This is a genomic window from Cupriavidus sp. D384, assembly GCF_001652915.1.
Taxonomy (GTDB): domain Bacteria; phylum Pseudomonadota; class Gammaproteobacteria; order Burkholderiales; family Burkholderiaceae; genus Cupriavidus.
Map to the genome: position 1 here is coordinate 1 of NZ_BBQI01000098.1, position 113675 is coordinate 113675.

At 66.5% G+C, this 113675-nt stretch carries 102 protein-coding genes and 2 tRNA genes (1 of these 104 running past the window's edge); 61 read left to right on the top strand and 43 right to left on the bottom strand.

All coding sequences use genetic code 11. The features are described 5' to 3' along the window. Positions 1 to 103: 103 nt before the first annotated feature. The 5 genes from A9J21_RS24055 to A9J21_RS24075 are packed head-to-tail and all read right to left on the bottom strand — an operon-like array spanning position 104 to position 5254. The gene (locus A9J21_RS24055; protein WP_066739928.1) at positions 104 to 1030 is read right to left on the bottom strand and encodes a formyltransferase; all 927 of its coding nucleotides are present in this window, start codon (positions 1028 to 1030) and stop codon (positions 104 to 106) included. Then, positions 1018 to 2010 (bottom strand): glycosyltransferase, encoded by a 993-nt coding sequence (locus tag A9J21_RS24060; RefSeq protein ID WP_066739931.1) that lies wholly within the window; start codon positions 2008 to 2010, stop codon positions 1018 to 1020. Before A9J21_RS24060 ends, A9J21_RS24055 begins: the two co-directional genes overlap by 13 nt. Next, the gene (locus A9J21_RS24065) at positions 1989 to 3164 is read right to left on the bottom strand and encodes a DegT/DnrJ/EryC1/StrS aminotransferase family protein (protein ID WP_066739933.1); all 1176 of its coding nucleotides are present in this window, start codon (positions 3162 to 3164) and stop codon (positions 1989 to 1991) included. Before A9J21_RS24065 ends, A9J21_RS24060 begins: the two co-directional genes overlap by 22 nt. A 6-nt stretch (positions 3165 to 3170) precedes the next feature. Next, the gene (locus A9J21_RS24070) at positions 3171 to 3542 is read right to left on the bottom strand and encodes a multidrug efflux SMR transporter (RefSeq protein ID WP_066739936.1); all 372 of its coding nucleotides are present in this window, start codon (positions 3540 to 3542) and stop codon (positions 3171 to 3173) included. Further along, on the bottom strand, positions 3539 to 5254 hold the full coding sequence (locus A9J21_RS24075) for a glycosyltransferase family 39 protein (RefSeq protein ID WP_066739939.1): 1716 nt from the start codon (positions 5252 to 5254) through the stop codon (positions 3539 to 3541). Before A9J21_RS24075 ends, A9J21_RS24070 begins: the two co-directional genes overlap by 4 nt. Before the next feature lie 365 nt (positions 5255 to 5619). On the opposite strand from A9J21_RS24075, the gene A9J21_RS24080 reads away from it, so the two are divergent. Then, the gene (locus A9J21_RS24080; RefSeq protein ID WP_066739942.1) at positions 5620 to 6471 is read left to right on the top strand and encodes a hypothetical protein; all 852 of its coding nucleotides are present in this window, start codon (positions 5620 to 5622) and stop codon (positions 6469 to 6471) included. Positions 6472 to 6599: 128 nt separating this feature from the next. Here the strand turns inward: A9J21_RS24080 and A9J21_RS24085 are convergent, their stop codons facing one another. Next, positions 6600 to 6884, bottom strand: a complete 285-nt coding sequence (locus A9J21_RS24085; RefSeq protein ID WP_066739945.1) for an amino acid ABC transporter permease — start codon at positions 6882 to 6884, stop codon at positions 6600 to 6602. 157 nt (positions 6885 to 7041) lie between these two features. Next, entirely contained in the window at positions 7042 to 7953 is a 912-nt protein-coding gene (locus A9J21_RS24090; RefSeq protein ID WP_066739948.1) for an amino acid ABC transporter substrate-binding protein, read from the bottom strand. Between the two features lie 225 nt (positions 7954 to 8178). On the opposite strand from A9J21_RS24090, the gene A9J21_RS24095 reads away from it, so the two are divergent. The 15 genes from A9J21_RS24095 (at position 8179) to A9J21_RS24160 (ending at position 23119) form a co-directional block, all read left to right on the top strand. Continuing rightward, the gene (locus A9J21_RS24095; RefSeq protein ID WP_066739951.1) at positions 8179 to 9282 is read left to right on the top strand and encodes an acyltransferase; all 1104 of its coding nucleotides are present in this window, start codon (positions 8179 to 8181) and stop codon (positions 9280 to 9282) included. Positions 9283 to 9577: 295 nt separating this feature from the next. Further along, positions 9578 to 10816: a GTP cyclohydrolase II gene (locus A9J21_RS24100; protein ID WP_066740187.1), complete on the top strand. Its 1239-nt coding sequence runs from the start codon at positions 9578 to 9580 to the stop codon at positions 10814 to 10816. Then, positions 10813 to 12120, top strand: a complete 1308-nt coding sequence (locus A9J21_RS24105) for a URC4/urg3 family protein (protein WP_066739953.1) — start codon at positions 10813 to 10815, stop codon at positions 12118 to 12120. Before A9J21_RS24100 ends, A9J21_RS24105 begins: the two co-directional genes overlap by 4 nt. Before the next feature lie 112 nt (positions 12121 to 12232). Continuing rightward, positions 12233 to 12925 carry a uracil phosphoribosyltransferase gene (gene upp, locus A9J21_RS24110; protein ID WP_066740192.1) on the top strand — a complete coding sequence of 231 codons (693 nt, stop codon included), beginning with the start codon at positions 12233 to 12235 and terminating at the stop codon, positions 12923 to 12925. Continuing rightward, positions 12925 to 13638: a TetR/AcrR family transcriptional regulator gene (locus A9J21_RS24115; protein ID WP_066739955.1), complete on the top strand. Its 714-nt coding sequence runs from the start codon at positions 12925 to 12927 to the stop codon at positions 13636 to 13638. The genes upp and A9J21_RS24115 overlap by 1 nt, the downstream gene beginning before the upstream one ends. Before the next feature lie 75 nt (positions 13639 to 13713). Further along, positions 13714 to 14721, top strand: coding sequence for a BMP family protein (locus tag A9J21_RS24120; RefSeq protein ID WP_066739963.1), 1008 nt, complete (start codon positions 13714 to 13716; stop codon positions 14719 to 14721). Positions 14722 to 14813: 92 nt separating this feature from the next. Further along, positions 14814 to 16373: an ABC transporter ATP-binding protein gene (locus A9J21_RS24125; RefSeq protein ID WP_066739965.1), complete on the top strand. Its 1560-nt coding sequence runs from the start codon at positions 14814 to 14816 to the stop codon at positions 16371 to 16373. Next, complete coding sequence (locus A9J21_RS24130; protein ID WP_066740194.1) at positions 16363 to 17454, top strand: ABC transporter permease; 1092 nt, start codon at positions 16363 to 16365, stop codon at positions 17452 to 17454. The genes A9J21_RS24125 and A9J21_RS24130 overlap by 11 nt, the downstream gene beginning before the upstream one ends. Then, positions 17451 to 18404, top strand: coding sequence for an ABC transporter permease (locus tag A9J21_RS24135; protein ID WP_066739967.1), 954 nt, complete (start codon positions 17451 to 17453; stop codon positions 18402 to 18404). Before A9J21_RS24130 ends, A9J21_RS24135 begins: the two co-directional genes overlap by 4 nt. 21 nt (positions 18405 to 18425) lie before the next feature. After that, positions 18426 to 19706 (top strand): amidohydrolase family protein, encoded by a 1281-nt coding sequence (locus A9J21_RS24140; protein WP_066739969.1) that lies wholly within the window; start codon positions 18426 to 18428, stop codon positions 19704 to 19706. Between the two features lie 98 nt (positions 19707 to 19804). Next, a tRNA-Leu gene (locus A9J21_RS24145) sits at positions 19805 to 19891 on the top strand. A gap of 4 nt (positions 19892 to 19895) precedes the next feature. Then, the gene (locus A9J21_RS31165; protein WP_156546115.1) at positions 19896 to 20192 is read left to right on the top strand and encodes a hypothetical protein; all 297 of its coding nucleotides are present in this window, start codon (positions 19896 to 19898) and stop codon (positions 20190 to 20192) included. Positions 20193 to 20232: 40 nt separating this feature from the next. Beyond that, positions 20233 to 21165 carry a hypothetical protein gene (locus A9J21_RS24150; RefSeq protein ID WP_197497563.1) on the top strand — a complete coding sequence of 311 codons (933 nt, stop codon included), beginning with the start codon at positions 20233 to 20235 and terminating at the stop codon, positions 21163 to 21165. Between the two features lie 92 nt (positions 21166 to 21257). Beyond that, positions 21258 to 21334: transfer RNA gene (locus A9J21_RS24155), tRNA-Arg, on the top strand. 372 nt (positions 21335 to 21706) lie between these two features. Continuing rightward, positions 21707 to 23119, top strand: coding sequence for a DUF1254 domain-containing protein (locus tag A9J21_RS24160; RefSeq protein ID WP_066739972.1), 1413 nt, complete (start codon positions 21707 to 21709; stop codon positions 23117 to 23119). 94 nt (positions 23120 to 23213) lie between these two features. Here A9J21_RS24160 and A9J21_RS24165 read toward each other — a convergent pair whose 3' ends face one another. Next, a complete protein-coding gene (locus A9J21_RS24165; protein ID WP_066739975.1) occupies positions 23214 to 25319 on the bottom strand; it encodes a TonB-dependent receptor in 2106 nt (701 codons plus the stop codon). Positions 25320 to 25466: 147 nt separating this feature from the next. Beyond that, positions 25467 to 27863, bottom strand: a complete 2397-nt coding sequence (gene metE / locus A9J21_RS24170) for a 5-methyltetrahydropteroyltriglutamate--homocysteine S-methyltransferase (RefSeq protein WP_066739978.1) — start codon at positions 27861 to 27863, stop codon at positions 25467 to 25469. A gap of 128 nt (positions 27864 to 27991) precedes the next feature. Between metE and A9J21_RS24175 the strand changes: the two genes are divergently transcribed. Continuing rightward, a complete protein-coding gene (locus tag A9J21_RS24175) occupies positions 27992 to 28924 on the top strand; it encodes a LysR family transcriptional regulator (RefSeq protein ID WP_066739981.1) in 933 nt (310 codons plus the stop codon). Here A9J21_RS24175 and A9J21_RS24180 read toward each other — a convergent pair whose 3' ends face one another. Further along, a complete protein-coding gene (locus tag A9J21_RS24180) occupies positions 28925 to 29215 on the bottom strand; it encodes a hypothetical protein (RefSeq protein ID WP_066739984.1) in 291 nt (96 codons plus the stop codon). A 176-nt stretch (positions 29216 to 29391) separates the two neighbouring features. Here A9J21_RS24180 and A9J21_RS24185 point away from each other — a divergent pair, with 176 nt between their 5' ends. After that, positions 29392 to 29862, top strand: a complete 471-nt coding sequence (locus A9J21_RS24185; RefSeq protein ID WP_066740198.1) for an Lrp/AsnC family transcriptional regulator — start codon at positions 29392 to 29394, stop codon at positions 29860 to 29862. Positions 29863 to 29871: 9 nt separating this feature from the next. On the opposite strand, the gene A9J21_RS24190 is transcribed toward A9J21_RS24185, so the two are convergent. Continuing rightward, positions 29872 to 30798 (bottom strand): DMT family transporter, encoded by a 927-nt coding sequence (locus tag A9J21_RS24190; RefSeq protein WP_066740200.1) that lies wholly within the window; start codon positions 30796 to 30798, stop codon positions 29872 to 29874. Positions 30799 to 30957: 159 nt separating this feature from the next. Here A9J21_RS24190 and A9J21_RS24195 point away from each other — a divergent pair, with 159 nt between their 5' ends. Then, positions 30958 to 31428 carry an Lrp/AsnC family transcriptional regulator gene (locus A9J21_RS24195; protein WP_066739987.1) on the top strand — a complete coding sequence of 157 codons (471 nt, stop codon included), beginning with the start codon at positions 30958 to 30960 and terminating at the stop codon, positions 31426 to 31428. 82 nt (positions 31429 to 31510) lie between these two features. On the opposite strand, the gene A9J21_RS24200 is transcribed toward A9J21_RS24195, so the two are convergent. Further along, on the bottom strand, positions 31511 to 32125 hold the full coding sequence (locus A9J21_RS24200) for a uracil-DNA glycosylase family protein (RefSeq protein WP_066739988.1): 615 nt from the start codon (positions 32123 to 32125) through the stop codon (positions 31511 to 31513). A 68-nt stretch (positions 32126 to 32193) separates the two neighbouring features. Here A9J21_RS24200 and msrA point away from each other — a divergent pair, with 68 nt between their 5' ends. After that, entirely contained in the window at positions 32194 to 32700 is a 507-nt protein-coding gene (msrA, locus tag A9J21_RS24205) for a peptide-methionine (S)-S-oxide reductase MsrA (RefSeq protein WP_066739991.1), read from the top strand. 18 nt (positions 32701 to 32718) lie between these two features. On the opposite strand, the gene A9J21_RS24210 is transcribed toward msrA, so the two are convergent. Further along, the gene (locus A9J21_RS24210) at positions 32719 to 33099 is read right to left on the bottom strand and encodes a helix-turn-helix domain-containing protein (RefSeq protein WP_066739993.1); all 381 of its coding nucleotides are present in this window, start codon (positions 33097 to 33099) and stop codon (positions 32719 to 32721) included. Continuing rightward, positions 33096 to 33356 carry a type II toxin-antitoxin system RelE/ParE family toxin gene (locus tag A9J21_RS24215; protein WP_066739995.1) on the bottom strand — a complete coding sequence of 87 codons (261 nt, stop codon included), beginning with the start codon at positions 33354 to 33356 and terminating at the stop codon, positions 33096 to 33098. Before A9J21_RS24215 ends, A9J21_RS24210 begins: the two co-directional genes overlap by 4 nt. A 258-nt stretch (positions 33357 to 33614) precedes the next feature. Between A9J21_RS24215 and uvrA the strand changes: the two genes are divergently transcribed. After that, positions 33615 to 39476: an excinuclease ABC subunit UvrA gene (gene uvrA / locus A9J21_RS24220; protein WP_066739998.1), complete on the top strand. Its 5862-nt coding sequence runs from the start codon at positions 33615 to 33617 to the stop codon at positions 39474 to 39476. Here uvrA and A9J21_RS24225 read toward each other — a convergent pair whose 3' ends face one another. Continuing rightward, entirely contained in the window at positions 39477 to 40325 is an 849-nt protein-coding gene (locus tag A9J21_RS24225; protein WP_082926585.1) for a TetR/AcrR family transcriptional regulator, read from the bottom strand. A 298-nt stretch (positions 40326 to 40623) separates the two neighbouring features. Between A9J21_RS24225 and A9J21_RS24230 the strand changes: the two genes are divergently transcribed. The 5 genes from A9J21_RS24230 to A9J21_RS31720 all read left to right on the top strand — a co-directional run bounded on the left by A9J21_RS24230 (position 40624) and on the right by A9J21_RS31720 (position 45852). Beyond that, a complete protein-coding gene (locus A9J21_RS24230; RefSeq protein ID WP_066740000.1) occupies positions 40624 to 41781 on the top strand; it encodes a porin in 1158 nt (385 codons plus the stop codon). A 207-nt stretch (positions 41782 to 41988) separates the two neighbouring features. Further along, positions 41989 to 42522 (top strand): helix-turn-helix domain-containing protein, encoded by a 534-nt coding sequence (locus A9J21_RS24235; RefSeq protein ID WP_066740002.1) that lies wholly within the window; start codon positions 41989 to 41991, stop codon positions 42520 to 42522. Between the two features lie 163 nt (positions 42523 to 42685). Beyond that, the gene (locus A9J21_RS24240) at positions 42686 to 43105 is read left to right on the top strand and encodes a short-chain fatty acid transporter (RefSeq protein WP_066740003.1); all 420 of its coding nucleotides are present in this window, start codon (positions 42686 to 42688) and stop codon (positions 43103 to 43105) included. A 339-nt stretch (positions 43106 to 43444) separates the two neighbouring features. Further along, the gene (locus A9J21_RS24245) at positions 43445 to 44818 is read left to right on the top strand and encodes an MFS transporter (RefSeq protein WP_066740202.1); all 1374 of its coding nucleotides are present in this window, start codon (positions 43445 to 43447) and stop codon (positions 44816 to 44818) included. Between the two features lie 164 nt (positions 44819 to 44982). Next, positions 44983 to 45852: a BON domain-containing protein gene (locus tag A9J21_RS31720; protein ID WP_066740005.1), complete on the top strand. Its 870-nt coding sequence runs from the start codon at positions 44983 to 44985 to the stop codon at positions 45850 to 45852. Between the two features lie 126 nt (positions 45853 to 45978). On the opposite strand, the gene A9J21_RS24255 is transcribed toward A9J21_RS31720, so the two are convergent. Then, complete coding sequence (locus A9J21_RS24255; protein WP_066740007.1) at positions 45979 to 46290, bottom strand: hypothetical protein; 312 nt, start codon at positions 46288 to 46290, stop codon at positions 45979 to 45981. Between the two features lie 215 nt (positions 46291 to 46505). Here A9J21_RS24255 and A9J21_RS24260 point away from each other — a divergent pair, with 215 nt between their 5' ends. Next, a complete protein-coding gene (locus tag A9J21_RS24260) occupies positions 46506 to 47045 on the top strand; it encodes a malto-oligosyltrehalose synthase (RefSeq protein ID WP_066740010.1) in 540 nt (179 codons plus the stop codon). 29 nt (positions 47046 to 47074) lie between these two features. Here the strand turns inward: A9J21_RS24260 and A9J21_RS24265 are convergent, their stop codons facing one another. Continuing rightward, entirely contained in the window at positions 47075 to 47554 is a 480-nt protein-coding gene (locus A9J21_RS24265) for a hypothetical protein (protein WP_066740012.1), read from the bottom strand. A gap of 258 nt (positions 47555 to 47812) precedes the next feature. Next, positions 47813 to 48160, bottom strand: coding sequence for a hypothetical protein (locus A9J21_RS24270; protein ID WP_066740015.1), 348 nt, complete (start codon positions 48158 to 48160; stop codon positions 47813 to 47815). A gap of 301 nt (positions 48161 to 48461) precedes the next feature. Here A9J21_RS24270 and A9J21_RS32390 point away from each other — a divergent pair, with 301 nt between their 5' ends. Together A9J21_RS32390 and A9J21_RS24280 are read left to right on the top strand one after the other, a co-directional pair. Beyond that, positions 48462 to 50054 carry a BON domain-containing protein gene (locus A9J21_RS32390; RefSeq protein WP_066740018.1) on the top strand — a complete coding sequence of 531 codons (1593 nt, stop codon included), beginning with the start codon at positions 48462 to 48464 and terminating at the stop codon, positions 50052 to 50054. A 101-nt stretch (positions 50055 to 50155) separates the two neighbouring features. Then, positions 50156 to 50458: a hypothetical protein gene (locus A9J21_RS24280; protein ID WP_066740021.1), complete on the top strand. Its 303-nt coding sequence runs from the start codon at positions 50156 to 50158 to the stop codon at positions 50456 to 50458. A 365-nt stretch (positions 50459 to 50823) separates the two neighbouring features. On the opposite strand, the gene A9J21_RS24285 is transcribed toward A9J21_RS24280, so the two are convergent. Together A9J21_RS24285 and A9J21_RS24290 are read right to left on the bottom strand one after the other, a co-directional pair. Further along, positions 50824 to 51558: a PIG-L family deacetylase gene (locus tag A9J21_RS24285; protein WP_066740023.1), complete on the bottom strand. Its 735-nt coding sequence runs from the start codon at positions 51556 to 51558 to the stop codon at positions 50824 to 50826. Positions 51559 to 51706: 148 nt separating this feature from the next. Further along, positions 51707 to 52135, bottom strand: coding sequence for a RidA family protein (locus A9J21_RS24290; RefSeq protein WP_066740026.1), 429 nt, complete (start codon positions 52133 to 52135; stop codon positions 51707 to 51709). A gap of 125 nt (positions 52136 to 52260) precedes the next feature. On the opposite strand from A9J21_RS24290, the gene soxR reads away from it, so the two are divergent. Both soxR and A9J21_RS24300 read left to right on the top strand, forming a co-directional pair. Further along, positions 52261 to 52773, top strand: a complete 513-nt coding sequence (soxR, locus tag A9J21_RS24295; protein ID WP_066740029.1) for a redox-sensitive transcriptional activator SoxR — start codon at positions 52261 to 52263, stop codon at positions 52771 to 52773. A gap of 121 nt (positions 52774 to 52894) precedes the next feature. Beyond that, positions 52895 to 53224: a DUF4148 domain-containing protein gene (locus A9J21_RS24300; protein ID WP_066740033.1), complete on the top strand. Its 330-nt coding sequence runs from the start codon at positions 52895 to 52897 to the stop codon at positions 53222 to 53224. A gap of 89 nt (positions 53225 to 53313) precedes the next feature. Here A9J21_RS24300 and A9J21_RS24305 read toward each other — a convergent pair whose 3' ends face one another. Both A9J21_RS24305 and serA read right to left on the bottom strand, forming a co-directional pair. Continuing rightward, a complete protein-coding gene (locus tag A9J21_RS24305; protein WP_066740040.1) occupies positions 53314 to 54297 on the bottom strand; it encodes a tripartite tricarboxylate transporter substrate binding protein in 984 nt (327 codons plus the stop codon). 175 nt (positions 54298 to 54472) lie between these two features. Continuing rightward, positions 54473 to 55678: a phosphoglycerate dehydrogenase gene (serA, locus tag A9J21_RS24310; protein ID WP_066740045.1), complete on the bottom strand. Its 1206-nt coding sequence runs from the start codon at positions 55676 to 55678 to the stop codon at positions 54473 to 54475. 229 nt (positions 55679 to 55907) lie between these two features. Here serA and A9J21_RS24315 point away from each other — a divergent pair, with 229 nt between their 5' ends. Continuing rightward, positions 55908 to 56969: an SMP-30/gluconolactonase/LRE family protein gene (locus A9J21_RS24315; RefSeq protein ID WP_066740047.1), complete on the top strand. Its 1062-nt coding sequence runs from the start codon at positions 55908 to 55910 to the stop codon at positions 56967 to 56969. Between the two features lie 65 nt (positions 56970 to 57034). Here the strand turns inward: A9J21_RS24315 and A9J21_RS24320 are convergent, their stop codons facing one another. Beyond that, a complete protein-coding gene (locus tag A9J21_RS24320; RefSeq protein ID WP_082926587.1) occupies positions 57035 to 58861 on the bottom strand; it encodes a heparin lyase I family protein in 1827 nt (608 codons plus the stop codon). A 199-nt stretch (positions 58862 to 59060) separates the two neighbouring features. Between A9J21_RS24320 and A9J21_RS24325 the strand changes: the two genes are divergently transcribed. After that, the gene (locus tag A9J21_RS24325) at positions 59061 to 60032 is read left to right on the top strand and encodes a transporter (protein WP_066740052.1); all 972 of its coding nucleotides are present in this window, start codon (positions 59061 to 59063) and stop codon (positions 60030 to 60032) included. Positions 60033 to 60234: 202 nt separating this feature from the next. Beyond that, on the top strand, positions 60235 to 61884 hold the full coding sequence (locus A9J21_RS24330) for an S-layer protein (RefSeq protein ID WP_231907024.1): 1650 nt from the start codon (positions 60235 to 60237) through the stop codon (positions 61882 to 61884). Between the two features lie 22 nt (positions 61885 to 61906). Here the strand turns inward: A9J21_RS24330 and A9J21_RS31730 are convergent, their stop codons facing one another. Next, positions 61907 to 62047: a hypothetical protein gene (locus A9J21_RS31730; protein WP_156546119.1), complete on the bottom strand. Its 141-nt coding sequence runs from the start codon at positions 62045 to 62047 to the stop codon at positions 61907 to 61909. A 193-nt stretch (positions 62048 to 62240) separates the two neighbouring features. On the opposite strand from A9J21_RS31730, the gene A9J21_RS24335 reads away from it, so the two are divergent. From A9J21_RS24335 to A9J21_RS24350, 4 genes are all read left to right on the top strand, one after another. Then, entirely contained in the window at positions 62241 to 62555 is a 315-nt protein-coding gene (locus A9J21_RS24335; RefSeq protein ID WP_066740058.1) for a PepSY domain-containing protein, read from the top strand. Between the two features lie 6 nt (positions 62556 to 62561). Continuing rightward, on the top strand, positions 62562 to 63233 hold the full coding sequence (locus A9J21_RS24340) for a response regulator transcription factor (protein ID WP_066740061.1): 672 nt from the start codon (positions 62562 to 62564) through the stop codon (positions 63231 to 63233). Continuing rightward, positions 63230 to 64564: a sensor histidine kinase gene (locus tag A9J21_RS24345; protein ID WP_066740064.1), complete on the top strand. Its 1335-nt coding sequence runs from the start codon at positions 63230 to 63232 to the stop codon at positions 64562 to 64564. Before A9J21_RS24340 ends, A9J21_RS24345 begins: the two co-directional genes overlap by 4 nt. A 107-nt stretch (positions 64565 to 64671) precedes the next feature. Then, positions 64672 to 66339, top strand: coding sequence for a tyrosine-type recombinase/integrase (locus A9J21_RS24350; protein ID WP_066740067.1), 1668 nt, complete (start codon positions 64672 to 64674; stop codon positions 66337 to 66339). A gap of 39 nt (positions 66340 to 66378) precedes the next feature. On the opposite strand, the gene A9J21_RS24355 is transcribed toward A9J21_RS24350, so the two are convergent. Genes A9J21_RS24355 through A9J21_RS24370 form a run of 4 tightly spaced genes read right to left on the bottom strand, consistent with a single transcriptional unit; the run spans position 66379 to position 70526 of the window. Then, positions 66379 to 67197 (bottom strand): SDR family NAD(P)-dependent oxidoreductase, encoded by an 819-nt coding sequence (locus A9J21_RS24355; RefSeq protein ID WP_066740070.1) that lies wholly within the window; start codon positions 67195 to 67197, stop codon positions 66379 to 66381. After that, positions 67194 to 67979, bottom strand: coding sequence for a citryl-CoA lyase (locus A9J21_RS24360; protein ID WP_066740072.1), 786 nt, complete (start codon positions 67977 to 67979; stop codon positions 67194 to 67196). Before A9J21_RS24360 ends, A9J21_RS24355 begins: the two co-directional genes overlap by 4 nt. Beyond that, complete coding sequence (locus A9J21_RS24365) at positions 67976 to 69499, bottom strand: class I adenylate-forming enzyme family protein (protein ID WP_066740074.1); 1524 nt, start codon at positions 69497 to 69499, stop codon at positions 67976 to 67978. Before A9J21_RS24365 ends, A9J21_RS24360 begins: the two co-directional genes overlap by 4 nt. A 16-nt stretch (positions 69500 to 69515) precedes the next feature. Then, the gene (locus A9J21_RS24370) at positions 69516 to 70526 is read right to left on the bottom strand and encodes a tripartite tricarboxylate transporter substrate binding protein (protein WP_066740083.1); all 1011 of its coding nucleotides are present in this window, start codon (positions 70524 to 70526) and stop codon (positions 69516 to 69518) included. Positions 70527 to 70626: 100 nt separating this feature from the next. On the opposite strand from A9J21_RS24370, the gene A9J21_RS24375 reads away from it, so the two are divergent. The 10 genes from A9J21_RS24375 (at position 70627) to A9J21_RS24420 (ending at position 82962) form a co-directional block, all read left to right on the top strand. Continuing rightward, a complete protein-coding gene (locus tag A9J21_RS24375; protein ID WP_066740086.1) occupies positions 70627 to 71433 on the top strand; it encodes an IclR family transcriptional regulator in 807 nt (268 codons plus the stop codon). A 152-nt stretch (positions 71434 to 71585) separates the two neighbouring features. Further along, positions 71586 to 72083: a DUF4381 domain-containing protein gene (locus tag A9J21_RS24380; protein WP_231907025.1), complete on the top strand. Its 498-nt coding sequence runs from the start codon at positions 71586 to 71588 to the stop codon at positions 72081 to 72083. Next, the gene (locus A9J21_RS24385) at positions 72080 to 73096 is read left to right on the top strand and encodes a VWA domain-containing protein (protein WP_066740092.1); all 1017 of its coding nucleotides are present in this window, start codon (positions 72080 to 72082) and stop codon (positions 73094 to 73096) included. The genes A9J21_RS24380 and A9J21_RS24385 overlap by 4 nt, the downstream gene beginning before the upstream one ends. Beyond that, positions 73093 to 74694 (top strand): VWA domain-containing protein, encoded by a 1602-nt coding sequence (locus A9J21_RS24390; RefSeq protein WP_066740093.1) that lies wholly within the window; start codon positions 73093 to 73095, stop codon positions 74692 to 74694. Before A9J21_RS24385 ends, A9J21_RS24390 begins: the two co-directional genes overlap by 4 nt. After that, on the top strand, positions 74691 to 75770 hold the full coding sequence (locus tag A9J21_RS24395; protein ID WP_066740096.1) for a BatD family protein: 1080 nt from the start codon (positions 74691 to 74693) through the stop codon (positions 75768 to 75770). The genes A9J21_RS24390 and A9J21_RS24395 overlap by 4 nt, the downstream gene beginning before the upstream one ends. A gap of 116 nt (positions 75771 to 75886) precedes the next feature. Further along, positions 75887 to 77083, top strand: coding sequence for an SUMF1/EgtB/PvdO family nonheme iron enzyme (locus A9J21_RS24400; protein WP_066740098.1), 1197 nt, complete (start codon positions 75887 to 75889; stop codon positions 77081 to 77083). A 115-nt stretch (positions 77084 to 77198) separates the two neighbouring features. Continuing rightward, on the top strand, positions 77199 to 78215 hold the full coding sequence (locus A9J21_RS24405) for an HAD family phosphatase (protein ID WP_231907029.1): 1017 nt from the start codon (positions 77199 to 77201) through the stop codon (positions 78213 to 78215). Between the two features lie 156 nt (positions 78216 to 78371). Beyond that, positions 78372 to 80924, top strand: coding sequence for a fused MFS/spermidine synthase (locus A9J21_RS24410; protein ID WP_156546121.1), 2553 nt, complete (start codon positions 78372 to 78374; stop codon positions 80922 to 80924). 9 nt (positions 80925 to 80933) lie between these two features. Continuing rightward, entirely contained in the window at positions 80934 to 81932 is a 999-nt protein-coding gene (locus A9J21_RS24415; RefSeq protein WP_066740101.1) for a MoxR family ATPase, read from the top strand. A 25-nt stretch (positions 81933 to 81957) separates the two neighbouring features. Beyond that, the gene (locus tag A9J21_RS24420) at positions 81958 to 82962 is read left to right on the top strand and encodes a DUF58 domain-containing protein (protein WP_082926588.1); all 1005 of its coding nucleotides are present in this window, start codon (positions 81958 to 81960) and stop codon (positions 82960 to 82962) included. 39 nt (positions 82963 to 83001) lie between these two features. Here the strand turns inward: A9J21_RS24420 and A9J21_RS24425 are convergent, their stop codons facing one another. The 4 genes from A9J21_RS24425 to A9J21_RS24435 form a co-directional block, all read right to left on the bottom strand. Further along, on the bottom strand, positions 83002 to 85236 hold the full coding sequence (locus A9J21_RS24425) for a phosphocholine-specific phospholipase C (protein ID WP_066740104.1): 2235 nt from the start codon (positions 85234 to 85236) through the stop codon (positions 83002 to 83004). 61 nt (positions 85237 to 85297) lie between these two features. Beyond that, positions 85298 to 85465 carry a hypothetical protein gene (locus tag A9J21_RS32065; RefSeq protein WP_197497564.1) on the bottom strand — a complete coding sequence of 56 codons (168 nt, stop codon included), beginning with the start codon at positions 85463 to 85465 and terminating at the stop codon, positions 85298 to 85300. 229 nt (positions 85466 to 85694) lie between these two features. Continuing rightward, on the bottom strand, positions 85695 to 86651 hold the full coding sequence (locus tag A9J21_RS24430) for a tripartite tricarboxylate transporter substrate binding protein (protein WP_066740210.1): 957 nt from the start codon (positions 86649 to 86651) through the stop codon (positions 85695 to 85697). A gap of 74 nt (positions 86652 to 86725) precedes the next feature. Next, entirely contained in the window at positions 86726 to 87865 is a 1140-nt protein-coding gene (locus tag A9J21_RS24435; RefSeq protein ID WP_066740212.1) for an L-talarate/galactarate dehydratase, read from the bottom strand. A gap of 302 nt (positions 87866 to 88167) precedes the next feature. Between A9J21_RS24435 and A9J21_RS24440 the strand changes: the two genes are divergently transcribed. Next, positions 88168 to 89163 carry a LacI family DNA-binding transcriptional regulator gene (locus A9J21_RS24440; RefSeq protein ID WP_066740107.1) on the top strand — a complete coding sequence of 332 codons (996 nt, stop codon included), beginning with the start codon at positions 88168 to 88170 and terminating at the stop codon, positions 89161 to 89163. A 38-nt stretch (positions 89164 to 89201) separates the two neighbouring features. On the opposite strand, the gene A9J21_RS24445 is transcribed toward A9J21_RS24440, so the two are convergent. Next, positions 89202 to 90683: a PLP-dependent aminotransferase family protein gene (locus tag A9J21_RS24445; protein ID WP_066740110.1), complete on the bottom strand. Its 1482-nt coding sequence runs from the start codon at positions 90681 to 90683 to the stop codon at positions 89202 to 89204. A gap of 115 nt (positions 90684 to 90798) precedes the next feature. On the opposite strand from A9J21_RS24445, the gene A9J21_RS24450 reads away from it, so the two are divergent. Next, entirely contained in the window at positions 90799 to 91440 is a 642-nt protein-coding gene (locus A9J21_RS24450) for an FMN-binding negative transcriptional regulator (RefSeq protein WP_066740113.1), read from the top strand. An 18-nt stretch (positions 91441 to 91458) separates the two neighbouring features. Here the strand turns inward: A9J21_RS24450 and A9J21_RS24455 are convergent, their stop codons facing one another. After that, the gene (locus A9J21_RS24455) at positions 91459 to 92334 is read right to left on the bottom strand and encodes a LysR family transcriptional regulator (protein WP_066740116.1); all 876 of its coding nucleotides are present in this window, start codon (positions 92332 to 92334) and stop codon (positions 91459 to 91461) included. 149 nt (positions 92335 to 92483) lie between these two features. On the opposite strand from A9J21_RS24455, the gene argH reads away from it, so the two are divergent. The 5 genes from argH to A9J21_RS24480 all read left to right on the top strand — a co-directional run bounded on the left by argH (position 92484) and on the right by A9J21_RS24480 (position 97803). Further along, entirely contained in the window at positions 92484 to 94013 is a 1530-nt protein-coding gene (argH, locus tag A9J21_RS24460; protein ID WP_066740119.1) for an argininosuccinate lyase, read from the top strand. A 160-nt stretch (positions 94014 to 94173) separates the two neighbouring features. Beyond that, positions 94174 to 95247, top strand: a complete 1074-nt coding sequence (locus A9J21_RS24465; protein ID WP_066740122.1) for an ABC transporter substrate-binding protein — start codon at positions 94174 to 94176, stop codon at positions 95245 to 95247. Positions 95248 to 95256: 9 nt separating this feature from the next. Further along, on the top strand, positions 95257 to 96177 hold the full coding sequence (locus A9J21_RS24470; protein WP_066740125.1) for an ABC transporter ATP-binding protein: 921 nt from the start codon (positions 95257 to 95259) through the stop codon (positions 96175 to 96177). Then, complete coding sequence (locus A9J21_RS24475) at positions 96174 to 96962, top strand: ABC transporter permease (RefSeq protein WP_066740127.1); 789 nt, start codon at positions 96174 to 96176, stop codon at positions 96960 to 96962. Before A9J21_RS24470 ends, A9J21_RS24475 begins: the two co-directional genes overlap by 4 nt. Continuing rightward, positions 96955 to 97803, top strand: a complete 849-nt coding sequence (locus tag A9J21_RS24480; protein ID WP_066740130.1) for an ABC transporter substrate-binding protein — start codon at positions 96955 to 96957, stop codon at positions 97801 to 97803. Before A9J21_RS24475 ends, A9J21_RS24480 begins: the two co-directional genes overlap by 8 nt. Positions 97804 to 97824: 21 nt before the next feature. Here A9J21_RS24480 and A9J21_RS24485 read toward each other — a convergent pair whose 3' ends face one another. Next, on the bottom strand, positions 97825 to 98625 hold the full coding sequence (locus tag A9J21_RS24485; protein ID WP_066740132.1) for an SDR family oxidoreductase: 801 nt from the start codon (positions 98623 to 98625) through the stop codon (positions 97825 to 97827). 139 nt (positions 98626 to 98764) lie between these two features. On the opposite strand from A9J21_RS24485, the gene A9J21_RS24490 reads away from it, so the two are divergent. From A9J21_RS24490 to A9J21_RS24500, 3 genes are all read left to right on the top strand, one after another. Beyond that, entirely contained in the window at positions 98765 to 99706 is a 942-nt protein-coding gene (locus A9J21_RS24490) for a GlxA family transcriptional regulator (RefSeq protein WP_066740214.1), read from the top strand. Between the two features lie 144 nt (positions 99707 to 99850). Further along, positions 99851 to 100087 (top strand): antitoxin, encoded by a 237-nt coding sequence (locus tag A9J21_RS24495; RefSeq protein WP_066740215.1) that lies wholly within the window; start codon positions 99851 to 99853, stop codon positions 100085 to 100087. Next, positions 100087 to 100503, top strand: a complete 417-nt coding sequence (locus A9J21_RS24500) for a type II toxin-antitoxin system VapC family toxin (protein ID WP_066740134.1) — start codon at positions 100087 to 100089, stop codon at positions 100501 to 100503. Before A9J21_RS24495 ends, A9J21_RS24500 begins: the two co-directional genes overlap by 1 nt. A 112-nt stretch (positions 100504 to 100615) precedes the next feature. Here the strand turns inward: A9J21_RS24500 and A9J21_RS24505 are convergent, their stop codons facing one another. From A9J21_RS24505 to A9J21_RS24515, 3 genes are all read right to left on the bottom strand, one after another. Continuing rightward, a complete protein-coding gene (locus tag A9J21_RS24505) occupies positions 100616 to 102586 on the bottom strand; it encodes a phosphatase PAP2 family protein (RefSeq protein WP_066740138.1) in 1971 nt (656 codons plus the stop codon). 186 nt (positions 102587 to 102772) lie between these two features. After that, positions 102773 to 103339, bottom strand: a complete 567-nt coding sequence (locus tag A9J21_RS24510; RefSeq protein WP_066740141.1) for a DUF882 domain-containing protein — start codon at positions 103337 to 103339, stop codon at positions 102773 to 102775. Between the two features lie 25 nt (positions 103340 to 103364). Continuing rightward, the gene (locus A9J21_RS24515; protein WP_231907026.1) at positions 103365 to 105035 is read right to left on the bottom strand and encodes a murein L,D-transpeptidase; all 1671 of its coding nucleotides are present in this window, start codon (positions 105033 to 105035) and stop codon (positions 103365 to 103367) included. A 182-nt stretch (positions 105036 to 105217) separates the two neighbouring features. Here A9J21_RS24515 and A9J21_RS24520 point away from each other — a divergent pair, with 182 nt between their 5' ends. Then, positions 105218 to 105673, top strand: a complete 456-nt coding sequence (locus tag A9J21_RS24520) for a universal stress protein (RefSeq protein ID WP_066740144.1) — start codon at positions 105218 to 105220, stop codon at positions 105671 to 105673. Between the two features lie 64 nt (positions 105674 to 105737). On the opposite strand, the gene A9J21_RS24525 is transcribed toward A9J21_RS24520, so the two are convergent. Further along, positions 105738 to 106499 (bottom strand): hypothetical protein, encoded by a 762-nt coding sequence (locus tag A9J21_RS24525; RefSeq protein WP_066740148.1) that lies wholly within the window; start codon positions 106497 to 106499, stop codon positions 105738 to 105740. A 200-nt stretch (positions 106500 to 106699) separates the two neighbouring features. On the opposite strand from A9J21_RS24525, the gene A9J21_RS24530 reads away from it, so the two are divergent. Beyond that, positions 106700 to 108379: a site-specific integrase gene (locus A9J21_RS24530; RefSeq protein WP_066740150.1), complete on the top strand. Its 1680-nt coding sequence runs from the start codon at positions 106700 to 106702 to the stop codon at positions 108377 to 108379. A 35-nt stretch (positions 108380 to 108414) separates the two neighbouring features. Here A9J21_RS24530 and A9J21_RS24535 read toward each other — a convergent pair whose 3' ends face one another. Genes A9J21_RS24535 through A9J21_RS24550 form a run of 4 tightly spaced genes read right to left on the bottom strand, consistent with a single transcriptional unit; the run spans position 108415 to position 113269 of the window. After that, a complete protein-coding gene (locus tag A9J21_RS24535; protein WP_066740152.1) occupies positions 108415 to 109968 on the bottom strand; it encodes a TolC family protein in 1554 nt (517 codons plus the stop codon). Continuing rightward, the gene (locus A9J21_RS24540) at positions 109955 to 111970 is read right to left on the bottom strand and encodes an FUSC family protein (protein WP_066740154.1); all 2016 of its coding nucleotides are present in this window, start codon (positions 111968 to 111970) and stop codon (positions 109955 to 109957) included. Before A9J21_RS24540 ends, A9J21_RS24535 begins: the two co-directional genes overlap by 14 nt. Continuing rightward, positions 111951 to 113000: a multidrug transporter subunit MdtN gene (gene mdtN, locus A9J21_RS24545; protein ID WP_066740156.1), complete on the bottom strand. Its 1050-nt coding sequence runs from the start codon at positions 112998 to 113000 to the stop codon at positions 111951 to 111953. The genes A9J21_RS24540 and mdtN overlap by 20 nt, the downstream gene beginning before the upstream one ends. Next, positions 112997 to 113269: a hypothetical protein gene (locus A9J21_RS24550; RefSeq protein WP_156546126.1), complete on the bottom strand. Its 273-nt coding sequence runs from the start codon at positions 113267 to 113269 to the stop codon at positions 112997 to 112999. The genes mdtN and A9J21_RS24550 overlap by 4 nt, the downstream gene beginning before the upstream one ends. Before the next feature lie 126 nt (positions 113270 to 113395). Here A9J21_RS24550 and A9J21_RS24555 point away from each other — a divergent pair, with 126 nt between their 5' ends. Continuing rightward, positions 113396 to 113675, top strand: partial view of a flagellar brake protein gene (locus tag A9J21_RS24555; RefSeq protein WP_066740158.1) — the start only. Its footprint extends 596 nt past the window's final position; the window shows 280 of its 876 coding nt (coding positions 1-280); its start codon is at positions 113396 to 113398; the stop codon falls past the right edge of the window.

Genomic DNA, 113675 nt, shown 5'->3' on the forward strand with positions numbered 1-113675 from the left:
GCCGTAGACCTCCCACTGCGTGGTTTCCAGGATGCGGCGCGTCAGGTGGTGGCCGATGAAGCCGTTGACGCCAAGAATCAGGACCTTTTTCATCGGTTTCCTTTCAAGACTGTGCAGGGATGATGTTCTGGAATTCGGTGGCGGAGACCGGGCTCGCGTGGTCGGCACTGCTGCCTTCCAGCAGTTGCAACACGCGCAGCGCCCCGCCGTCGCCGCAGACGGCCACGATACGGCCGTCCAGCACGTGCAGGCCGGGCCGCAGCCCTGCCGGCACCGCACCGCCTTCAAGGCGGCGTGCCTGGGCCACGATAAAGCGGCGCCCGGCAATGTCAGTGAACGCGCCGGGGTAGGGCGGCGCCACGGCACGGATCAGATTGTAAACGGCAGATGCGGGCTGGCCGAAATCAATGCGGCCGTCCTCGGGCTTGCGTCCGGAGAAATAGCTGCCATCCGCCAGGCGGTTCGGCCGCTTGGGTGTCTGGCCGGCCTTCATGGCGGGCAGCGCACGCCAGAGCGTCTGCTCGGCCGCGACGGTGACCTTCTCGAAGACCTGGCCCCCCGTGTCGTCGGGCAGGATCGGCACGGCCGTCTGGTCGACGATATATCCGGCGTCGGGCCTGGCCTCCATCGCGTGCAGCGTGGCACCGGTCTCGGTCTCGCCGTGCAGCACCGCCCAGTTCACCGGGACGCGGCCACGGTACTTGGGCAGCAGCGAACCGTGCATGTTGAACGCACCGTGCGGCGCAATCGCCAGTACGTCGGCCGGGATCATGGCGCGGTAATAGAACGAGAAGATCACGTCCGGCTTTGCCGCGCGTACCGCGTCGGCCAGCGCCGGATCGGTCGGATCCTCGGCGTACAGGAAAGACAGGTTCAGTTCGGCCGCGGTGTCGGCCACGCGCTGGAACCAGATGTTCTCGTCGGGGCGGTCGCGGTGGGTCACCACCAGGGCCACGTCCACGCCCTGCGCGTGCAGCACGCGCAGGCAGCGGTCGCCAACGTTGTGGTAGGCAAAGACTACGGCGCGCACGATACCTCCGGCTTGCTGCCCTGTTTCGGGTCGCGTTCCAGCACCGCCTGGATGCGGTAGCGGGGCCGGTCGCGCACTTCCTGGTAGATCCGGCCGATGTACTCGCCCAGCAGGCCGATGCCGAACAGCATGATGCCGATCAGGAAGAACGTGAAGGCGAACAGCGTGAACACACCCTGGACTTCCGACCCGAAGATGAAGCGGCGTACCAGCAGCACCACGAACAGGCCGGCCGACGTGATCGACAGCATGGTGCCGATAGCCGAGAACCACTGCAGCGGTACGATCGAGAAGCCGGTCACCAGGTCGAAATTCAGGCGGATCAGCTGGTACAGCGAATATTTCGACTCGCCCGCATGGCGCTGCTCGTGGCCCACCTCGATCTCGACCGGATTGGACGAGAACGTATAGGCCAGCGCCGGAATGAAGGTGTTGACTTCACGGCACGCGTTGATCGTATCGATGATGTTGCGGTCGTAGGCGCGCAGCATGCAGCCCTGGTCCGTCATCTTGATCTTGGTGATCTTCTCGCGCAGGCGGTTCATGGCGCGCGACGCGTAACGGCGCCAGGCGCTGTCGTTGCGCTGGCGGCGGATGGTGCCCACGTAGTCGTGGCCCTTGCGCATCTCGGCCACCAGGCGCGGGATTTCCTCGGGCGGATTCTGCAGGTCGGCGTCCAGTGTGATCACGATCCGGCCGCGCGTGTGCTCGAAGCCGGCCAGGATGGCCATGTGCTGCCCGAAGTTGCCGTTGAACAGGATGACGCGCGTCACGTCGGGGCGCTTGTGGTACTGGGCGGCCAGCATTGCGGGCGACCGGTCCACGCTGCCATCGTTGACGAAGATGACCTCGTACGATTCGCCCATGCCGTCCAGTGCCGGATACACGCGGTCGAACAGCGCCTGCAGCCCGCCTTCCTCGTTGTAGACGGGGATGACGACCGAGACCTCGACAGGACTTAGTGAGAGAGACGTTTGCATGTTTCGCTGAGAGTTGCACAGACCCGCTCGACGTCGGCGGCCTGCATCGCGGGGAACAGCGGCAGCGTGACGATGCCACGGCCGATGCGCTCGGCATGCGGCAGCATGCCTTCGCGCCAGCCGAGCGAGCGGAAATAGGTAAACAGGTGGACGGGCGGGTAGTGGACGCCGGTGCCCACGCCTTGCTCGCGCATCGCTTCCATCACGAGCTTGCGGGCCTCGGCCGGGCCGCCGCGCAGGCGGTCGGTGGGCAGCACCACCTGGAACATGTGCCAGTTCGTGGTCGCCACGGTGGGGTCCAGCGGCACCGGCAGTTCGATGCCCAGGTCTGCCAGCCCGGTCTCGGCCGCACAACGGAAATAGGTCTCGGCCAGTTCCGCGCGGCGCGCGGTGATGGTGTCGAGCTGCTTCAGCTGCGCCAGGCCGATGGCCGCGTTGACGTCGGTCAGGTTGAACTTGCCGCCGGGCTCCTCGACGTCCATGCCGTCCATGCCGGTGCGGATTACCCCCTGCAGGCGCAGGCGCTCGGCGCGCTGGGCCTCTTCCGGCGTATTCATCACCAGGCAGCCACCTTCGATGGTGGTGATGTTCTTGTTGGCCTGGAAGCTGAAACTGACCAGGTCGCCAAACGCGCCAATGCGCTGCCCGCGCCAGCGCGAGTCGATGGCCTGCGCGGCGTCTTCGATCACGCGCAGGTTATGGCGCTTCGCGATGGCATAGAGGCGATCCATGTCGACCGGCAGCCCGGACAGGTACACCGGCATGATGGCGCGCGTGCGCGGCGTGATGGCGGCCTCGACCGCGTCCAGGTCGATATTGCGCGTGACCGGGTCGATATCGACGAACACCGGCCGGGCGCCTACCGTCAGTACCACGTTGGCGGTTGCCACCCAGGTGATCGGCGTGGTGATGACTTCGTCGCCCGGGCCGATATCGGCGATGCGCAGCGCGATTTCCATCGTGGCCGAGCCATTGGAGAACGTGCGCACGGGGCGGCCGCCGAACAGCTCGGACAGTGCGGCCTCGAAAGCCTGCACCTTGGGGCCGGACGTGATCCAGCCCGACGCAAGCACCTTGCCCACATCGGCAATGGTCGCGTCATCGATCTGGGGGCGTACGAACGGCAGGAAATCCTGCGGAGCGGAAGCGGTCATGGGCGGTCAGGAACGGGCAATCAGGAAAACACCAGCAAGGATCAGCATGATGCCGGCCACGCGCAGCGGGCCAATCATCTCGCCAAACAGCCACCACGCGGCCAGGGCATTGACCACATAGCCGAGCGACAGCATGGGATACGCAATCGATACATCCACGCGCGACAGGCCGATGATCCAGACCCCGACGCTGATGACGTAGCAGGTCAGCCCGGCGATTACCGGCCATTGCGTCAGCACCCGGAATGCGGTGGTCAGGATAGTGGCGCGCTCGATGGTGATCGCGCCCACGGCATTGGTGCCGGCCTTGAGCAGCAACTGGGCACAGGCATTGAGCAATACGCCGGTGAAGATAAAGGCAAATGTCGAAAGATTCATCGGGTATTTCCGGCTTCCTGGGCCGGCGGCGGGAAATTGCTGGCGACGACACGCCGTACATCGCGAGCCACGACGTAGATCGGCACCTGCTGCGCCACCAGGCTGTCATACGTTTCCGGCGACATGATGCCGAGCGCCGGCTGGCCGTCCTTCCACTTGGCGACGAACGCATCCATGGTCGGCAGCCACTTCTCCGGCTCCTGCTGGGTGCCAAACTCCAGTTCGTCCGGGGCGGCAACCATGGTCAGCGTGCGGCCCAGATAGAAGGGTAGTGTGTGATCCAGCATCCCCACGCCGTACAGCGGCATGTCGTCCTTGAGCACGGCCTTGATGGCGGGCAGCATGTCCACGCCCGCCGCCCGGCGGCCCATCACCTCATGGCCGAGCAGGCCGATCGTGCAGGTCAGGAACATCGACAGCGCAAACGCGGCAACGCTGGGAAACACCCCGCGGGTGCGCAGCAGCCGGCGTGCCAGCAGCATGCCGGCCAGCAGTACGGCAAACGCCACACCAATATAGACGGCAAAGGCGCGGAACACTTCATTCGGATTGGTTTCCCGCTCCAGCGTGGCAACCACGGGCGCGGCCAGCAGGCCCACCACGGCCAGTACCAGCAGCGCATTGATCTGGCGGTTCCACGACCGGTCGCTGATCTGGTCAAGTGCCACGGCGGCCAGAATGGCCAGGGCCGGGAACACCGGCACGATATAGCCTGGCAGCTTCGACCCCGACATGCTGAAGAAGACGAAGATCGCCGCGAACCAGACCAGGCTCAGCAGGGCCGGCTGGAACGGCTTGCCGCCTGCGCCGCGCCGGGCGCCGGTACGGTCGCGCACCACGTCCCACATGCGCGGCACCAGCCCCAGCCAGGGCAGCATGCCCGCCAGCAGCAGCGGTACGAAATACCAGATCGAGCCTTTGCGCGAATGCACCGTGGAGGTGTAGCGGTCCCAGTGCTCGTGGATAAAGAAAAATTGAGGAAATTCGGGGTTCTTGGTCGAAATCAGCCAGAACCAGGGCACGGTGACCACCAGCATCGCCAGGATGCCCGTTGGCAGGTGCAGGCGCCGCCACAGGCCAACATCGCGCGTCAACAGCGTATAGACCACGAGCACCAGGCCGGGCAGGGCGATACCGACCAGTCCCTTGGTCAGGATGGCGACTCCCATGAATGCCCAGCACGCCAGCATCCAGGCGCGACGGGCGCCGGGCGACGTATCGGGATGCTGGGCCAGCAGCATGCAGGCCAGCACGCAGGCCAGGGCGCCGGACAGCGTCATGTCCAGCGAATTGAAGTGGCCCGCCACGCTCCACATCGGCATGGCCAGCATGACCAGGCCGGCCAGCAGCCCGGCGCGGCAGCCGAACCAGCGCGCCGTGGCCCACATCGTCATGCCGAGGCCGACGATGCCCGACAGCGCCACGCACAGGCGCGCCTGCCAGTCGCCCACGCCAAACAGTTCGTAGGCGATGGTGGTCACCCACATGTGGAATGGCGGCTTTTCGAAGTATTTCAGGGCGTTGTAGCGGATCGTCACCCAGTCGCCCGTGACGAACATCTCGCGCGAGATCTCGGCATATCGGCCTTCGTCCGGACGCAGCAGGTGGCGGGCATCGAGCGTGCCGAACCAGACCAGCAGCACGCCGATCACGACGAGCAAAACCATGCCGACAGGCAGCCCGGCTTGGCGCGTGGGCGAAGAACTACGCATATTTCTCCTGAAGTGGCCGGGATACCGGAGGCTGTTCCTGCGTCCGCCTTGTGGCGAACACCCCACAACGCGGCACGCCCCGACATGGTGGACACGCGCGGGCGAGGCGGCTGCGTGTACGGTCTGAAAATGGCGCGTGTCCGGAGGCCAGCTTTCGGGCATGGCGACCGCTACGGGCGCGCAATGGTAGCACGAGCGCATTTCCCGCCTCGCCGTTTTGGCGTGCGCCGGGCGCCGGGCGTGGGCTTCCGGCCACCACCGCCCATTTCCGCCGCGCCGATTTCGCGTAATACTGGCGCCATTCCGGCACATTCCTGGCAGAAACTGACCCTGCCGCCGCCGGCCATTGGATACGGACGATCGCCATGAAACCGGCGCTACTGTGGTTGCTGATGGGTGTGATGAGTACGGCATTTGCGCAGGCATCGGCCCCCGATGCCGCGCCAGTGTCGGGCATGTCGCCCCCGATGCCGAACGGCGCGGCGCTGTGCGACGCACCGTGGTTCCGCTCGGGATCGCGCGTGCAGCTGGAGGGCGATGGCTCCATGCCGATGTCCATCACCATGACTTTGCGCGATGTCATGCGTACCGCCCGAGGCTGCAGCGCCCAGCTGGAAGTCCGCTCCAAGTCTGCGCTGTCGGCGCTGATGGGGCCGCCCGTCGTCATGGATCAGGTCCACGAGATCAATATCGACCGCAACGTCGCCACGGCGCGTACCCGTATCGACAGCCGCAACGCCGTGATCAATGCGCGCGCGCGCTATGCGCGGATGTTCGGCGAGGCATCGTTCAACGGCAGCGGCGTGTTCAACTACGCGGGCGTGGAAATCAAGGAAGGCGCCACCCTGGAAGGCGAGACCTTCCAGTCCAGCGTATCGCTGAAGATCTACCCGCTGGGCAAGGACGAAGTGGTTGGCACGATGCAGGCGCTGCATGCGTCGATCATCGTCGGCTCCCGCCATGTAGGCCGCAAGCAGATGATCAACACGGTCATGGGCCGCAAGGAATGCATGCCCATTACCTATGAAAAACGCACCTCGCTCGGCCCGCTAATGGTGGGCGACGAACTGCTGCAACTGGAACCGAGCGTGCTGCACGTCACCGACTGGTACTGCCCGATGGAAGCATTCGTGCTACGCACGGAAATCCGGCAGAACAACGAGGTGCAGCGCGTGGACGTGACGGCGCTGGAGATGCTGCCGGAGGAGGGGCAGTAGACCCGGCCCGGCGTTGACCGGCACGCATGCGCGGCTGGCGCGCCTTGAATCACGTTAGTGAATATTGGCGCACAAAATCAAAAAGGAGCCCGAGGGCTCCTTTTTTGTGTCCAGAACTCCCCAGACGCTCAATTGCCCTGTGCCGGCTTTTTCGTCGGGGCCTTCTTCGACTTCGACTGCTTGGGGGCGGCCGTCGACTGATCGGTCAGGTCGGCGCGGGTGCTCTTGTTCGCGCCTTGCGAATACGGGTCGAACTTGTCGCCGGACTTGGCGCCCTGGCTGTAGGTATCGAACTTCTCGCCAGCCTTGGCGCCCTGCGAATACGGGTCGAACGACTTCTTGTCCTGTGCGATGGCAGCCACGGATGCAGTGGCCAGACCTAGCGCGACGGCGGTGGCGATCAATTGCTTCATGGAAATCTCCTCTGAGTTGCCGCCCGGTGGCGTTTCACGGTGGCGGTCGCGTTGTTGCTGGTCCTACCGGGCGGTAGAACCAGGCTCAGGCCAGTGTGGACAAGGCCGTAAAGGGCGTCAACTCAGGGCTTTTCCGGGGGAGTGCCCCAAAAAATGCTTACTCCGTCACAACGTCGGAGGGGTGCTTCCAGGCGTGCAGCACTTCCGTCGACGGCGCCAGCGCCAGGTTGGTGCCACGGGTGCCAATCGGCTGCTGGAACCAGCGCTTCTGCAGGGCGGTTGCCTCGGGGCTGGCAAAGGTTTTCGCCAGCGTCTGGTCGACCAGTTGCTTCCATTCCGGATCGGCCTTGGACATCATCAGCGCGTTCTGTTCCACCGACAGGGCCGGGCCGACAATCACATACTGGGACGGATCCTTCGACTTGGCGCGCAGGCCGGCCAGCAGCACGTCGTCCATCACGAATGCCTGGGCGCGGCCAGTTTCCAGCAGCAGGAACGATTCGCCATGGTCCTTGGCGTAGACGTCGCGGAAGCCATACTCGCTCTTCAGCCGGCGCACGTGGCGGTCACCCGTGGAGCCAGCGCTGGTCACCACGGTCTTGCCGCGCAGATCGTTGAACGACTTGATACCGGAGTCGGCCCGCACCAGCATGCGCACCGTGGAAACATAGTGCGACACACTGAATGCCACCTGCTTCTGGCGCTCGAGCGTATTGGTGTTGGGTGCGCAGTCCAGATCGGCCAGGCCGTTGACCATGGCCGGAACGCGGTTCTGCGGCGTCAGCGGCAGCCAGCGCACCTTCAGGTCTTTCAGTCCCAGCTTCTGCTTGGCCGCTTCGGCCACGCGCAGGCACAGATCCACCGCATAGCCGGCCGGCTGGCCCTTGTCGTCGGCAAACGAGAACGGCAGGGCGGACTCGCGATAGCCGAGCGTGATGGTGCCGGTGTCACGGATCTTGTCCAGGACGGGGCTGGGGCTTTGCGCATGGACGGCCGGCACGATGGCGGCGGCCAGGGCAACAACCGCCGTCAGGCGGCGGAACGAGGAGAAGGCAACAGTCAGGGACATGTTCGGGGCAAGGCACGGAAAGACGCAAGGGTATACCCCCGGCCATGGCGCACGAAGAATTTGTTTCTTATTAGCTAATGCCCGAGAGTAGTGCAATGAAAGTTGCCTTTTCGCCACGTCGTACACGGATTTACAACCGTTACGGCAGCGGTTACCGGTCGTCCCAAGGCTGAATGCACCGATGCGAGTACAATTCGGCCCACTTTGCACCCCCACGAAGAACAAATGAGCCCCCGTCCTTCCCGTCTGGCGTGTGTAGACGCGCTGAAGGCGGTCAGCTCGCAGCTGATCGTATTGCACCACCTGGCGTTCTACGGGCCGATGTCCGATGCCGCCCAGTCGCTGGCGCCTGGCTTGATCGGCTGGCTGGCCGACTACGCGCGCATCGCCGTGCAGGTCTTCCTGGTCATCAGCGGCTTCCTGGCCGCGCGCAGCCTGGCCCCCGGCGGGCGCCTGACAGTCGCCAGCCCGGTGCTGACAATCTGGCGCCGCTACCAGAAGCTGGTGGTGCCGTTTGCCGCCGCCATCGTGGTGGCGATTGCCGGTGCCGCCATTGCGCGCACCTGGATGCAGCACGATTCCATTCCGGCAGCGCCGCATCTGGTGCAGTTCGTGGCCCATATCCTGCTGCTGCACAACGTTCTCGATGTGGACGCGCTGTCCGCCGGTGTCTGGTATATCGCCATCGACCTCCAACTGTTCGCGCTGATGGTGCTGGCGCTGTGGTTCGCCCGGGCTGTGGTCCGCGACGCGCTGCCGCTCGGCGTGCCGCTGGTGGGTGCGCTGGCAATGGCCTCGCTGTTCTGGTTCAACCGCGATGCGTCGTGGGATATCTGGGCCATCTATTTCTTTGGTGCCTATGGCATGGGATCGCTGGCCTACTGGGCATCGAATCCGGGCCGCTCGGTCATGCCGCTGATGGCGCTGGCCGCCGTCGGCCTGGCCGCGCTGGCGGTGGACTTCCGGCTGCGCATTGCGGTGGCGCTGGCAACGGCGCTGCTGCTGGCCGTCTCGCGTCGCGGCGGCTGGCTGGAGAGCTGGCCAGCCGGACGCCTGACCGCGTACTTCGGGCGGATTTCCTATTCGGTGTTCCTGGTGCATTTTCCGGTTTGCCTGGTGGTCAATGCCGTGGTTACCCATTTCGTTCCGGGCCGGCCGGTGCTGAACGCGCTGGGCATGGGCCTGGCCTGGGTCGCAAGCAATGCGGCCGGGGCGCTGTTCCATCGCTATGTGGAGGCCGCCAACCCTGTGCGGGCCATGGTGGCATGGCTGACCGCCGATCTGCCCCAGCGCGGGCGCGAGCGCCTGGGACATCGCGCGGAAGGCTGAGCCTCTCGCCCCTGCATCGCCGAAACGGCACGTTCGATCGAACGTGCCGTTTTTGTTGGTGCCCGCGTTATCGGGCCGGCGTCCGGGCCGGCGCCGGAATCCGGTGCGCGCTGCACCGCGATGTACCGCAGGCGCCATGCGGACGGTGCCACCCGGCACGCCGACGGTGCGTACGGGATGACACCAACCGTAACAACCCCACTTGGGCGTTGGCACGAACGTTGCCTACTATGAACATGTAAACCTGACCATCTGGTCAGGATTCGTGTTCCGGTTTCATACCGGGGAGGCGACCATGTCCGACCATATCGTCCTGACCTCGCACGCACGCCGCGACAAGCCGGCGGAGCCGATTCACTGGGGCGCGCCTACCGCGGCCGAGCGGGGGCCTGTGATCGCCAGCCTGACCGACCCGGCGCAGCGCAACGTGATCGGCACGCATGCCGGGGCCTACGCGATCTATCGCGCGCTGGCCGTGGCCTCGGGCAGCCTCCAGCGGGCGCATCGGCCCGACCTGACCGACACGGCGCCGGCCGAACCGATCGGCCCGCATGCGCAGTGGGGCGACCCCGACAAGATCGTGTCGCTCGACCCCTGGGGCCATCTGGTATCGACGGTCTTTGCCGACCGCATTGCAGCCGGCTTCGATATCCGGCCGACCATCGCCATCACACGCGCCCATATCAATATGCCGGAACTGGTGGCGGCCATCGCGGCGGGCCGCCTGGCGCCGGACGGCGACATCCTGTATGCCAATGGCGATGTGCGCGTCACCAAGGCCGCCATCGACCCGGTCTGGTACCTGCCCGGCATCGCCCGCCGGTTCAATATCAAGGAAAGCATCCTGCGGCGCAGCCTGTTCGAGCAGACCGGCGGCATGTTCCCGGAACTGGTCACACGGCCAGACCTGAAGGTCTTCCTGCCGCCCATTGGCGGCATGACGCTTTATTTCTTTGGCGATATCAGCAAGCTGGGCAAGCCCGAGACCAGGGTGGCCTGCCGCTTGCACGACGAATGCAACGGCTCCGACGTGTTCGGATCCGATATCTGCACCTGCCGGCCCTACCTGGCGCATGGCATCGAGGTCTGTATCGAGATGGCGCAGCAGGGCGGTGTTGGCCTGGTGGTCTATAACCGGAAGGAAGGGCGCGCGCTGGGCGAGGTGACCAAATTCCTGGTCTATAACGCACGCAAGCGCCAGGTGGGCGGCGACCGGGCCGAAACGTATTTCGCGCGCACCGAATGCGTGGCCGGGGTGCAGGACATGCGCTTCCAGGAGCTGATGCCAGATGTCTTCCACTGGCTGGGGATCCGGCGGATCGATCGCTGGGCCTCGATGAGCAACATGAAGCATGGCGCGCTGACGGCGCAGGGCATCGAGGTGGTGGAGCAGGTGCCCATCCCCGAGGCGCTGATCCCGGCGGATGCGCGCGTGGAAATCGATGCGAAGGTGGCGGCGGGTTACTTCACCAGCTACACGCCGCCTGATGCCAACGAACTCGCCCTGGCAAAGGGCAGGGGGTTGAACGAATGAACGAGCATCCCGCAGGAGGTACGACTGGACACGAACCCGGCACGGGCAGCGGCTGGCATAGCCCGGTGCCGCCCGATCATCCCGCTTCCGCACTGCTGAGCGGCGAGGCGGTGCGCACGCATTGCGCGGTCGTGACCGAATTCGTCGCATCCGGCGAGTCTGAACTGTTTACGTGGCATCCGGATCGGATTCACGCCATTGCGGATTACGTGGCGGCCACCATCCGGCGCCGCTACCCGGATCTCCAGGTGCCTTATCACAGCCGCTGGCGCCATTTCGAAAGCGGCGGGCCGGGGAATGAGTCGATCAACCGGTGGCAGATCCTGTGCGAGCGCGCGGGCATGTCCGGCGCCGATCATTGCGCGGAGCGCGCGCGCATCGGCATCGACGTGGTGATTCCGAGCGTGCTGCTGGACGCCGGTGCAGGCCCCGACTGGCGCTATCGCGATCCGGCCAGCGACATGATGCTGACGCGCTCCGAAGGGCTCGGCGTGGCGAGTTTCGACCTGTTTGCCCGGGGCGGCTTCTCGGCCGAATCGGGCGATCCGCTGCGCGCCGATGCCGAGCGGCTGGCGCGTATCGATGCCTCGACCATCGCCACGGCCTTCCAGGTGGCCCAGCACAACCCGCTGGTGGGCCTGGAGGGGCGCGCCGGCCTGTTGCGCCGGCTTGGCGAGGTCATGCAGGCCACGCCGGCGGTCTTCGGCACTCCGGCGCGGCTGGGCAACCTGTTCGATTACCTGGTTGCCCACGCCACGGACAACCGCATCGAGGCCGGTTTCGTGCTGCGCACCTTGCTGGTGGCGCTGGGCCCGGTCTGGCCGGGGCGGGTGCAGATGGAAGGCGTCTCGCTGGGCGACTGCTGGCGGCATCCGGCGGCGCCCGGCGGGCTGGTGCCGTTCCACAAGCTCACGCAGTGGCTGACCTATTCGCTGCTGGAACCGCTGGAGGATGGCGGCCTGGTGGTCGTGGGGCTCGACGCGCTGACCGGGCTGCCTGAATACCGGAACGGCGGCCTGCTCTACGACTTCGAGCTGACCGTGCCGCGCGACCGCGAATTCGCCGAACGGACCCATACGGTGGACGAGCCCGAGATCGTCGAGTGGCGCGCGCTGACCGTCACGGGGCTCGACCTGGTGGCCGATGCGGTGCGTCAGGCGTTGGGGCTCAAGGAAGAAGACTTTCCGCTGGCGCGCGTGCTGGAAGGCGGCACGTGGGCGGCTGGCCGCCGTATCGCGGCACAGCGCCGGCCGCCGGGCGGGCCGCCGCCGTTCGCGATCCAGAGCGACGGCACGGTGTTCTAGCAGCAACGCGGCATTGCACGGCAGTTCCTGACAGACAGGCAGCCAGAGCGTGGCGGGCCCCGGGGCCCGCTGCGCCCGGCCAGGCGAAATTCGGATGACCAAGGAGCGCAGCATGAACGACATGTCGGACGTACCCACGGCCGTGCAGGCCTTTGCCGAAACGGAAGGCACGGCGGCGCCCGCGGTAATGGTGGTCAACCACCCGCTGGTGCAGCACAAGGTCACGCTGGTGCGCAGCGAGGAAACCACCACCGACAACTTCCGCCGCCTGGTGCGCGAGATCAGCCAGTTGCTGACCTACGAAGCCACGCGCGACCTGGCAATGGAGACCATCGCCATCAAGACGCCGATTGCGCCGATGCAGTCGCCGGTGCTGTCCGGCAAGAAGCTTTGCCTGGTGTCGATCCTGCGGGCCGGCAACGGATTCCTGGACGGCATGCTCGATCTGCTGCCGGCGGCGCGCGTGGGCCACATCGGCCTGTACCGCGACCCCGAGACGCTGGAGCCGATCGAGTACTACTTCAAGATGCCCGAGGATATCCAGGAGCGCTTCGTGATCGTGGTGGATCCGATGCTGGCGACCGGCAACTCGGCCGTTGCCGCCATCAACCGGCTGAAGGAGGCCGGCGTGACCACCATGAAGTATGTCTGCCTGATCGCGTCGCGCCCAGGGCTGCGGGCGCTGCAGGCCGCGCACCCGGACGTGGCCATCGTCACCGCCGCCATCGACGAGCAGCTGAACGAGCATGGCTACATCGTGCCCGGCCTTGGCGATGCCGGCGACCGGCTGTACGGCACCAAATGATGGACGCCCTGGCGCGCACGCCATTGCCGCCACGCGGCATCGAAGCCCGGCCCGGGCCGCCGGGGGGGCGCATCCGGCAGGAGAACGAAGCGCTCATCGTGCGCGCCGCCGAGTATGTGTTCGCGCGAGCAGGCTTTGCAGGGGCCACGATGGCGGATATTGCCGCCCGCGCCGGGGTGCCGAAGTCGAACCTGCATTACTACTTCCGGACCAAGCAGGCGCTGTATCGCGCGGTGCTGGCCCATACGCTGACGTTGTGGCTGTCCGAGACCGACATCATCAGCGCCGAGCATTCGCCCCGGCTGGCGCTGGAGCAGTACATCCGCGCCAAGATGCGCCTGTCGGCCAGCCATCCCGACGCGTCGCGCGTATTCGCCAACGAACTGCTGCATGGTGCGCCCGAGATCGGCAACGTGCTTCGCCAGGCCCTGCGCGAACTGGTGGCACGCAAGGCGATGGTGATCCGGACGTGGATCGAGGGCGGCCGGATGGCGCCCGTGGATCCGTACCACCTGTTCTTCACGATCTGGGCCGCCACCCAGACCTATGCGGACTTCGAGGCGCAGGTGTGCGCCGTGCTCGGCGTAAGCCAGCTTGACGCCGACGACTTCGAGCATGCCACCGAGCACCTGGTGGCGCTGCTGCTGCGGGGCTGCGGGCTGCAGGAGCCCGAGCCCGACCCGGTTTCCGAGCCAGACCCAACGCGCGCCTGAGCCGGCGCATCCATCCATCCCAGACATCAACCACGCGTCACGGGCGCACACAACGTAAAAAAGGGGAGTGAATTCATGCACAAGGGAAGCGATCGTCGTACCTGGCTGAAAGCTGCCGCGGCGGCCACCGCGCTGGCCGCCATGGGCCTGTCGCCGGGCGCGCAGGCGCAATCGAAGGTCAAGGTGGCCGCGGTCTACACGGTGCCGGTGGAGCAGCAATGGGTGTCGCGCATCCACAAGGCGCTCAACGAGGCCAAGGCGCGCGGCGAGATCGACTATGTGTTCTCGGAAAGCGTGTCGAACGCCGACTACGAACGCGTGATGCGCCAGTACGCCGAACAGGGCTCGGGGCTGATCGTCGGCGAGTCGTTCGCTGTGGAAGGCGCGGCCCGCAAGGTCGCCAAGGACTATCCGAAGACGGCCTTCCTGATGGGGTCGTCGGGCAAGCCGCAGGCGCCGAACTTCTCGGTGTTCGATAACTACATCCAGGAGCCGTCGTACCTGACCGGCATGATCGCGGGCGGCATGACCAAGACCAACCATATCGGCATGGTGGGCGGCTACGCGATCCCAGAGGTCAACCGGCTGATGCACGCCTTCATGGAAGGTGCCCGCGAGGTGAATCCGAAGGTGAAGTTCACGGTGAGCTTTATCGGCTCGTGGTTCGACCCGCCCAAGGCCAAGGAAGCCGCGTTCGCAATGATCGACAAGGGCGCCGACGTGCTCTACGCCGAGCGCTTTGGCGTGTCGGACGCCGCCAAGGAACGCGGCAAGCTCGCCATCGGCAACGTGATCAACACCCAGCCGCAGTACCCCGCCACGGTGGTGGCGTCCGCGCTCTGGAACATGGAGCCGACGATCGCGGCCGCACTGGCGAAGGTCAAGGGCGGCCAGTTCAGGAACGAGGACTACGGCCAGTATTCGCTGATGAAATTCAAGGGCGCGGAACTGGCACCGCTGGGCACCTTCGAGGGCAAGGTGCCGGCCGACGTGATGACCAAGGTGAAGGCGAAGGAGAAGGCGATCCTCGATGGCAAGTTCACCGTCAAGGTGGTGGAGACCGAGCCCAGGTCGACGCCCTGAGCCACCGGCAGGCTCTCCGGCGCGTGCTGCGCATGGCCCCGTTCGGATGGACGGGGCCGCTTCGTTTCATTCGTTCTGATTTCTGATAATCGATGCCCCAGGAACCGCCGGTGCTCCGGCTCTCGCACATCACCAAACGGTTTGGCCCGCTGCTGGCCAACGACGATATCTCGCTCGACCTGCATCGCGGCGAAGTCCTGGCCCTGCTCGGCGAAAACGGCGCCGGCAAGAGCACGCTGGTCAATATCCTGTTCGGCCACTACATTGCCGACGCGGGCAGCGTCGAGGTGGATGGCATGACGCTGCCGCCCGGCAATCCGCGTGCGGCGCTGGCGGCGGGGGTGGGCATGGTCCACCAGCATTTCACGCTGGCCGACAACCTGTCGGTGCTCGACAATATCCTGATCGGCACCGAGCCGCTCTGGCGCTGGCGCCAGCAGCGTGGCGCCGCGCGGGCACGCATCGACGATCTGGCGCTGCGCTTTGGGCTGGCGGTGCAATCGCAGGCGCGCGTGGGATCGCTTTCCGTGGGCGAACGCCAGCGCGTGGAAATCATCAAGGCGCTCTATCGCGGCGCGCGGGTGCTGATCCTGGACGAACCCACGGCAGTGTTGACGCCGCAGGAGGCCGACAGCCTGTTTGCCACGCTGGGACAGCTGATTGCCGAAGGGTTGTCCGTCATTTTCATCAGCCACAAGCTCGACGAGGTGCTGCGTGTCTCGCATCGCGTGGCCGTGCTGCGCGGTGGCCGGCTGGTGGCGGAGCGTCGTGCCGATGCCACCGGCAAGGCCGAACTGGCCGAACTGATGGTGGGGCGTCGTGTGGAGATGCCCACGCGCGCGGCCAGATTGGCCGAGGGAGATGTCGTGGCGTCGCTCGACCGCGTCAGCGTCGCCCCGGCAGCGGGCCGTCAGGGCCTGCATGACGTGACGCTCGACCTGCGTGCCGGCGAAATCGTCGGTATCGCGGGGGTATCGGGCAATGGGCAGGTGTCACTGGCCGAGCTGATGAGCGGGGTGACGGCTGCCTCGAGCGGCCGCATCACGGTGTGCGGCGCGGCATTGCCAGCATCGCCCCGGCGCTGGATCGGGGCTGGTGTGGCGCGCATTCCGGAAGACCGGCATGCCGAAGGCGCCGTAGGCGATCTCGCCGTCTGGGAAAACATCATCATCGAGCAGCTTGGCAACCGCGCGTTCGTGCGGAGCGGGGTGATCCGTGGTGCCGCGTCGCGGCGCTTTGCCAGTGAGCTGGCAGGCCGGTTCGATGTGCGCGGCGGCGGTATCGACGTGCCGACGCGCACGCTCTCCGGCGGCAATATGCAGAAGCTGATCCTGGGTCGGGCCTTCTCGGTGCGTGGCGCGCAGGCGCCAGCACTGGTGGTCGCCAGCCAGCCTACGTGGGGGCTCGATATCGGCGCCGTCGCGTACGTGCGCGGACTGCTGCTCGATGCCGCGGCGCAGGGGGCGGCCGTGCTGCTGATTTCCGAAGACCTCGACGAACTGATGGCGCTGTCCGACCGCATCGCCGTCATGCACGCAGGGCGACTCAGCGCGGCGCGCGCCACGCCGGCATGGACGCTTGCCACGCTTGGCCTGGCGATGGCCGGTGCCGGTGGCGCGCCGGCGCACGCGGAGGTGGCCCATGCGGCTTGAAGCCCGAACCTCCGTATCGCGTAGCGCGCTGGTGATGGCGCCGATTGGCGCGATCGTCGTTACGCTGCTGATCTGCGCACTGCTGGTGGCGCTGGCCGGCGCGCCCGTCGGCAAGGCCTACCTGCTGTTGCTGGAAGGCGGATTCGGGTCGCGCTTTGCGTGGTCAGAGACGCTGACGCGCGCCACGCCATTGATCCTGACCGGCTTGGCCGTCGCCGTGGCGTTCCGCACCCGGCTGTTCAATATCGGCGCCGAGGGCCAGCTCTATCTTGGCGCGCTGGCGGCCGTGGCCGTGGGCGGGCAGGTGGACGGTGCGGCGGCGCCCTGGGCGGCATCGCTGCCCGATGGCGTGCTGTTCGGCCTGATGGTGGCGGCCGGCATGCTGGCCGGGGCGTTGCTGCTGCTGCTGCCTGCCGTGCTCAAGCTCAGGCTGGGCGTAGACGAGGTGGTGACCACGCTGCTGCTCAATTTCATCGTCCTGCTGGGTGTGTCGCTGATGCTCGATGGCCCGATGAAGGATCCGCTGGCGATGGGCTGGCCGCAGTCGGTGGCGCTGGTGCCGGAACTGGAACTGGCCCGGCTGATGGAGCGATCACGCGTGCATAGCGGCCTGCTGGCCGCCGTGGGGCTGGCCGTGCTGGTCTGGGCGGTCAACCGCTTCACGGTCTTCGGGCTGCAGATGCGCGCAGTGGGGGCCAACGCCCGTGCGGCGGCGTTCGCCGGCATGTCGGTCACGCGCGTGACGCTGCTTGCGGCGGCGCTGTCCGGGGCGCTTGCAGGCCTGGCCGGGGTGGTGGAGGTGGCCGGCCGCACCGGCTACCTGACGCTCGACATGTCCCCCGGCTACGGCTACACGGGGGTGGTGATCGCCATGCTGGCGGGCTTGCATCCGGTGGGCGTGGTGGCATCGGCCATATTCGTGGCCGGCATCCTGGTGGGGGCGGACGGCATGAGCCGGGCGGTTGGTGTGCCCAACACGATTGCCGATGTGATCGTGGCGGTGGCACTCCTCGCCATGCTGGTGGCGACGATGCTCACGCGCTATCGCATTCGTTTTGACCGGACCGGGAAGGTGGCCTGATGGAACTGTTCGATATCGTGTCCGGCGCGCCGTTCTGGATTGCCGTGCTGCGCGTGGCCACCCCGCTGATCTTCGGCACGCTCGGTGTGCTGCTGTGCGAACGCGCCGGCGTGTTGAACCTGGGCATCGAAGGCATCATGGTGGCTGGCGCGTTCTCGGGCTGGCTGGCCGTGTACCACGGCGCGCCGCTGTGGGGCGGCGTGGCAGCCGCCGCCGGGGTGGGGCTGCTGTTCGGGCTGCTGCATGGGTGGCTGACCGTGTCAATGGCACTGTCGCAGCACGTGGCGGGGCTGGGCGTGACGATGCTGGCGACCAGCGTGTCGTACTACGCCTACCGGCTGGGCTTTGCCCAGGTTTCGACACCGCCAACGATCACGCCGTTTGCGCCGATGGCGTGGTGGGCCGGCGTGCCGCTGATCGGTCCGGTCATGGCGGCGGAGACGGCGCTGACGCTGCTGGCGCTGCTGATGGCGCCGCTGCTGGCGTGGCTGTTATATCGCACGCCGCTGGGGCTGGCGCTGCGCATGGTGGGCGAGAACCCCGCCGCGGCCGAGGGGCAAGGCATCCGCGTGGGCGCGGTGCGCATCGGCGCGATCATGGCCGGATCGGCGCTGATGGCCGTGGGCGGTGCGTTCCTCACGCTGTCGGCGTTCAACGCCTTCTTCTTCAACATGATCAATGGCCGGGGCTGGATCTGCGTGGCGCTGGTGGTGTTCGCGTCGTGGCGGCCGGGCCGGGCGTTGCTGGGCGCCTTGCTGTTTGCGGCCTTCGACGCGCTGCAACTGCGGCTGCAGCAGGGTGGGGCCAGCCTGCCGGGCCTGCCGCCGCTGCCGTACCAGATCTACCTGATGCTGCCTTATATTCTGTCGATCCTGGCGCTGGTGCTGGTGGCGCGCCGCGCGGCCTATCCCCAGGCGCTGATGAAGCCGTACCGCAAGGGCGAACGCTGAACACTTCCGGAAAATTTACCCATGCTCGATACCATCCTGCGTCACTGCAACCTGCCTGACGGCCGCACCGACGTCGACATCGGCATTTCCGCCGGCCGCATTACGGCGGTCGAGCCCCGGCTGGCGGCCACGGCTGGCGAGGAGATCGACGCGGCGGGGCAGCTTGTGTCGCCGCCCTTCGTCGATGCGCATTTCCATATGGATTCCACGCTGTCGTACGGCCTGCCGCGCGTGAACCAGTCCGGCACGCTGCTGGAGGGTATCGCGCTGTGGGGCGAACTGAAGCCGCTGCTGACGCAGGACGCCATCGTCGATCGCGCGCTGGCCTATTGCGACTGGGCCGTCGCCAGGGGGCTGCTGGCGATCCGCTCTCACGTGGACGTATGCGATCCGCGCCTGCTGGCTACCGAAGCACTGCTGCACGTGCGCGAGCGTGTGAAGCCGTACCTCGATCTGCAATTGGTGGCCTTTCCGCAGGATGGCGTGCTGCGCGCGCCGGGCGCGCTCGACAACCTGCGCCGCGCGCTGGACATGGGCGTCGACGTGGTCGGCGGGATTCCGCATTTCGAACGCACGATGGCCGACGGCGCGGCATCGGTAAAGCTGCTGTGCGAGGAGGCCGCCGCGCGTGGGCTGCGCGTGGACATGCACTGCGACGAGAGCGACGACCCGATGTCGCGCCATATCGAGACGCTGGCCAGTGAGTCGGTACGGCTGGGCCTGCAGGGGCGGGTCACGGGGTCCCACCTGACGTCGATGCACTCGATGGACAACTATTACGTGTCGAAGCTGCTGCCGCTGATGCGCGAGGCTGGCGTGGCCGCCATCGCCAATCCGCTGATCAACATCACGCTGCAGGGCCGCCACGATACCTATCCGAAACGCCGTGGCATGACACGCGTGCCGGAACTGCTGGCCGCCGGCATCCCGGTGGCGTTCGGCCACGACTGCGTGATGGACCCCTGGTACAGCCTGGGGTCGGGCGACATGCTGGAGGTGGCCCACATGGGCCTGCACGTGGCCCAGATGACGGGGCAGGACGCCATGCGCGCCTGTTTCCGGGCAGTGACCGAGACCCCGGCGGCCATTCTTGGACTGGACGGCTACGGCGTGGCGCCCGGTTGCCGTGCCGACCTGGTGCTGCTGCAGGCCCGTGATCCGGTCGAGGCGATCCGGCTGCGCGCCACGCGGCTGCTGGTGATGCGCGCAGGAAAGGTGGTAGCGCGCACGGCGCCCGCCACGGCCACGCTGTCGCTACCGGGCCGGCCCACGGAAGTCGACTTCGGGCTACATCGCAACTGATCTTTTTTTGAAGTTTCTGCGAGAAGGGTGTTGACAGGGTGCGTGCTACTCAGCATAATCACGTTCTTCGCATCGCCGCAGCAATGCAGCGAAACGAAGCCCAGATGGCGGAATTGGTAGACGCACTAGGTTCAGGTCCTAGCGGTGGCAACACTGTGGAGGTTCGAGTCCTCTTCTGGGCACCAATATTTGAAAGCCCTGCTCATCGAGCAGGGCTTTTTCATTTCCGGCCCAGAAAGGGCAGTCCCTACGGACTGCCCGCGGGGACTCGAAAAGCTCGCGCTTGCAAGCGCAAGCCGGGGTCGCGCATGGGTGACCGAGTCCTCTTCTGGGCACCAATATTTGAAAGCCCTGCTCATCGAGCAGGGCTTTTTCATTTCTGCCTCACCTTTTGAATTTGGCGATTTGGCGTCCTCGTCCGACATCGTCTCTCTCATCCACGATCTCCGCCTTTTAGGGGGCGGCGTTTCCTACATTCGGCTCTAACCATCACGCGGCCTTTGACCTATGCTCAAGCTTATCGGGCATGGTTCACACAACGCCCGACGAGGTGGTCGCCATGTCCGTACAGCTGATGTACGGGAGAGAGGAGCGTGCCGGACAGCTGTCTGGCAAGGCGCATTGCGCCTGCCTGCATGCTGCGCACCCCGGTCTCCCCCTGTGTTTCGTACTTGCGCTGCTGGTCTGCGCCGTGGTGCATGCCGAGGAATCCCTGGACGGCATGTCAGGACGTGATGCACTGCAGTTCGTGCAGCATGCGCGGGCCCCCGATCCACCACCGCCCGACCAGGCCGCGCCGCCGGCCATGCCGGAAGACGCCGCGCCATCGATCGTGCCGCCGCGCATGGTGGTGGTCGACGACGACCCCGACTTGCCGATCCCCGTGCATGCATCGCGCACGTTGCCGGAATCGGCGCCCGAGTCCGAGCCCATCGCGATCAACCTCGCCAGCATCGACCGTGTCGTGGAGCGGTTCAGCAGCGCGCCGCGTGCTCCGCTTGTCCATGTGGAAGACGCAACCACCGCCACCGGCCTCATCGATAGCCGTGCGCGCAGCATGGCGGTCGCGCTCGATGCGCCGTTGTCGCGCAGCGGCATGGGGATGACGCTGCAATCTCGCGTGGAGATGGCGTATCGGCCTGGCCTGGCGCCGGTGCCGGGCAACTGGGATGCGCCGCCCGGGGAGGTCAGCGCCACGGGGCTGGCGGTGCGGCTCTACGGCTCGAAGCCGACCAGGCTGAACGGCGTCTATCCCTTCGTCGAGGCGGACTGGTGGCAGGACAATCGCGCGAAGACAATCAACATCAATGGCACGCGTATCGACACCGATCTGCTACGCGGCCTGCTCTCGTTCAACATCGGCGCACACAGTAGTTCGACATCGGGTCTGAGGCTCTGGATGAAGGCGCGCGCCGGCCGCAATGCGGGTGGCACGCTGGGCGCCAGATATCGCTGGTAACCGCAAACAGCAAGCCAGCGCGCAGCCAGTGAAATAATTTTCACAAAATGCTTGCGCACAAGGTGAATTGGGATACAATGCGTCCCTCGCGTGCGGCTGTAGCTCAGTTGGATAGAGTACTTGGCTACGAACCAAGGGGTCGTGGGTTCGAATCCTGCCAGCCGCGCCACCTATTGGAAGGGCCTCCAGCAATGGAGGCCCTTCGTCATTTCCGGTCACGAATTGGTCTGGCATCTAGGCAGCCATCCGGGCCTGTACCGCGCCCCGGCCAGTCGAACCCGCATCAAGCCCGCGCCCAGCCGTATGCATTGCGTGCGCGCCCCCTGCGTGACGCCTTCCACACAATTTCCCAAGCCCCGGCCGATGCCTTGGAGGCAGTGTTCGGTATCCCCCTGAAGCCGGCACTCTGGTCATTGACATTGGCCGAGTCGCAGGCACATCATTCGTTCGGAATAGATGCGCCTCCGGAGCTACACGCGTCCCCCCCGGACCCGTTGTGCAAACCACCCGGAAGGCCGCCACCATACTGGGAAACGGGGTCATGAACCGATCGATACGCCAACTGGCAAGCGTGGTCGCGCTTGCCGCCTTCCTGTCCGCCTGCGCGTCCGCGCCGCCGCCTGCACGGGACATTCCGGCCGCCGAGCAGCCGCCATCTGATCAGGCGATGAAGGCGCTCTCCGCCGAGGTGTTTACCTATGGCTATCCGCTCGTGCTGATGGATGTCACGCGCGAGGTGATGACCGCCAAGACACCCGTCAATACATTCAATCACAGCCGCGCCTTTCCGGATGCCACGTACACCACGGTGGTGAGCCCGAACGCGGATACGCTGTATTCGACCGCCTGGGTGGATGTTTCCAGGGAACCGGTCGTGCTCTCGGTGCCCGATACGGCGGGCCGCTACTACGTGATGCAGATGCTCGATGCCTGGACCAATGTGTTCGCGTCGCCGGGCAAGCGCACGACGGGCACGCGCCGTGGCGCTTTTGCGATTGTCGGCCCGGACTGGGAAGGCACGCTGCCCAAGGGTGTCACCGAAGTGCGCGCGCCGACCAGCATGGTCTGGCTGATTGGCCGGATCCAGACCAACAGCAAGGCGGACTACGCCAACGTTCACCGCCTGCAGGACCAGTTCCGGCTGGTGCCGCTGTCCGCCTGGCGCAAGGGCTCGCGCACCACGCCGCCCGCCACGCCGCGCGCCGGGCTGATCGATACCGAAACGCCACCGTCCGAGCAGGTGGCGGCGATGGACGCCCAGGCGTTCTTCAGCCGCATGGCCGCGTTGCTGCCAGACAATCCGCCGGGACCCGATGACGTGGCGATGCTCGAAAAGATGCAGCGCATGGGCATCAAGGCAGGCGAACCTTTCAAGACCACGGTGCTGGAGCCGTCGACGGCGCGCGCTGTGCAAGAGGGCGCCACTGCGGCGCTGGCTACCATCTCCGCCAACGCACGCAAGAGCGCGGCGGGCAGCACCGGCTGGCGACTGCAGCGCGACACCGGCGCGTACGGCGCCGATTTCGAGCGCCGTGCGGTGGTGGCGATGTTCGGGCTGGGCGCCAACCTGGCGGAAGACGCTGTCTATCCGGTTGCCCGTGCCGATGCAACGGGCCGTCCGTTCGATGGCGGCAGCCGCTATGTCCTGCATTTCGACAAGGGCCAGCTCCCGCCGGCCAAGGCGTTCTGGTCGCTGAGCGCCTACAACAACAAGCAGGCCTTCGCCAGCAATCCCCTGCAGCGCTACACCATCGGCAGCCGCGACCGGCTGCGCTATAACCGTGATGGCTCGCTCGATATCTATATCCAGTACGAGCGCCCCGCGCCCAACCAGGTAACGAACTGGCTGCCGGCACCGCCCGATGCGTTCAGCCTGATGCTGCGCGCGTACTGGCCCGAGCAGGTCGTGCTCGATGGCAAATGGATGCCACCGGCCGTGCAGCGCGTAAACTGATTCGCGTCGCCCGGCAGGCCATGAAAAAGCCCTTCCAGAGTGGAAGGGCTTTTTCGTTTCGCGCCACCGGCGGGAGACTGCGCGCGGCGGCGGACTAGAACTTGTACTTCACCCCGGCGTAGAACGCCCGGCCGACACCTGGATAGAACACTGCAGTGTTGGCCGTGCGTGCATCGGTAACGGTGCTGAAGTCGCTGATATAGCGCTTGTCGGCCAGGTTCCGGGCGTCCAGATATAGCGTCACGCCGCGCTCGAATTCGTAGCTGGCCTCGATGCCGAACAGCACGTATGACGGGACCTTGAGCGTGTTGGCGTAGTCCACATAGGCGCCGGTCGGTACCCAGTCGATCGTGCCCGCCACGCGCAGGCGGCTGTTACGGCTGTAGGCCAGCGTGGTGCGCAGCACGTGCTTCGGCACCCCCGCGATGCGATTGTTGCCGTAGACCGGATCGTTGTCGAAGCGGAAATCGCTGTAGTTCCAGATCTGCGATACGGTGACCTTGTCGCCCTTGCCCACCACGTCGCGCAGCACGTCGGCACTGGCGCCCAGTTCCACGCCCTGCAGCACTGTCTTGTTGGCGTTGAAGGTCGACGCCGGGATATCGGCGCTTACCGTGTATTGCAGCAACTGGTCGCGCAGCAGCGACCGGTATGCCGTGACGTCCCAGGCAAAGCGGTCCCACCTGCCGCGCGTGCCCAGTTCCAGCGTCCAGCCGTGCTGGGCAGCCAGCGGCACGAACTGCTGGGTGGTGCCGATGGTCTGGCTCAGGTCGGTGAAGTCCGGCACATCGGCGCTGCGCGTGATGTCGATAAAGGCCTGGATGTCGGGCTTCGGTTCCCAAAGCACCCCGAACTTCGGATTGACGCCGCTGAACGTGGCGCCATCGGACTTTGCCGCCGGATTGCCCGGCAGGCCGCCGTAGTCGGTGTATTCGCGCCGGTTGCGGTAGGCCTTGGCGCCGGCCATCAGCGCCACCGTGGGCAGCACGTACAGCCGGTCTTCCAGGTAGGCCTCGTAGTTGTAGGCGTCCTGCTTTGCGTTCAGCGTCTGGGCGCCACGGTTGCCGTTGACGTTGACGTACTGGCGCGCGTCGTTATTGCCGCCGAAGAAGCGCGCGCCGGCAATCAGCTGGTTGCGCATGCCGGCCAGCGTGAAGTTGCCCGTGTAGCGCGGCGCGAAGCCGTATGTCCAGCTGTCCTGGTCCACCACCTGGAAGATCGGGTGGTACAGGCTCTTGTGGATGCCCCAGGTGGTCAGGTCGATCTGGCCGTTATCGAGCTTGATGCTCGTGACGTTCGCCAGCCGCTCGGTGCGGGTGTTGCGCGCCTGGTCGCCCGCCAGCGCACTGGCCGACGCCATGCGCGGCGTGGTCAGCGCCTGGTTCAGTGTCAGCGCGCCGGGCAGTAGCTGATCGACGATATAGGCGCCGAAGTAGAAGCGCGTTTCGACGGCTGGACTGAAGCGATAGCCGACATTGGCGTTGATCTGCTCGTACTGGCCGCGTTCGTGATTGCGCCAGCCTTCCGAATGGCTCACCGTGGCATTGGCCAGGAAGTCCCATTGACCGATCTGGCGCGATACCTGGCCGCTGCCGCGTAGGGTGCCAAAGCTGCCGCCGTCCACACGCACCATGTTCTGTGCATCGGCCGTCAGCGCCGTTGGCGTGGTGAAATTGATCGCACCGCCGAGCGTGGTGCTGCCATAGGCCAGGCCGTTGCCGCCCTTGTAGACCTCGGCGGCGGACAGCGCCAGCGGATCGATCTGGTAGAAATCACCACTGCCGTCGGCAAAGTTGGTGGGCACGCCGTCCTGCAGGATCTCGATGCCGCGCGTATGGTAGCCGCGCGCCACGCCGGACCCGCGAATCGACAGGCGCAGTTCCTGGCCGTAGCGTTCCTGCACGTAGACACCGGGTGAGTCCTTCAGGACATCGCGCAGGTCGTACGCATAGGTATTGGTGAACGACTGCGCATCGACAAAGCCGACCGACCCGGCCGACTGGAACAGCGACTGCCGTTGCCGGGCCACGCCGGGCGCGGTCAGCGAACCGGCTGCGGCAGCCGTGGCCGTAACAGTGGGCAGGGTGGGGATGGCAGCGGCATCCGCGCCGGTGACGGATGCGGATTGGGCGAAGGCAGCGGTGGACAGTGCGGCTGCAGGCAGCGCCGCGACGCGGCGCCAAGGTGTGGCTCGTTTCATTCCTCTTGGTCGAAGATCGCGCCAGATGCCGGCGCGACCTCGCAATTTTCTTGTTTGGCTCGACCGAAAGGATACGGAGCCGCACGTCGCGCCGCCATGCGACACAGCGACGCAACGTGCGCTCCAGCGCATAAGCTCAAGCGGTTTTCAAGCGCTGGCCTGCCCGGCGCACGACGGTCCACATGCCGCGCCATGCACATGCGACGCGGGCTTCGAGGTGCGGTTTGCCGAGCCGGCCTGGCGCACCACGCGCTTCCAGTTTGCCGGCGCCTGGCCGGCAAGTTTCTGGCGCAGGGCGCGCGTCGCACTGACCATATTGGCAAGCGCCGCCTCGGTCTCGGTCCAGCCACGGGTCTTCAGGCCGCAGTCCGGATTGACCCACAGGCGTTCGGGCGGAATCACCTCGCAGGCGCGCTCCAGCAGGCGCGTCATGGCATCGACTGAAGGCACGCGTGGGGAGTGGATGTCGTAGACACCCGGGCCGATCTCGTTCGGATAGTCGAAGTCGCCAAACCCTTCCAGCAGCTCCATGGCCGAGCGCGAGGTCTCGATGGTGATCACATCGGCATCCATGGCGGCGATGGCCGGCAGGATGTCGTTGAACTCCGCATAGCACATATGGGTGTGGATCTGCGTTTCGTCGCCCACGCCCGACGCCGACAGGCGGAAGGCGTTGACGGCCCAGTCCAGGTAGGCGGCCCAGTCGTCGCGGCGCAGCGGCAGGCCTTCGCGCAGCGCGGGCTCGTCGATCTGGATCACGCGGATGCCCGCGGCCTCCAGGTCGCAGACCTCGTCGCGGATCGCCAGTGCCAGCTGGCGCGTGGTCAGCGCGCGCGGCTGGTCGTCGCGCACGAACGACCACTGCAGCATCGTCACGGGGCCGGTCAGCATGCCCTTCATCGGCTTGTCGGTCAGCGATTGCGCAAAGCGCGCGGTATCGACGGTCATCGGCTCGGGACGGTACACATCGCCAAAGATCACCGGCGGCTTCACGCAGCGCGAACCGTAGCTTTGCACCCAGCCGTTTTCGGTGAACGCATAGCCGCATAGTTGTTCGCCGAAATATTCGACCATATCGTTGCGCTCGGCTTCGCCATGAACCAGCACGTCAAGGCCAAGCGCCTCCTGCTTGCGCACGGCGAGTTCGATTTCGGTGCGCATGCGATCCAGATAGTCCAGCGCGCCGATGTCGCCGCGCTTGTAGGCTGCGCGGGTCTGGCGGATGGAGGCGGTCTGCGGGAACGAGCCGATCGTCGTGGTGGGCAGCGCGGGCAGCTTCAGCGCGTCGCGCTGGCGGGCGATACGCACGTCGAATGCGCTGTCGCGGTCGGCCATGTCGGCCGTCACGGCCGCCAGCCGCTTCTGCACCTGCTGGTTGACCACGCGGCGCGACGTGCGGCGCGCGGCCTGCGCGGCATCCGATGCGGCAAGCTGTTCCGCCACAGCCGTTTCGCCAAGGTTCAGCGCCGTGGACAGCGTATGCAGTTCGTCCAGCTTCTCCGTGGCAAACGCCAGCCAGTCCTTCAGCTCCGGATCGAGGCGGACTTCGGCATCGAGCGATACCGGCACGTGCAGCAGCGAGCAGGAAGGCGCCAGCCACAGGCGGTCGCCCAGTTCGGCGTGCAGCGGACGGACGATGTCGAGCACCTTGCGCAGGTCGGCCCGCCAGATATTGCGGCCGTCGATCACTCCCACTGACAGCACGGCGCTGCCTGGCAGCACCGCCTGCCAGGCCGGCAGTTGCTGGGGTGCACGTACCAGATCGATATGGAAGCCATGTACCGGCAGGGCGGCAATACGGGCGGCGTGATCGGCGGCGGTATCGAAATAGGTAGCCAGCAGCAGCTTCACGCCGGCGTCGGCCAGCGCCGGGTAGGCCCGATCATAGGCATCGAGCCATTGCGGCGGCAGGTCCAGGCACAGCGCGGGTTCGTCGATCTGCACCCATTCAATGCCGCGCGCCTGCAGTTGCGAAAGGAGACGCCGGTAGGCCTGCACCACCTTTGGCAGCAGGCTCAGCCTGTCGAAGCCCGCCGCGTGCGACTTGGACAGCCACAGATACGTCACCGGCCCGATCAGCACCGGACGCGTGGACAGGCCCAGCGCCAGCGCTTCATCAATTTCGTCGAAGTACCAGTTGGCGCCGCCGTCGAAGGTGCTGTCGGCGTCCAGTTCCGGCACGATGTAGTGATAGTTCGTATCGAACCACTTGGTCATCTCCATGGCCGGCTGGGCCGCATTGCCGCGCGCCAGTTCGTAGTATTGCGCCAGGGTCAGCGCGGCCGGATCAAAGCCGAAGCGCTTGGGCAGGGCACCCAGCACCGTGGTCAGGCCCAGCATCTGGTCGTACCAGGCGAAATCGCCCGCAGCCACCGTGGCCAGGCCCGCATCGGCCTGCAGTTGCCAGTGGCGACGGCGCAGCGCGGCACCCGTTTCGCGCAGCGCGCCTTCCGATGTTTCGCCGCGCCAGAACGCCTCTTGCGCGAACTTCAGTTCACGTCGTGCGCCAATGCGCGGAAATCCCAAAACGTGTGTACGTGCCATGCCGTGCTCCGGTGATGTCTGATCTGGCGCACAGTGTCGGTTCGCGGCTAGAATGAATCAAGCGACATGTTTTAAACAAATTATGAATTTCATTCAACTCACTGATCCGACTGCGGGGAGCGGCCGCGATGATTGAAGTCCGCCATTTCCGGTCACTGGTGGCGATCGCGGACGCCGGCAAGCTGGCGACGGCGGCCGAGCGCGTGCATGTGAGCCAGTCGGCGCTGTCCCATCAGATCAAGGCCATCGAGGCCCACTACGGCATGGCGTTGTTCGATCGCACGCGCCAGGGCCTGCGTTTTACCCCGGCCGGTGAGCGGCTGCTGACACTGGCACGCGATACGCTGGCAGCCATCAGCGCTGCCGAGCGCGACCTGCTACGCCTGAAAAGCGACACGCGGGGCGAACTGCGTGTGGTGCTGGAATGCCACACCTGCTTTGACTGGCTGATGCCCGTGATGGACGAATTCCGACGCCGCTGGCCGGAAGTGGAGATCGACCTCGTGGCGGGCTTTCATGCCGATCCGTTGGCGCTGCTGTCGCAGGGCAAGGCCGACATGGTGATTGGGTCGAAGCCCCCGGCCAAGCGCGGGCTGACCGTGGCGCCGCTGTTCCGCTTCGAAATTCTGGCGGTCATTGCCAACGAGCACCGCCTGCGCAACAAGCGGCGTATCGAGGCCGCGGATCTGGCGGGGGAAACGCTCATCACCTACCCGGTGCCGGAGCAACGGATCGACCTGATCCGCGAGGTGCTGGAGCCGGCCGGTATCAAGCTGGAACGGCGCACGGCCGAACTGACCGTGGCCGTGCTGCAACTGGTGGCCAGCCGGCGCGGCGTGGCGGCACTGCCGAACTGGGGCGTCAAGAACTACGTCGACCACGACTACGTGCTGTCCAAGCGTATTGGCGCCAGGGGGCTGTGGAGCGAACTCTATGCGGTGCTGCCAACCGCGATGGCGGATCGGCCCTATGTGGACGATTTCGTATCGATCGTGCGCGAGACGTGTGCGGCGGAGCTGGATGGTATCGAACTGCTCGAAGACAGCCCGCGCACAGCGTAGTCAGGCCGCCAACGCTTCGGATTCGGCCAGGGTTTCCTGGTCGTCAGTCAATTCGGCATCGACGATTTCCAGGTCTACGCCGTGGGCCACGCGCCGCACGAACAGTTCCAGCAACTCGACGGAATCGGCCTGGCACACCAGCCGTGCCACGTTGGCGCGGCCCGCATCGAACGTCATCTGCTGCAGCGACAGGCCCGTGCGGCGCGCATTGGCGAGCACCCATTCCAGGCTGCCGAAGGTGTCGCTCAGGTTGGAGCGGTCAAGTCGGAGGGCAAGATGAAGGGCGGCCATGGCAGTTTCCGGTGGTGCGTGACGGGGTGCGATGTGATTCGCAAGGGGTCCGGTAAATTTACCAGCCAGGCCGCAAAATGAGCTTCTGAAATTTCTCCAATCGGCGTCCGGATGGAGAACAATCATCCTTTATGGTGTAGATTGGCGGTGAATTCATCCTTGCCTGCGTGATTGCCGTGACAAACGTTCCCAAACTCGACGACATCGACCGCCGCATCCTGCGCGAACTGCGCCGCGACGGGCGCATCTCCAATGCCAAGCTGGCCGAGCGCGTGGGGTTGTCCGCCACGCCCTGCTGGAACCGGGTCAAGGCGCTGGAGGATGCCGGGGTAATCGGCGGGTATGCGGCATTGCTGAACCAGAAGGCGCTGGGCCTGCCCGATACGGTGCTGATCGAGGTCACGCTGGACCGTCATGACGACGATATGCTGCATCGCTTTGGCGAGGCACTGGCCGAATTGCCAGAGGTGCTGGAAGCCCATCTGCTGACGGGCGAGTACGACTACCTGATCAAGGTGGCGGTGGCGGGTACCGAAGGCTACGAGGAATTCCTGCGCCACAAGCTATACAAGCTGCCGGGGCTGCGGCACAGCCATTCCACCTTTGTCCTGCGTACCCTCAAGCGCGAGCTGTCCGTCGAACCTTGAGCAAGCGTGTCAGCGCGCCCGCAGGCGTCCGAGCCGGGGCGCCAGCGCGGTTGTCACCACGCCCAGCGCAATCAGCCCCAGGCCGATCGACAGATCCGCCGAAATCCGCTCGTGCCAGGCCACGGCCGACAGCACCAGCCCTAGCAAGGGCACGCCAAGCATGGCGATAGACGTGGCAGCCGGCGGCAGCGACTGGGTCACGTTCAGCACGACGATAAAGGTCAGCGCCGTGGCAAGGGGGCCGGTATAGACGATGGCAGGCCAGATTTCGCTCATGGCGCCCAGGTCCGGCGCGCCGTCACGCAATACGGCCAGCAGCACCAGCGGCACCGTTGCCACCGCGCATTCCCAGGGGATCATCTCGGCGCCCAGCCGCACATGCCGATGCGCGCGCAGATGGATGATGCTGACGGACCATGCCAACGATGCGCCAAGCAGCATCGTGAGGCCCAACACCGTATGCAGCTCCCAGCCGCCCAGCGCCGGCGCCACGATCACGCCAATCCCCGCGTAGCTGAAGCCTGTTGCCAGCCATTGCCAGCGCGATGGGCGCTCGCCCAGCACCAGCGATGACAGCGGAATCACCCAGATGGCCGTTGCATAGGCCACCACCGAGGCGCGCCCCGGCGCCACGTATTGCAGCGCCCAGAGTGCCAGCGCGGTAAAGGCGGCCATCTGCAGCAAGCCAACGCTGAACACCAGCGGCCATTCCTGGCGCGAAGGCAGGCGCAGCCGCTTCAGCGCGCCCAGTACGACAAGACTGATCAGGGCCGCCGAGCCGAAGCGCAAGACGGCGAACCACAAGGGGCTGACATGCGATAGCCCGAACTTCATCACGGGCCAGTTCCCGCCCCAGATGATGACGGCGCCGATCAACGGCAGAAACGACTTGAGCGTGGCAGAGCGGGCGCTGCCGGCGGAGGAGAAAACGGACATGAAAGGGCGTGGAATCGGGGCGGCCTGATGCGTCATCGAATGACTCGCCGTATGTCCAAAAGTCTACGATTCATCGCACCGCAGCATTGTCCGCATCGCCCTGTCACTGCCCACGGATACAGCATAGAATGCCGGCAAATATCATTCATGAAGCGAAACATGCTGGACATCGATCTTGACGCCACGGATATCCGGATCCTGGGGGAATTGCAGCGCGACGGCAGCCTGACCAATGTGGAACTGGCGAGCCGTATCAACCTGTCGCCGTCGCCATGCCTGGCACGCGTGAAGCGCCTGGAAAAGATCGGCGTGATTTCTCGCCGCGTGACGCTGCTTGATGCCCGGCGGCTGGGCCTGAAGGTGGTGGTGTTTATCTCCGTCTCGCTGGACAAGCAGCGCCGCGAGACGCTCGACACGTTCGAACGGAAGATCGGCGCGCTGCCGCAGGTGATGGAGTGCTACCTGATGTCGGGCGATGCCGACTACCTGCTGCGCGTGGTGGTGCCCGATGTGGAAGCGCTGGAGCGGCTGATCATCGATCAGATCACGCGGATTCCGGGGGTTGCCAGCATCCGGTCGAGCTTTGCGCTGAAGCAGGTGCTCTACAGTACCGCGCTGCCGCTGGGGTGAGGACGGGCATCGGCACTGCGGCACCTTCGCCCGTCCGCCTGCTGGCGCACGCCACGCGCGCACGACATTGGCCACAGGGGCCTCAGGCTGACAACCGTGCCCGCACGGCAGCCTGCAGCGCAGGCAATAACTCTGCTTCGAACCACGGGTGCTGGCGCATCCAGAGCACTACGCGCCACGATGGGTGGGGCAGCGGAAACACGTTTGGACCAAAACTTCGGAAATCGGCTACCAGTTCGGTCATGGACCGCTTGAGCCGTTCAGGCTGACGGGGCAGATAGGCGGCCTGGGCATAGGTGCCGACCAGCAGCGTCAGCCGGTTGGCGGGCAGGCAGTCCAGCACGCGTTGGTGCCAGAGCGGCGCACATTCGCGCCGGGGCGGCAGGTCGCCGCTCTTGCCCTTGCCCGGGTAGCAAAACCCCATTGGCATGATGGCGATGCGCGATGCATCGTAGAACGCATCCTTGGTCACTCCCATCCAGGCCCGTAGCCGGTCGCCGCTGGGGTCGTCGAACGGCACGCCGCTGGCATGAACACGCGAGCCCGGCGCCTGGCCGATGACGACGATCCGCGACGTGCCGCTGAACTGCACCACAGGGCGCGGCCCGGCAGGCAGGTCGGCGGCGCACTCGGTGCAGGCGGCGATCTCGCGCTGCAGGATCTGTATGACACCCTGTGCGCGTCGGGGAGAATTCATGGCGGTCAGCGGGTTTCGTGGGGTATGCGTATATTACGAGGCTCGATGTATTGCGATGAAAAACCACGATGACGACTCAAACCGAAACCGCGATCCTGGCCGGCGGCTGCTTCTGGGGCATGCAGGACCTGCTGCGCCGCTACCCTGGCGTGCTGACCACCCGCGTTGGCTATACCGGTGGCGACGTGCCGAATGCCACCTACCGCAATCACGGCACGCATGCCGAAGGCATCGAGATCGTGTTCGATCCGAAGCAGATCAGCTATCGCCAGATTCTGGAATTCTTCTTCCAGATCCACGATCCGACGACGAAAAACCGGCAGGGTAACGATATCGGCACCAGCTACCGCTCGGCCATCTTCTACCTCGACGACGAACAGAAGACCGTGGCCGAACAGACCGCGGCCGACGTGGACGCGTCGGGCTTGTGGCCGGGCAAGGTGGCAACGGAAATCGCCCCGGCGGGACCGTTCTGGGAGGCCGAACCCGAGCACCAGGACTACCTGGAGCGGATTCCCAACGGCTATACCTGCCACTTCATCCGCCCGGGCTGGAAGCTGTCGCAACGCGGGTAGGAGGCAGGGCACCGGCCCTCAGGCGGGCCGGTTCTCGACCAGCAGGTCCAGCGGCACGGCCAGCGCGGTTGCCAGGGCGCGCAGCACATCCACGCTGCCATCGCGCTTGCGGTTTTCGATCTGGCTCAGGTAGGGCTTGCTGACGCCGGCGGCCGTTGCCAGCGCGTCCTGGGTCAGGCGGCGATGGTCGCGCCAGGCCTTGATCGGGTGATCGCCTTCCAGCTGGGCGTCCAGCACGGCTGCGGGGATCCGGAAGCCGTCGTCGTCGGCAACGGCGGCGTCATGGATGCGGACGTCCTCCATGGCTTCGAACAGGTGCTGCACGCGTTCCCAGAGGTCGATCGGAACGATCGCATACTCACGGTTGCCTTCGCGTTGAATGAACTGTATTGCAGTCATTGATATGCACTCCCACGTGGTTTGACGGTCAACACCACGACCACCAGCTGTCCGGCTTCGATCCGGTACAAGACGCGCCAATCGCCAACGCGTAGCCGATAGGCATCCCTGCCCATCAGCTTCCGCACGTTCTGGTTTGGCCCGTAAGGGTCTGCTGCCAGCAGACCCACCTTGGCCCGGATGTTGCGGGCCACATTTCGTGGCATCGACAGCAACTGCTGTGTAGCCTGTCTGGTGAACTCGATCGCGTGTTGCATCCCGATGTTAGCGCATTGCTAATGATATGCAAACCTTGTTTGCTCAATTCGGGGGCGACTTGAACGTGGGGATGCATTCTGACCCAGGATGTGCACGCGATGACGCCCGGCTTGCGAAATCAGAATTGTCTGCTGGCTGTCAGGAGGCCTGTACGTTTATACAGTATAGTTAGGGCACTTCCGCGCCCACACCGCGCGGTTCAATGCTTCCAAAGAACATTAAGTTCTGCATCCAACTCACTGATTCGAGGCAAGAAATTGTCAGATTCCGGTACGATCCGCATTCGCGGCGCCCGTCAGCACAATCTCAAGAACGTTGATCTCGACCTGCACACGGGGCAAATGACCGTCGTGACCGGGCCGTCGGGCTCGGGCAAGTCGAGCCTGGTGTTCGACACCCTGTACGCCGAAGGCCAGCGCCGCTACGTGGAAACCTTCAGCGCCTATGCGCGCCAGTTCCTGGACCGGATGGACCGGCCCCAGGTGGACAAGGTGGACGGGGTGCCGCCGGCGATTGCCATCGATCAGACCAATCCGGTGCGCAGTTCGCGGTCGACCGTGGGCACGATGACCGAACTCAACGACCACCTGAAGCTGCTGTACGCGCGGGCGTCGGAACTGTTCGACAAGCAGTCGGCGCTGCCGGTGCGCCATGACTCGCCGGAGACGATCTACGCCGAACTGCTGGCCCGCACGGCCGCCGGCCAGCCGTTTGCCGACGCCCGGCTGGTGGTGACGTTCCCGGTCGAGCTGCCCGAATCGGCCACCGAGGACGAAGTGACGCAGTGGCTGTCGGTCAGCGGCTATACCCGCGTGCATGGGCAGCGCATCGTCGAATCGCCAACCGGCAAGCGCAAGATGCTGGACGTCGTGGCCGACCGTTTCCGTATCGGCAACGTGGAAAAGGCGCGCGCGATCGAGGCCATCGAGGCGTCGCTGAAGCGCGGCGGCGGCCGGGTCAGCGTCAATGTCGTGACCGACGACGGCGACGGCCCGGTATGGAAGTTCTCCACGGGCCTGCACAGCCCGGAGAGCGATATCCGCTATGCCGACCCGCAACCGGCGCTTTTCTCCTTCAACTCCGCCTATGGCGCCTGCGAGACCTGCCGCGGCTTTGGCCGGGTGATTGGAGTGGACCTTGGCCTGGTGATCCCGGACGGCCGCAAGTCGCTGCGCGATGGCGCGATCAAGCCGATGCAGACGCCGGCCTGGAAGGAATGCCAGGACGACCTGATGCGCTACGCGGCCAAGGCGGGCATTCCGCGCGACCTGGCGTGGAACCAGCTCACCGAGGCCGAGCAGCACTGGGTGATTCATGGCTCACCTGACTGGAACGGCCAGTGGAACAAGCAGTGGTACGGCGTGATGCGGTTCTTCAACTATCTGGAGTCGAAGGCCTACAAGATGCACATCCGCGTGCTGCTGTCGAAATACCGCAGCTACACGCCGTGCGAAACCTGCTGCGGCGCCCGCCTGAAGACCGAGGCGCTGCTGTGGCGCCTGGGCAGCAAGGACAACGCCGATGCCGTGCTGGCGCCGGCCGGCCGCTTCCTGCCCAAGGGCGTGGACTGGAACCGCGCGCAACTCGAAAGCCTGCCGGGTTTGACCGTGCATGACCTGATGCTGATGCCGATTGCGCGCATCCGCCGCTTTTTCGATGACCTGACCCTGCCGAGCGCCTTGCTGGACGATGCGCTCAAGCTGCTGCTCGCCGAAGTCCGTACCCGCCTGAAGTACCTGTGCGATGTGGGCCTGGGGTATCTCACGTTGGACCGCCAGAGCCGCACGCTGTCCGGCGGCGAGGTGCAGCGGATCAACCTGACCACCGCGCTGGGCACCTCGCTGGTCAACACGCTGTTCGTGCTGGACGAGCCCAGCATTGGCCTGCATCCGCGCGACCTGAACCGCATAGTCGAGGCCATGCACCGCCTGCGCGACGCCGGCAACACGCTGGTGGTGGTGGAGCACGACCCGTCGGTGATGCTGGCGGCCGACCGCCTGATCGACATGGGGCCGGGCCCTGGCGAGCGCGGGGGATCGATCATTTTCGACGGCACGCCCGACACCATCCGCAAGGAATCCACGCTGACGGGCGACTACCTGGGCGGCCGCCGGCGCGTGACCGATGCCACGGACTGGCGCCTGCGTCAGGTGGATGACGCCACGCCGCGCCTGAAGCTGGAAGGCGCCACGGAGCACAACCTCAAGGACGTGACGGTAGAGATCCCGCTGAACCGGCTGGTTTGCGTGACCGGCGTGTCCGGCTCGGGCAAGTCGACGCTGCTGCAGGACGTGCTGTACCCGGCCATGGCGCGCCACTTTGGCAAGGCCACCGAATCGCCGGGCGCGTTCCGCGACCTGGTGGGGGCCGAGCAGGTGGACGACGTGGTATTTGTCGACCAGTCACCCATCGGCAAGACCGCGCGTTCGAATCCCGCCAGCTACGTGGGTGCATTCGACGAAATCCGCAAGCTGTTTGCCAAGGCGCCGCTGGCGCTGCAGCGCGGCTATACGGCCGGCACGTTCAGCTTCAACTCGGGCGACGGCCGATGCCCCACCTGCGGCGGTTCGGGGTTCGAACACGTGGAGATGCAGTTCCTGTCCGATGTGTACCTGCGTTGCCCGGATTGCGACGGCACGCGCTACCGTGCCGAGGTGCTCGAAGTGAAGATCGAGCGCGCCGCGCGCGGGCAGGCGCCGCGCACGCTTAGCGTGGCCGATGCGCTGGAGCTGACCGTCAGCGAGGCTACCGCGCTGTTCGAGGGCGATGCGGCCGTGCTGCGCGTGCTGGCGCCGATTGCCGACGTAGGTCTGGAATACGTGAAACTGGGCCAGCCGGTGCCGACGCTGTCCGGCGGCGAGGCCCAGCGCCTGAAACTGGCCGGATTCCTGGCCGAGACGGCAGCCGCGCAGCCCGTGAAGAACCGCAAGGCGGTGGTGCTGCCCAAGCGCCTGTTCATGTTCGACGAACCCACCACCGGCCTGCATTTCGACGATATCGCCAAGCTGATGCGCGCGTTCGGCAAGCTGCTGGACGGCGGGCACTCGCTGATCGTGATCGAGCACAACCTTGACGTGATCCGTGCGGCTGACTGGATTGTCGACCTGGGCCCCGAAGGCGGCGACGCGGGCGGCGAGGTGCTCTGCGTGGGCACGCCCGATATGGTCAAGGGCTGCGCCGGGTCGCATACCGGCCATGCACTGCTGGCCTATGACAAGGCGCTGGGCGAATCGGGCACGCTGGCTGCCGAGCGCGAAGAACAGGAGAAGCACGGCCTGCCGCTGCAGGCCGCGGTGCAGGCCGCCCGCGCGCGCCGTGCGGTGGAAGGCGAGGGCGTGGTGCGTATCGTCAACGCGCACGAGCACAACCTCAAGGCGCTCAATGTTGACATTCCGCACGGCAAGTTCAATGTGATTACCGGCGTGTCGGGCTCGGGCAAGTCCACACTGGCCTTCGACATCCTGTTCCACGAAGGGCAGCGCCGCTATCTGGAATCGCTGAACGCCTATGCGCGCTCGATCGTGCAACCGGCGGGCCGGCCCGAGGTGGATGCGGTCTACGGCATTCCGCCCACCGTTGCCATCGAGCAGCGGCTGTCGCGCGGCGGGCGCAAGAGTACCGTGGCGACCACCTCCGAAGTCTGGCATTTCCTGCGCCTGCTCTATGTCAAGCTGGGCATCCAGCATTGCGTGCATGACGGCGCGCCGGTGACGTCGCAAAGCCCGGCATCGATCGCGGCCCAGTTGCTGCGCGACTATCGCGGCCAGCATGTGGGCCTGCTGGCGCCGCTGGTTGTGAACCGCAAGGGCGTCTATACCGACCTGGCCAAATGGGCCAAGGCACGTGGCAATACGCATTTGCGCGTGGATGGCGAATTCCTGCCGGTGGACCCGTGGCCGCGCCTGGACCGCTTCCGCGAGCACACCATCGAACTGCCGGTCGGTGACATCGTTGTTTCTCCAGATAACGAGGCTGAATTGCGCGCGTTGCTGGACCAGACGCTGGAACTGGGCAAGGGCGTGATGCATTTGCTGGCACCGCTCGATGGACTGCACGACGCCATGCACAGCGGCAAGGGATCGGGCAAGGTCGGCGAGACCAAGGTGTTTTCCACCAAGCGCGCCTGTCCGGTCTGCGGTACCAGCTATCCGGAACTGGACCCGCGCATGTTCTCTTACAACAGCAAGCACGGCTGGTGCGGCACCTGTGTCGGCACGGGCCTGGCGCTGACCGGCGAGCAACGCGCGGCGTTTGACGACACCGTACTCGGCGGGGATGACCGCGGCCGCGAGCAAAGCCTGCCATCCGAGGAACAGGAACCCGAAGGCGTGGCCGATACGCCGTGCCCGGACTGCGGGGGCACCCGCCTGAACCACGTGGCGCGGGCAGTGACCTTCGACACCAATGCGATTACAGACGTGGCGCAATGGACTGTGTCCGATACGCGCCGCTGGGTCGATGGCCTGCGCCTGAAGGGCCGCGATGCCGAGATCGCGCGCGATGTGGTGACCGAAATCGCCAGCCGCCTGCAGTTCCTGGAAGAGGTGGGGCTTGGCTACCTGAGCCTGGACCGTGCCGCGCCGAGCCTGTCGGGCGGCGAGGCGCAGCGTATCCGTCTGGCGGCGCAACTGGGCAGCAATCTGCAGGGCGTGTGCTACGTGCTCGACGAGCCGACCATCGGCCTGCATCCGCGCGACAACCAGATCCTGCTCGATGCCTTGCGCAAGCTGGGCGACAAGGGCAACACGCTGGTCGTGGTGGAGCACGACGAAGACACGATCCGCCGGGCCGACCATATCATCGACATCGGCCCCGGAGCCGGCAAGCGCGGGGGCAACCTGGTGGCGCAGGGCGGTGTGGCCGCGCTGTCCGCCGCCGCGGATTCCACCACCGGCAGGTTCCTGGCCCATCCGATGATCCATCCGCTGCAACCGCGCAGGCCGGTCAAGGCAGCGCGCGCAGGCAAGGAGGCCGAGCCGGCGCAATGGCTGATAGTCCAGGGTGCGCATCTGCATAACCTGCGTGACGTGACGGCGCGGATTCCGCTCGGCCGGCTGGTTGCCATCACGGGCGTGTCGGGCTCCGGCAAGTCCACGCTGGCGCGCGACGTGTTGATGACCAACCTGCTCGATGCCGTGGGCCGCTCGGTGATGTCGTCGCCGGCCACGCGGCGGGCCCGTGCCGCCGCCGAAAAGGCCGGCAAGCCCACGGCGACCAGGGCGCTCAGCGTGGAGCATGCCTGGCACGGTTGCGAAGGCATCAGCGGCTGGGAATCGATCGACCGCGTGCTGGAGGTGGACCAGACCCCGATTGGCAAAACGCCGCGGTCCTGCCCGGCCACCTATATCGGCGTCTGGGACGCGATCCGCAAGCTGTTCGCGGAGACGCTGGAAGCCAAGGCGCGCGGCTACAGTGCGTCGCGGTTCTCGTTCAACACCAGCGAGGGGCGCTGCCCGGCCTGCGAGGGGCAGGGCGTACGCACCATCGGCATGAGCTTCCTGCCCGATGTGAAGGTGCCGTGCGACGTCTGCCACGGTCAGCGCTTCAACCCGGAGACGCTGGCGGTGACCTGGCGCGGCAAGAACATCGGCGATGTGCTGACGATGGAGATCGACGAGGCTGTGGAGTTCTTCGCGCCCATCACGCAGATTGCCCATCCGCTGCAACTGATGAAGGACGTGGGCCTGGGCTACCTGACGCTGGGGCAGCCATCGCCGACGCTGTCGGGCGGCGAGGCGCAGCGGATCAAGCTGGTGACGGAGCTGTCGAAGGTGCGCGATGACATTACGCGGCGCGGCCAGAAGGCTCCGCATACGCTGTACGTGCTTGACGAACCGACCGTGGGCCTGCATATGGCCGACGTGGCGCGGCTGATCCGCGTGCTGCACCGGCTGACGGACGGCGGCCATAGCGTGGTGGTGATCGAGCACGACCTGGACGTGATCGCCGAGGCCGACTGGATCATCGACCTGGGGCCGGAAGGCGGCGCCCACGGGGGCACCATCGTCGGGGCGGCCGATCCTGAAGCCCTGTCGCGCATCAAGGCCAGCCATACCGGCGCCGCGCTGGTGCCGGTGCTGGCGCGCACGGCGCCGGGCGACGCGCGCGCCACGGGCTGATCAACGTGCCCGCGGGGCTTTCGGCGGCCTGGCCGGTGACGCCAGGCCCGCTGTCTGCCCCGCTATCCCCCCGGATGCCGGCGGCCTGGGACCCGCCAGGGCCGCCGCGCAGAAATCGATCAGTTCTTCCACAGGCGGCCCGCTGCGGGCCCGCTTGCTGCGTTCGCGCACCCAGTGGGCGAGCGAATACACCACCGTATCCATGAACCAGATCATGCGCAGTTTCATGACGTCGCGCGGTACATCGGGCAGCAGGGTGTAGAGATGTTCGCGCACGCGGTACAGCGCGCTCATGGCGGTCTTGTCGACCAGCCCCTTGTTGAGCAGGCCCGGGCTGAACGTGGTCTGGGCCAGTATCTGCAGGTAGTTCGTGCCCCAGTCCGTCTCGACCACCACCTCGACCAGTGGCCGGATGGTGGCTTCCACCACGCCGTGGATGTCGATGGGCCCGGCGCGGCCCTCGAGTTCGTCCAGATGCCGGTGGCGAATCTCGTTGACCTGATGCAGGCGCCGGTTCAGGAGGTGGCTGACCAGCGCTTCGCGCGATCCGAAATGGTAGTGCAGGGCGGAACGGTTGCGCTGGCCGCTTTCCACCACGATCTGGCGTAGCGGCACCTGTTCCACGCCCTGTTCGGCAAACAGGCGCTCGGCGATTTCCAGAATGCGGCGGGCGGTATCGGTCAGGCCGTCATGGGCGGCAGGGGCCGCGGTGTCGGCGCGGTTGGCCGGCTCGGCGCCTGCCGTGCCGCCGGCATCGGCAGCGGTATCGCTGCCGGTATGGCGTCGGGTGTCGTGTGCGGGCGGGCGGTGCTCATCCGCGATCATGGCGCGCGCTTGCTTGAGCTTCATGGCGGGGTGGCGTCGCTGGCGAGCTTGTCGTTATCAAAATGAAAGCCTCGCAAGGATACGGAAAAATCCGATGTCCGACATCCATCTGGCGTCGTATTCCCTTCATTTTCGTCCCGTCTCCGGGAAAGTCCTAACTAACTGAACGGGCGTAAGCCGTTAGCCTGCGGTCCATGCCAATTTAATACGAGAGATTAAATTGGCATGCGGAGGTCGGCGTCGATTGCCGACGAACGCAACCGGGCGCTGGACGGAGGAGACCACTGGCGCCATCAGCCACCACACTCGGAATCGTAAAAAGATGAAAAAGACGCTGTTCGCCGCCATTGCCGGCGCGCTGCTTGCGCCCGCCGCCTGGGCGCAATCGTCCGTGACGCTCTATGGCGTCGTGACCACGAGCATCCAGTACGTCAACCACGTGCAGAACACCAATAACGGGGTGCTGGCACCGGGCAGTGGCTCGGCCGTGTTCATGAACTCGTCGGGCATTGCGCAGTCGCGTTTCGGCCTGCGTGGCGTCGAAGAGCTGGGCGGCGGCCTGAAGAGCCTGTTCGTGCTGGAAAACCAGTTCAATGCCGATGACGGCAAGATGGGCAACGGTGGGCTGCTGTTCGGCCGCCAGGCGTTCGTGGGCCTGCAGAACCAATGGGGCAAGGTGACGTTCGGCCGCCAGTACACATCGGCGTTCCTGACGATGGGCAGCTTTACGCCGGTGGCGTATGCACCGGAATTCGAGCCGGTGGTGGGTATCGCCGGCGCGAACTTCCGCGAGAACAACATGGTGCAGTACCAGGGCACGTTCGGCCCGCTCACGGCCATGGCGCACTGGTCGTTCGGCGAACGCTCGGGCACCTTCGCGGCGGGCTCGGCCTACGGCGTGGGCCTGTCGTATTCGAGCGGCCCGTTCGGCATCGCGGCAGCCTATGACGAGGTGAAGACGCTCAACGCGGCTCAGGCCGCCGGCACATCGGGATCGAACGATTACGGCCGCGACATGCGCGCGATGCTCGGCGCCAGCTACCGGCTGGGGCAGATCAAGATGGTGGCGGGCTATCGCTGGGGCAACTCGGTGGCGCCGGCAACCGGCACCCCGACGCTGCTGCCGCACCGCGACGACATGTACTGGGTGGGCGTGAACTGGGACGCCACCGCCGCGCTGCGTCTGACACTGGCCTATTACTACGACGACATCAAGTACGCGCGCATCAACGGCGTGAGCACCAACCCGAAGAACCCGCAGCAGTACCTGGCACTGGCCGACTACAGCCTGTCCAAGCGCACCGACGTGTTCTTCGCGGTGAACTACGCGCGCAACGCATCGCTGAACTGGGACAACATTTCGTATCTGCCCAACGGCCAGTCGGTGGGTTACCTGCCGGCGACGTCGCAGGTCTACTACAAGACGCCGGACGCAAGCGGTCAGCTGGGCGTGTCGCTGGGCATTCGCCACATCTTCTGACCTGGGCCATCCCAGGGCATTGCCAGGCAAGCGAGGGGCCGGCGCGGCACTCCACGACGCGCAGGCATTGCGGCGCCGCGGCCAAAGGGTCGCGGCGCCTTTTTTCGCTGGCGCCGTCCGGGATGCCGCCCGTTCCCTTGGGGCTTTGGCCGATGGGCACCGAAAGGTGGGTATCATCGGGCCGATACACCGACAAACGGGAACGCCATGCAACGCAAGACTTTCCGAAACATGCAATGCCCGATTGCCCGCAGCCTGGAACGCGTGGGCGAGTGGTGGAGCATTCTGATCCTGCGCGATGCGTTCTACGGCACGAAACGCTTCGACGAATTCCAGCGCAATCTCGATATCGCGCCGAACATGCTGACGCGGCGGCTCAATGGCCTGGTCGAGGAAGGGCTGCTCGAAAAACGCCAGTATTCGGAACGGCCGCCCCGTTATGAATATGTGCTGACCGAATGCGGGCGCGATTTCCGGCCCGTGCTGCTGGCGCTGCTGGCCTGGGGCAATCGCAATTTCGCACCCGAAGGGGCCAGCGTGCAGATCGTCGACCGGGATACAGGCAAGGTTGTCGAGCCCCAGCTGGTGGATGCCGCCAGCGGCGAACCGCTGCAGATGGGCAAGCGCCACGTGGTGCGGGCTGGCCCGGCTGCGGACGACCGTACGCGCGAGCGCCTGTCGTCGGCCGCCTCGTACATGACCAGCCCGCTCCCAACCAAAGCCAAGGCCCCGGCAGCCTGACATCGTGGGCGCCGCCTGGCGCCTGCCGCCAGGGCGTCAGGGGCAGCATCGGCGCAGTGAACGCCGCGCCGCCAGGTTGCTCCAAAAGCATTTCTGACATAGAGTCGAAGGGATCAGCACCCCGTCCTCCGACGGTTTGTTTCGCCGACTCCGGATAGACCCGATGCCACGTTTTACGATTTCTTACCCGATTGCAACGGCCTTGCTGGCTACGATCCTGGCCGGCTGCGCCAGTTCGCCCATGCCGCCGCCCACGCCGCCGCGCATGCCTCAGCAGCCGTCGACCACGATTACCACGCCCCAGGGCGGGGTCAGCCGGGCCCAGCTTGATGCGGCCGGCAACGCCTGCGAAAAGCGGGTGGCCGACGCGGTCAAGACCCGTTATCCCCAGCCGGGCAGCGTCATGATGATGCCGGATCGCGAGCGCATCGCGCAGCAGACGACCAACCAGACGTCGATCAGCGGCGAAGGCACGTTCGAGCCCGATGCCAGCGAGGAAGCCATGGCTTTCCGCTACACCTGCCTGTACAACATGCGCACCCAGCGTGTGGACGATGTCCAGATGAAGTACGGGCCGCACTGAACGTCCCACCGGCAGCGGTGCGCCGGCCTGCCACCGATTTGAACGATATTGGCCCGTGTTCGGCGACGATCACGGGCCAATCTTCTTGGTTCGGCACAATGCCGTGCGAGCAGCGTATGACTGGGCTGATTCAGGCTCCAGCAAGCGGGCGCATTTTGGCGTATTGTCTCGACTTGCGATACTTGACGGTGCAATGATTGCCGCGTCATTTGTACCGCTGCTTCCCATCCGTTCCAGCCCGCCCCCCGGATCGATATCGTGCAGAACCACGCAAGCCCGCCCGCCGAAGACGAAACTGCGGCGTCCACCGCCGCCACCGTGCCTCCCGCCGACAGCCCGATGACCGCCCGCGAGAAGCGCGGGATGGCCGCCATCATGATCGCCGTATCGCTGGCGACGCTGGACACGGCCATTGCCAATACGGCACTGCCGAACATTGCCGCTGACCTGAACAGTACCCCGGCCGCATCGGTCTGGATCATCAATGCCTACCAGCTGGCCATGGTTGCGACGCTGCTGCCGTTCGCGGCACTGGGCGGGGTGCTCGGGCATCGCCGCATCTACCTGGGCGGCGTGGTGGTATTCATCGTGTCGTCGGTGGTCTGTGCAATGGCCTGGTCGCTGCCGTCCCTTGCGGCGGCGCGACTGCTGCAGGGGGTTGGCGCGGCCGCCATCATGAGTGTCAACACGGCGCTGATCAGTGCGATCTTTCCGATTCATCGGCTAGGCCGGGGCGTGGGCCTCAATGCACTGGTCGTGGGGGTGTCGTTTGCCGTGGGGCCGACGGTCGCCTCGGTGATCCTGTCGTTTGGCCCGTGGCCCTGGCTGTTTGCCGTCAACCTGCCAATCGGGTTGCTGGCGCTGTTCATTGCCTGGCCGTCGCTGCCGCAGACCAAGCGCAGCCAGCACGGTTTCGATCCCGTGGCCGCAGTGCTCAATGCCATCACGTTCGCCGCGCTGATCTTCGCGCTGGGCGAGGGCGTGCAACGCGAGCCGGTGGAATATGTGGTGGGCGCCGCCGCCATCTTCGTGGTGGCCTTCGGGCTGCTGCTGCGCCGCGAGCGCGGACATCCGGCGCCGATGCTGCCGGTGGATCTGCTCAGGCGGCCGATGTTCGCGTTGTCCACGGCCACCGCGGTCTGCTCGTTTGCCGCGCAGGGTCTGGCATTTGTGTCGCTGCCGTTCTATTTCGAGCATGTGCTGGGCCGCAACCCCGTGGAGACCGGCTTTCTGCTGACGCCCTGGTCGGCCGTGGTGGCAGTGATGGCGCCTATCGCGGGACGGCTGTCCGACCGCTATCCGCCGGGCCTGCTGGGCGGCATCGGCCTGGCAATCATGGCCGTGGGCATGGCATCGCTGGCGATGATGCCTGCCGATGCCAGCGTGCTCAATATCGGCATCCGCATGGCGATCTGCGGCGCCGGCTTCGGCTTTTTCCAGTCTCCGAACCTGAAGGCACTGATGGCGAGCGCGCCGCGCGAGCGCGCTGGCGGGGCCAGTGGCGTGGTGGCAACGGCGCGTCTGCTGGGGCAGGCCACCGGCGCGGCCCTGGTGGCCTTGTCGTTCGGCATTGCCGGCGAACACGGGCCAACCCTGGCGCTGAGCCTCGGCGCCGGCTTCGCGGCGGCTGCGGCGGTGGCTAGTGGGCTGCGGCTCGTGACACCCCAAAGTGCCGACAGCGCGGCAATGCAGGGCGCGCGCAAATCCTCGTAGATGGCCTGCGGCCGGTCGCGCAAGACCTGCGCGCAGGCCTTGTAGAAACTGCATGGCGCCGGTGGTCCCGGCGCCATTTTTCATGGCCGCCCGCTCCGGTACGAAACTTGCCCGCCTGTCTGTATCGGGGGCGATCTTCGCCCCGGCTTTACGGAGGCAAGGCAATGAACCGATCAGACGACTACGGCCGTCGCCACAGGCCCGACCAGCAGTACGGAGGCTATGAGGAAGGCTATGGCAACGTGCCTGGCGACGATCGACACTGGCGCCGCCGCGACCTGTCGGCAGGCCGCTACGGCAACGCCGGCGAACGTAATCCGTACGACGCCTACGACGATGGCGACGCACGCGGGGGCAACGAAGATCCCCGCAACCGTGGCGCCTGGCGTCAGGGACGCACCGCGCAGCTAAGCGGCGGATGGCGTTCACGCGGTGCCACCGTCTACTATCCGGGCCGCTCGACCTATGACGAATCGCCCGACGAAAGTTCGCCGCACAGCCCGGGCTATGTCAGCGCATACAGCAGCGGCTACGAAGACGGATACGATGCCGGCACGCGTACATCGAACTCGCCTGTGCCGGGCCGCAACGAGCGCTGGAGCGGCACACGCAGCGGCTACGAGAGTGGCTACGAGCGTGGCTACGGCAGCGGGCAGGGCAGCCGCCATGGCTCCGGCTACGAGGACTATGGCGTGGAATCAGGTCGCAATTTCCGTCAGCGCCCGCACATGGGCGATGCGGTTCATGGACGCGGCCCCGAAGCCTATGGCCGCCGCGCGACCGGTCCCAAGAACTACACGCGCTCCGACGAACGCATCCGCGAAGAAGTTTGCGAGCGCCTGACGCACGCCCCCACGCTGGACGTCAGCGACGTCATGGTGGCCGTGTCAGGCAGCGTGGTGACGCTGACCGGCACCGTGGACAACCGCCGCATGAAGTACGAGATCGAGGATCTGGCAGATGACACGTACGGTGTGTCTGACGTGGTCAACCAGATCCACGTGCGTCCATACGGCGTGCTGGCATCCGAGTAAGTCGAAATTTCTTCAAAATTCGCGGCGTATCATCCGGACCACCCGCCTGCGAGCCCCGGCCCTGCCGGGGCTTTTTGTTTTCAGGGAGAGGCCAGGAGGGATAAGTGGCCGCGGACGGACACGCTCCTACAGATCGCTGCCGCTTGGCGGGTTCTCCATTCGCTTGTCGGTCTGGTCAGCGCGATCGACCGGCGTATCGGCGGGCAATTCCTCGGCGGCGCGTCGTACTTCGTCGAAGATTTGGTCTTCCGGCAGTTCGTCGTCGTCAGGCTCGTGACGTTCTCTCGCCAAGTCGCCCAGTTCCTTCTCGATCTCGTCGGTCGCCTCGGAATCCAGGCGCGGGTCCAGCGTGCTGGGAATGCTTTCCGGATCTGCGGCTTCCTTGTTCCGGCTCTTGCTGTCGGCGTCCGGGCGGCCGTGTCGGGTGGTCTTGCTCATCTTTACTCCTGTGGTCGTATTGCATCGTCGGATATTCATCACTGGCGGCAAGTTGCATGCCAATGGCGGCGGAGCAGGCCGATTCGCATGCGGCGGGCGCGGCGCCTATAGTGGTCTCAGGGGACCGCCGCAGAACCAGTCTGCCCAATCCGCCCGCAAAGAGGCTGGAACGGCAATTGCTGAAGCAAGGCAAGCATCGTGCGAGGGAGATAACGATGAACCTGACCGGCGTCCTGGCCACCCTCAGCGTGGCGTCCTCCGTGGCCGTGTCTTCCACGCCTGTCGAAAAACAGCTGCTGGCCATCAGCCCGCACGACTTTGCCCAGCAATTCAACGTGGTGGCCCATGACGTGGGTGCCAAGCTGACGCTGCCCGATTTCCGGGCCAAGCCGGGATGGCACCGCGCCAATACCAGCGACGGCGTTTCGGTCATGGTGCGGGGTGCGCATACCGGCTATGCCATCGAAGAAGTGGTGGTGGTCTGCCGCGCAGCCGAGCAGTGCATGATGACCATCTGTACCGCCGCCCGCGCCATCGATTCCACCGTGGAGCCCAATCTTCTGCAGTACTTTGTTGCGGCGCGCATCGCCGGGCAACTGGGAGAGGTGGCCCTGGTGATGTCCGGGCTGGTCTACCTGGTGGTGAACCCTGATGACGAAGACTATGTGGCGCTGGTGATCCGGCCGTATCAGCCCCAGCGGGAACTGACGGCACGCCGTCAGGCGGCGCTGAAGGTGCCGGCGCCCCGGGCGTAACACGCGCCCAGCGCGCAGGTGCCCTCCGCCTAGTGCACCGGCGGCATCACGCGGCGAGCCCCTGCGCCTGGGGATCGCGCGGGCGTGAATTCCATCGCGCGCTGATCCAGCAGACGCTGCAGTTCCGTGGCGCCGCGATAGTAATGGGCCAGCAGCAGGCGCAGTTCCGGATCTGCAATCGGCTCCCGTAGCAGTTCGCCATAGGCGGCTGCGGCGCGGCCAGCCTGCTGGGCGGCGTGGCGCAGCAGGGGCAGTTCGCCAGACTCGGACGGTGGCGGTATATGCTGCACATCGCGTGTGCGGCCATCGGCGGCAACATTCTTGCCGCCGTCTGGTGACGCGGCACGGGTTGCCAGTTCGACCGACGCGCAGCGCTGCATGTTGGCGCGATGGGCCAGCACTGCCCGGATCTGCGGGTCCGACGCGGCCGCCGCCACGGCCGACAGCGCTTCTGCACACTGCATGGCGTGACGGCTAAGCCGCGCCAGCATGGTGTTCAGTGCATCCATGTACGTCTCCGGTTGATGCTCTAACTGTAGGTGAAGCGCGCGGGCCAGCGGCCGAATTGCGTTGCTGGCGTGGTTAATCTTTTGCAGATCGGCATTTACTGGATTCGACAAAGGCAGCGCCGTTCTTCCAAACCGGAAAAACCCATGCAAAAAACGCGCCGCACGCTGCTCCGTTTTGGGGAGCAACGTGCGGCGCGCCGCAAGCGGGCCTACGGGGCAAGCCCGTGGAAAGGCAGACCCGCCAGCGTGACCTGCGGATTACTGCTTCGTTACCGGATCGGGCGAATCGCCCTTCGGGCCCGAAGGCGCGGTCGGTGTGGCAACCGGCGAGGCGTTCTGCTCGCGAGGCTTCTTGGCATGCTGGCCGGTGTTCTTCTTTGTCTTTTGGGCCTTCGTCGCCTGCGCGTCCTTGTCCTGCTGCATGGTCGAGTCGCCCGACATCATCGCGCCGCTGCCCGAACTACCGCGCTGCGTCGACGGGCCTTCAGGTGCCGGCGGTGCGCTGGGGTTCGGTGCGCTGGGCGAAAGGGGGGCCTGCTGCGCCATCGCGGGCACACAGCAGAGCGCACTGATCGCAAGGGCGGTAGTGGTGAGCAAGCGTTTCATCGTTCGTCTCCCGAAAAATTGGTGGCGGTGACTCCACGATATGACTCCGCCACCCGTGCGCTCAGGGGGACGCGACTGAATTGGGTGTAGGCCGTTGACTACAGCATGTGAAGCCCGTTTGCAGGATTTATATGGCTATGTAAATCGAACCGGCTGCGCACCGGCTGGCGGCCGCGCGCGCGCTGCCGAAGCCGCTTGCGCAGTCGTGCATAAGGCGCTGGCGCCGATGGCCGGGTCAGCGGTATGGAATTTGCGTCGCCAGTTCCGTATTGACCTATTGACCCGCCAACCGGAGACGCTCATGAACCAGGGGAACAACAGGGGCAGTGGTTCCGACGACCGCTACAGCACCCATGGCGCGGAACGCGACGACCGCAGCGATTGGGCCGAGCGCGATGACCGCGACGACCGCCGCCAGCAGGGTGGCAGGCAGCGCCAGCAGGAGGCCTATAGCGGCGGCGACTGGCTCACGCATCGCCAACAGGGCGGCAGCGACTGGCAGGGACGCAGCCAGTCACAACCGGGGCAACCGGGCCAACCGGGCGCGGGCAGCGACTGGCAAGGCAGCGGCCAGCAGCCTGGCGGCAGCCGCTGGAGCGGGCAGGGCACCTCGTCTCAAGGCGCGACATCGGTGTCGTCATCAAGTGGCTACGGCGGGTACGAAGGCCAGAGTCGCCGCTACGACGAAGGCTATGGCGAAGGTCGCTACGGCGAGTATGGCGAAGGCCGTCAGGGCGGGCGGCAGCCGTCCGGCCGTGACACGGGCGACCGCAACACCCCGCAGCGCCACGCAGAACGCGAACGCTGGGGCGACTGGCATCAGGAAGATGCCGCGGCACGCGGCAGCGAATGGTCCAGCCAGCAGGGCAGCCAGCGCGACGAGTGGGGACAGGGCCGCGCCCGCTGGGACCAGCCAGCGCGCGGCAGCGCATCGTCGCAGCGACAGGGCGGATGGGAACAGGGACGCGGAGAACGCCAGCAAGGCTACCAGCAAGGCTACCAGCAGGGCCGCCAGCAGGGTCGCCAGATGCAAGGCCGTGATACCGGCAGTGCGTGGGGCAGCGGCTGGGAAGGCCCGACGGGGTCGGAACCCGATATGCGCACGCACTATCGTGGCGGCTATGGCGTTTCCGACTACGGTCAACAGGAATCGCCGACAAGCCAGAGCCAACAGACCTGGCAGCGCCGCGCCGCCGCCGACTGGATGGATGAGCGCGACCGGCGCGAGCGCCATGCAGCCGGCCTTGGGCCGATGGGTGACCGGGGCGGACGTGGCTACGGCGGCAGCACGGGCGCCGGCGGCTACGATCCCAACGAACACGCGTACGAGCACTTTACCGGCGCGAACGAACGCAGCGACCTGAACCGCGGCTACGGCGGGGCCGGTGGTTCGGCAGCCGCGCGGCGCGCCCAGCGCGCGGGCCCGAAGGGCTATCAGCGTTCGGACGAACGCATCCGCGAAGACCTGTGCGAACGCCTGGCGATGAGCGGACGTGTCGATGTCCGCGAGGTGGAAGTCTCCGTCGCCAGTGGCGTGGTCACGCTTGGCGGCACCGTGCAGGACCGCCAGCAGAAATACCGGATCGAGGACATGGCCGAGGAAGTGTTCGGCGTAAAGGATGTTCACAACCAGATTCGCGTCACGCGGGACACTGGCATGGGCAGTTCGGCAGGCCAGGGCCGGACAGGCGGCTCGCGCACGTCGCAGGGCATGACCCCGCAGGGCTCGGGCAGCCCGGCCAGCCAGGGCGGCACCGCGCCATCCAGCGCGGCTGGCAGCACAGGCAGCCTGGGGACAGGCATCGGTTCCGATGCCTCGGCCAGTTCCGGCTTCGGCTCCGGCACCACGTCGGGTAGTACTTCCGGCTCCACGTCGGGCAGGTCAGGCAGCTGATCGTCCGATGCATCAGGCCAGCGCCCGGCCACAGGCCCACGCGCTGGCCGCATCACCCTGCAAGCATCGATAAACCTCTCATTCGAACAAGGAGATGCCCCATGCCTTTCGCCTATGCAGGAACCCGCCGCCGCCGCAATCGCGACAGACGTCGCACCCACGAATCCCCGGAAAACAGCGCCGCGTCACAGAGCCGCGAGAACGGGCCGGACGCCAGGGAAGAGCGCGATCCACTTGTCACGCGTCGGGCGTCTGGCGAGGAAAGTCCCGCCGACCGCGAAGCGCAGCGCGCGACCACTGGGCCAGACAACCAAGCCGACAAGCCTGCCGGCATCGGCAGCCAGGACCTGCACGATCCCGGCAGCCGCGAGCCGGATGCGCCACCGGTCGACAACCGATCGTAGCTGCGCCAATTGACGACAGGAGCCACCATCATGCGATATCCGAAACTTCCGATTCGTGCCGGCCACGCGCTGTGCGCTATCGCCTGCCTTTCGCTGGGGGGCCTGGCGTGGAGCCAGACACCATCCCAGACACCGAAGGTGGACAACCGTGCTCCGGGCACGGCCGCATCCGATGTGGCGCCGGGGGCGCGGGAGTGGGGGTTGTCGAAGGGCGGCCATCGGAGCCAGGGTGGCGGGCCGGCCCTCAATCAGGGGGCTTCGTCAGCGCAAACCTATGACTATCCGGCCTCGGCGCCGAAGGTCGCGCCGTCCAAGCGCCCGTAGCATCCGCCGCTTTTTCTTGTATCGCCAGCAACCGGCGTGTATCAGCGCTGCACGTCGGCCGCGTCAAGGGACCAGTACCGTTCCGGTGCGCATACATCGGCCAGCTGTGCCGGCGAAAACAGCGCCAGCTGGCTGTCGTAGGCCTGTACCGCTCGCGCCTTCTGCGCGGTGAAAACGCTGATCGGCATGTGGACGGGCGATGCCAGCAGGCCCTCCTGCCACCAGCCTGCCATACGGCTTTGCACCGCACCCGGCATGCGCCGGTAGATCGCTTCCTCGTAGAAAATCCAGCGGAACACTGGTGCATGGGGCTCGTGTGCACCGTGCGGCACGGTTTCGGGAAAATCAGCAAACGCGGCTTCCCGTACCAGCATGCACGCGGCGTTGACCAGCATGTGATCTGCATGCCGCAGCCCCATTGGCGCCACCACGGTGCCGCCAGGCTGCAGTGCCAGCAGGCGTCCCAGGCGCAGGGCGATGCTGACGGCGTCGTAGCGCTGACCGTATTGTTGCTCCAGAAAATCGAGCCAGACCGGCTCGGCGCCCAGCGTGGAAAGTGCCCGGGCATCTTCATGGCGGCGGGCGTCCATGGCGGCTCTGGCCGATGCGAAACCGGCGGCGCTGTCCTGCGCTGGCGCGGGCAGATCCGGGCCGGGCAGACCGGCAAACACGGTGATGACCAGCGCCTCCCGACTCGCGGCCAGCAGGCTGCCGCAGCTGAACACGGCGTCTTCAATATGCGGCGAAATTATCGTCAGCGGATGTGGAATTTCCATGTTTTTGCAATGCCGACCGGTGTTGAAAAGCCCGGCCCGGCCATTGGCCGGGGTCACCCGTGGAATTGCAAGGGCCATGCCGGTCAGCCATACGTTCGTATGCAGACCGGTTGGCGGGCATGGCAGGGTATGGCGGCGCTCGAACGCCCTAGTCGGGCAGTACCGCCACCGCCTCGATTTCGAACAGCATGCCGTCCAGCGCCAGCCGCGGCACCGGGATCAGCGTGCAGGCCGGCGCGGGCCACTCGCCCAGCAGCGCCTGCCAGGCCCGGCTGAAGATCGCCAGCCGCTCCATCGAGTGGTCGACGATCAGCACGGTGATTTTTGCCACGTCGGGGATATCGGCACCCCCGGCCTGCAGCGCAACGCGCAGGTTCGCGAGCGCCTGGGTGACCTGCGCGGAAAAATCCGCGCGCAAGCCGCCGCACATGTCCTCGCCGCCCTGGCCGGCGGCGAACACGATCCGGGCAGGCCGGGTGGCAATCGCCACATGGGAATAGCCGTTCAGCCGCGGATCGTAGAGGTCAGGCGGATTCGTGAATTGCAGGTATGGCGCGCGGGGCGATTCAAGCAGCATGGCAGGGTCCTGAGTCAGAAGTCGCGCCAGTATCGAACCTCAAGCGCACTTGAGGTCAAGCACAGTTGCGATACCATCGCGCCGTACAAGGGAATTCGAATATTCTCCAAAAAAGAGGGATCACCATGCCAAAGACTGCCGCCCCCCGTCGCGCGGAACGCCCGCTGCGGGCTCGCGACCCGCTGACTGTCGGCGAAGTGGCCGAGCGCAGCGGCATCGCGGTATCGGCGCTGCATTTTTACGAATCGAAGGGCTTGATCACCAGCACGCGCAGCGCGGGCAACCAGCGCCGCTATCCGCGCGGCATCCTGCGCCGGCTGGCCGTGATCCGCGTAGCGCAGCGCATGGGGCTGCCGCTGGCCACCATCGCCGGCGCCTTCACGCATCTGCCCGCCAACAAGGCCCCCACGGTGGCCGACTGGCGCCGGCTGTCGGCAGCGTGGCGCGAGGACCTGGATGCCCGCATCCGCACGCTGACCATGCTGCGCGACCAGCTCGACGGCTGCATCGGCTGCGGGTGCCTGTCGCTGAAGGCATGCCCATTGCGCAACCCGCAGGACATGATGGCGCAGCAGGGCCCGGGGGCGCACATCGAGGAGGGCGGTTGCCAGCATCGGCAAAAATCCATCACGCGCTGAAGCTGCCACGCCTGCGCCGGATCGTGACAACCCGACAACTTCGTGCAATCTGAAAAAGCCAGTTGGACGCTGGCGTCCATGATGAATCCTGTTCGCAACCCCTGCTGACAAGGAGCAAATCATGAACACACTGAAGAAACTTCTGCTTGGCGCCGCCATCGTTGCGGCTCCCGCCATGTCATTCGCCCAGAGCGTGCAAAGCGCCCAGGCCCCGGTTACCCGGGCCTCGGTACTGGCCGACCTGATCGCCGTGGAAAAGGCGGGCTACCACCCCGGCCGCAACGACGACGACTATCCCGCCGACATTCAGGCCGCCGAGGCCAAGGTCGCGGCGGAGCAGGGCATCCAGCCCGCGCCAGTGGCAAAGCCGGTAGTCAAGGCGTCGATGCACGCGGCGAACACCGTGCCCCGCATCGACCGTCCACGGAATGCGTTTTATGATGGGGCCTGAAAGTGAACAGGGGCCAATCCGAAAGGATTGGCCCCTTTGCGTTGTCACGTTCGATCAAACCGCGTCACAACAACGCTGCTTGATGGTCCCTACTGATTCTTCATGGCCTCGGCCAGGCGCGAAATGATTTCGCCCTCGCTCTTGAATGCTTTCTGCGCGTAGGCCCCGTATTGTTCCGGGCCCATGTAGTTGGTGACCATGCCGTACTGGCGCGTCACGTTCAGGAACTTCGGGTCCTTGAGCGCGTTGCGGAAGGCTTCGTCGAGACGTTTGACGACGGCCGGTTTCATATTGGCCGGGCCGATGATGCCGAATGGCGAGTTCGACCACACCGGGTAGCCGATTTCCTTCAGCGTCGGCGCATTCGGGAAGTCGGCTGCGCGCTTTTCCGACAGCGTGGCCAGCACCCGCATTTGGCCGTTCTGCACATAGGGCAGCAGCGTGTTGGACAGCACCGCCACATCGGACGAGCCACTCAGCAACGCCGTAATGGCCTCGGCGTCGCCCTTGTACGGCACGTGCGTCCAGTTCGACTGCGACACGCGCGCCAGTTCGGAGATCGTCAGGTGCTGGCTGCCATAGATGCCGGTGGTGCCGTAGCTGATGCCTTTCTTGTTTGCTTTCGCATCGGCAATCAGTTCCTGCATGGTCTGCCACTTGGCGTCCTTCTTCACGGCCACGGCGAAGTTGTAGTCCGCGATCATCGACACGTAGGTCAGATCCTTGAGCGGGTCGTAGCGCATCTTCTGCACGTGCGGCAGGCGGAAGATCACCACGGGCGCCATGCTCAACGTGTAGCCATCGGGCTCGGTGGTCACCATCTGGGTGGCGCCCAGCGTGCCGCTGACGCCGGGCTTGTTTTCCACGACGATGGACTGACCCAGTTCGCGGCCCGCCGCGTCGGCCAGGGCGCGTGCCACCTGGTCGGTCACGCCGCCGGCGCCGTACGGCACGATAAGCCGGATCGGACGGGTGGGGAATTCATCGGCAGCCAGTGCATGAGTGCCGGGCGATGCCGCCAGCAACAGGCCCGAAGCGGCCAGCACTACGCGGAAGAAGCGACGTCGTTGCATGAGGTTGTCTCCTGATTGTCTGCCGGATCGTGCATGTCCGGTCTGCGAGGTTGTTCGCGCAGTATGACAATGCCGCCGGGCGGCGGCTATCGGGAAACGGCGGGGGTGCGGCGCATATCCACCGATTTCATCGCCCGCATGCGGTGGCTGCATGCGGGCTCTGGCAGGGTACTGCCTAGCGGTTCTCGATCACGCGCGAGCGGATGAACGCGTCGTGTTCCATCAGCTTTTCGGCCCATCCTGCTGGCGGCACCAGGCTGATATCGGTAATGACATAGCCGATGTCGCCCTCGGTCTGCAGTTGCTGGGCCTCGATATTGGCGCCGATCTCGGCCAGCGCCTGGTTCAGGTGCGACAGTGTGCCGGGGCGGTTGTAGTGGATATTCAGCACCCGCGCCGGCGAGTCCAGCGGATTGGGCTGGATCTGCGGCAGGTTCACCGCGCCAATCGTGGCGCCGGTTTCCAGGAAATTGGCGAGCTTGGTGGCCACTTCTACGCCGATATTCTCCTGGGCCTCCTCGGTGCTGCCGCCCACGTGCGGCGTAAGAATCACGTTTGGCTTACCCTGCAGCGGGGTCACAAACGGGTCGGCATTGCTACGCGGTTCTTCGGGGAATACGTCGATGGCGGCGCCGGCAATATGGCCGTCGTCCAGCAGTTTCGCCAGCGCTTCGATATCGACCACGGTGCCGCGCGACGCGTTCAGCAGGATGCTGCCCGGACGCATCGCCGCCAGGGCCTTCGCGTTCAGCAGGTTGCGGGTCTGGGGCGTGGCCGGCACGTGCAGCGTCACCACATCGGCGGCGGCCAGCGCGTCTTCCAGTGAGTGCATCGGCACCGCGCCGCCAATCGACAGACGAGGGCGGATGTCGTAGAACACCACGCGCATGCCCATGGCTTCGGCCAGGATACCCACCTGCGCGCCAATATTGCCGTAGCCGATCACCGCCATTGTCTTGCCGCGGATTTCGAACGATCCCTTGGCCGATTTCTGCCATTGGCCCTGATGGGCCGCACGGCTCTTTTCGGGTACGCGGCGCATCAGCATGATGGTCTGGCCGATCACCAGTTCCGCCACCGAACGCGTATTCGAAAACGGTGCGTTGAACACCGGGATGCCGGCATGCGCGGCGGCGCCCAGGTCTACCTGCGACGTGCCGATGCAGAAACAGCCCACGGTCAGCAGGCGCTGCGCGCTGGCAAAGTGTTCGGCGGTCAGGTGCGTGGCCGAGCGGATGCCCAGCAGGTCGTGGTCGCGTACGGCGGCCAGCAGTGCGTCGCCAGCCAGCGCCTTGCTTTGCGTGGCGATGTCGATATGGTGGCGGCCCAGCAGTTGCTGCCCGCTGGCGTGGATATTTTCGAGGAGGAGAGCGCTTGCCATGATTCGGGCGTGCTTCAGGAGAGTTGAGAAGGCATGTCAGGCGTCCTGTCCCGGACGCGCACATCCAGACCATAGCACCGAACCTTTCCCGTGCTGGCGATGTGGGCAAGGCACATCCAAATGCATGTCATCATACAAGTGCTTGCTGCGAGGCAATTTTTCTCATAGGATGTCGGACAACTATAAAAGGTCCGTCTGGACCCATTCCACCATCCGATGAGGAGACAGCATGGACAAGAACAAGACGGGCGTTGACGCGGGGCGCCGCCACCTGCTCAAGGCTGGCGCCGCGCTAGGCGCAGCGGCCGCGAGCGGCCAGGCACTGGCCCAGGCGTTCGAATTCAAGGCCGCGCAGCGCTATCCCGACCCTGCCGTCGAGATCCTGGATCCGAGCTTCGGCAAGTACCGGCTGTTCAGTTCCACCGTGGAGCAGGTGGCCACGGGGTTCCGGTGGGTGGAAGGGCCGGTCTACTTTGCCGATGGCCGCTACCTGCTGTTTTCGGATATCCCGAACAACCGCATCATCAAGTTCGATGAAACGTCGAACCAGTGGAGCGTGTTCCGTTCGCCGGCCAACTTCACCAATGGACACTGCCGTGACAAGCAGGGCCGCCTGGTCAGCTGCGAACACCTGACGCGGCGCGTCACGCGCACCGAATACGATGGCTCGATTACCGTGCTGGCCGACCGCTACCAGGGCAAGCGCTTCAATTCGCCGAACGATATCGTCTGCAAGTCGGATGGCTCGCTCTGGTTCACCGACCCGCCGTTCGGCATTGCCGGGGACTGGGAGGGCGACAAGGCGGCCTCGGAACTGCCGCACGCCGTCTATCGGATCGATCCGAAGGACAACAGCGTGACCCAGGTCATTGCCGACCTGAATGGCCCGAATGGCCTGGCCTTCTCGCCGGACGAGAAGAAGCTCTACATCATCGAATCGCGTGCCCAGCCTAACCGCGTGATGTGGGCCTATGACGTGGGCGCCGACGGCCAGCCTGGCAACAAGACCCGGCTGATCGACGCCAACGGCCCGGGCGCGCTCGATGGCTTCAAGGTCGACGTGGACGGCAATATCTGGGCCGGCTGGGGCAGCAGCGGCGCGCCGGGCGCCGATCCGTCGAAGCTCGACGGCGTGCGCGTGTTCAACGCGCAGGGCAAGGCGATTGGTCATATCCACCTGCCGGAGCGTTGCCCGAACCTGTGCTTCGGCGGCCCGAAGCGCAACCGCCTGTATATGGCCAGCAGCCATTCCGTGTACGCGCTGTATGTGGAGACGCGCGGCGCGGTCTGACCGTCGTCACGCATGGCAGGGTGGTAGCCCAGCCCCGTGTGCACGCGGGCTGGGCCAACCGGCCATTATTTCCGCACGATCAGTCCGATGGCGATGGGGCGCTGGAACCAGCTTTCGTAACTGCCCTGGGCGAGCACGAAAACGCTGCCGGTATAGCGCCCGGCGGGCAGATCGGGATTATCTGCCGCGCGATATTCCAGTTCCAGGTCGCTTTGCTTTTCATAGCCGCCGCAGGCAATTGTGTTATTCATCCTGAACTTGCCGCATGTGCCGGTTTGGCGCCGCGCGCGCACCACGACGGGATAGCGCGCCCCCGTGCCCTGATCGGCAATCGTCACCGTCAATTTCGTGTCCTGCGATACCTGGTCCACCAACATGGTCCGCGGTCCGCTGGCGTCCGACTGGGCAGGCACCAGAAAGCCAATCGTGCCACGCTGGATATGCCGATCCAGGCCGCGCACGCCGGTCAACGTTCCCGGCCTGAGTTCGCCCGAGATTCCGGTCACGAATATCCGGATATCGGCCTTGATGGTTCGGCGATACGCCACATCTTTCCAGCCGAGCGCCTCGACGGTCAGTTTGCCCTCGTAAAGCCCTTCTGGCAGCCCCCGATTATCTTCGCGGTCGAAAAACAATTCGAGCCGGCTGTTCTTGCGGTTCCGGCAGTCAACCGCCACGTTCATGGCGGCGTAGGTGCAGCCATTATGGCGGTAGCCCCGGATATTGACGGCTCGGCTGCGGCCATCGAGCCGGTTTGTCAATTCCACCGAGAACATCGACCGATCTGACAGCCCCGCCGTCCATACCATCGACGCGGGGCCGCCTGTGACGCCCGCCTGCTGGGGGACGATAAACCCAACGGTGCCTTTGTCGACCTCCCTGCCGAAGTCGATCGGGAACAGCAGGCTGCCGGTGCGTCGATTGCTGTTCCATTTGCCCAGCGTGCCGCTGACCACTGGAGACACTTCGCCATATCCTGCATCGGAGCGCCCGATCCGCATGTCGCTGACACGCACGACAATCGGCGCTTCGCTGGTGGTCGAATCCTTTCGTGCCGGCCGGTAGATACCGGTTTTCAGATAGGGCGTGCGGTCGACGGACAGGTTATAGGCGTTCTGGCCCTTTTGCTGGTAGACGAGCGTGTCATCCTTCCAGATCTCGACAATGCCGCTGCTGTCGGTTGCCCATTTCGTGTGAATGACCCAATTGGTCAACGTTCCGGGCACCACGCTGCCAGGGAGTTCGGTGCTCGAACGCTGAATATTGGCTGGCGTGCCCCACGCGCGCGCCACCACCCATTTGTCGTCTTTCTGATGAATCGCCAGGTTCGGGAAATTCCTGTTCACCTTGTCCTTGCCCATGACGGCATGCCATTGCAGGACGATATACCCGGCCTTGTCGGTAATCTGATCCACGGCGATACGCGCGCCGTACCAGCGTTCCTGCAGCCCCTCTTCGGCAGGAAGCGCCAGTTCCGAGCGGAATGTGCCCGGCGTGCCCGGCAGATGGAATTTCACCGGCAGGCGGCCCGGCAATCCGGCCATGGCTTCCCTGGTGACGCGGTCGGAGGTCAGCGGACGCGCGGCGGGGTCGTACAGGGCATCGATCGAAAGCGTCCATTTCCTGAAATCGCCGCGAAAATCGTCCTGATAGATGATTTTCTTCGTGGTATCGAATACATCCGATGGTTTGAGCTGCCGGGAGGCATATTGCGCATTGGCATCGGGCAGCCATGCATGGAATATCCCGAACAGGGCAGCCGTCACAAACCAGGCCCGCCAGCATTGGCGGGCGCGGAAACTCCCATTGCTTCGCATAATGGTGAACTCCAGTACGGTGATGATGGAAGGGAGAAAACAAGACGGGACGAAAAATCCCGCGTCTGATTCCATCAGCACCGGCCGGTGTCATCGTTGTTTGCGGTCAATTCGGAAACCGTGGCCGAACGGATTTCAAGGCGATGCCACGATTCGAAAAAAACATTCAACTCGCGCACCTATAAAAGTGAATTCCAGACACGCTGGAATCTGAGAGGATGCTGCAACCCTTTTTCGTTACTGCAGCACCCTCATACGCCCGCAAGGAGACCCCATGATTCGCGCACGTTCGGCCGTCTTCGGTGTCATGACAGTGGGGAGCCTGCTGTCGCCATTGGCCGGACACGCTACCGAAGGCGCACTCGGCCGGCCGGTGGCGGGCACCAGCGTGTCGCCGAACGTTGGGGTGATTCCCGACCAGCCAGTGTGGATTGCCAACCTGCAGCAGCTCTATATGGATGGCTCGGTCGGCAGCGGCCGCGAGGTGCCGGTCGGCGGGCGAACCACCGCAGGCATCGATGCCAAGATCGCTTTCACGCTGGCAACGATGATGAAGGTCTGGGACACCGGGCCCGGTGCCTGGAATTTTGCGTCGAGCTTCACGCTGCCGTATGTCTGGACGACGGTGCATACCAGCGCCGTGTTCGCCGGCCCCGGTGGCAACACGTTCTCGCGTGGCGCCTCCGACCGTGCGTCGAACCTCTATGACATGTATTTCAGCCCGCTGATCGCCGGCTACCACTTTTCGAAGACCACCCATATGGCGTTGAGCTTCAACGTCTGGGCGCCCACGGGCCAGTACGACAAGAACGCGCTGGCGAATCCCAGCCTGAACAACTGGACCTTCGTGCCGCAGGTGGCCTTCACGCACCTGATGCCGGAATACGGGCTGGAATTCAATGCCGTGGCGGCGTTCCAGTTCTATACGCGCAATACGGCCACCGATTACCAGAATGCGCCGCTGTTCACCCTGGACGTGATGGGCGTGAAGAAGTTTGGCAATTGGGGGGCGGGTCTGGTGATGGGGACGATCCAGCAGCTCGGCGACGATACCGGCCCCACGGCAGACCGCCTGAACGGCTTCCGCGGGCACGACTTCACGATCGGCCCGATTGTCACCTATGACACCAAGCTGGGCGGCAAGGCCCCGCTGTCATTCAGCCTGCGCTGGGTGCCGACGGTGACCAGCAAGAACCGGCTCGACAGCACGGCCACCGTCATGGCCACGGCCACACTGGTGTTCTGATTCCGGCGCGCGACCCGAAAATATCACTAAAGCATCACTTTCCTGTCATGTGACATTGTCATTATCGCGCCCAAAGATGAGCCGGTCAGTGCGGCTGGACCTTTGGGCGCGCCGATCCGTTGACGTTTGACCTCAAGGCCGAAGCAGCACGGCGAATTGGGTCGAAATATCAACAGGATAACGGGGAAGTTTCATGCGTCACATGAAGTCTGCAATCAGCCTGGCGGCGGCAATGACCGTCGCTTTTGCGTTCTATGGCTGCAACGGCAGCGACGACACCAGCAGCACCAGCGGCAACAATGGCGCCACGCCGCCCACCACCACGCCAGTCACGCCTGCCACGCCTCAGGCGGAAGTCACCGGCAAGTGGACCACGGGCGACCTGCATGTCCACACGACCGAATCCGACGATGCGCAAAGCAAGCTGGTCGACGTGCTGGACCAGGCCATGATCACCAACAACCTGGACTGGACCGCCATCACGAACCACCTGCGCGTGTCCACGCGCGACCAGAACGGCACCGCCATCGTGGGCGGGCCGCTGCCGTTCTCGAAGGCCATGGCCGACTACGAAATCCCGGCCGTCCGCCAGCTTCAGGTCAATGGCAGCTATGTCAACAAGCTGATCTTCTCGGCGTTCGAATGGGATATGCCGACCCACGACCATATGAACGTGGGGATTTTCACGGGCGCGCCGCTGGCTACGGCCACCAAGGCCGCCAACCAGTTCGAGTATTACTTCACGAACCGCCCCGACACGTCGTTCGATGCGGTGGATGTCGCCAACTGGAACGCCGCCGGCACGCGTGCCTATACGACCCACGCCGATGCCGTCAAGGCGGTGGCCTGGCTGCGTGACAACTTCCCGGACTCCAGCTACGCGCTGATCAATCACCCGTCGCGCAACCCTGGCAAATACACCGCCGCCGATTATCGCGAGTTCAACGATACGGCCCCGAACATCGCATTCGCCGTGGAAGGCATGGTCGGCAACCAGATGGAGCCGGATCGCGGTGGCTACAACTCTGCCTACATCGACGCCAACCTCAAGAGCCGCGTCTACGGCGGCGTGGACTACGTGGTGGCACAGGTTGGAGGCATCTGGGACGCGATGCTGGGCGATGGCCGCCGATTCTGGAACGTGGGCGACTCCGACCACCACTTCAAGACCGTCGGTACCAACAGCAGCGGCTATTTCCCGGGCGAGTACGCCAAGACCTATGTCTGGATCGAGAACAAGAACACCGGCATCAAGGGTGTGCTGGAAGGCGTCCGGTCGGGCAAGATGTTCTCGGTCTTTGGCGACCTGATCAACGCGCTGGACTTCAACGTTGCCAGCGGTGCCAGCAAGGGCGAGATGGGTGGCGAACTCAAGGCCAGGGCCGGCGAGACGGTGACCGTGACCATCCGCTTCAAGAGCCCGGATCGCAATAACTACCAGTATCCGATCAATGGTGGCGTCAGCGTCAACATGCGGCCTGTGGTGGACCATATCGACCTGATCGCCGGCGATGTGACGCCGCGCGCCGCGTCCGGCACGCCTGGGTACAGCAAGGACACCAACGACTCGACGAAGGTGGTTGCCACGTTCACGTCGGCCGACTGGAAGCTGGACAAGGACGGCTACAACACCGTGACCTACACCTACAAGGCCGCCAAGAACCAGTACTTCCGCCTGCGCGGCACCAATCTGGGCATGAATGTGGCCGGTGAAACGACCAACGGCAATCCGCTGCCGGACAAGCAGATCTCGATCACGGACGCCAACGCGCGCTTCGATGCGATCAACGCGCGTAACTACAACGACCTGTGGTTCTATTCGAACCCGGTGTTCGTGACGGTCGGCTCGTAAGGCCGATCATTGCCGGTCCTGCCTAGTGGCCCAGCGTCTGGAGCCAGAAGGGCAGGCCGGCACCGGCCATGGCCACCGCCAGCGGGGCCAGCTGGGCCAGGCCCGCGCCAAGGCTGCGCAGGGTGGGGTAACGCGGGGACAGGAGTTTGCTGGAACGTGACATGGTGCCGGGGTTGTGGGAATCTTGAGGGCATCATGCGCCGTGGTACCTGAATGGCACCTGAGCATTCCGTTCAGGCGCCGTTCAGCTTGCCCGGCCGAGAATGCCGCAAATGACTGCCTCGCCCCCTCCCACATCCGCCGTCACGGGCTCGCCCGCTTTCCGTTCCGGCGCACGCCTTCGCGGCGCCTGCCGCATGCTGATCCTGCTGGCCGTGCTGGGCGCGGCGGGCAGTGCCGGCGTGGCGCTGGCCGATACCGACGCCGACCGCGCCCGCGCGGCCCTGCGTTCCGGCGAGATACTGCCCCTGGCGCGCATCCTGGACACCGTCTCGCGCCAGTATTCGGGCGACGTCATCGACGTGAAGCTGGATCGCGACGACGGCATCTGGCAATACGAAGTCAAGCTTCTGCTGCCCACCGGCACCGTCGCCAAGCTCGAATATGACGCACGCGATGCCAGGCTGCTCAAGGCCAAGGGCCACGATCTCGACCGCGCGCGCAAGCCCTGAACCGCCATGCGCATCCTCCTTGTCGAAGATGAAGGCACACTGGCCGCCCAGCTTGCGCAGGCACTGACCCAGGCCGGCTACGCGGTGGATCATGCCGCCGACGGCATCGACGCCGAACACCTGGGCGCCGAACATCCCTATGACACGGTCGTGCTCGACCTGGGCCTGCCCCGGCTCGACGGCCTGACCGTACTCAAGCGCTGGCGCCAGGCCGGCAACGATGTACCGGTGCTGATCCTGACCGCGCGCGACAGCTGGGTGGAGAAGGTGGAGGGTATCGACGCCGGCGCCGACGACTACCTGACCAAGCCGTTCCGCACCGAAGAACTGCTGGCGCGCATCCGCGCGCTGATCCGTCGGTCTGCCGGCCGCACTTCGCCCACGCTGGCCTGCGGCCCCGTGCTGCTGGCGCCCGGCAGCGGCCAGGTCAGCGTGCACGGCAACCCGGTCACGCTGACCGCGCACGAGTTCAAGGTGCTGGACTACCTGATGCACCACCAGGGCACCATCGTCAGCAAGACCACGCTGACCGAGCATATCTACGCGCAGGATTTCGACCGCGACAGCAATACCATCGAGGTCTTCGTGGGGCGCCTGCGCCGCAAGCTGGGCGTCGACGTTATCGAGACCGTGCGGGGCCTGGGCTACCGCATGCGGCCGCCGGCCGACGCCGCATGAAGCGCGCCTCGATCGCCCGGCGCCTGCTGGGCATTGCCACGCTGTGGATCGCGGGCACGCTGTGCACCACCGGCTGGCTGCTGGACACGCTGTTCGGCCGTCACGTCGACCGCACCTATATCGCCGAACTCGACCGCGACCTGACCAGCCTGACCGCCGCGCTCGAATGGCGCGCCGACGGCAAGCTGGAACTGACCCGCCAGCCGGCCGATCCGCGCTTCGAACTGCCCTATGCCGGGGCCTACTGGCAGGCGTCGTCGGGCACCCAGACGCTGCGCTCGCGTTCGCTCTGGGATGTCGATATCCCCGTGGCCGTGGAACGCCGGGTTGGCGAGGGCGAAGCCGATATCCGCGTGGGGCCGCGCGACCAGTCGCTGCTGGTGAAATCGCGCCGGCTGCAACTGACCGGCGCCGATGCCCCGGTCGACATCACCGTGGCGCTGGACCGCACCGAGCTGCGGCAGGCCAAGCGATCGTTCCGGCATCTGCTGTGGCTGTCGCTGGGCGTGCTGGGCCTGGGCATCCTGGGCGCGGTATGGGCGCAGATCCGCTTCGGGCTGGCACCGTTGTCGCGGCTGCGCGCGGCGGTGGCACGGCTGCAGGCGGGCCAGGCGCCGACGCTGCAGGGCGCGTGGCCGGCCGAAGTACAGCCGCTGGTGGACGAGATCCACCTGTTGCTGCGCCGCAATCATGAGGCGGTGGAGCGCTCGCGCCGCCAGGCGGCAGACCTTGCGCATGCGGTCAAGACGCCGCTCGCCATCCTGGCGAACGATGCGGCAACACTGACCGCGCCCGCTTCGCAGCGCGTGATGCTGCAGGTGGATGCCATGCGGCAGCAGGTAGACCGCCACCTGGCGCGGGCCCGGGCAGCCGGAGCGGGCGGGGCGGCCGGCGGCGCGGTGGCGGTGCGTCCTGCCGTTGACGAACTGGTGCGCGCGCTGACCCGACTGCACGCCGACAAGCCCATCGCCGTCGATATCGAAGGCCAGGCCAGCTTTGCCGGCGACCGCCAGGATCTGGTGGAAATGCTCGGCAACCTGCTGGACAACGCGTGGCAGTGGGCCCAGGCCAGGATTCGCGTCGATCTGGTGACGCAGGCCGCCGAGGTGGAAATCCGTATCGACGACGATGGCCCCGGCATGCCGGCCGCCGCGATGGCGCAGGCCGTGCAACCGTATGCGCGGCTCGACGAGTCGGCCGAAGGCAGCGGGCTGGGGCTGGCGATCGTGCGCGATGTCTGCGCGCTATACGGCGGCAGCTTCGAGCTGGCAACCTCGCCGCTGGGCGGGCTCGGGGTGCGTGTACGGCTGCCAGCGGCGCCTGCAGGCTGATCGCTTTCTCCCCGCTCCAACACGACGGGAGCGCGAGCCGCGTCTCCCGCGTCTCCCATCGGGTATCATCGCGCCCTTTGCTGTTTGCGGTTCCCGCTTTTCATCCCTTGTCTTCCGCCGTACCCCGCGCCGCGCAGGCCGTTCGCCGGCGCCAGCGCCCGCCGGTGGCCCCGGCGCGTTTGCTCGGGCCGCATCACTTTGCCTACTACCGTGGCTACCTGCAGGGTCTCGACCTTGGCCGGCTGGCCGCACGCTATCTGACGCCGGGCCTGGATCTGCGCCAGGCACGTACCACGCTGGCCTGGATCGAAGCCGAGCTGGCACGCGGCATCAAGCGGCTGGCAACGCGCCCACGCGCCGATGGCGAAGCCGCCATCCTGACCGAGAAGACCTGGCTGGCGATGATCGTGCCGCCCGCCACCGAGAGCGCCACCGCACGCCAGACACGCCAGCGCAAGCTGCTGCGGGCGCTGGATGCGCTGCAGCCACTGCTGCTGGTACGCCCCTTGCCGGGCGACGCCGTAGCCGGCTGGTTCACGCCGGCCATCGCGGCCCGGCTGGTGGCAACGGGCTGGACCACGTTGGGCGCACTCGGGGCAGCCGTCGCCGCCGATCCACGCACCTGGTATCGCCACGCGCACGGCATTGGCGAAGCCACCGCCCGCGAGGTCGAGGCATGGCTGCACGCGCAGGCGATGACGCCGCGCCGTGCGGATGTGCCGGATATGCCCGACGCTGGCCCGCCGGCGCTGGCTCCGCTCGAATCGCTGCGGCACGCGGCAGCCCAGGCCGATGTGCGGATCATCCAGACCTGGCTGGAAGAGTACGGCCCGGACGGCAGCCACACCTGGCGCGCCTATCGCACCCAGGCAGAGCGCTTCCTGCTGTGGGCCGTTTTCGTGCGGAGCAAGACGCTGGCAAGCCTGGACGCCGACGATTGCCGCGCGTACCTGGCATTCCTGGCCGATCCACAACCGGCCGCGCAATGGGTGGGGCGGCGTGGCTCTGCGCGCAATGGCCCGGACTGGCGGCCGTTCGAAGGGCCGCTATCGCCGTCGAGCATCGGCCATGCGGCAAAGATCCTGAAGGCGCTATGTGCGTGGCTGGTGCGGCAGGGACACCTGCCCGACAACCCGTTCGCATCAGCCGCGCAGCCCCAAGCGGCCGCCGCGCCGCGCATCCAGGCGGATCGCAGTCTCAGCCGCACCCAATGGCAGCACCTGAAGCAGTACGTAGGCGCGCTGCCCGCCGATGATCCGCGCACGGTGCGCCTGCAGTTCATGCTGAGGCTTGTGCACGCCACGGGGCTGCGTGTCTCGGAGCAGGGGCAGCTGACCGTGGCGCATCTGTCGCAGACCGACGGCTGGCGGCTGCGCGTGCCGGGCAATCGGGCTCGCACCAACGACCTGCCCGAAACCGTGATCGACGCCTTGCGCGATCACATGGAAGCGCGCGGGTTGGGGCGCGACGTCGAACGGTTGCCGGCCGCTACGCCACTGATCGGCCGCGTGCTGCAGGAAGCCGATGACACGCCGCTGTCTGTCGCCCAGGTTGCGGCAATCTGGAAGCGCTGCTTCACGCGGGCGGGCCAGGCGTTGGCGGACGAAGATCCCACGGCGGCCACGCACCTCGCGCAGGCCAGCGCGCACTGGCTGCGGCACACGGCCCGCGCCCACGCGCTGGCGCGCGGCGTGGGCCGCAAGGCCGTGCAGCGCCAGCTGGGTCACGCGTCGGCCAGCACCACCGCAGCCTATGCCGACTCGGATCTGCACTGAGCACCTCACTGACCACCTCACCGACCACCTCCCGGTCTGCTACACGTACTTGCCGGTCAGGCCTCCATCCACCACCAGTTCGGTGCCGGTCACATACGCGGCCGCATCCGACGCCAGGAACGCGCAGGCGTGGGCCACCTCCCATGCCGTGCCCATGCGCTGCAGCGGCACCTGCCGGCTGCGCGCCGCGCGGGCATCGTCAAGGGTGTCGGAGAACTGCTTCGCCACCGTGTGTGCAATACGCGGCGTGTCGATCAGGCCGGGCACCACGCAGTTGGCGCGGATGCCCTGGCCCGCATACTGCTGCGCGATCATGCGCGTGAACTGGATCACGGCGGCCTTCGTCACGCAATACGACAGGTGCGGATAGCCGAGGTAGCGCAGGCCGGCCACCGACGAAATCGTGACGATGGCACCGCGCCCGCGCTCGGCCATCGACGGCAGTACTTGCCGCGATGCCAGCAACAGGCTGCGCACGTTGACGTTGTGGGCCGCGTCGAAGTCGTCCAGCGCGGTGTCGAGCGGGCCGCCCGGCTTGCCGATGCCGACGTTGTGATGCAGCACGTCCACCGGCCCGAACCGCTCGCGTGCCTCGGCAAACAACCGCACGACGTCGTCTTCGACCGCCACGTCGCCAACTAAGGTTTCAGCCTGGCCGCCTTCGGCCCGGATCAGTGCCGTGGTTTCGGCGGCCGACGCCGCGTCGCGATCGGCCACACAGACGCGCGCACCCAGGCGTGCATAGGTCAGGCTGGCGGCCCGGCCGATGCTCCAGCCGGGGCCCGCCGAGCCACCGCCCGCCACGAATACGGTGCGGTCGGCCAGGCTCAGGGGCAGGGCGTTCGGGGGCATGGTCATGCGTGATCCCCATGCGGCGCGTTGCCCACGTAGGGAATTGCTTCCTCGACCACATCCCAGATATGGCGGCCCGACGGGCTCTGCTGTTCCTCGACGATATGCGCCACCAGACCTGCCGCGCGCGAAATCACCGCGAAACCGCGCATGACAGCCGTCGGCACGCCGATTTCGCCAAGCAGGGCGGCCACGGCGCCGGTGGCATTGATCGTGATCGCACGGCCATAGACCTCGTCCACGGCGGCCGACAGGCGCTTCAGCGCACCGATATGCGCGCCGGCCAGATCCGTCTCGGCTTCGCCCAGTTCCAGCAGCTTGTAGGCGCGCGGGTCCACCGGCTTGTGCAGGTGGTGGCCAAAGCCGGGCACCGGGGCCTTGCGTGCCTTGCAGTCGCGGGCGATGGCGAGCGCTTCGGCGTCGGGGTCCTGCGCGGCCAGGATGCGGTCCAGCAGCTGCGAGCAGTTTTCCATGGTGCCGACAAACGAACTGCCCACGGCCAGCAGCCCGGCCGACACCGCGCCCTGCAGGTTCTCGGGCGCGCTCATGTAGATCAGGCGCGTGGCAATCGCGCTGGGCGTCAGGCCGTGTTCCATCAATACCACCAGCACCATGTCGGCGATGCGCATATCCACGGGCCTTGGCTTGCGTCCCAGGATCTGCATCAGCATTACCTCGGTAAACGTGGTCTTGCCAAGCAGGTCTTCCACGAGGTTGGCGTCGCGATAGTGCAGGCTGGTCAGCGTATGGGTGCAGAGCCGGGTCACCGGCTTGTCTTGTTGGCTCATGCTTGTTCTCCGGAAGGTTGCGCGGCCAGGGCCTGGTCGCGCACGGTGTTCTTCAGTACCTTGCCAACGGTGGAGCGCGGCAGGCTGGTGTGGAAATGGATCTGCTTGGGCGTCTGCACCGGGCCCAGCCGTTCGCGCACGAACGCGATCAGGTCGGCGGCCGCCGCCTGGCAGCCTTCGCGCAGCTGCACCGCAGCGTGGACGGCTTCGCCCCATTTGTCGTCGGGTACGCCGAACACGGCGCATTCATGCACGGCCGGATGCTGGCCCAGCGCGTTCTCCACATCGATCGGATAGACGTTGAAGCCGCCCGTGATAACCACGTCGCGCAGGCGATCCTTCAGGAACAGGAAGCCACGCGCATCGATCAGGCCCCGGTCGCCGGTATGGAGCCAGCCATCGACGATGGTGGCGGCCGTCAGGTCGGGGCGCTTCCAGTAGCCGGTCATGACCAGGTCGCCGCGCGCCACCACTTCGCCCACCTCGCCAGCGGGCAGCAGGCGGCCGTCGGGGGCCATGATCGCCACGTCGCTGAACCAGGTGGTGCGGCCCACCGACGCCAGGTTGCGCTCGTCTTCGAAATCGTCGGGACCGATCACGGTCAGCAGCTGCGGCGCCTCGGTCTGGCCGTAGGTGGTAGCCATCACGGGGCCGAAGAACTCACGCGCCTGACGGATCTTCTCCGGCGGCATCGGCGCGCCGCCGTAGATCAGGCGGCGCAGGGCGGGATAATCGGCGCGCGACGTGCCGGGCAGTGCCATCAGCATGTAGATCAGCGTGGGCGGCATGAAGCAGACCGTGCCGCGCCGGTCGCGGAACGCGGCGCGCACCGCTTCGGCGCCGCTGCCTTCCATGATCACGTGGCAGCCGCCCTGGGCCAGGATCGGCATCACATAGGTGGACGTGCCATGCGTGATCGGCGCGGCCATCACATAGCGATCCGCCTCGGTGAATCCCCACGCATGGATCTGGTTGACGATATTGGTCAGCCAGGCGCGATACGGCTGCATCACGCCCTTGGGTGCGCCGGTGGTGCCGCCCGTGAACTTGATGGCCTGCGTGGCGTCGCGGTCCAGGTCCAGCACAGGGCGCGCCGCGCCCGCGTGCTGCGCGACGGCCGATGCAAGCGACTCGCCCGGGCCCGGCGCCTGGTCGGTGTAGATGCGCGTGCCGGGCGCACCGTCGAGCAAGGCTGCGCATGCGGCGTCCAGCACGACGATGCCTGGCGTGGTGGCGTCGACGATGCGCCGCAGTTCAGGCTGCGTGCTCTTGGGATTCAGCGGCACCCAGATCTTGCCGCTCGCCAGCACGGCCAGCAGCGCCACGATGTGCTGGGCCGAGTTGCCGGCGCAGATGCCCACACAGCTTTGCGGTGCCGGGTCGAGCTTGATGAAGTGCGCGGCCAGCGCGGCCACCTGGGCGGCCAGCTCGCGGTAGCGCAAGGCGCCGTCCGGGGCGTCGATGGCGATGTTGTCGGGCCAGCGGTCGGCGGCGCGCCAGAACAGGTCGATCGGAAACATGGGACTCTCGGACTCCTTAGTTGACGCGTGCGCCCGATTGCTGCACTACGTCGTGCCAGCGCTTGATCTCGGACATCGCAAAGTTGCGGCATTGCTCGGGCGTGCCGGGTTCCGGCGTGGCGGCCAGGTCGCGCATGCGTTCGCGCACGTCGGCATTGCCCAGCGCCTTGTTCAGCGCGGCGTTGAGGCGGTCCACCACGGGGCGGGGCGTGCCGGCCGGCGCGGAGATGGCAAACCACGACTGCACGTCGAATCCCGGATAGCCCGATTCGGCCACCGTGGGCACGTCGGGCAGCAGCGGCATGCGTTGCGCGCTGGTCACCGCAATGGCGCGCAGCTTGCCGGACTTCACATGCGGCAGCGCCGACGGCGTGTTGTCGAACATCGACTGCACCTGGCCGCCCATCAGGTCGGTCACGGCCGGGGCACTGCCCTTGTAAGGCACGTGCAGCATGTTGGCGCCGCTGCGGGTGCGGAAGATCTCGCCGGACAGATGGATCGACGACCCGCTGCCCGATGACGCGAACGTCACCCCATTGGGCGATGTCTTCGCCAGCTTCACGTAGTCGGCCACGCTCTTCACCGGCAGGGCGGGATTGACCACCAGCACGTTGGGAATGCGGGCGATCATGCCGACCAGCTCGAAATCCTTGGCCGGGTCGTAGTTGAGCTTGTCGTACAGCGTGGCGTTGATGGTGTTGGCGATGGTGTAGACGTACAGCGTGTAGCCGTCCGGCGTGGCCTTGGCGACCACCTCAGCCCCCACGTTGCTGTTGGCCCCGGCGCGGTTTTCCACCACCATCGGCTGGCCCAGCGCCTCGCCCATCTTCTGCGCCACCAGCCGGGCCAGCACGTCGGTGGCCCCCCCGGCCGCGTAGCCAACCACCAGCCGCACCGGGCGCGTGGGGAATGCGGGATCGGCGGCCAGCGCCGGGGAAGCGCCGCACACCAGCGTGGCGGCAACGGCAACGGCGCCCGCAAGGGCATGGCTGAACAGGCGCCTGCGCGCCCGGCTGCGGATGGTCATGATGGCTGTCTCCTGTTTTTGGATATCGTGGCCGGCGGACGCTTGGGCGTGGCTTCTGCGGCATACTGCGGACTGCATCCCGGCCAGCCAATTCTTTCCCATGCGTTCTCGTACTGCGAATCAGAACGTCCGCCAGGCGGACGATCAGGGCCAATCCGTCGAAGAGGGCGCACGCGCCTTGCGGCGCGGCCTGACGCTGCTGGATGCCATCCTGGCGGGCGGCAAGGACGGCTTGCGCGTGGTGGACCTGTGCCGCGCCGCAGCGCTGGAGCGGCCTACCGTCTACCGGCTGCTCGCCACGCTGATCGAGTGTGGCTATGTGGTGCAGCGCGGGCGCTTCCGGTACGTAAAGGGCCCGCGGCTTGCGGCGCTGCCGCAGCGCGGCGAGTCTGCCGACCTGGCCGAGCGGCTCCATCCGGTGCTGGCCCGCATCAGCCAGGCCTGCGGCGATGCAGCATTCGGCATCGTCCGCGACGGGGCGCTGTCACGCTGCATCGCGCGCCATGTCGGCACGCATCCGGTGCAGGTACTGGTGATCCAGGTCGGTACCCGCCAGCCGCTGGGGGTGGGCGCCGCCGGGCTGGCGCTGCTGGCGGCGCTGTCCGATGGCGCGGTGGACGACGTCATCGCCACCAATGCCGACGCGCTGGTGCAATACGGCGGCATGACGCCCGACCGCATGCGCATCCTGATCCGCGCCACGCGCGAGCGCGGCTACTCGGTCATCGGCAACCACGCCACGCGCGGCGCTCTGGCAGTGGGCATGGCCGTTGCGGATCGCGATGGCGAACCCGTGGCCGGTATCAGCGTAGCCACCACGCTGGCCCGTATGCCGCGCGAGCGGCAGCAGTTGCTGGCCCGTGTGATGCGCGATGCGGTGCGGGATCTGCTGCCGGAAGGGTTGTAGCCTAGGCGGCCGGTTACCGAAATCGCTAAATATCGGCGCCAAAAACTCTGAATTCGGATTCCGCCGGCCTCGGCGTAACCTGCCCGCATGCAGTCGGCTCGGGCCTGGTCCCGCCCGGCCTGTTCCGACGCGCCATGGGGAGGACCCGTCAGGTGAACGATCTGGCCGATATCGTCACGCCGCCCCCGCCATCCTGGTTGCCCCAGACGGCGGGCTGGCTCGTGGCCGGCATCTGCGTGCTCTGCGCCTTGCTGTGGCTGGGCTGGCGAATGTGGCGCCACTGGCGCGCCAACCGTTATCGGCGGGCCGCGCTGAGGGAACTGGGCCGCCTGCAGGCCGGGTTGGATGCCGATGGCCCTGAAGGTGCGGATCGCGCGCAGGCGCTGCTGGGGTTGGCGGAACTGCTCAAGCGCACCGCGCTGGCAGCCTGGCCGCGCGAGACCGTGGCTGCCCTGTCCGGCACGTCCTGGCGCGATTTCCTGCTGGCCCACGCCGGGCGGGCGACGGATGCCGTGCCGCCGCTGGCCGCCCTGATCGAAACCGAATACCTGAACCGCGCCGCGCTCGGACACTGGCCGGCACAGCAGACCCGTGACACGGCGGCTGCCTGCCGCCGCTGGATTGCCGAGCATCAGGCGCCGCCCGCATGATCGCGTTTGCCTATCCGTGGCTGTTCGTGCTGCTGCCCCTGCCGCTGCTGGTGTGGTGGCGGGTGCCGCCGTATCGCGAAACCAGTGCATCGGTGCGGCTGCCGTTCTTTGGCGAGGTCGCCAGCGCGGCCGGGCTGCAGCCCGCCGCCGGCGCGCATGTGCCACGGCGCAACCTGATGCAGCATCTGCTGGCGCCGCTGGCCTGGGCGCTGGTCGTGGTGGCGCTGGCGCGGCCGCAGTTCCTGGAGCCGCCGGTCTACAAGAGCGAACCCGTGCGTGACCTGCTGCTGGCCCTGGACTTGTCGCAGTCGATGGACACCCGCGACTTCAAGGACCCCACCGGCGTGGTCGAAGCGCGCGTGCAAGCCGTACGTCAGGTGGTGAGCGATTTCGTGGCCCACCGGCCCGGCGACCGCATCGGACTGATCGTGTTTGGCGATGCGCCATATCCGCTGGCGCCGTTCACGCTCGACCACGCACTGGTGCGCACGCTGATCGACGACATGGTGCCCGGCATGGCCGGCGCCAGCACGTCGCTGGGCGATGCCATCGGACTCGGCATCAAGATGTTCGACAACAGCCAGGCCGCCGAGAAGGTGCTGATCCTGCTGACCGACGGCAATGACACGGCCAGCCGCATGCCGCCAGCGCAGGCAGCGGATATCGCCCGGACGCGCGGCGTGGTGGTGCATACCGTGGGCATTGGCGATCCTGCCGCCACTGGCGAGCAGAAGGTGGATCTGCAAACGCTGCAGCGCATTGCCAGCGCCACGGGCGGCCGCTACTTCTTCGGCGCCGACCAGACCGCGCTGGCATCGATCTATGCCACGCTCGACCGCGTGACGCCACACAAGGAAAAGACGTTGAGCTGGCGCCCGCGCCGCGAACTGTTCATGTGGCCGCTAGGCGCCGCCGTGCTGCTGGTGCTGGCGTACCAGGTGGCCATGGCAGCCTATGCGTACGCGCTGGCACGCGCGCCGGAGTCGAACGTGCGCAAGGAGCCCGCTGCATGAGCGATGGCCTCCAGGCGCTGACCCAGTTCCATTTCCTGCGCCCCGCGTGGCTGCTGGTGCTGATTGCCGCCGTGTGGCTGCCGTGGGCTTTGAGCAGGCAAGCCGACGTGCGGCGCCGCTGGCGCGGGACCATCGCCCCGCATCTGCTTGACGCGCTGGTCGTGCGCGAGGGCCGCCATCGCACGGTGCGCCCGGTGCATATGACGGCGCTGGCCCTGGCACTGGGCGCGCTGGCGCTGGCCGGGCCCACGTGGGAACGCGAGCGGCCGCCGTTCCTTTCGGACAAGGCGCCGCTTGTCATTGCCGTGGACCTGACGCCCGACATGAACGCGATCGACATCACGCCAACCCGGCTGGAGCGCGCCAAGCTCAAGATCAAGGCGTTGCTGGCCCACCGCGACGGCGGCCGCACGGCGCTCTATGCCTACGCCGGTTCCACCCATCTGGTGCTGCCGCTGACCGACGACGCGGCATTGCTGCAGACCTTTGTCGATGCGCTGCAGACCGCGATCATGCCCGTGCCGGGCAAGGACACGGCACGGGCGGTCCAGACCATCGGCGCGGCATTGTCGAAGGAACCGGTGCCCGGCACCATCCTGCTGCTGACCGATGGCGTGGAGCCTGCCGCCATGGCGGCCCTGCAGCAGCGCGACAAACGCACGCAGATCGTGGTGCTTGCCATTGGCACCGCCGCAGGCGGCCCGCTGAAGGCTGGGGACGGTGCGGCGCCCGGGCTCGATGCCGCGGCGCTGCACCGCCTGCGCGACACTGGCGTACCTGTGGCAACGTTGACCACCGACAGCGACGACGACGTGGCCTGGGTACAGCGCCACGTCCAGTCGCACGTGGAGCAGGCAAGCGCCCAGGACACGCTGCGCTGGCACGATGCAGGCTGGCCGCTGACCATTCCCATCGCCGTGCTGGCGCTGCTCTGGTTCCGCAAGGGCTGGACCATCCGCTGGCTGGCGTCGCTGGCCCTGGCCGTGCTGATGGCGGCGCCCCGCGGCGATGTGCTGGCACAGGCCAGCCCGCCGGAACGCGGCTGGCACTTTGTCGATCTATGGCTGACGCACGACCAGCAAGGCCGGCGCGCGTTTGCGCGCGGCAACTACGCGGCGGCGGCCACATTGTTCGATGACCCGATGTGGCGCGGCGTGGCGTACTACCGCGCCGGAAAATTCGACGAGGCGGCCCGGGCCTTCGAGCAGATCAGCACGACCGACGCCCAGTTCAACCTTGGCAATGCACTGGCCCGGCAGAACAAGTACCCGGAAGCCGCCGCCCGCTACCGGCTGGTGCTGCAGCAGCGCCCCGGCTGGCCGCCCGCGCAGCGCAACCTGGCGCTGATGCAGCAGGCCATCGAGCGCCAGAAGCAGGCCGAGAAGAACGACAAGGGGGACGAGGAACCGCCCGACCTGAAGCCCGACCAGATCGAACTGGACCCCAGCAAGCCGCCACCGCCGCCGGGCGGCGACAAGACACAGCAGGGGCTGGTGCAGCAGAACGCCGACATGTGGATGCGCGCGATCCAGACCTCACCCACAATGCTGCTGGCGCGCAAGTTCGCGTTGCAGTCACAGGCCCAGGCCCGGCCATGACGATGCGCTGGCTGGCGGTTCTGCTGCTGTTCCTGTCCGGCGTGGTCCAGGCCGCCGCGCCCACGGTGCGGGTGCGGGTGCTGGGCCAGCAGCCCGTGGTGGCCGGGCAGTCGGTACAGATCGAGGTCACGATCCTGACACCGAATTTCTTCCTGTCGGCGCCCGCGTTTCCGGCGCTCCAGGTGCCCGGTGCCGTGGTGACGATGCCGGACGAGCGGGGGGTGAATTCCACCGAGACCATCGATGGCACCAGCTATGCGGGCATCCGCAAGATCTACGTGTTCACGCCGCAGACCGGGGGCGATTTCACGCTGCCGACGCCCGAGATTCACTTCCGGTGGTCCGGCGATGGCGGCAAGCCGCAGGATGCCACGGTGACGCTACCGGCCATCACGATCCATGCGGGCGGGCAAGGGAACGATAGCCAGGGCGCTGCGCCTTCGGCTTCGGCCCCGTCCGCCGCGCCCCTGCTGCCGGCCGCGCCCATCCACATCCAGCAGACGTTCGACCAGCCTGTCAGCGGCAAGGATGCGCACCTTCGGGCTGGCGATGCACTGGTACGGACCATCACGATCTTTGCGCCCGGCACGCCCGCGATGATGATCGAGCCGCCCCAACTGGCCGCGCCACGCGGGGTGCGGCAGTTCCGCGCCGATCCACAACTGCAGGACGGCGTTGCCGCCAGCGGCGACGAGCCGGCCGGCACAAGCGGCGGGCGGCGTGTGGAGACCATCACCTATGTGTTCGAAGGCAGCGGCCATTACACGCTGCCGGCGGTTTCCGTGGCGTGGTACGACCCGGCCACCGGCAAGCGCGCGCAGTCGTCCGCGCCAGCCGTGACCATCGACGTCGCTCGCGCCGCCCCCGGACTGGGATTGGCGCCCTCCGGTGGGACACCGCTGCAGATCCCGGACTGGCTCGACTGGCGGTGGGTGGCGCTGCTGGCAGGCGTGTTGATCGGGGCGGGCTACGCGGCATGGCGCTGGCACAAGGGCTGGCGTCCGCACGGCCGGCGCGCGCATGGGGACGGGCCGCACCGCCGCAATGCGCCCCCGCTGCCGCCACTGAATCCGTAGTTCACAAAATCATTCAGATCAAAGTTCCAAAAGTTTGCATTCCGCTCTGGCAGCGACCCCGCCCATACTGGGATGGCTGGATCAGGTGATCGAATCGTATCGTGCAAGGAGTGTCGATGGGACGGAAGCAGCAAGGCAGGGCCATTGCCACCGCCACGCCGGTCTGGCGCCAACGTGTGTGGCTGGTGGCGCTTGCGCTGGGCATGGTTGCGGCCGGTGCCGGCGGTACCTGGTGGTACCACGCGAAGAGCGCGCGCACCGATGCCCCGGCCATCCGTGCCGGCGATGGGGTAAGTGGCCCGCGCGGCATGGTCCATGTCCCCGGCGGCGATTTCCAGATGGGCAGCGACCACAAGATGGCGCAAGCCAATGAGCGCCCCGCGCACAAGGTCCACGTGAACGGCTTCTGGATGGACCAGCACCACGTGACCAATGCCGAATTCCGCAAGTTCGTTGCCGCCACCGGCTACCTGACCACGGCCGAGCGCAGGCCGGACTGGGAAACCATCAAGGTGCAGCTGCCGCCCGGTACGCCGCGACCGCCTGACAGCGCGATGGTTGCCGGCGCCATGGTCTTCGTCGGCACCAACAGCCCGGTGCCGCTGCGCGAGTACTGGCGCTGGTGGCGCTTTGTGCCCGGCGCCGACTGGAAGCATCCGAACGGCCCCGGCAGCAATATCGACGGCAAGGACAACCACCCCGTGGTGCAGGTCTCGTACGAGGACGTGCAGGCCTACGCGCGATGGGTGGGCAAGCGCCTGCCCACCGAGGCCGAATGGGAATTCGCCGCCCGCGGTGGCCTGGAACAGTCCACCTACGCCTGGGGCGACCAGTTCGCGCCCGATGGCCGCCAGATGGCCAACGTCTGGCAGGGGCAGCAGGTGCAGCCTTTTCCGGTGGTCAGCGCCAAGGCCGGTGGCGCGGCGGGCACCAGCCCGGTGGGCACCTTTCCGGCCAATGGCTACGGCCTCTACGACATGACCGGCAACGCATGGCAATGGGTTGCCGACTGGTACCGGGCCGACCAGTTCCGGCGCGAGGCCGGCGTGACCACGGCCGCGCTGCAGAACCCGGCTGGCCCGTCCGATTCGTGGGACCCGACCGAACCCGGTGTCCCGGTGTCCGCGCCCAAACGCGTGACGCGCGGCGGGTCGTTCCTGTGCAACGAGGATTTTTGCCTGAGCTACCGGCCCAGCGCCCGGCGCGGCACCGATCCATACACGAGCATGTCGCACCTGGGGTTCCGGCTGGTGATGGATGACGGCACCTGGGCCGAAGCCCGCCGGCAGCCCGCGCTTGCCGCACGTCCGTAAGCCGCTTCCCGTTTTGACGATCAAGGAGGAAAGCACGATGCCATTCGCCTGGGCAGGTAGCCATCGGCTTGTTCGCCGTGCGGTGTCCGACGTGAAGGCCGTCGCCGTCCTGGCGATGCTGCTGGCAGCACTGGGCGGCTGTGCGTCTTCGCCCGGTGCGGATGGGGCGGCCAGCGCGCAGCCAGCGGGAACGGCCACCGCGGCCAGCGCCGCAACGGCATTGCCATCGTGGCGCGACGGTGCGGCCCGACAGGCCATTGTCCGCTTCGTCGAAGCGGTCACGCGACCGGGCACGCCTGAGTACGTGCCACCTGCGGAGCGCATCGCCGTGTTCGACAACGACGGCACGCTGTGGAGCGAGCAGCCGCTGTACTTCCAGTTCTTCTTCCTGCTCGACCAGATTCGCGCCGCCGCGCCCCAGCATCCCGAATGGAAGAACAACCCTGCCTTCAAGGCGCTGATGGCCAATGACATGGCCGGGCTGATGCGCGAGGAAAAGCGCCTGCTGCCGCTGATCGCCCAGGCCAACAGCGGCATGACGGTGGACGAGTACGACCGCACGATCCGCGCGTGGCTGGATACCGCGCGCCACCCGAAATTCAACCGGCCCTATACCGACCTGGTGTTCCAGCCGCAGATCGAGCTGCTGAACTACCTGCGGGCCAACGGGTTCAAGACGTTCATCGTGTCGGGCGGCACCATCGAGTTCATGCGGCCGTGGTCGGAGCGTGTGTACGGCATCCCGCCCGAGCAGGTGGTGGGGTCCACGCAGACCGTGACGTACGAGGTGCGCAATGGCCAGCCCACGCTGCTGCGCGGCCCCAAGCTCGAATTCATCAATGACGGCGCCGGCAAGCCGGTGGGCATCTATCGGCAGATTGGCCGGCGGCCGATCCTGGCCGTGGGCAATTCCGACGGCGACCTGCAGATGCTGCAGTACACGATGGCCGGCACCGGCCAGCGCCTGGCCGTGCTGGTCCACCACGACGATGCCGAGCGCGAGTTTGCGTACGACCGCAAGTCGGGCATCGGCAAGCTCGACAAGGCGCTGGACGAGGCGCTCACGCGCGGCTGGACCGTCATCAGCATGAAGCAGGACTGGGCGCGCATCTATCCATTTGTCCGGCCCTGATCCTGGCGATTTCCTGAACGCCTGACGCCCTGACCCAAACCAGAGGGAGCTTTCGATGAGACCAGAAACGGGCACGCGTCTGACCAGGCTGGCCAAGGTCCAGCAACCGCAACAGCAGAAAAAGTGACGGCAACCCATCGCAAGCTGGAGCCCGGCATGAAGCGCCAACGCGTCTCGCGCCGGGCATCTGGCGCCGTCTCCGCGGCAGCGGGCGTGCAAGCCCAGGCACGCCACGGCCTCTTGCGGGCCGCGGCGTTGTTGTGTCTGTCCGGCGTGGCCGGACTCGTCTATCAGGTGCTGTGGATCAAGCAGCTGTCGCTGGTGGTGGGTGTGGACGTGCACGCGGTCACCATCGGCGTCAGCGCATTCTTTGGCGGGCTGGCGCTGGGCGGCTGGGCCGTGGGCAGGCTGGCCGACCGCACGGCATCTGCCTGGCGCCTTTACCTGTGGCTGGAAGCGGCGATTGCCGTGCTGGGTATCGCGGCGACTCTGGCGTTGGCCCACGCCGCAGCACCTTTCGCATGGCTTGAAGTGCGGATCGGGGCCGCTGCCTGGCTGCTGCCGCTGGCACTGGTGGCGCTGCCCGCCATCGCCATGGGCGGCACCCTGCCGGCGCTGATGCGCGCGGTTCGCGGCGATGGCGTGGCACTGGGCGGCAATGGCGGACGGCTTTACGCGGCCAATACGGCCGGCGCCATCGCCGGCACGCTGCTGGCGGCCTTTGTCCTGATTCCGATGCTGGGCGTTACCGGCAGCGCGCTGGTTGCGGCCGCATTCAACGGCCTGGCGGCGCTGGGTGCCTGGTGGTTCGGCCGTACGCTGAGCGCACCTGCCGATGCACCTTCGGCCCAGCCGGCTGACGTGCGCCCATCGGGGCAGCGCGTGCTGGCGCTGACGCTCTATGCGCTGGCCGGCGCCATTGCGCTCGGTTACGAGGTGGTCTGGTCGCAGGCCATCGTCCAGTTCCTGAGCACGCGGGCGTTTGCCTTTGCCGTGATGCTTGCCACATACCTTGCCGGCCTGATGATCGGCAGTATCTTCGTGGCCCGGCGCGTGGACCGTGCAAAAGACCCGTGGGGCGTGTTCGCGCTGCTGATCGTGGGCGCCGGACTGGCGGCGCTGGTCGAATTCGCGTGGCTGGGCGAATGGCTGCCCGCCGCGCAGCACCTGGTGTCGCAGCGCGTGCAGGGCGCCACCGGCAACCTGCTGGCGGCCACCTGCGCCAGCTTCGCGGTGGCGGCGCTATGCATCGTGTTCGTGCCCACGCTGCTGCTGGGCGCGGCCTTTCCGTACGTGGTACGTCTGACGGTAGATCCGTCGCGCACCGGGTCTGGCGTGGGCGCGGTGCTGGCGCTCAACACACTCGGTGGCATCGCGGGATCGGTGCTGGCAGGCGTCTGGCTTGTGCCGACGCTGGGTGTGATCCATACGCTCGGCGTGCTGGCGACCGCCAGCGGACTGGTAGCCATCCTGGCGGTGGCGTTTGGCGATGGCGTCGGGCGCCGCGCCCGATTTGGCATTCCGCTGCTGGCCGTCGTCGCGCTGATCGTTGCCGTGGCGACGCCTGCCGACCGGCTCGCCGCATTGCTGGCAAAGACACGCGGCGGCGACCTGGTGTTCTATGAAGAAAGCCGGGGCGCCACCGTGGCCGTGGTGGAGCAGGGCAAGGCCGCGCAGCGCTTTCATCGTCTCTATATCCAGGGCGTGTCGAATTCGGGCGATACGATGACCTCGCTGCGCTACATGCGCCTGCAGGCGCTGCTGCCGCTGATCGTCCACAACGGCACGCCGCGCGCATCGCTGGTGATCGGGCTGGGCACGGGCATCACGGCCGGTGCGACGCTGCAGTACCCGGGGCTTGAACAGCGCGTGGTGGCGGAACTATTACCCGCCGTGGTGCGCGCCGTGCCCGAGTTCCAGGGCAATTTCGACGTCAGCCGCAGCCCGCGGATGGATATCCGCCTGCGTGACGGGCGCCGCGAACTGCTGCAAAGCGCGCAGCGTTACGACCTGATCACGCTGGAGCCACCGCCGCCTTCGGCCAGCGGCGTGGTCAACCTGTATTCGCGCGAGTTCTACCAGTTGGCCGCCGCGCGGCTGCAGGCGGGCGGCATCGTGGCCCAGTGGCTGCCGCTGCCGACGCAGAACCGTGACGACACCCGTTCGCTGGTGCGCAGCTTCCTGGATGTGTTTCCGCATGCCACGCTGTGGACCACGGAATTGCACGAAATGCTGCTGGTGGGATCACTGCAGCCGATGGCGCTGGACGCAGCCACGATTGCCTCGCGTTTCGCCCAGCCGCAGGTGTCGGCGGCGCTGCGCGCGGTGGGGGTGGCGTCGCCCGCGGCGCTGCTGGCTACCTATGTCACCGATCGCACCGGGCTGGACTGGTTTGCAGGCGATGCCCCGGCCGTGACCGACGACCGGCCACGCATCGAGTACACCAGCTGGGTACGCCGGCAGGACTTTCCTCCCGTGCTGCGCGAACTGCTCGACCTGACCGGCGATCCGCCGCTGCGCGGCGCCAGCGATGCGCTGTACCAGGACATCCGCCGCGAACGGGCCACGCTGCATACGTTCTATGCGGCGGGGCTCGATGCCTACCGCGGCGACCGTGCGCAATGGATGCGCGATATCGACACGGTCATGCGCGCGGACCCGGACAACCCCTACTACAACTGGTTCACGGGCGGACGCCCGGATCGCTAGGAGACCACGATGAATGCGCGCGACGACATCCTGCAGCTTCAGGCGCGCATGGGCGAGTCCATTGTTGGGCAGGCCCGCATGATCGAGCGGCTGCTGCTGGGCCTGCTGGCGAACGGCCACCTGCTGGTGGAGGGTCTGCCGGGACTGGCAAAGACGCGGGCGATCAAGAGCCTTGCCAGACATCTGGATGCCAGGCTGTCGCGCGTGCAGTTCACGCCCGACCTGTTGCCCGCCGACATCACCGGCTCCGACATCTATGTCACCGACGGGGGCAAGGGCGACTTCCGCTTCCAGCCCGGCCCGCTGTTCGCCAACCTGGTGCTGGCCGACGAGGTGAACCGGTCTCCCGCCAAGGTGCAGGCGGCGCTGCTGGAGGCCATGGAAGAGCGGCAGGTGACCGTTGGCGGCAAGACGCATCCGCTCGAACCGCTATTCCTGGTGATGGCGACGCAGAACCCGATCGAGCAGGAAGGCACCTATCCGCTGCCCGAGGCGCAGATGGACCGCTTCCTGATGCATGTGAGTGTCGGGTATCCGCAAGCCGATGCCGAGGCCGAGATCATCCGGCTGGCCCGGGCGGAAGAGGACGACGGCGGCACGGCGAAGCCGCCAGCGGGTGGCGCGGGTGCACAGGCCAGTGAGCAGCGGCTGTCACCCGAGGCCATCTTTGCCGCCCGCCAGGCCATTCATGGCGTGACGGTCAGCGAGCCGGTGGAGCGCTACATCGTCACGCTGGTACAGGCCACGCGCGACGCGGGGCGGTTCGACGACGACCTCAAGCGCTGGATCCAGGTCGGCGTGAGTCCGCGCGGGTCGATCGGGCTCGACAAGGTGGCGCGCGCCATCGCGTGGCTGCGTGGCCGCGACCACGTGACGCCCGACGACGTGCAGGCCGTGGTGCACGATGTGTTCCGCCATCGCCTGATCCTTTCGTACGAAGCCCACGCCGCAGCCGTGGCCGCCGATGCCGTGATCGACCGGCTGCTTGAACGCGTGGCGGTGGCCTGAGACCGCCACGGCACACCCACGCGCCATGACCCGCGACATCGCCGCGCGCGCCCGCGCCCCGGCCAGCGCGAACGCCGACCGCGCGCCTGCCGCATCGCAGGTGGTGCCCGGCGTAAGCGTGGACCTGGCCGCGCTGGCCAGCCTGGAAGCCAGCGTGCGCGACTTCCATTTCCGCACGCGGCAGCCGGTGCACAGCCTGTTGTCCGGGCGGCATGGGTCGCGCGTGCATGGTCGCGGGCTGGCCTTCGAGGAACTCCGCCTCTACCTGCCCGGCGACGATGTCCGGACGATGGACTGGCGCGTCACGGCGCGCACCGGCAAGCCGCACGTGCGCCTGTACGCCGAGGAAAAGGAACGGCCGGTACTGCTGGTAGTGGACCAGCGCATGAACATGTTCTTCGGCAGCCGCCGGGCCATGAAATCGGTGACGGCGGCCGAGGCCGCGGCATTGGCCGCGTGGCGGGTGGTGGCCGATGGCGACCGCGTGGGCGGCGTGATTTTCGGGGACGCCGACCAGACCAGCATGGCGCCCCAGCGCAGCCGCCACGGCGTGCTGCATCTGCTGGGCGACCTGGCCCGGCACAACCAGCGGCTGCGCGCCGATGCGCGGGCCCAGCGCGGCGCCGCCCAGCTCAATGGCGCGCTGGAACGGGCGCTGCGGCTGGCGCACCACGACCACCTGGTCATCGTGATCAGCGATTTCGACGGCAGCGATGACCAGACCCGGCACCTGATGCTGGCCCTGCGCAGCCGTAACGACGTGCTGTCGGTACTGGTTTACGACCCATTTTTGCTGGAACTGCCGGCATCGGGGCAACTGGTGGTCAGCGACGGCGAACTTCAAGTGGAACTCGGATTCGGCCACGAAGCGCTGCGGCGCAATGTGCGCAGCTTTGCCGATGGGCACAGTGCCGCGCTGATGGACTGGCACAAGGCCATCGGCGTGCCGCTGCTGCCTTTGTCGGCAGCCGAGGACACCGCCACCCAGCTGCGCCGGCTGCTGGGACGTGCGGCGTCCGGCGCGCCCTAGCAGGAGCAGGCACGCCGTGGCCGGGACCGGCGAAGACGATCAGCCTTCGCCCATCGCCGGGTCGCTGACGGTGTGCCTGCCCGTCTCGACGCGTCCGGCAAAGCGCCGGTAGTACGCCGGGTCGCTGCTGCACGTGACCGCGAAGTCGTACCACTGGCCGCTATCCTGCAGCTTCCAGTCCAGCGTGGACGTAGCGTCGGGCGCCACGGTGGCCTGCCACGGGCCGTCCGTGCGGTAGGCCAGCGGCGTCACCGTGAACGTGCAGGGCCGGGCGCCCTTGTTGATCAGGTCCACGAAGACATTGCCGTTGGCAATGTCGTAGCAGACGCGGATCTCGGGCGACGCGGCGGCCCGGCCCAACTGCTTCAGGTCGCCCTTGAAGTGCCGGTGGTAGCCGTTCGGGCCCAGTACCCAGAGATCGTACTGGCCGGCGTTGGCGAGCGCGGCATCCCAGCTGTCGATCAGCGTCTTGCCGGCCTCCACCATGTAGCGGCGCGGGATACGGTCGATATTGGCGACATCGTAGACGTGAAACACCGCGGCCTGCGCGCCGGTGTTCGCGAAGATCAGTTCGACCTGGCCACTGTCATAGCAGCGCGCGCTGGTATGCAGTTCGTAGGGCAGGGCGCGCGACGGGCGGGTACCTGGCGCCTGCGCCGGCAACTGCATGGCGCTGGGCACCGGCACGGCTGGCAGGGCCTGCTGCGCGGCGCGCACCCGGTCAGCCGCGTCGCGGGTGGAGCGGCCCGTCAGCGTGGGCAGCGCCTCGGTGTTTGGCGTCTTGAAGTTGAAGGCGCTGGTCAGGTCGCCACAGACGGCACGGCGGAACGGACTGATGTTCGGCTCCTTGACGCCAAAACGGGCCTCCAGGAAACGCAGCACCGACGTATGGTCGAACACCTGCGAATTGACCCAGCCGCCTCGGCTCCACGGCGAGATCACGTACAGCGGCACACGCGGCCCTGGGCCGAAGACGCGGCCGTCCGGAGCCGGCTGGCTCGTGCTGCCAGCGGGCGGGCCCTGATTGAAGTATTCGGCGGCCAACGCCGTTTCGGGCAGCGTGGTCTTGCCGGCGAAGCTGTTATCTGCATTGCGCGACGGCGCGGACGGCGACGGCACGTGGTCGAAGAAGCCGTCGTTCTCGTCGAAATTGATCAGCAGGACGGTCTTGCTCCAGACGTCGGGGTTGGCGGTCAGGGCGTCGAGCACTTCCTGCAGGAACCAGGCGCCCTGGATGGGGCTGGACGGGCCGGGGTGCTCGCAGTAGATCGATGGCGCGTTCACCCACGATACCTGGGGCAGCGTGCCGTTCATGACGTCGCGCCGGAACGTATCGAGGTACTGCTCGGGCTGTGCGCCCGGCAGCGTATTGGCAATGCCCTTGTAGAGCGGATTGGCGGCGTTGTCGGTGGCGGCGTCATACGCCTTGTAGGGCACGGCCTGGGCTGGCGTGCCGTACGGGCGGCCGGGCGAGCCGCCGCTCGACACCGGAAAGCCCGACGCGAGGTTGGCGCGCCGGAAGGTCTGAAATGCGCCCAGCATGTTGTCGCCCCATTCGTCGGGCATGTTCTGGTAGCTGATCCAGTTCACGCCCGCCTCTTCCAGCCGTTCGGCATAGGTCTTCCACGTATAGCCGACCGCGTTTTCGCTGGTGGCGCCGTAGATGGCATCCCACTCGTTATTCACGAAGGCGACCCCCTGCGGCGTTGCGCCGTTGGTCCCGGTCATGTGGAACGAGCGGTTGGCGTCGGTGCCGGTGTGCATGGCGCAGTGGTACGCGTCGCAGATCGTGAAGGCATTGGCAAGCGCGAACTGGAACGGCAGTTCCTGCTCCTTGTAGTAGCCCATCGACCGGTCGGTCTTGGACACGGGCCAGCGCGTCATGCGGCCGTTGTCCCAGGCGTTCTGACTGTCGTCCCATTCGTGCGGGGTGCCTGACACACGCTGGGCATTGTTGGCCGTGCTGTCCAGGTGATAAGGCGTCATCAGCGCGCCGTTGGTGCGCTGCTGTTGCCACACCTTGCGGCCATTGGGCATCGGGATCGTCATGCGGTCACCAAAGCCGCGTACACCGTTGAGCGTGCCGAAGTAGTGGTCGAACGAGCGGTTCTCCTGCATCAGGATGACCACGTGCTGGACGTCCATGATGGTGCCGGTGACGTTGCTGGCCGGGATGGCAAGCGCGCGGCGGATGCTGGGCGGGAAGGCGGCGAGCGCTGCGGCCGAGAAGGCGGCGCCTGCGCTCGCCTGCAGGAATTTGCGGCGAGAGTTCATGGTCTTGCTGTACGGGGAAGAGTCGGGCGGTACGGACGATCGGCGGAGATCACGGCGCGCATCACGGTGCGCAGCGTTTTTCGACCGGCTGGGACGGGGTGGACGGCTCGCCCGGGTTGGCAGGGTTGGACGGATTGGCGGGGCCGTCGTCGTTGCCGCCACAGGCGGACAGTGCCGCGGCCGTCAGGCAGACGGCCAGCAGCACCCTGGTCAGGCGCATCGATTGCATGGGGGAGTCCTCGGCTTTTGGGGTGATTCGGGAAATGTGCTTCCCGAGGCCCCGCAAGACTAAGGATGAAACGTGTCAGATCAGTGACGTAATGAGCGCTTTTGGCAACAAGATGTAAAAAGACGTCCTGTCACGGAAATGAAAAAAAGGCGCCACGATGGCGCCCTCTGGCGATGCTATTTACCGCGCGCAGCGGCCCGCGAAGGGGCCTGGCGGCGCTGTCCGAACCTTAGTCGGCCGTGATGTTGCCGGTCTGGATCACCTTCTTCCAGCGCGCGAACTCCGATGCCTGGAACGCCGTGAACTGCTCCGGCGTATTGGCCACGACTTCAAACCCGAGTTCCAGCAGCTTCGGCTTGTTGGCCGGATCGTTCATCGCGGCCACCACGGCGCTGTGCAGCTTGGCCTTGATATCGGCCGGCAGGCCCTTCGGCGCGGCAATGGCCTGCCACGAATACACGGTCACGCCCTTGTAGCCGAGTTCTTCCATGGTCGGTACGTCGGGCAGGATCGGCGACCGCTTGCTGCTGGTGATGGCCAGCGCGCGCAGCTTGCCGGCCTTCAGGTGCGGCACGGCGGTGTTGATGTTCATGAACGTGGCATCCACCTGGCTGCCCAGCAGGTCGTTCAGCGCCGGGGCACCGCCCTTGTAGGGCACATGTACGCCCGTGGTGTTGGTCTGCTGCCAGAACAGCTCGGCCGTCAGGTGGTCGCTGGTACCGTTGCCCGCCGACGCGAACGTCATCTTGTTCGGATTGGCCTTTTCGTAGTTGATGACGTCCTGCAGCGACTTGTGCGGCGAACTGGCCGGCACGGCCAGGACGTTGGGCGCCTGCACGGCCACGCTGATGTAGTCGAAGTCCTTCGTCGGGTCATAGCCGGCGGTCTTCGTCAGGTGCGGGCCGATCACGAACGGTCCCAGCGACGACACGAACAGTGTGTAGCCATCGGCCGGCGCGCGCTTGGCCGCTGCCGCGCCGATCATGCCGGCCGCGCCGGGACGGTTGTCCACCACGAAGCTGCCACCGAACGTCTGCTGGAACTTGGCGCTCAGGATGCGGGCGATGTTATCCGTCGATCCGCCCGGCGGGAACGGTACGATCATCGTCACCGGCTTTTCTGGCCAGGCGGCGTGGGCTGCCGCCATGGTGACCCCAAGCAGTAGCGATACCAGCGCTTTCTTCATCATCGTTTGTCTCCTTGTGTTTCCGTTTTACTGGTGTGTGCGGCGATGCTGTCCGAAGACTGCGAACGGTCGGATCAGCTGGCGCCGAAGTCGGCCTGCTCGCGCGTCCATGCGCGGGCCTGTTCGCTGACGGTGAGCCCCAGGCCCGGCCGGGTCGGGACGATGATGCGGCCGTTGGCGATGTCGAGCCGCTCGTTGAACAACGGTTCGAGCCAGTCGAAATGCTCGACCCACGGCTCGCGCGGATACGCTGCGGCCAGATGCACGTGCAGTTCCATGGCGAAGTGGGGCGCGATCATCAGCCCGGCATGCTCGGCCAGCGCGCAGACCTTCAGGAACGGCGTGATGCCGCCCACGCGCGGTGCATCGGGCATCAGGTAATCGGCGGCGCGATGGCGGATCAGGTCCCAGTGCTCGGCGGCGCTGGTCAGCATTTCGCCGGTAGCGATGGGTGTATCGAACTGCTGCGCCAGCGCGGCATGGCCTTCATGGTCGTAGGCGTCGAGCGGCTCCTCGATCCACACGAGGTTGAACGATTCGAACGTACGGCACATGCGCTGCGCGGTGGGGCGGTCCCACTGCTGGTTGGCGTCGACCATGATGGGCACGGCGTCGCCCAGCTTTTCGCGCACGGCGGACACGCGCTGGATGTCGATCTTGCCGTCGGGCTGGCCCACCTTGAGCTTGATGCCGCCAATGCCGCGCTCCACCGACGCGGCCGCATTGACCAGCAGTTGGTCCAGCGGCGTATGCAGGAAACCGCCAGACGTGTTGTAGCAGCGCACGGAATCGCGATGCGAGCCCAGCAGCTTTGCCAGCGACAGGCCGGCACGCTTTGCCTTCAGATCCCACAGCGCCACGTCGAAGGCGCCAATCGCCTGCGTCGACAGGCCGCTGCGTCCGACCGAGGCACCGGCCCAGCACAGCTTGTCCCACAGCTTGGCGATATCGCTCGGATCTTCGCCAATCAGGGTAGGGGCAATCTCCCGGGCATGCGCAAACTGGCCGGGGCCGCCCGCGCGCTTGGAATAGCTGAAACCCAGGCCCTCGTGGCCGCTGGCCGTGCGGATCTCGGCAAACAGGATCGCCACTTCGGTCATCGGCTTCTGGCGGCCGGTCAGCACCTTGGCGTCGCTGATCGGCGTAGCCAGCGGCAGGTAGCAGGACGACAGGCGAATGGAAGTGATGGCGTCAGAGGCGGGCGAGGTGGTCATGAGGCGGTGCATCCTGATAAACGTCCTAGACTTCGGACATCGTATGACATCGTTGTCAAAAAATGGCCGGATTCCGGCCGATCTGCGTTGCTATAATGCGGGCCGCCGCAATGTTGTGACGCGAAATGGCGCTCCAACGCTTGCAACGTGTCTTGAAAACTCGTCTTCCGCCGTCGCAGGGTGTCTTGACCCGGACAGCGGACGAGAAGAATGCTAACGTTGTCATTTGTCCCGGTCAACCGTTGCGGCGGCCATTGGCGTCGTCGTTTACCCGCACTGCAATTCATTTATCCCGAACAAGCATGTCCGATTCATCTGGCGGCAAATCCGTCACCCTGCACGATGTGGCGCGCGAAGCAGGGGTGTCCCTGATTACCGCGTCACGCGCGCTCGGCAATCCGGGGCTGGTCTCCGCCAAGACGATTGCCCGCGTGCAGCAGGCCGTGGAAGTCACCGGCTATATCCCGAACCTGCTGGCGGGCGGGCTGAAATCGCGCCGCAGCCTGACCGTGGCCGCACTGGTGCCCAATATTGCCGTGGCGCAGTTCATTCCCACCGTGAAGGCGCTGACCGATGCACTGGACGCGGCCGGCTACCAGCTGATCCTGGGGCAGACCGGCTATGACCACGCGCGCGAAGAAGCGCTGCTGGGCACGATGATCAGCCGCCGGCCCGATGGCATCGTGGTAACCGGCCTGGTCCATGCCCAGGCATCGCGCGACCGCCTGCGCCGCTCGGGCATCCCCGTCGTGGAGACATGGGACCTCAGCGACCGGCCCGTGGATATGGCGGTGGGCTTCTCGCACCTGAAGGTGGGCAGTGCCGTGGCCGGCTACTTCCTGGCAAAGGGATGGCGGCGTTTCGGCATCGCCACCGGCGACGACCAGCGCGCGGCCGAGCGCCGCGATGGCTTTGTCTCGACGCTGGGCCAGGACGTGCCCACCGCACGCGTGCCCGCGCCAAGCAGCCTGGGGCTGGGACGCCAGGCCCTGCGCGACCTGCTGGCCCAGGACCCCACAATCCAGGCCATCTTCTGCAGTTCCGACCAGCTTGCGCAAGGCGTGGTGGAAGAGGCCAGGGCGCGCGGCCTGCGCATTCCCGAAGACCTGGCGATCTGCGGCTTCGGCGACGCCGACTTTGCCGCGGACATGGCGCCATCGCTGACCACCGTACAGGTCGACGGCGCCGGCATCGGCACACTGGCCGCCGGCCTGCTGCTGGCACGCTGCCGGGGCGAAACCGTGGCGGAGCCGGTGGTGGATATGGGGTTCAGGATCGTGGAGCGTGGGTCGACCTGAGAGAGGCGGCAAACTGGTTGCGAGGTATCCGGGACCGATCAGGCTCGCCTGGACTCGGCCGCGACACCGATCGCGCCCGCCAGCCGCCGCGCCGCCTCCTCGATTTCCCGATCCCCAAAGCCGCCGAACCCCAGCACCAGTCCCGCGGGCCGCTTGTCTCCCGCGTAGGTTGGCGAGACGGCGCGTACCGACACGCCGGCCTGCGCGGCGCCCTTCACCACCGCCCGGTCGTCGATGCCCGGTGCCAGCCACAACACCAGGTGCATGCCCTGGTCTGATGGCTGCAGCCACGCCAGATCGGCGGGAATCTCCTTTTCGATGGTCCTGATCACGAACGCGCGCCGCTCGGCATGCACGCCGCGCACGCGGCGGATATGGCGGTCGAGATGCCCTTCGGCGATGAACGCCGCCAGTACGTGCTGGTCTGCCGTGGGCGGATGGCGGTCCATCAGCACGCGTGCACCGATAAAGGCTTCGACCAGCGCTTCCGGGACCACGGCATAGCCGAGCCGCAGCGACGGATAGAGAATCTTGCTGAACGTGCCAAGGTAGACCACGCGCTCTGGCGCCAGCCCCTGCAGCGACGGAAACGGATGGCCTGCGTAGCGCAGCTCGCTGTCGTAGTCGTCTTCCACCACCCACGCCTGCTGCCGGTCGGCCCAGGCCAGCAGGGCCTTGCGCCGGGCCATGCTCAGCGGCATACCCAGCGGATACTGGTGCGAGGGCGTGACAAACGCGGCGCGCGCCTGCGGAGCCAGCGCGATGCCCGCGTCGACGTCGATGCCTTCGTCGTCCACCGGCACACGCACGATGCGCTCGCGCGGCCCGATGCTTTCCAGGATGGCCGTGATGCCGCGATAGGCCGGGTTCTCGACCCATACGGCATCGGCCGGTTCCAGCAACACCTGGCACGACAGGAACAGGCCCTGCTGGGTGCCCGTGGTGATCACAACCTGGCTGGCGTCGCAATGCACCGAGCGCGAGCGGCGCAGGTAGTCGGCAATCGCCTCGCGCAATGGCAGCGCCCCTTGCGGTTCGCCATAGCCGGCCGGCGCGGCGCTGCCGCCAGCGCGCAACCGGTTGCCAAGCCGGCGCCAGTCTTCGTTGGGCGCGGCCGCACCAGCGGGCACCGATACCGCGAACGGCACTGGCGGCAAGGCAGTAAATTCCTTGGCGATGGCGGCGAATTTCTGCGCGGCCGGGGGCAGCACGATGCTGTCACGCACCCGCCGGCGTGCGGCTGGGGCGGGCGCCAGCGCCGCCACACGGGTACCTGCCCCGTGCTGCGCGGTGAACACGCCCTCGGCCACCAGTTGTTCGAAGGCCTCGACCACGGTGCCGCGCGATACCTTCAGCGCCTCGGCCAGCGCACGCGTGGACGGCAGCGATTCGCCGGGCTTCAGGTCGCCCCGCGCCACGGCGTCGCGCAAAGCCTGCACCAATTGGCGGCTCAGCGGCCCGGCGTCGCGATCCAATGTGCCGACAAACGGGATTTCTGGCACTTTTGCGGTTCTGGGCATGGCGGGGCAGCGGGAAAGTGGTCTGGTGAAATCGGCATAAACTGGCCCTACACTCTACTCCAGTTTGTCGCCAGAATATGGCTTCGATATCCCCCAGAACCATGCCGGAGCAGTCATGTACGTCCCCGCCCATTTCGACCTGGCCGACCAGCAGGCCATGCATGCGCTGATCGGCGCCAACCCGTTTGGCACGCTGTTCACGCACGGACGCAGCGGCATGGATGCCAACCATATCCCGTTCGAAATCGACCCCGACGTCGGCGAGTCGGGCATCCTCAAGGCCCACGTGGCCCGCGCCAATCCGGTCTGGCAGGACGTGACCAATGGCGACGAGGTGCTAGTCGTCTTCCGCGCGGGGGATGCGTATATCTCGCCGAACTGGTACCCCAGCAAGCACGAAGCCCACAAGCAGGTGCCCACCTGGAACTACCAGGTGGTACACGCCCACGGGCGCATCACGGTGCACGACGACGAACGCTACGTGCGCGGCGTGGTTGCCCGGCTGACCCGCCACCACGAGGCCAGCCAGCCACGGCCATGGAAGATGTCCGATGCGCCCACCGATTTCATCGACACGCTGCTGAAGTCCATTGTCGGCATCGAGATCGAGATCACACGCCTGCAAGGCAAGCTGAAGCTGGGCCAGCACAAGGACGCACGCGATATCCGCGGTCCCGGTGAGGCATTGATGGCCCAGGGCAGCACGGTGATAGGGCAGGCAATGCTTGAGCGGGCACAGGAGAAGGAGCGCGGCTGAGCACGCTCGCCCGGCGCCTTACCCCCGCATCACCTGCCGCACGCAATCCAGAAATTCCTGCGCCAGCGCTGGCACCGGGTGCTGCTGGTTGATCAGCACGAAGCTCTCGAACTCGATGGCGGGTGCGAAGGGCAGTGCCTTGAGGCCCGGGAAGCGCAGGCTGCGCACGACCAGCGGATTGACCACGCTGACACCCAGGCCCATCTCCACCATCGTGCAGATGGTGGCCGCGTAGGGAGTCTCCAGCGTGAGCACGCGCTGGTCGGGTACAAAGGCCGCGTCGACGATGGCTCGCGTGCCGTCGCCGCGCGTCAGCGATATGAACGGCTCGCCAGTCAGGTCCTGCGCGCGAATACGTCGCTTTTTCGCCAGATTGTGCGTGGTCGGCACGATGCAGACGCCAGCCTCGCGGTGCAGCGCGTCGCTGTGGATGCCCGCCATTTCCACCAGATAGGACACCAGCCCCACGTCGCAAAACCGCGCCGCCGTCCATTTCGCCACGGTTGGCGAATCGCTCGTATGCACGGCGATCGGCACATCGGGATGCCGGTTCCGGAAGCGGGCAATGGCCTGGGGCATCACCGTCATGGCGATCGACGGCACCGTGCCCACGCGCAGCGTGCCAACGCCCACCTCGCGGATCGAGCGCGCGGATGCCTGCAGGCTGTCCAGGCCGACAAAGGCCCGTTCCACATCGCGAAACATCGCCTCCGCTTCGACAGTAGGCGTCAGCCGGCCGGCAATCCGCGTGAAGAGCCGAAAGCCACAGGCCTTTTCCAGTTGCGCAATCACCCGGCTGATATTGGGCTGCGAGGTATGCAGCTGCGTCGCCGCGATGGTCATCGAACCCGACATCATCACGGCGCGGAACGCTTCGATCTGCTTGAAATTCATGGCGCTGGGGGCTTGGGCGCAAAGGCGCGGGGGCGGCGGAGGGCGTGCCCGATGGTATATCAAATCCGTATCCGGACGATAAAACTAGTGATTTGACGATATGACCGTGCGATTCCCATACTGGGCTCCAACAACGAGGAGAAAGTTGCATGGAATCGAAGGTCAGCCGCCGCCTGACGCAAGCCACCGCCCCCGAAGTCTGCGAGCACATCTACCTGCCGCGCCTGCATCGTGAATTCGGCCCCGGCTTTCGCTATCTCACCGACATCAACCAGGCGCACCTGCTGATGCTGCACGGCGCCGGCCTGATTCCGGCCGACGTGGCCGGCGCGCTGGCCCGCGCGCTGCGCCAGATCGAGGCAGAGGGCCCGGGCGCCGTACCGCTGGACCCCGAGCGCGAAGACGCCTATTTCAATTACGAGGCGCGGCTGATGGCCGTGGCCGGTGCCGATACCGGCGGCCGTCTTCATGTGGCGCGCAGCCGCAACGACATCCTCGCCACGCACGACAGGCTGCGCGCCCGCGATACCGTGCTGGCGCTGCTGACCGCACTGTCCGATACACGCGAGGTGGTGCTGCAGAAGGCCGCCGCCCACGCCGATGCCGTGATGCCCGGCTATACGCACCTGCAGGCCGCGCAGCCCATCACCTATGGCTATTACCTGTCCGGCGTGGCGCAGGCCATGGGCCGCGACATCGCACGGCTGCGCCATGCGCTGGACGGCCTCGACGCCTGCCCGCTGGGCGCGGGCGCACTGGCCGGCACGGCGTTCCCGATCGATCGCGCTGCCACCGCACGCTGGCTGGGCTTTGCCAGCTATGCGCCCAATTCGCTTGACGCGGTGGCCTCGCGCGACTTTGCCTGGGAGATCCTGTCCGCCATCACCATTGCCACCGTCACATGGGGCCGCGTGGCGCAGGACCTGTATATCTGGGCAACGCCGGAGTTCGGCCTGATCGACTTCCCGGACAGCGTCGCCGGCACGTCGAGCATCATGCCGCAGAAGAAAAACCCGGTCGTGCTGGAATACCTGAAGGGCAAGGGCGGGCACATGATCGGCCTGCTTACCGCCTCGCTGGCGGCGCTGAAGGGCAGCAACTTCACCCACAGCGGCGACGGCAATCGCGAAAGCATGCGCGGGTTCTGGGAAGCCCTGGACGAAGCGCTGCGCTGCGCCAGCCTGCTCAGGCTTGTGCTGGAAAACGCCACGCCCCAGCGGGCCAACATGCTGGCCCGCGCCCGGCGCGACTTTTCCTCGGCCACCGACCTCGCGGACATGCTGGTGCGCGATGCCGGCATGTCGTTCCGCGAGGCCCACCACGTGGTGGGGGCCGTGGTGCGCGAGGCGCTCGACCGGCATATCCCCGCATGCGAGATCGATATCGACATGGTGAACGGCGCGGCCGGGCGTCACACGGGCCGTGCGGTGGCGCTCGATGCTGCCGCCGTAGCGCGCTGCCTGGACCCGGAGCAGGGTGTCGCGGCGCGACTGGCTGCCGGCGGCCCCGCACCGGCCCTGGTGCGTGATCAGGTCGACGCCCAGCTTGCCACGCTGGCGCGTGACCGCCATGCCATCGATACGCTGCGCAACACCGTGGAGACGAATCGTGCCACGATGCAGCGCGCGGTCGAACAACTCGCCAGCCGGCAGCCGAAACCCATCGCCAACAGCCACTAGCCACCAGCCACCAGCCAACAAGCCGGCACGCGATTCCTTTATCGACTGACCATCGGCTAACCATCGGCGAATCCGATATCGATAGTCAAAAGTCTTCGTTGTGTGGGAGTGCGGCGCTTCGCAATACTGCGAACGGAAACTGCACTCATCACACAACAATATGGCCTCCGAACTTTCCTCTCCCGCGCCCGGCCGCCGTGGCGCGCTCAAGCAACTGGCATCGCTGGCAGTGGCCGGCAGCATGGGTCCGCTGCTGGCCGCCTGCTCGAAAGGCGATTCCGCCGCCGGGCCTGCCGCCCAGGCAGGCACGCCTGCCGCACCGGCCGCCCCAGCCGTGATCGGCAAGGCAGGCGACAAGGTCAGCTTCAAGTACCCGGACAACCCCACGTTCGACCTGGTCTACCTGGCCGACCAGCTCGGCTATTTCGAGGGCACCAATACGCGTCCCAACTACATCGGCAAGGTGGCCGCGCCGCAGATCATTCCGCTGACCGGCACGGGCGAGATCGATTTTGGCTCGCGCATGGTGCCGCTGGTGATCTCGGCCGTGGCGGCCGGGGCCGATCTCAAGATCGTGGCAGCCGGCAACAAGACGCTGCAGGACGCGCCGCACATGAAGTACTTCGTGCGCAAGGATTCGGGCATTCGCGCACCAAAGGACCTGGAAGGCAAGACCATCGGCATCAACAGCTTTGGCGCCTGCGCCGAGTTCGTGACCAAGACGTTCCTGCGCCAGAAGGGCGTGGACGTCAACAAGATCAACTTCGTGGTGATTCCGGACGACCAGGCCGAGCAGACGCTGGCCACCGGCAACACCGACCTCGCCATCATCCATGCGCCGTTCTCGGGTCGCGCCGACCATGCCGACAAGCTCACGCGGCTGTGGAGCGACTTTGACCTCGATGGCGGCCTGGGGGGCATGCAGCCGTACAGCGTGCACGGCAAGTTCCTGCGCGAGCATCCCGAAAACGTGCGCGACGTGGTGACGGCGCTGGCGAAGGCCGCCAACTGGGTCAACGCCAACCCCGAAGAGGCCCGCAAGCTGGTATCCAGGCGCATCAACCTGCAGCTTGAATACGTCGACCGCTACGCCTACGTGGACAACCTCGTGGTCACCGAGCCGCCGATCCAGTACTACATCGACGTACTGGAGGCCGAAGGCAAGCTGACCAGGGGCAAGGTGGCCGCGCGCGACATCTATACGAACGATTTCAACCCGTTCGCCAAGGCATAGGACCGCACCATGAGCCACAAGATCGTGGCGCGCGGTGTCAAGATGGACTATGCCGTGCGCAATGAAGCCGGCCGCGCCGACAACGTGGCCGTGCTGCGCGACTTCGACCTCGATATCCGCGAGGGCGAGTTTCTTTCCATCCTGGGGCCGTCCGGCTGCGGCAAGTCCACCTTCCTGAGCATCCTGGCGGGCCTGACCGAGCGCACGGGCGGCGACATCGCCATCGACGGCCAGCCGTTGCGCGGCATCCACCCCGCCCAGGGCGTGGTCTTCCAGGGTTATGCGCTGTTCCCGTGGCGCACCGTGCTGCAGAACATCGAGGTGGGCCTGGAGATTCGCGGCGTGCCGAAGGCCAGGCGCCGCGTGATTGCCGAGGAATACCTGGAACTGGTTGGCCTGACCGGTTTCGGCCAGCGCTATCCGCACGAGATTTCGGGCGGGATGAAGCAGCGCGTGGCAATCGCCCGATCGCTGGCCTACCAGCCCGAAGTGCTGCTGATGGACGAGCCGTTTGCAGCGCTGGATGCCCAGACCCGCGAAATCCTGCAGGGCGAGTTGCTGCGCATCTGGGAGCAGCGGCGCAAGACCATCGTGTTCATTACGCACAGCCTGGACGAGGCGATCTTCCTGTCCGACCGTATTGCCGTGATGACCCGGCGCCCGGGCACCATCAAGCAGATCATCGACGTGCCATTGCCACGCCCGCGCGCCGCCGAGGTGCGCAATTCCGAAGCCTTTATCCGGCTGCGCCAGCAGGCCTGGGACATCCTCAAGGACGAAGTGCAGTTTGCCAACCCGGCCGCCGTGCCGCGCCCGCTGGGCGCCACGGCCAACCCGGGCGAACGGCTGCAGGGCGAGCGCGCGCAGGTCGGGCAGCCGGTGGCGGCCGTGGAGAAAACGGCGGCCCCCGTGGCAAAGGCGGCATCATGAGCCGCGCCGCTTCGCTTTCGCGCCTGGGCGACCGGGCGCTTGGCCTGCTGGGTATCGTCGCCTTCCTGCTGATCTGGGAACTGGTGCCGCGCCTGCATATCGTCAGCGATGCCTACCTGAGCCCGCCGTCGCAGATCATCGTCACGATCTGGGATCTGGTCAGCAGCGGGGCGCTGTTCAAGCACCTGTTCGCCAGCCTGCAGCGGTCGCTGTACGGGCTGCTGTCGGCCATCGTGCTGGGCGTGGTGCTGGGCCTGCTGATGGGGTGGTTCAGCCGCTTCGAGGCCATTGTCGACCCGATCCTGCAGTTGTTCCGACAGACCTCGGCCTTTGCACTGTTCCCGGTGTTCATCCTGTTCCTGGGCATTGGCGAGACGTCCAAGGTCGCCATCATTTTCTGGGCGTCGTTCTGGCCCGTGCTGCTGAGCACGATCAGTGGCGTCAAGCAGGTAGACCGGCTGCTGATCGATTCCGCACGTTCGATGGGGGCCAACCGCCTGTTCGTGTTCCGCAAAGTGGTGTTGCCTGCGGCCTCGCCATCGATCTTTACCGGTGTGCGGCTCGCGGGCACCTATTGCATTACGGCGCTGGTGGCTGCCGAGATGATCGGCGCGCATTCCGGGCTGGGCTTCCTGACGCTGAATTCGCAGGAGGTGTTCCAGATCCCGACGATGTACGCGGGTATCCTGCTGCTGGCCTTGCTGGGCCTCGCGCTGAACTATGTGCTGGCAGTGGTGGAACGCCGGCTGACACGCTGGCGCAAGGGGTTGACGCTCAATGGCTAGGTTGCGCCAATACCGCTGGCTGGCGGCGCTGCTGGCGCTGGCCGGCATCGCTGCGTCCTATGCCGTGACGCGTCCCGTGGCCCCCGGCCCCTGGCTGCAGGCGGTGCAGCAGCGCGGCACGCTGGTGGTGGGCGTCCGGCAGTATGCGCGCCCCGCGCCACCCAAGGCGCCGACGCCGCCCGCACCCGACAACTTCGACGTCGCCATGGCGCGCTATGTGGCCGATCGGCTTGGCGTGACGCTGCAGATCACGGGGCTTCCGGGCGAGCCCGGGTCGCCGGCATGGCAGGCCGCACAACGCCATGTCGACGTGGTGCTCGCGGGCGCCAGCCCGACGGCGGGCGCCGACGCAATGGTGCCGGTCGCGTCGGCCTATGCCGTGGGCGACGGTTCGCTGCTGGTGCTGCGCGGCAGCCGCTATCAGCGTGCGGCCGACCTGCGCGGTCAGCCGGTCTGCGTGGGGCAGGGCAGTGCCTATGCCACGCGCATCGCGCAGGACGTCCACGGCGTGCCGAAGGTCTATGCGTCATCCATTCGCGCGGCCACCGGCTTTCTGGCCGGCGAATGCCAGGCGCTTGCCGACGATGCGCCGGTGGTGGCGCGCCTGCTGACGCTGCAGGAGTGGCGCTTCTATCGCAAGCTCGATGGCGACCTGCAGGCCGACACCCACGCCGCGCAGATCGGCCTGCATGCCGCCGATCCGCAATCCGCCGCCTGGTTCGACCACGCCAGCCGCGACTGGCGCCGCGACGGTGCCCTGCAGCGTGCCCGCGACCAGCGCGCGGGCGATGTGGCCTACGAGGCCAGCCAGTTGCAGGACGGCCTGGTCTGCCATTCCTGAACCAGCGGGCAGCGTGATACGTCAGGCCCTTACGTAGCGCGGAGCAGGCGTACTGTTCGACAGCACGCCAGACATCGCGCCGCGCGCCGCCTCATAGGCGTTCCAGTGCTCGATGGCGTGCAGCGACGGGATGGTGATCAGTTCGCCATTATCGAAGCCGACCAGCGCGGCATCGACCATATCGGTGGCCTGCATGACGATCGCCGGGTCCAGGTTTTCCACGGGCAGCCCGCCGACCTCCCAGAAATCGGTGGCCGTGGCGCCGGGCAGCACGGCCTGCACACGTACGCCCCGCGCGCCGACTTCATGGTGCAGCGACTGGCTGAACGCGGTCACGAACGCCTTGCTGCCGCCATAGACGCCGTTCAGCACTTCCGGCGCGATGCCCACAATCGACGAGATATTGATGATCGCGCCCTTGCCGCGCGCCACGAAGCCTGGCACGGCCGCGTAGGTCAGGCGCGTCAGCGCGGTGACGTTCAGGTCGATCATCCGGGTCATTGCGTCGACGTTGCTGTCCAGCAGCGGCGTGTGCGTGCCGACACCGGCGTTGTTGACCAGCAGCGTGATGCTGGCATCGGTGCGCAGCTTTTCCTCCACGCCGGCCAGCGACGCGCGGTCGTTGAGATCGGCCGCAAACACTTCGACGGCGCGGCCCGTGTCATCGGTGATGCGGCGCGCCAGTGCGTCGAGCTTGTCGCGGTTGCGCGCCACGAGCACAAGGTCGTAGCCGCGCCGTGCCAGGCGATCCGCGTAGATCGCGCCGATGCCCGACGACGCGCCGGTGACCAGTGCCGTGCCCAGATGTTGTTGCTGCGTCATGATGCTTCTCCATTCGTTGCGGTTGGGATTGGGTTCGGATGCGCCGCATCCATGTGAAGCATCGTAGGCCGGATCACCGTTGGCCGAAATGACGTATATAGTCCTGTTTCAGGACATCGAGCAAAAACGGGGTGGCAGCATGCACAGGGTGGGATTTCTGCTGATGGATGGCTTCCAGGTGATGGCGCTGGCGGCACAGAGCGTGTTCGAGTACGCCAATCTGGTGGCGGGAGAGCCGTTCTACCGGATTGAAAGCTACTCGGTGGCGGGCGGTGCGGTGCGCTCGTCGCTGGGCATGGCGGTTGACACGCGCACCGTCAGTTCAAGGGCCACCGTGGATACGTGGATCCTGGCCGGGGCGGCGGACCCCGTCGCCACGCCCACGCCGCAGCCGGTGCTGGATTTCGTGCGCAAGGCCGCGCCACGGGCCCGCAGGGTGGCATCGATCTGTACCGGGGCATTCATCCTGGCCGAGGCAGGGCTGCTCGATGGCCGCCGCGCCACCACGCACTGGTTCTACGCGCGGGAGATGCAGCGTGCGCACCCGCAGATCCGCGTGGAGGACGATCGCATCCATATCGTCGACGGGCCGATCTGGACGTCGGCCGGCATGACGGCCGGGCTGGACCTTGCGCTGGCGATGGTGGAGACCGATTTCGGTGCCGATGTCGCACGGTCGGTGGCCCACAAGCTTGTGATGTACCAGCGCCGCTCCGGCGGCCAGTCGCAGCATTCCGAGTTGCTGGACCTGGCCCCGAAGTCAGACCGCATCCAGAGTGCGCTCGACTACGCACGCAAGAATCTGCACCAGCCGCTGACCGTGGAAGACCTGGCCGGCGCCGTCCACCTGAGCCCCAGGCAGTTCAGCCGCGTGTTCACGGCCGAAACGGGACAATCACCCGCCAAGGCGGTGGAAAGCCTGCGCCTGGAAGCCGCACGGCTGATGATCGAGCAAAGCCGGCATCCACTGGACGTGGTGGCAAAGGAAACGGGATTCCGCGACCGCCGGCATCTGCGCGAGGCCTTTATCCGGGGCTTCGGCATGCCGCCGCAGGCGGTGCGGCGAGAGGCGAGGGGGTAGAGCGGGAAATGCCCTGACAATGCAGTCGACGGCGCACAAATGTGGCAGATTGATCGCACAGATAACAGAATGTACACACCGGATGTACATACGGCTTCAACGGTATATACTCGCCCTCAAGCAAGCATTGAGATGAGAGCCGCCATGCATCGCACCAAGCTGTTTCGTAACGGAAATTCGCAGGCCGTGAGGATACCGGCAGACCTCGCCTATCCGGACACTGACACGCCATTCGAGATTGAGCGCGTTGGAGACGAACTCCGAATCCGCCCGGCCCGACAGCGATTGACCGGGGTGCTCGAGATTTTTGCCGCATTCCCCGACGACTTCATGGCCGACGGCCGAGGTGAACAATCGCAGGCGGATCGGGAGCCGTTCTGATGCCCACCTATATGCTGGACACGAACATATGCATCTACCTGATGAAGCAACAGCCACCACAGGTTGCCGAGCGGATGGCTAATTGTTTCGAAGGAGAGGTCGTGCTGTCGGCCATCACGCTCGCGGAGCTTGAGTACGGCGTATCGGTATCCAGCGAGCCCGAAGCGGCGCGTCGGGCCCTGGATGCTCTGGTGAGCCGCCTTCCCGTCATGCCGTATACGGCCAGCGCTGCACATGCCTACGGCCCGATTCGCGCCGCCACGCGCCAACGCAAAGCGGATGCGCTCGACAAGCTGATTGCATCGCATGCGCGCTCGATTGGCGCCATCGTTGTGACCAGCAATGTGCGCGACTTCGAAGCCTATCCCGGAATCCAGATCGAAGACTGGACGAAGCCTGCCGTCATCGGCAACTAGACCCCACTAGATTCCAGCGCCGCAGGCGGTGCGGCGAGGGGGTAGCTTGCGGCACCGTCCCGCTGCCGCGCACGCGAAAGCGCGGCGACAGGGGACTTCACTGCTTGCCAGTTCAGCCGTCGATGCGGATCTGTACGCCGTTCGCAGAGTAGACCGGCGTGGCCTTGTAGCCATCCACGGCAACCGTGGCGAACTGGCCCTTGACGCTGCTGCCGGTGATCACGGCAATCGTGTCGCCTGCCTTGGGCGCAAAGCCGTCGACGAAAGCGATACGCAGCGTGCCGCCGGCAATGGTCGTCAGGCCCGCCACGGTCATGCGGCCCTGCCCATTGGGGCCAACGCGCAGATCGAGCGTGGTGTCGGCCAGCTGCGTGTACTTGCCGGCAATCGCCACGCTTTGCGGCGCATTGATGATGACGGAGCCCGCGCCCAGGTAGACATCGCCCGTGCCGAAGGCCTTGGCCGAGACGGCCTCGAGCGCGCCGCCTGCCACCTGCGTGCCGCCGGAATACGTATTGGCGCCGCCGAGCTTCAGGTTGCCGGTGCCGGACAGCGTGAACTTGCCGGCGCCCGCGATATCGTTGCGCCAGATGTCGTTGGCGCTGAAGCCGCCCTTGGCGGCATCCATCGACACCACGACGTTGCCGTTGAACGCGCCATAGCCGTCACCGGCGGCGAACAGGTTCAGGCGGCCCCAGCCTTCCGCATCGTCCATGACCGGATAGCCCGAGGCAATCTCGGTGGTCTTCAGCACCACGCGACGCTGGTCTGCGCTCAGGTACGGGAAGCGCGTTTCCAGCATCACCTCGGCGCCCTTGGGCACCACGGCGTCAGCCGTCGCCGAGCCGATCTGCGCAAAGCCGAACGTCATGCGGCGCAGGAAGTTGGCCTTGTTGGCGGCGTAATCGGCAAAGCGGTCGTTGCTGGCGGTGCCCGACTGCGCGAAGGTGCGGAACGTGGCCGGCGTGGTGCCGGTGGCGGCCATCAGCGTGGTATGGGCCTGGGTATAGGCCGAGGCCTTCAGCGTGGCATTGGCCGGTGCATAGAGGTTGGCTGCGGCAGAGGCAATGCCGAGCATGCGGCCGCCGATCACGTCGAACGGCGAATGCATGCCGGCGAGGATACGGTTTTCGCCCAGCTCCATGCCACGGCTCAGCATTTCCTGGAACCGTTCGGGAACCAGGTAGGCCATCACCACGGCGTTGCGCAGCGCTTCGGCGGTGTGGCCGCTGATGAAGCCGCCGTCGGTGGGGGGATCGGTACTGATGGCCGGCACCAGCGTCGGTGCCAGGACCACGCTTGAGCTCCAGCGGTACGGGCGGGCGTACTTGTAGAAGCGCTTGGTCGGCTCGGTCGATGCGTTGTCGCCCACCTTGTTGACCATCGTGATCACGTCACCGAACGCCGCATTGGTGGCGCCCGCCACGCCGGTGTTGTTGCCGCCGTCGTCGTACTTGACCGTGGTGGCGTCGGCCGGGATGCTGGTGATCGTGGTGGTCTGCTGGGCGGCGGCGCGCCATGCCGCCGTCAGCGGGCCCATGCCGTCCGTCACGCTGTAGTTCTTGCCACGACGGTCGTCGTAGTACGCGGCTTCGGCTTGCGCAGCCGTGCGCTGCGTGGTGGCGTTGATGACGTACTGGATGTTCGCATTGTGCGCGGCGGCATTGGTCACCGAACCACCGGCCGTGCCGTCGTTCGGCAATCCGGTCCACGCCGACGCGGCGACGGCCGGGAAGGTTCCGTTGGCCGCGGCCGGTGCGCCAGCGTCAACCAGGCGCGTCAACGGTTCCCAGACATCGAGGAAGCCCTTGGCCAGACGCACGCCGGCATTGGTCTCGACCGTTACATAGCGTGCGTCACCGCGCTGGTTCGTGGCGATGTTGTCGACAAACGGCAGCACCGACGCCTGTACGGGTGCACTGTCGACGAACCCGGGGTCGGCTGGCGCCGCCGGCACGGCCAGCGGCGTGGCGGTGGAGGCGTTCTGATTGTTGTTGTCGTCGCCGCCGCCGCAGGCACTGAGCAGGAGGGCAAGGCAGGCGACCGCAATGGCCGATGGAATCCCGGGCTGGGAAAGAGACATGAGAGGGTCCTCTGAAGAAAGACGGCGGGCAGGCCGTCAAAAGAGGACGCAGTCTAGAGACGTCTCATGTCATATATGTGAAGCATTAACCGCTGATGTCGACGAATCACTCGGTTTCCGTGCAACACCGTGTCACATCCGCCGGGCATCGCCCTGTGCGGGCGGCCGGGCCGGGCCGGTTCGCGCCTACCCCCAGTGCCGCACGCGGCCCGTGTCGACGTGGACGAAGTTCTCGGATTTGTAGAAGCCGACCCCGCCCACCTGGAGCGATTGCGCTGCGTCGCGCAGATCGGCCAGCCCTACGCCGGGCAGCCTGACATCGATGGCCATGCCGTCCATATGCAGGCTGTGCCTGGCCACGCCGCCGCCGCGCGTCTTGCGCAGGCGCTCGTTCGTGATCGGGCAGCGGTAGCCAGAGATCACCTGAAACGGTGCATCGCTGCCCACCTCACGGCGCAGTGCGAACAGCAGGCCAAACAGCTTCGGATCGATTTCCCCGACCGTGCCCGAGTAGTGATCGCGCAGAAAGTGATTGAGCGACGTCTGCGCCTGCGGCAGCACCTGGTCGCCCATGGCGTAGACCAGCGACAGATGTTCGCCGGTATGGGTGTGCTCGAACGACAGGGATCGGGCGTCGGGGCCCAGCGCCGCCAGGGCAGCGCGGGGCGCCAGCGTCGACAGGCCTGCGCCTACCGCAATGGCACCTGCACGATGAAAAAAACGGCGACGCGGGTTGGAGCTGGATTCAGACATGGAAACTTTTACAACGGCGCGGCATTCAGGAAGGCCGTACGGCAGGCCTGGCACCGGTGCGCTGCCGCAGCGCCTGGTCCAGCAATTTGTCCTGTCCGTAAATGTCAGGCACGAAGTATACCCGTCCGTCGGCGCGCGCAATGGCTGTCCCATAGGCCAGCACCACGGGCACCGGCTGCTGTAGCGCAACGGTCTTCGACTTGCCCGCCGTCATTGCCTCACGGATACGCGCCGGGGTCCATTCGGGCATGCCCTGAAGCGTGAATTGGGCCAGCGCCACGGGATCTTCCACGCGGATGCAGCCATGGCTGAAATCGCGCCGGCCGCGCTTGAACAGTTCGGGCGCGGGGGTGTGGTGCAGGTAGATGGCCTGGTTGTTCGGGAAGATGAACTTGATGTCGCCGAGCGCATTGAGCGGGCCGGGCCGCTGGCGAATGCGCGCCTGCCCGTTCAGCACCGCATCGACATTGGCCTGGCTGAACGTGGCATTGGCCTGGTTGCCATAGACGAACTCGAAGCCCTGCCGCGTGAAATAGCCCGGGTCGCGCTGGGATTTGGGGATGACCTCCTTGCGCGCAATCGACGACGGCACGTTCCAGTACGGGCTGAACTCGATATAACGCATGTCTTCCTTGAACAGCGGCGTGCGCGTGTCGAGCGCCTTGCCCACGATGACCTTCATCTCCAGCTTGATGTCGAGCTTGCCTTCGTCGTAGTCGTAGGCCCGCAGCACGAACTCGGGCACGTTGACGACGATCATGCGCGGGCCCTCCGCCAGCGGCGTCCAGCGCAGGCGCTCCATCGTCAGCACGATCTGGTCGACGCGCGCGGCGGGCGTCACATTGAGCTGCGCCAGCGTACCCGCGCCGATCACGCCATCGGCATCCAGGGCATGACGCGCCTGAAATGCCTTGACCGCATCCACCAACGCGCCTTCATAGCGTTGCGGCACCGGCGTGCCCGCCGGCAGGTCGCCCAGCGCTGCCAGCCGTTGGGCCAGCTGCGGCAGGCCGCTGTAGGACTGCCCCGGCGTCAGTTTGCCACCGGCGATGGCGGGCAGGGGGCTCTTCCAGTATGGCTCGGCGGCGAGCTTGCGGTATTTCGCCAGCGCGTCGCGCAGGGTGCCGTAGAGCGGGAACGACGGCGCGGCTTCGCGCATCGCATCGGTCAGCCGGTTGGCGGCCATGGCGTTGCGCAGATAGCTTTCGGGATCGAACGGCGGCAGATTGCTGACCGAGAAATTGGCGTGGACCTTGCGCGGATCGACGCGTCCCCGGTGCAGATCGGACAGGTAGCGCTTCATCGCGCCCGTCAGCGCGCTGTCAAAGCGCTGCGCCGCGTCTGAAGGGGACGCCGGGTTGTCAACCAGTTGCGAAAGCGAGCGCTGCAGGCCATCGGCGTCGTAGTCGCGCGGGTCCAGGCCATCGGCGCCGGCGCCACCCAGAGCCTTGACGGCGGCCTGCGCCGCCTGCGACGGGCGCCCATCGGCAAACCACAGCAGATCCTGCGGCGGCTGGGCCCACGCTGCCGTGGCACTGCACAGCAGCCAGGCCGCACCTGCACTGGCAAGGAAAGCGAGGGGGGACCGGGACCGGACACGCCTGGAAATCGGCGCGGGACCAGGTGAAAGGCGAGGCGAACGCAAGACCGAGGCGTTCGTCGTGGTGGCTGGCATGGCTGCGGGGGCAACTGTCATCGTATGAAGGTCGATAGCGTTTGTCCTTTGCGTATCGTATCCGAACATCGTGACGTATCCATCCCTTCATACAACTGAAAACAAAGTTTCTGCTATTGATGAGCGTTTGATGCAGGTCAATTAACAAGCCATGCCGCGAACTATGCTGTCTACAGCGACAACGTCAATGCGGAGGTGGATCGATGTACGAACGGATTCTCGTGGCGATAGACGGTGGCCCGTCTTCGGAGTTGGCCATTTCACAGGCAGTGGGGTTGGCCAAGCATCTGGCGGCCGAAGTCAAGGTGCTGTTCGTGGTGGACGACAGCGAACTGTTCTTCGAGTACGCCCATATCGACCCCAGCCAGATCGTGGGCGGCATGATCGATGTGGGTCAAAAGGCCCTGGCTTCCGCCGCGCGGCGCTTCGAGAACGCCAACGTGCGCTGCCTGACCGAACTGGCCGAAAAACCAGTGTCCCCTGGGAATATCTCCGGAACCATCGTCAAATGCGCCGACCATTGGCCAGCCGACCTGATCATCATGGGCACCCATGGCCGGCGCGGCATGCGGCGCGTCATCATGGGCAGTGTGTCGGAGGGCGTGATCTCGAAGTCCAACAAGCCGGTCCTGCTGATTCGCGGCGAGACCGTGCATTGAGAGCGGGTGGCAGCAAGCTTGCCATCCTTGTCCGATTCTGCGTTGATAAACACAGACGGCGTGGCTAGCGTTTCAACGATTCCTGCACGCTGAGCAGGTTCTGCGGCATCACCCGGATCAGCCCGCCACGCGGGCTGTCGATATCGGCGATCAGGGCCAGCGACAACGATACGGTCAGCGGCACCACCAGCAGCAGCACGATCTTCGTGCTTTCGGTACGCGCACCGTAGCCCTGCATCAGACTGCTGCAGAAGGCGATGATGATCATCAGCCCCCAGGCCGCCAGCGGTATGTGGTTGCGCCAGGCAGCTTCCGTGTAGCCCTGGGAGTTGATCACATCGTTCATGCCCGCCACCACCAGCGCCGTGATCGGATTCGGCGCCTCGCGGGCCGCGCCGCGCACCAGTTTCCACATCTCGTCTTCGATCTGCGACGTCTCGGCCTCGATGCGGTCGAGTTGCCGATGATCGCGGGTCTGGTAGTAGCGGATGCGCTGCTCCAGATAGCGCGCGAGCAACGCCTTGATCGCGTCCGAATTCCGCTCGAGCAGTTCCGCGCGCAGGTATTCGGTGCCGACGGCGTTGGCTTCCTCTTCCTCCAGGTTCTTGCGCTGGTCGTACCGGCCAACCGCCATCGACAGCGTGAAACCGATCAGCAGCGCCAGCAGCGTCAGGGTGGCCCCCTGGATGATGTTGAAGTCGTCCCGGCCGTCGCTGGCCAGTGGACGCATGCGGCGCATCACGAGCGCGCCAATGGCGGTGGCAACGCCCATCAACACCAACAGCAAGACAAACAGCAGGCCTGGATGGCCGACGAGCGGTCGCATGGCACCTCCCTGATGGTGGTAGGCAAATGCTGCCCAAGCCCGCTCGGCGGATCAAGTGAAAGCTTCTTTTGGTTACTTAAACAGATTCGTCGGCCATGCCCGCCATCCATTTTCCGCGACCAGGTTCTGGCGCCACGACAATGCCATCGTGATAACTTTTCTTATCGCAATATGTGTATGGCGATGCTAAACTTCGACGCATGAAAAACCGCCAGTCCCAGCCCTTTGACTTTCCCGATGCCGACTCGCTTGCCGCGCTGCGTGCGTGGCACGCCGGCATGTCGACCCGGGTGGCCGTCACGCAGTACCTGGACGCCGACCGGGCGCACGGCCAGTCGTCGCGCGGCATCCTGGGCGGCATTCGGCGGCAGCTGGCCGCCTACGCGCGCTACCGGCGTCGCGAGGATCTGGCGGTGCTGTTCGAATTCGCGGCGGCGGATCGCCCGCAGCAGGGCAGGGTGGCCGATCAGGCCATCGAGACACTGCGCAAGATGCCGCCGCCCGCACCGGCCATTGCCGACGACATCGGCATGTGGCTGGCGCCGTCCGCCGTGGCCGCGCTGCGGGCGCAAGACATCCACACGCTGGCCGACCTGACCGTACGCATTCCTCGCCGCCGCCAGTGGTGGGCCACGATTCCCGGCCTGGGCGTCAATGGCGCGCGTCGGATCGAGGCGTTTTTTGCGGCATGGCCGGAGCTGACGGCCCGCGCTCGCGCGCTGATCGCCACCGAACCGCGCGGCGCCATCGTGCCGTGGGAGCAGATGGGGCGCCTGCCGCATGAGGTGGATGGCTCGCTGGGCCAGTTCCGTGCCCCGCGCGAAACCTGTTCGCTCAATGCCGACAACGACTACGCCGCCATTCAGGCCTGGCTGGGCCTGCACGAATCGCCGTCCACGCAGCGCGCCTATCGCAAGGAGGCCGAGCGGCTGATCCTCTGGGCGATCATCGAAAAGGGCAGGCCGCTGTCGTCGCTGACCACCGAGGATGCCACCGCGTACCGCAATTTCCTGCGCCAGCCCACGCCGCGCGAGCGCTGGGTGGGCCCGGCGCGGCCTCGCACCGCGCCCGACTGGAAGCCGTTCACCGACGCACTGTCGCCGCGCTCGGCCGCTTACACGCTGCAGGTGCTGGGGGCGCTGTTCCGCTGGCTGGTCCAGCAGCGCTATGTGCTGGCGAACCCGTTTGCGGGTCTGAAGGTGCGGGGCGGCGCCAAGACGGCTGCGCTTGATGTATCGCACGCGTTTTCGGAAGGCGAATGGATGCTGACGCGCAGCATCGCGGATGGGCTGGAATGGTCGTATGGCTGGGAAGCCCCGGCCGCGCAGCGGCTGCGCTTCATCCTTGACTTCACCTATGCCACCGGGCTGCGGGCCAGCGAACTGGTAGGGGCGACGCTACGCAATATCGAGACCGATATCCATGGCGACCACTGGCTGCACCTGGTGGGCAAGGGCGCCAAGGCCGGCCGGGTGGCGCTGCCGCCGTTGGCCCGCAATGCACTGGATCGCTACCTGGTGGAGCGGGGCCTGCCGGTGACGCGCGCGCAATGGGATCCGTCCACGCTGATCGTCGGCAACCTGGGCCCGGACGAAAGCGGCGGCATTACCGGCGCGCGGCTCTGGATGATCATCAAGCGATTCTTTGGTACCGCCGCCGACCAGCTGGACGCGGAGCGCCCGGCCACCGCCGAAAAGCTGCGCCGCGCCAGCCCGCACTGGCTGCGCCACACCCATGCCACCCATGCGCTGGCCCGCGGCGCGGAGCTGACCACGGTGCGCGACAACCTGCGCCATGCGTCGGTGTCGACCACGTCGCTGTACCTGCACGGCGACAGCGTCAAGCGCGCGCGGCAGATGGAGGATGCGTTCGGCGGATAGCGGAAACGGCGAGCGCCCAGCAGGGCGCGCGATGGCTACTGCGTCTTGCCGATGTCGCCCGCAGCCAGCGCCAGCGTGGCGGCCGCGGCAAGCGCGGCGCTATAGGCATCGGCCGACGCATTGCGCGCCAGCAGCAGCTGGTTCTGCGCCAGGTTGGCCTCGGTCACCGTCCCCACGCCCTTGCGATAGGCGGCGAACGCGGCGTCATATGTGGTCTGCGCGGCATCGGCCAGGGCCCGGGCGGCGTCGTAGGCAGCCAGGCTCGATTCCAGCGCGCTCTGGCTGACCACCACCTGACGCACCGATTCCTCCTTGGCCCGGGTCAGTTTGGCCGACGCGCTATCCACGTCGTTACGCGCCTGCGCCAGCACGGCGGAGCGCATGCCGCCGTCGTAGATCGGCAAGGTTACCCCCAGGAATACGCTGTTGCCGTACCGATAGCCGTTGAGGTTGACCGTCGGCGGCTGCTGGCCGACCGGCGGAATGGCCGTGATGGCGGAGCCGCCCGACGCATACGATGCAAACGCCGACATGAAGACCTTGGGCAGGAACGCCGCCTCGGCCGCCTTCACACGGGCCTGGTTGGCGCGTTCCAGCGCATAGGCGCCCAGCACGTCGGGCCGCTGGGCAATCGCGCGTTCCACGATCTGCTCGACCGAACTGCGCAATGCCGGCGACAACGGGCGTACCGGCATCTCGGCAATCAGGGGCTTCGACAGCGGCGAGATGCCGATGGCCGTCACCAGCCCCAGGTAGGCATCGGTCTCCGCGCCCTGCGCCTGCACCATGGCAAGGTTGGTCTGGGCGCGGTTCTGGGTGGCCTGCGCCACCTCCACCACCGTCCCGACGCCGCGCGCAAAGCGCGCCTTGGCCGCTGTCAGCACCGCGTCGGCGTTCGTCATGGCCTGATCCACCGTGGCGCGCCGCGAGCGCGCGGCCTGATAGCGGTAGAACGCCACGCTGACATCGTGAATGATGCGCTGATGCATGGCCGTAAAGGCGATATTCGCGGCCACCGTGGCCTGTTCGGCCGCTTCGACCAGGCCCGCCCGCTCACCAAAATCGAACAGCAGCCATTGCAGAGACACCACCGAGATTGCCCCGTGATGCGACGCGTCCACGCCCGCCGTGCCCAGCGCCGTGTTGCTTGATAGGCGGCCGTTTTGCCAGCCGCCCATCGCCGCCACCGAGATCTGCGGCAGATACGTGCTGCGGGCAATGCCGGTAGCCAGCGCCGCATTGCGGGCATCGTTCCAGGCCACGCGCGTAAGCGGGTTCGACGATTCGGCCAGGTCGATCAGCTCGGCCAGCGTATACGGATGCATGGCGTCGAGCTGGGCTGGCGGGGCGATGGTCGCCAGCGCCGAGTTGGCCGGCAGCGTGTAGTCGGACGGCCGGTTCTGTGGCGCGGGCCGGCTGGGCGCACCGGCCACGATCTCGCCCGTGCCGGTGGTCTGCGGCTGCCAGGGCCGGTCGGCCTGCGGCGGGGCCAGGTCCAGCGCCGACGTGGCGCAGCCGGACACCACCAGCGCGAACACAGCCAGCGCGGGACCTATCGGCAGGCGTGCCAGCGGATCAGGTTTGTGCATGCGATGCAGGTGGATGGGCGGGCCCGGACGGCGAGTCGGCCAGCTGTTTGTCGACGATGGCCAGCAGGGCATCGCGGGTTCGGGTATCGGCGTCGGTCGCGGGCGGCACCGACGGGGCGGGCGATGCCGGCGGCTGCGCAGTCCTCACAGCATGGAGCCGCGCAGCCACGGCGGGATCGCCCGGAAACCGCTCCGCCAGCAGGAATAGCGGGCCTGCCACGGCATCCAGCACGCCAAGCCGGCGCCGGTGCTGGTCGATCCACACCAGCCCCGGGCCGACTCTGGCCGGCTCGTAGCGGGCCAGCGCCAGATCCTGCGCGATCGCCCCTTGCAGACCCAGCGCCGTGGCCGCGTGCTGGCGCCGCTGTTCCGATTGACCGGCCGCCACCAGTTCCTGCCACTGGCTTACCAGGGCATTCAGGGCGCTCTCGATTCGGCCGGCGATGCTGACCGGCCAGATACGCGTGAACACCAGATAGACCACGAGGTTGCCGATCAGGATACCGATCACGCGGTCGCGGACAATGGTCAGGTCGAATCCCGGTGACGGCCCCTGGATCACGCAGAGATAGAACGCGAACGCGATCTGAAAGCCCGCGTACGCGATGCGCGGCGACCCCATGGCAACCCACGCCGACAGCCAGGTGCCCGCGAACACCAGTGCCAGCAGGCCACCCACCGAATCGAGCATCGGCACGACATAGACGATGGCCGCCGTACCCAGCGCCGCGCCGATCAGGCAGCCCGCCAGCCGCAGCACGAGCTTTTCCACCGATTCCGCCGCCGTGCCCAGCGACACCAGATAGACAGTGATAAAGCAGGTATGGATGCCCGGCCAGTTGAGCTGCTGGTAGAGCAGGTAGCAGAACATGGCCGCGCCCGTGGTTTTCAGGGCGTAGTGGATGTGCGACCGGTTGGTGAAGGCATCGGCATCCAGAAAGCCGCCTGGCTTCTTGCCGGTTGCCTGGGGCTCAGGGCTGACCGGTGCAGCGGCTTCAGCTGGGGCGACAGCGGCAGCTTCAGGCTCGGCATAGCGCGCGATGGCATGGCGCAGTTCCGCCAGGACTGACTGCTGCAGCGGGGACAAGCCCGTCGCGTCAGGCTGCGTCACCCCGGTATCCACCGCGATATCCACTGGATAGCCACCGGCGTCAAGCATCCGCGCCATCTCGTCGAGCGTATCGGCGATGGGGTCGGCAAACGCGGCCGGCAATCTGGCGCCATCCTGCCGGCCGATGACGTCCGCCGCCATCAGGATCGCCATGGTCGACGCCATCGCCTGCCGCAATGCTGCGACATCGGCCGTATTCGCGCTACCTTCGAACTTCGCCAGCTTCAGCCAGCCTGCCACGGGCTGCACGCCGTCGCGCAGTGCTTCGGCAACAGCCGTGCCGCCCGCTTCGGGATACCGCAGGCCCTGCGCCGCCACCCGCACGCAGTGCGCCAGGCGAGCCCCGGCCAGCCGGCGCGGCGACGGGCCGATCAGCAGGTTCACCACCACATTGGCGCCGATCGGGATTGCCACCATCAGCCATGCGTAGAGCAGCGCCCGGGTAGCCACCTCGCCGCCGGGCACCAGGCCCAGTTCGTCGAGTCCGAAGCCGATGATCATGGCTACGATGGCCCCCACCGGCCGCAGCTTGCTGGCCGAGGTCAGGAACAGCAGCCCGGCGGACATGACGGCCATGCACGCCACGCGCAGCAGGTCGCTGTCGAGCGTGAACCTGGCGAGCACGATCACCAGCCCCACGATGATGCTGACCAGCACCAGCATGCCCACGCTCATCACGATGCTGCTGGTACGGTCGGCGCGATTGATAAAGAAGATCACATAGGCCGAAATGGCCGCTTCGGGGGTGCCGTAGATGGCCGCGACGAGCGCCGTCAGCGTGCTGGCCGCTGCAATGCGCGTGGTGGCGGCGGCGCGCCCCGGGAACGGGGCCAGCAGGGCGCCGATATCGGCCAGGCCCAGTCGGGATCGCTCAGCGGCAGGCTGCGCCATGCCGCACCTCGACCGTTGCGCTGGCGCCTACGCGGGCCAGCGTTTCCGGCGGTTCTTCGAGCTTGATCCGCACCGGAAAGCGGTGCGCGACGCGCACCCAGTTCACCGACGGCTGCACATAGGGCAAGGCGCGCGGCAGGTTGAGCCGGTCGGTATCGGTAATGCCCACGCCGATGCCCTGTATCGTGCCGCGCAGCGCGTGGCGCCGGTCGATCATCGAATACACGGTGGCACAGTCGCCCACATGGATACCGGCCAGCTCGGTTTCGCGGAAGTTGGCTACCGCAAACCATTCTCCGGTATCGACCAGCAGGAACAGCGACTGGTTCGGGATCACGACCTCGCCCGCCAACGACCGCAGGCTGCTGACCCGGCCGGCGTGCGGGGCACGGACCACGGTGTCGTCCAGCGCGCGCTGGGCAATGGCCAGCGCCGCCTGGCGCGCCTGCACGGTGGCCTGGGCATCGTCCTCGCTGCCCACGGCCTGCGACGTGGTAGCGCGCTGCAACTGGGCCTGTTTCAGGGTCACCGCCGCGTCGCGCCAGGCCACTTCGGCCTGATCGAGCTGCTGCTTCGGTACATAGCCCTCGGCGGCCAGCGGACGCAGGCGCTCCACGGTGCGTGCCGTCAGCGCGTAGTTCTGCTCGGCACGTGCAATCTGTTCCGAAGCCACCGATGCCGTGCCGCGCTCGGTGCCGATGGCACGGCGGCGCGTGCCCAGCATGGCTTTTGCCAGTTCCAGGTCTGCCTGCGCCTGGGCCAGCGCCAGACGGTAGGGCACGGGATCGATCTCGAACAGGACCTGGTCCCTGGCAACCTGCTGGTTCTCGGTGACCAGGATGCGCGCGATGCGTCCGCCGACCGGAGAGGCCACATGCACGAAGTCGGCATCGAGCGCGGCATCGTCGGTGGAGGGATAGCGAACCGTGCGCTGCCATGCGTAGACGGAAAGCAGCACGGCCAGCAGGACAATTGCAAAGGCAATCAATTTGCCGCGCAGCGGTGCCCGGTTGATACCTGCCATTTTCATGGAAAATGCCCCGTGCCGATTAACCAGACGATTTCGGCAATCATCAGTCCGATTGCCGTATTGACCAGCAGTTGCCACCGGACGGTTTCCGCCCAGCCGGTTGTCACGAATATCCGCCAGGCTACCAGCGCGCCCGCGATGCCGACCAGCGCGCTCAGGAGCCAGAGCGGAAAATAGGCACCGAACAGAGGCACGGACGGCGCGCCCGCGCAGCCATATAGCGGGGCAATCAATGCAGCGAGCAATAGCAGGCGTGGCAGGCGTGCCATGGGCAGGATGGCATGGACGGGCCGGAAAATGGTCACGCCAATATAGCAGCGCCGAATCGGGATTGTCCAAGGGACAAAGAAAATTTAAAGTGGCGGCTGAAAATGCCAAACCAGAAAGGGCAACCAATGCGCAGGGAAGTACAGGCTGGCGATATCGAGCTGGGCAACCCGCTCAAATCGGCCCTGGTCGACGAACTTGGTTTTCCCGTAGCTGACGAGGGAACCGTCTTCAACACGGCCGAGGAACGCATGCTTGCGCTGCAGGGAGGCCGCTGCTTCTGGGCCGACGACCTGGCGCCACTGCGGGCCGATACCCCCAATGCCGCCTGGCACGACCGCTATGGCCTGCTGGTTGGCACGCTGCTGCACGTGAAGCGGCCCGGCGATGCCCACCGGGCGGCGGTGA

Excerpts from the sequence above, each read along its gene's own strand:
- A9J21_RS24355 (WP_066740070.1), bottom strand. The coding sequence starts at position 67,197 with ATGACCATGCCCCCGAACGCCCTGCCCCTGAGCCTGGCCGACCGCACC.
- A9J21_RS24425 (WP_066740104.1), bottom strand. The coding sequence starts at position 85,236 with ATGAACTCTCGCCGCAAATTCCTGCAGGCGAGCGCAGGCGCCGCCTTC.
- A9J21_RS24480 (WP_066740130.1), top strand. The coding sequence starts at position 96,955 with ATGGCTAGGTTGCGCCAATACCGCTGGCTGGCGGCGCTGCTGGCGCTG.
- A9J21_RS24140 (WP_066739969.1), top strand. The coding sequence starts at position 18,426 with ATGCTCGATACCATCCTGCGTCACTGCAACCTGCCTGACGGCCGCACC.
- A9J21_RS24150 (WP_197497563.1), top strand. The coding sequence starts at position 20,233 with ATGGTTCACACAACGCCCGACGAGGTGGTCGCCATGTCCGTACAGCTG.
- A9J21_RS24130 (WP_066740194.1), top strand. The coding sequence starts at position 16,363 with ATGCGGCTTGAAGCCCGAACCTCCGTATCGCGTAGCGCGCTGGTGATG.
- A9J21_RS24525 (WP_066740148.1), bottom strand. The coding sequence starts at position 106,499 with ATGCGACCGCTCGTCGGCCATCCAGGCCTGCTGTTTGTCTTGCTGTTG.
- A9J21_RS24305 (WP_066740040.1), bottom strand. The coding sequence starts at position 54,297 with ATGCAACGACGTCGCTTCTTCCGCGTAGTGCTGGCCGCTTCGGGCCTG.
- A9J21_RS24100 (WP_066740187.1), top strand. The coding sequence starts at position 9,578 with ATGTCCGACCATATCGTCCTGACCTCGCACGCACGCCGCGACAAGCCG.
- A9J21_RS24280 (WP_066740021.1), top strand. The coding sequence starts at position 50,156 with ATGCCTTTCGCCTATGCAGGAACCCGCCGCCGCCGCAATCGCGACAGA.
- A9J21_RS24320 (WP_082926587.1), bottom strand. The coding sequence starts at position 58,861 with ATGGAATCAGACGCGGGATTTTTCGTCCCGTCTTGTTTTCTCCCTTCC.
- A9J21_RS24470 (WP_066740125.1), top strand. The coding sequence starts at position 95,257 with ATGAGCCACAAGATCGTGGCGCGCGGTGTCAAGATGGACTATGCCGTG.
- A9J21_RS24435 (WP_066740212.1), bottom strand. The coding sequence starts at position 87,865 with ATGACCACCTCGCCCGCCTCTGACGCCATCACTTCCATTCGCCTGTCG.
- A9J21_RS24340 (WP_066740061.1), top strand. The coding sequence starts at position 62,562 with ATGCGCATCCTCCTTGTCGAAGATGAAGGCACACTGGCCGCCCAGCTT.
- A9J21_RS24465 (WP_066740122.1), top strand. The coding sequence starts at position 94,174 with ATGGCCTCCGAACTTTCCTCTCCCGCGCCCGGCCGCCGTGGCGCGCTC.
- A9J21_RS24060 (WP_066739931.1), bottom strand. The coding sequence starts at position 2,010 with ATGCAAACGTCTCTCTCACTAAGTCCTGTCGAGGTCTCGGTCGTCATC.
- A9J21_RS24440 (WP_066740107.1), top strand. The coding sequence starts at position 88,168 with ATGTCCGATTCATCTGGCGGCAAATCCGTCACCCTGCACGATGTGGCG.
- A9J21_RS24270 (WP_066740015.1), bottom strand. The coding sequence starts at position 48,160 with ATGAAACGCTTGCTCACCACTACCGCCCTTGCGATCAGTGCGCTCTGC.
- A9J21_RS24180 (WP_066739984.1), bottom strand. The coding sequence starts at position 29,215 with ATGGCCGCCCTTCATCTTGCCCTCCGACTTGACCGCTCCAACCTGAGC.
- A9J21_RS24490 (WP_066740214.1), top strand. The coding sequence starts at position 98,765 with ATGCACAGGGTGGGATTTCTGCTGATGGATGGCTTCCAGGTGATGGCG.
- A9J21_RS24390 (WP_066740093.1), top strand. The coding sequence starts at position 73,093 with ATGAGCGATGGCCTCCAGGCGCTGACCCAGTTCCATTTCCTGCGCCCC.
- A9J21_RS31720 (WP_066740005.1), top strand. The coding sequence starts at position 44,983 with ATGAACCGATCAGACGACTACGGCCGTCGCCACAGGCCCGACCAGCAG.
- A9J21_RS24240 (WP_066740003.1), top strand. The coding sequence starts at position 42,686 with ATGCCACGTTTTACGATTTCTTACCCGATTGCAACGGCCTTGCTGGCT.
- A9J21_RS24365 (WP_066740074.1), bottom strand. The coding sequence starts at position 69,499 with ATGTTTCCGATCGACCTGTTCTGGCGCGCCGCCGACCGCTGGCCCGAC.
- A9J21_RS24485 (WP_066740132.1), bottom strand. The coding sequence starts at position 98,625 with ATGACGCAGCAACAACATCTGGGCACGGCACTGGTCACCGGCGCGTCG.
- A9J21_RS24160 (WP_066739972.1), top strand. The coding sequence starts at position 21,707 with ATGAACCGATCGATACGCCAACTGGCAAGCGTGGTCGCGCTTGCCGCC.
- A9J21_RS24300 (WP_066740033.1), top strand. The coding sequence starts at position 52,895 with ATGAACACACTGAAGAAACTTCTGCTTGGCGCCGCCATCGTTGCGGCT.
- A9J21_RS32390 (WP_066740018.1), top strand. The coding sequence starts at position 48,462 with ATGAACCAGGGGAACAACAGGGGCAGTGGTTCCGACGACCGCTACAGC.
- A9J21_RS24540 (WP_066740154.1), bottom strand. The coding sequence starts at position 111,970 with ATGGCGCAGCCTGCCGCTGAGCGATCCCGACTGGGCCTGGCCGATATC.
- A9J21_RS24095 (WP_066739951.1), top strand. The coding sequence starts at position 8,179 with ATGAGCCCCCGTCCTTCCCGTCTGGCGTGTGTAGACGCGCTGAAGGCG.
- A9J21_RS24325 (WP_066740052.1), top strand. The coding sequence starts at position 59,061 with ATGATTCGCGCACGTTCGGCCGTCTTCGGTGTCATGACAGTGGGGAGC.
- A9J21_RS24505 (WP_066740138.1), bottom strand. The coding sequence starts at position 102,586 with ATGTCTCTTTCCCAGCCCGGGATTCCATCGGCCATTGCGGTCGCCTGC.
- A9J21_RS24385 (WP_066740092.1), top strand. The coding sequence starts at position 72,080 with ATGATCGCGTTTGCCTATCCGTGGCTGTTCGTGCTGCTGCCCCTGCCG.
- A9J21_RS24315 (WP_066740047.1), top strand. The coding sequence starts at position 55,908 with ATGGACAAGAACAAGACGGGCGTTGACGCGGGGCGCCGCCACCTGCTC.
- A9J21_RS24420 (WP_082926588.1), top strand. The coding sequence starts at position 81,958 with ATGACCCGCGACATCGCCGCGCGCGCCCGCGCCCCGGCCAGCGCGAAC.
- A9J21_RS24085 (WP_066739945.1), bottom strand. The coding sequence starts at position 6,884 with ATGAAGCAATTGATCGCCACCGCCGTCGCGCTAGGTCTGGCCACTGCA.
- A9J21_RS24265 (WP_066740012.1), bottom strand. The coding sequence starts at position 47,554 with ATGGATGCACTGAACACCATGCTGGCGCGGCTTAGCCGTCACGCCATG.
- A9J21_RS24290 (WP_066740026.1), bottom strand. The coding sequence starts at position 52,135 with ATGCTGCTTGAATCGCCCCGCGCGCCATACCTGCAATTCACGAATCCG.
- A9J21_RS24255 (WP_066740007.1), bottom strand. The coding sequence starts at position 46,290 with ATGAGCAAGACCACCCGACACGGCCGCCCGGACGCCGACAGCAAGAGC.
- A9J21_RS24335 (WP_066740058.1), top strand. The coding sequence starts at position 62,241 with ATGCTGATCCTGCTGGCCGTGCTGGGCGCGGCGGGCAGTGCCGGCGTG.
- A9J21_RS24345 (WP_066740064.1), top strand. The coding sequence starts at position 63,230 with ATGAAGCGCGCCTCGATCGCCCGGCGCCTGCTGGGCATTGCCACGCTG.
- A9J21_RS24405 (WP_231907029.1), top strand. The coding sequence starts at position 77,199 with ATGCTGCTGGCAGCACTGGGCGGCTGTGCGTCTTCGCCCGGTGCGGAT.
- A9J21_RS24175 (WP_066739981.1), top strand. The coding sequence starts at position 27,992 with ATGATTGAAGTCCGCCATTTCCGGTCACTGGTGGCGATCGCGGACGCC.
- A9J21_RS24165 (WP_066739975.1), bottom strand. The coding sequence starts at position 25,319 with ATGAAACGAGCCACACCTTGGCGCCGCGTCGCGGCGCTGCCTGCAGCC.
- A9J21_RS24360 (WP_066740072.1), bottom strand. The coding sequence starts at position 67,979 with ATGAGCCAACAAGACAAGCCGGTGACCCGGCTCTGCACCCATACGCTG.
- A9J21_RS24230 (WP_066740000.1), top strand. The coding sequence starts at position 40,624 with ATGAAAAAGACGCTGTTCGCCGCCATTGCCGGCGCGCTGCTTGCGCCC.
- soxR (WP_066740029.1), top strand. The coding sequence starts at position 52,261 with ATGCCAAAGACTGCCGCCCCCCGTCGCGCGGAACGCCCGCTGCGGGCT.
- A9J21_RS24455 (WP_066740116.1), bottom strand. The coding sequence starts at position 92,334 with ATGAATTTCAAGCAGATCGAAGCGTTCCGCGCCGTGATGATGTCGGGT.
- A9J21_RS24080 (WP_066739942.1), top strand. The coding sequence starts at position 5,620 with ATGAAACCGGCGCTACTGTGGTTGCTGATGGGTGTGATGAGTACGGCA.
- A9J21_RS24125 (WP_066739965.1), top strand. The coding sequence starts at position 14,814 with ATGCCCCAGGAACCGCCGGTGCTCCGGCTCTCGCACATCACCAAACGG.
- A9J21_RS24330 (WP_231907024.1), top strand. The coding sequence starts at position 60,235 with ATGAAGTCTGCAATCAGCCTGGCGGCGGCAATGACCGTCGCTTTTGCG.
- A9J21_RS31730 (WP_156546119.1), bottom strand. The coding sequence starts at position 62,047 with ATGTCACGTTCCAGCAAACTCCTGTCCCCGCGTTACCCCACCCTGCGC.
- A9J21_RS24430 (WP_066740210.1), bottom strand. The coding sequence starts at position 86,651 with ATGAAGAAAGCGCTGGTATCGCTACTGCTTGGGGTCACCATGGCGGCA.
- A9J21_RS24395 (WP_066740096.1), top strand. The coding sequence starts at position 74,691 with ATGACGATGCGCTGGCTGGCGGTTCTGCTGCTGTTCCTGTCCGGCGTG.
- A9J21_RS24075 (WP_066739939.1), bottom strand. The coding sequence starts at position 5,254 with ATGCGTAGTTCTTCGCCCACGCGCCAAGCCGGGCTGCCTGTCGGCATG.
- A9J21_RS24225 (WP_082926585.1), bottom strand. The coding sequence starts at position 40,325 with ATGAAGCTCAAGCAAGCGCGCGCCATGATCGCGGATGAGCACCGCCCG.
- A9J21_RS24115 (WP_066739955.1), top strand. The coding sequence starts at position 12,925 with ATGGACGCCCTGGCGCGCACGCCATTGCCGCCACGCGGCATCGAAGCC.
- mdtN (WP_066740156.1), bottom strand. The coding sequence starts at position 113,000 with ATGAAAATGGCAGGTATCAACCGGGCACCGCTGCGCGGCAAATTGATT.
- A9J21_RS24500 (WP_066740134.1), top strand. The coding sequence starts at position 100,087 with ATGCCCACCTATATGCTGGACACGAACATATGCATCTACCTGATGAAG.
- msrA (WP_066739991.1), top strand. The coding sequence starts at position 32,194 with ATGACGACTCAAACCGAAACCGCGATCCTGGCCGGCGGCTGCTTCTGG.
- A9J21_RS24195 (WP_066739987.1), top strand. The coding sequence starts at position 30,958 with ATGCTGGACATCGATCTTGACGCCACGGATATCCGGATCCTGGGGGAA.
- A9J21_RS24370 (WP_066740083.1), bottom strand. The coding sequence starts at position 70,526 with ATGACCATCCGCAGCCGGGCGCGCAGGCGCCTGTTCAGCCATGCCCTT.
- upp (WP_066740192.1), top strand. The coding sequence starts at position 12,233 with ATGAACGACATGTCGGACGTACCCACGGCCGTGCAGGCCTTTGCCGAA.
- A9J21_RS24200 (WP_066739988.1), bottom strand. The coding sequence starts at position 32,125 with ATGAATTCTCCCCGACGCGCACAGGGTGTCATACAGATCCTGCAGCGC.
- A9J21_RS24090 (WP_066739948.1), bottom strand. The coding sequence starts at position 7,953 with ATGTCCCTGACTGTTGCCTTCTCCTCGTTCCGCCGCCTGACGGCGGTT.
- A9J21_RS24245 (WP_066740202.1), top strand. The coding sequence starts at position 43,445 with ATGACCGCCCGCGAGAAGCGCGGGATGGCCGCCATCATGATCGCCGTA.
- A9J21_RS24495 (WP_066740215.1), top strand. The coding sequence starts at position 99,851 with ATGCATCGCACCAAGCTGTTTCGTAACGGAAATTCGCAGGCCGTGAGG.
- A9J21_RS24285 (WP_066740023.1), bottom strand. The coding sequence starts at position 51,558 with ATGGAAATTCCACATCCGCTGACGATAATTTCGCCGCATATTGAAGAC.
- serA (WP_066740045.1), bottom strand. The coding sequence starts at position 55,678 with ATGGCAAGCGCTCTCCTCCTCGAAAATATCCACGCCAGCGGGCAGCAA.
- A9J21_RS24400 (WP_066740098.1), top strand. The coding sequence starts at position 75,887 with ATGGGACGGAAGCAGCAAGGCAGGGCCATTGCCACCGCCACGCCGGTC.
- A9J21_RS24445 (WP_066740110.1), bottom strand. The coding sequence starts at position 90,683 with ATGCCCAGAACCGCAAAAGTGCCAGAAATCCCGTTTGTCGGCACATTG.
- A9J21_RS24515 (WP_231907026.1), bottom strand. The coding sequence starts at position 105,035 with ATGACAGTTGCCCCCGCAGCCATGCCAGCCACCACGACGAACGCCTCG.
- A9J21_RS24550 (WP_156546126.1), bottom strand. The coding sequence starts at position 113,269 with ATGGCACGCCTGCCACGCCTGCTATTGCTCGCTGCATTGATTGCCCCG.
- metE (WP_066739978.1), bottom strand. The coding sequence starts at position 27,863 with ATGGCACGTACACACGTTTTGGGATTTCCGCGCATTGGCGCACGACGT.
- A9J21_RS24235 (WP_066740002.1), top strand. The coding sequence starts at position 41,989 with ATGCAACGCAAGACTTTCCGAAACATGCAATGCCCGATTGCCCGCAGC.
- A9J21_RS24520 (WP_066740144.1), top strand. The coding sequence starts at position 105,218 with ATGTACGAACGGATTCTCGTGGCGATAGACGGTGGCCCGTCTTCGGAG.
- A9J21_RS24210 (WP_066739993.1), bottom strand. The coding sequence starts at position 33,099 with ATGACTGCAATACAGTTCATTCAACGCGAAGGCAACCGTGAGTATGCG.
- A9J21_RS24375 (WP_066740086.1), top strand. The coding sequence starts at position 70,627 with ATGCGTTCTCGTACTGCGAATCAGAACGTCCGCCAGGCGGACGATCAG.
- A9J21_RS24070 (WP_066739936.1), bottom strand. The coding sequence starts at position 3,542 with ATGAATCTTTCGACATTTGCCTTTATCTTCACCGGCGTATTGCTCAAT.
- A9J21_RS24105 (WP_066739953.1), top strand. The coding sequence starts at position 10,813 with ATGAACGAGCATCCCGCAGGAGGTACGACTGGACACGAACCCGGCACG.
- A9J21_RS24450 (WP_066740113.1), top strand. The coding sequence starts at position 90,799 with ATGTACGTCCCCGCCCATTTCGACCTGGCCGACCAGCAGGCCATGCAT.
- A9J21_RS24475 (WP_066740127.1), top strand. The coding sequence starts at position 96,174 with ATGAGCCGCGCCGCTTCGCTTTCGCGCCTGGGCGACCGGGCGCTTGGC.
- A9J21_RS24065 (WP_066739933.1), bottom strand. The coding sequence starts at position 3,164 with ATGACCGCTTCCGCTCCGCAGGATTTCCTGCCGTTCGTACGCCCCCAG.
- A9J21_RS24120 (WP_066739963.1), top strand. The coding sequence starts at position 13,714 with ATGCACAAGGGAAGCGATCGTCGTACCTGGCTGAAAGCTGCCGCGGCG.
- A9J21_RS32065 (WP_197497564.1), bottom strand. The coding sequence starts at position 85,465 with ATGCAATCGATGCGCCTGACCAGGGTGCTGCTGGCCGTCTGCCTGACG.
- A9J21_RS24535 (WP_066740152.1), bottom strand. The coding sequence starts at position 109,968 with ATGCACAAACCTGATCCGCTGGCACGCCTGCCGATAGGTCCCGCGCTG.
- A9J21_RS24410 (WP_156546121.1), top strand. The coding sequence starts at position 78,372 with ATGAAGCGCCAACGCGTCTCGCGCCGGGCATCTGGCGCCGTCTCCGCG.
- argH (WP_066740119.1), top strand. The coding sequence starts at position 92,484 with ATGGAATCGAAGGTCAGCCGCCGCCTGACGCAAGCCACCGCCCCCGAA.
- A9J21_RS24415 (WP_066740101.1), top strand. The coding sequence starts at position 80,934 with ATGAATGCGCGCGACGACATCCTGCAGCTTCAGGCGCGCATGGGCGAG.
- A9J21_RS24215 (WP_066739995.1), bottom strand. The coding sequence starts at position 33,356 with ATGCAACACGCGATCGAGTTCACCAGACAGGCTACACAGCAGTTGCTG.
- A9J21_RS24260 (WP_066740010.1), top strand. The coding sequence starts at position 46,506 with ATGAACCTGACCGGCGTCCTGGCCACCCTCAGCGTGGCGTCCTCCGTG.
- A9J21_RS24190 (WP_066740200.1), bottom strand. The coding sequence starts at position 30,798 with ATGTCCGTTTTCTCCTCCGCCGGCAGCGCCCGCTCTGCCACGCTCAAG.
- A9J21_RS24530 (WP_066740150.1), top strand. The coding sequence starts at position 106,700 with ATGAAAAACCGCCAGTCCCAGCCCTTTGACTTTCCCGATGCCGACTCG.
- A9J21_RS24510 (WP_066740141.1), bottom strand. The coding sequence starts at position 103,339 with ATGTCTGAATCCAGCTCCAACCCGCGTCGCCGTTTTTTTCATCGTGCA.